At 73.9% G+C, this 113,025-nt stretch carries 104 protein-coding genes and 7 pseudogenes (2 of these 111 only partly in view); 64 read left to right on the plus strand and 47 right to left on the minus strand.

Annotation, left to right across the window (positions count from 1 at the left end; all coding sequences use genetic code 11):
- Nucleotides 1-1,058, minus strand: the 5' portion of a protein-coding gene (locus tag JKP76_RS10480; protein ID WP_309229819.1) for a DUF349 domain-containing protein. The gene continues 526 nt to the left of window position 1, outside the view; the window shows 1,058 of its 1,584 coding nt (coding positions 1-1,058); the start codon lies at nt 1,056-1,058; its stop codon lies off the left edge, out of view.
- Between the two features lie 124 nt (nt 1,059-1,182).
- On the opposite strand from JKP76_RS10480, the gene JKP76_RS10485 reads away from it, so the two are divergent.
- Genes JKP76_RS10485 through dapF form a run of 3 tightly spaced genes read left to right on the plus strand, consistent with a single transcriptional unit; the run spans nt 1,183 to nt 3,709 of the window.
- Nucleotides 1,183-1,908, plus strand: coding sequence for a hypothetical protein (locus JKP76_RS10485; protein WP_200490773.1), 726 nt, complete (start codon nt 1,183-1,185; stop codon nt 1,906-1,908).
- Complete coding sequence (gene miaA / locus JKP76_RS10490; RefSeq protein ID WP_309232910.1) at nt 1,905-2,840, plus strand: tRNA (adenosine(37)-N6)-dimethylallyltransferase MiaA; 936 nt, start codon at nt 1,905-1,907, stop codon at nt 2,838-2,840. Before JKP76_RS10485 ends, miaA begins: the two co-directional genes overlap by 4 nt.
- A complete protein-coding gene (gene dapF, locus JKP76_RS10495) occupies nt 2,837-3,709 on the plus strand; it encodes a diaminopimelate epimerase (RefSeq protein WP_200490775.1) in 873 nt (290 codons plus the stop codon). Before miaA ends, dapF begins: the two co-directional genes overlap by 4 nt.
- 3 nt (nt 3,710-3,712) lie before the next feature.
- Here dapF and JKP76_RS10500 read toward each other — a convergent pair whose 3' ends face one another.
- A complete protein-coding gene (locus JKP76_RS10500; RefSeq protein WP_200490776.1) occupies nt 3,713-3,937 on the minus strand; it encodes a hypothetical protein in 225 nt (74 codons plus the stop codon).
- A 142-nt stretch (nt 3,938-4,079) separates the two neighbouring features.
- Between JKP76_RS10500 and hflX the strand changes: the two genes are divergently transcribed.
- The 3 genes from hflX to JKP76_RS10515 all read left to right on the plus strand — a co-directional run bounded on the left by hflX (nt 4,080) and on the right by JKP76_RS10515 (nt 7,358).
- The gene (hflX, locus tag JKP76_RS10505; RefSeq protein ID WP_200490777.1) at nt 4,080-5,531 is read left to right on the plus strand and encodes a GTPase HflX; all 1,452 of its coding nucleotides are present in this window, start codon (nt 4,080-4,082) and stop codon (nt 5,529-5,531) included.
- 62 nt (nt 5,532-5,593) lie between these two features.
- The gene (locus JKP76_RS10510) at nt 5,594-6,316 is read left to right on the plus strand and encodes a phosphatase PAP2 family protein (protein ID WP_309229818.1); all 723 of its coding nucleotides are present in this window, start codon (nt 5,594-5,596) and stop codon (nt 6,314-6,316) included.
- On the plus strand, nt 6,288-7,358 hold the full coding sequence (locus JKP76_RS10515) for a hypothetical protein (protein ID WP_200490778.1): 1,071 nt from the start codon (nt 6,288-6,290) through the stop codon (nt 7,356-7,358). Before JKP76_RS10510 ends, JKP76_RS10515 begins: the two co-directional genes overlap by 29 nt.
- A 12-nt stretch (nt 7,359-7,370) precedes the next feature.
- Here JKP76_RS10515 and lexA read toward each other — a convergent pair whose 3' ends face one another.
- Nucleotides 7,371-8,138, minus strand: coding sequence for a transcriptional repressor LexA (gene lexA / locus JKP76_RS10520; RefSeq protein WP_200490779.1), 768 nt, complete (start codon nt 8,136-8,138; stop codon nt 7,371-7,373).
- A 214-nt stretch (nt 8,139-8,352) separates the two neighbouring features.
- Between lexA and JKP76_RS20870 the strand changes: the two genes are divergently transcribed.
- Nucleotides 8,353-8,910, plus strand: coding sequence for a LysM peptidoglycan-binding domain-containing protein (locus tag JKP76_RS20870; RefSeq protein ID WP_309232911.1), 558 nt, complete (start codon nt 8,353-8,355; stop codon nt 8,908-8,910).
- A gap of 406 nt (nt 8,911-9,316) precedes the next feature.
- Here JKP76_RS20870 and JKP76_RS10530 read toward each other — a convergent pair whose 3' ends face one another.
- A complete protein-coding gene (locus tag JKP76_RS10530; protein ID WP_200490780.1) occupies nt 9,317-9,562 on the minus strand; it encodes a hypothetical protein in 246 nt (81 codons plus the stop codon).
- A gap of 60 nt (nt 9,563-9,622) precedes the next feature.
- On the opposite strand from JKP76_RS10530, the gene JKP76_RS10535 reads away from it, so the two are divergent.
- The 4 genes and pseudogenes from JKP76_RS10535 to JKP76_RS10545 all read left to right on the plus strand — a co-directional run bounded on the left by JKP76_RS10535 (nt 9,623) and on the right by JKP76_RS10545 (nt 13,687).
- Nucleotides 9,623-9,880, plus strand: coding sequence for a hypothetical protein (locus JKP76_RS10535; protein WP_200490781.1), 258 nt, complete (start codon nt 9,623-9,625; stop codon nt 9,878-9,880).
- Between the two features lie 298 nt (nt 9,881-10,178).
- A complete protein-coding gene (gene nrdR, locus JKP76_RS10540; RefSeq protein WP_200490782.1) occupies nt 10,179-10,664 on the plus strand; it encodes a transcriptional regulator NrdR in 486 nt (161 codons plus the stop codon).
- A 292-nt stretch (nt 10,665-10,956) separates the two neighbouring features.
- Nucleotides 10,957-11,349: pseudogene (locus JKP76_RS22355) on the plus strand (vitamin B12-dependent ribonucleotide reductase); the annotation flags it as partial.
- Between the two features lie 109 nt (nt 11,350-11,458).
- Nucleotides 11,459-13,687 carry a vitamin B12-dependent ribonucleotide reductase gene (locus tag JKP76_RS10545; protein ID WP_255522527.1) on the plus strand — a complete coding sequence of 743 codons (2,229 nt, stop codon included), beginning with the start codon at nt 11,459-11,461 and terminating at the stop codon, nt 13,685-13,687.
- A 289-nt stretch (nt 13,688-13,976) separates the two neighbouring features.
- On the opposite strand, the gene JKP76_RS10550 is transcribed toward JKP76_RS10545, so the two are convergent.
- The 7 genes from JKP76_RS10550 to JKP76_RS10580 form a co-directional block, all read right to left on the minus strand.
- Complete coding sequence (locus JKP76_RS10550) at nt 13,977-15,779, minus strand: hypothetical protein (protein WP_200490783.1); 1,803 nt, start codon at nt 15,777-15,779, stop codon at nt 13,977-13,979.
- Nucleotides 15,776-16,285, minus strand: a complete 510-nt coding sequence (locus tag JKP76_RS10555; RefSeq protein ID WP_200490784.1) for a hypothetical protein — start codon at nt 16,283-16,285, stop codon at nt 15,776-15,778. The genes JKP76_RS10550 and JKP76_RS10555 overlap by 4 nt, the downstream gene beginning before the upstream one ends.
- Nucleotides 16,282-17,322 (minus strand): nucleotidyltransferase, encoded by a 1,041-nt coding sequence (locus JKP76_RS10560; protein ID WP_200490785.1) that lies wholly within the window; start codon nt 17,320-17,322, stop codon nt 16,282-16,284. Before JKP76_RS10560 ends, JKP76_RS10555 begins: the two co-directional genes overlap by 4 nt.
- A gap of 132 nt (nt 17,323-17,454) precedes the next feature.
- A complete protein-coding gene (locus JKP76_RS10565; protein ID WP_200490786.1) occupies nt 17,455-18,507 on the minus strand; it encodes an ImmA/IrrE family metallo-endopeptidase in 1,053 nt (350 codons plus the stop codon).
- A complete protein-coding gene (locus JKP76_RS10570; protein ID WP_200490787.1) occupies nt 18,497-18,832 on the minus strand; it encodes a hypothetical protein in 336 nt (111 codons plus the stop codon). Before JKP76_RS10570 ends, JKP76_RS10565 begins: the two co-directional genes overlap by 11 nt.
- A gap of 28 nt (nt 18,833-18,860) precedes the next feature.
- Complete coding sequence (locus JKP76_RS10575) at nt 18,861-19,193, minus strand: hypothetical protein (RefSeq protein WP_200490788.1); 333 nt, start codon at nt 19,191-19,193, stop codon at nt 18,861-18,863.
- Between the two features lie 182 nt (nt 19,194-19,375).
- Nucleotides 19,376-20,368: a hypothetical protein gene (locus tag JKP76_RS10580; protein WP_200490789.1), complete on the minus strand. Its 993-nt coding sequence runs from the start codon at nt 20,366-20,368 to the stop codon at nt 19,376-19,378.
- A 591-nt stretch (nt 20,369-20,959) separates the two neighbouring features.
- Between JKP76_RS10580 and JKP76_RS10585 the strand changes: the two genes are divergently transcribed.
- The 3 genes and pseudogenes from JKP76_RS10585 to JKP76_RS24010 all read left to right on the plus strand — a co-directional run.
- Nucleotides 20,960-22,465 carry a site-specific DNA-methyltransferase gene (locus JKP76_RS10585; protein ID WP_200490790.1) on the plus strand — a complete coding sequence of 502 codons (1,506 nt, stop codon included), beginning with the start codon at nt 20,960-20,962 and terminating at the stop codon, nt 22,463-22,465.
- Entirely contained in the window at nt 22,462-25,011 is a 2,550-nt protein-coding gene (locus JKP76_RS10590) for a DEAD/DEAH box helicase family protein (protein WP_200490791.1), read from the plus strand. The genes JKP76_RS10585 and JKP76_RS10590 overlap by 4 nt, the downstream gene beginning before the upstream one ends.
- Nucleotides 25,012-25,440: 429 nt before the next feature.
- A pseudogene (locus tag JKP76_RS24010) lies at nt 25,441-25,857 on the plus strand (DNA N-6-adenine-methyltransferase); the annotation flags it as partial.
- A 234-nt stretch (nt 25,858-26,091) separates the two neighbouring features.
- Here JKP76_RS24010 and JKP76_RS10595 read toward each other — a convergent pair.
- The 8 genes from JKP76_RS10595 to JKP76_RS10630 are packed head-to-tail and all read right to left on the minus strand — an operon-like array spanning nt 26,092 to nt 33,086.
- Nucleotides 26,092-26,310 (minus strand): hypothetical protein, encoded by a 219-nt coding sequence (locus JKP76_RS10595; protein ID WP_200491441.1) that lies wholly within the window; start codon nt 26,308-26,310, stop codon nt 26,092-26,094.
- Nucleotides 26,282-26,710, minus strand: a complete 429-nt coding sequence (locus tag JKP76_RS10600) for a helix-turn-helix transcriptional regulator (protein ID WP_309232912.1) — start codon at nt 26,708-26,710, stop codon at nt 26,282-26,284. Before JKP76_RS10600 ends, JKP76_RS10595 begins: the two co-directional genes overlap by 29 nt.
- A gap of 5 nt (nt 26,711-26,715) precedes the next feature.
- A complete protein-coding gene (locus JKP76_RS10605; protein ID WP_200490793.1) occupies nt 26,716-27,885 on the minus strand; it encodes a hypothetical protein in 1,170 nt (389 codons plus the stop codon).
- A gap of 3 nt (nt 27,886-27,888) precedes the next feature.
- A complete protein-coding gene (locus JKP76_RS10610) occupies nt 27,889-28,641 on the minus strand; it encodes a hypothetical protein (protein ID WP_200490794.1) in 753 nt (250 codons plus the stop codon).
- Nucleotides 28,641-30,164, minus strand: coding sequence for a Mu transposase C-terminal domain-containing protein (locus JKP76_RS23415; protein ID WP_200490795.1), 1,524 nt, complete (start codon nt 30,162-30,164; stop codon nt 28,641-28,643). Before JKP76_RS23415 ends, JKP76_RS10610 begins: the two co-directional genes overlap by 1 nt.
- Before the next feature lie 5 nt (nt 30,165-30,169).
- Complete coding sequence (locus tag JKP76_RS10620; protein WP_200490796.1) at nt 30,170-30,850, minus strand: PD-(D/E)XK nuclease family protein; 681 nt, start codon at nt 30,848-30,850, stop codon at nt 30,170-30,172.
- Nucleotides 30,847-32,718, minus strand: a complete 1,872-nt coding sequence (locus tag JKP76_RS10625) for a ThiF family adenylyltransferase (RefSeq protein ID WP_200490797.1) — start codon at nt 32,716-32,718, stop codon at nt 30,847-30,849. Before JKP76_RS10625 ends, JKP76_RS10620 begins: the two co-directional genes overlap by 4 nt.
- Nucleotides 32,718-33,086 carry a hypothetical protein gene (locus JKP76_RS10630; RefSeq protein WP_200490798.1) on the minus strand — a complete coding sequence of 123 codons (369 nt, stop codon included), beginning with the start codon at nt 33,084-33,086 and terminating at the stop codon, nt 32,718-32,720. The genes JKP76_RS10625 and JKP76_RS10630 overlap by 1 nt, the downstream gene beginning before the upstream one ends.
- Nucleotides 33,087-33,150: 64 nt before the next feature.
- On the opposite strand from JKP76_RS10630, the gene JKP76_RS10635 reads away from it, so the two are divergent.
- A complete protein-coding gene (locus tag JKP76_RS10635) occupies nt 33,151-33,582 on the plus strand; it encodes a hypothetical protein (RefSeq protein WP_200490799.1) in 432 nt (143 codons plus the stop codon).
- Between the two features lie 1,021 nt (nt 33,583-34,603).
- On the plus strand, nt 34,604-35,113 hold the full coding sequence (locus JKP76_RS10640; RefSeq protein ID WP_200490800.1) for a hypothetical protein: 510 nt from the start codon (nt 34,604-34,606) through the stop codon (nt 35,111-35,113).
- Nucleotides 35,114-35,647: 534 nt separating this feature from the next.
- On the opposite strand, the gene JKP76_RS10645 is transcribed toward JKP76_RS10640, so the two are convergent.
- Entirely contained in the window at nt 35,648-35,950 is a 303-nt protein-coding gene (locus JKP76_RS10645) for a DUF6308 family protein (protein ID WP_200493157.1), read from the minus strand.
- A gap of 124 nt (nt 35,951-36,074) precedes the next feature.
- Here JKP76_RS10645 and JKP76_RS10650 point away from each other — a divergent pair.
- A pseudogene (locus JKP76_RS10650) lies at nt 36,075-37,241 on the plus strand (IS3 family transposase).
- A gap of 6 nt (nt 37,242-37,247) precedes the next feature.
- Here JKP76_RS10650 and JKP76_RS10655 read toward each other — a convergent pair.
- Entirely contained in the window at nt 37,248-37,655 is a 408-nt protein-coding gene (locus tag JKP76_RS10655) for a DUF6308 family protein (RefSeq protein ID WP_200490802.1), read from the minus strand.
- Between the two features lie 99 nt (nt 37,656-37,754).
- Between JKP76_RS10655 and JKP76_RS10660 the strand changes: the two genes are divergently transcribed.
- From JKP76_RS10660 to JKP76_RS10685, 6 genes are all read left to right on the plus strand, one after another.
- Complete coding sequence (locus JKP76_RS10660; RefSeq protein ID WP_200490803.1) at nt 37,755-38,702, plus strand: hypothetical protein; 948 nt, start codon at nt 37,755-37,757, stop codon at nt 38,700-38,702.
- A gap of 263 nt (nt 38,703-38,965) precedes the next feature.
- Nucleotides 38,966-40,120 (plus strand): hypothetical protein, encoded by a 1,155-nt coding sequence (locus JKP76_RS10665; protein ID WP_200490804.1) that lies wholly within the window; start codon nt 38,966-38,968, stop codon nt 40,118-40,120.
- 162 nt (nt 40,121-40,282) lie between these two features.
- Nucleotides 40,283-41,554, plus strand: a complete 1,272-nt coding sequence (locus JKP76_RS10670; RefSeq protein ID WP_200490805.1) for a hypothetical protein — start codon at nt 40,283-40,285, stop codon at nt 41,552-41,554.
- A gap of 155 nt (nt 41,555-41,709) precedes the next feature.
- Nucleotides 41,710-42,420, plus strand: coding sequence for a hypothetical protein (locus JKP76_RS10675; RefSeq protein WP_200490806.1), 711 nt, complete (start codon nt 41,710-41,712; stop codon nt 42,418-42,420).
- A 211-nt stretch (nt 42,421-42,631) separates the two neighbouring features.
- Nucleotides 42,632-43,969 (plus strand): hypothetical protein, encoded by a 1,338-nt coding sequence (locus JKP76_RS10680; RefSeq protein ID WP_200490807.1) that lies wholly within the window; start codon nt 42,632-42,634, stop codon nt 43,967-43,969.
- Nucleotides 43,970-44,128: 159 nt separating this feature from the next.
- The gene (locus JKP76_RS10685) at nt 44,129-44,914 is read left to right on the plus strand and encodes a hypothetical protein (protein ID WP_200490808.1); all 786 of its coding nucleotides are present in this window, start codon (nt 44,129-44,131) and stop codon (nt 44,912-44,914) included.
- Nucleotides 44,915-45,462: 548 nt separating this feature from the next.
- Here the strand turns inward: JKP76_RS10685 and JKP76_RS10690 are convergent.
- The 4 genes from JKP76_RS10690 to JKP76_RS10705 all read right to left on the minus strand — a co-directional run bounded on the left by JKP76_RS10690 (nt 45,463) and on the right by JKP76_RS10705 (nt 50,029).
- Entirely contained in the window at nt 45,463-46,008 is a 546-nt protein-coding gene (locus JKP76_RS10690) for a hypothetical protein (RefSeq protein ID WP_200490809.1), read from the minus strand.
- Between the two features lie 450 nt (nt 46,009-46,458).
- The gene (locus tag JKP76_RS10695; protein WP_200490810.1) at nt 46,459-46,905 is read right to left on the minus strand and encodes a DUF1579 family protein; all 447 of its coding nucleotides are present in this window, start codon (nt 46,903-46,905) and stop codon (nt 46,459-46,461) included.
- A 297-nt stretch (nt 46,906-47,202) separates the two neighbouring features.
- Nucleotides 47,203-48,204, minus strand: coding sequence for a zinc-binding dehydrogenase (locus JKP76_RS10700; RefSeq protein WP_200490811.1), 1,002 nt, complete (start codon nt 48,202-48,204; stop codon nt 47,203-47,205).
- A gap of 31 nt (nt 48,205-48,235) precedes the next feature.
- Nucleotides 48,236-50,029 carry an acyclic terpene utilization AtuA family protein gene (locus JKP76_RS10705; RefSeq protein WP_200490812.1) on the minus strand — a complete coding sequence of 598 codons (1,794 nt, stop codon included), beginning with the start codon at nt 50,027-50,029 and terminating at the stop codon, nt 48,236-48,238.
- A 144-nt stretch (nt 50,030-50,173) separates the two neighbouring features.
- Between JKP76_RS10705 and JKP76_RS10710 the strand changes: the two genes are divergently transcribed.
- Nucleotides 50,174-51,496, plus strand: a complete 1,323-nt coding sequence (locus JKP76_RS10710; protein ID WP_200490813.1) for an amidohydrolase — start codon at nt 50,174-50,176, stop codon at nt 51,494-51,496.
- 4 nt (nt 51,497-51,500) lie between these two features.
- Here the strand turns inward: JKP76_RS10710 and JKP76_RS10715 are convergent, their stop codons facing one another.
- Nucleotides 51,501-52,196, minus strand: coding sequence for a hypothetical protein (locus JKP76_RS10715; RefSeq protein ID WP_200490814.1), 696 nt, complete (start codon nt 52,194-52,196; stop codon nt 51,501-51,503).
- Nucleotides 52,197-52,383: 187 nt separating this feature from the next.
- Here JKP76_RS10715 and JKP76_RS10720 point away from each other — a divergent pair, with 187 nt between their 5' ends.
- The 8 genes and pseudogenes from JKP76_RS10720 to JKP76_RS22370 all read left to right on the plus strand — a co-directional run bounded on the left by JKP76_RS10720 (nt 52,384) and on the right by JKP76_RS22370 (nt 58,089).
- Nucleotides 52,384-53,091 carry a bifunctional 2-polyprenyl-6-hydroxyphenol methylase/3-demethylubiquinol 3-O-methyltransferase UbiG gene (locus tag JKP76_RS10720; RefSeq protein WP_200490815.1) on the plus strand — a complete coding sequence of 236 codons (708 nt, stop codon included), beginning with the start codon at nt 52,384-52,386 and terminating at the stop codon, nt 53,089-53,091.
- Nucleotides 53,091-53,351: pseudogene (locus tag JKP76_RS22360) on the plus strand (NAD-dependent epimerase/dehydratase family protein); the annotation flags it as partial. The gene JKP76_RS10720 and the pseudogene JKP76_RS22360, both read left to right, overlap by 1 nt.
- Before the next feature lie 58 nt (nt 53,352-53,409).
- A complete protein-coding gene (locus JKP76_RS10725) occupies nt 53,410-54,156 on the plus strand; it encodes an NAD-dependent epimerase/dehydratase family protein (RefSeq protein WP_255522638.1) in 747 nt (248 codons plus the stop codon).
- A complete protein-coding gene (locus JKP76_RS10730; protein WP_200490816.1) occupies nt 54,153-55,517 on the plus strand; it encodes a hypothetical protein in 1,365 nt (454 codons plus the stop codon). Before JKP76_RS10725 ends, JKP76_RS10730 begins: the two co-directional genes overlap by 4 nt.
- A 32-nt stretch (nt 55,518-55,549) precedes the next feature.
- Nucleotides 55,550-56,224: a glycosyltransferase family 2 protein gene (locus JKP76_RS10735; protein ID WP_200490817.1), complete on the plus strand. Its 675-nt coding sequence runs from the start codon at nt 55,550-55,552 to the stop codon at nt 56,222-56,224.
- The gene (locus tag JKP76_RS10740; protein ID WP_309229815.1) at nt 56,221-56,895 is read left to right on the plus strand and encodes a DUF2064 domain-containing protein; all 675 of its coding nucleotides are present in this window, start codon (nt 56,221-56,223) and stop codon (nt 56,893-56,895) included. The genes JKP76_RS10735 and JKP76_RS10740 overlap by 4 nt, the downstream gene beginning before the upstream one ends.
- Before the next feature lie 401 nt (nt 56,896-57,296).
- Nucleotides 57,297-57,845, plus strand: a pseudogene (locus JKP76_RS24015) (molybdopterin-binding protein); the annotation flags it as partial.
- Between the two features lie 85 nt (nt 57,846-57,930).
- Complete coding sequence (locus JKP76_RS22370) at nt 57,931-58,089, plus strand: molybdopterin-dependent oxidoreductase (protein WP_309232913.1); 159 nt, start codon at nt 57,931-57,933, stop codon at nt 58,087-58,089.
- Between the two features lie 433 nt (nt 58,090-58,522).
- Here JKP76_RS22370 and JKP76_RS10750 read toward each other — a convergent pair whose 3' ends face one another.
- The gene (locus tag JKP76_RS10750) at nt 58,523-59,926 is read right to left on the minus strand and encodes a serine hydrolase (protein WP_200490818.1); all 1,404 of its coding nucleotides are present in this window, start codon (nt 59,924-59,926) and stop codon (nt 58,523-58,525) included.
- A 139-nt stretch (nt 59,927-60,065) separates the two neighbouring features.
- On the opposite strand from JKP76_RS10750, the gene JKP76_RS10755 reads away from it, so the two are divergent.
- Entirely contained in the window at nt 60,066-61,415 is a 1,350-nt protein-coding gene (locus JKP76_RS10755; RefSeq protein ID WP_200490819.1) for an ammonium transporter, read from the plus strand.
- A gap of 85 nt (nt 61,416-61,500) precedes the next feature.
- On the opposite strand, the gene JKP76_RS10760 is transcribed toward JKP76_RS10755, so the two are convergent.
- On the minus strand, nt 61,501-62,121 hold the full coding sequence (locus tag JKP76_RS10760; protein WP_309229814.1) for an XRE family transcriptional regulator: 621 nt from the start codon (nt 62,119-62,121) through the stop codon (nt 61,501-61,503).
- A 122-nt stretch (nt 62,122-62,243) separates the two neighbouring features.
- Between JKP76_RS10760 and JKP76_RS10765 the strand changes: the two genes are divergently transcribed.
- Nucleotides 62,244-63,401, plus strand: coding sequence for an AAA family ATPase (locus JKP76_RS10765; protein WP_200490820.1), 1,158 nt, complete (start codon nt 62,244-62,246; stop codon nt 63,399-63,401).
- A 90-nt stretch (nt 63,402-63,491) separates the two neighbouring features.
- On the opposite strand, the gene JKP76_RS10770 is transcribed toward JKP76_RS10765, so the two are convergent.
- Nucleotides 63,492-64,895 carry an HNH endonuclease signature motif containing protein gene (locus JKP76_RS10770; protein WP_200490821.1) on the minus strand — a complete coding sequence of 468 codons (1,404 nt, stop codon included), beginning with the start codon at nt 64,893-64,895 and terminating at the stop codon, nt 63,492-63,494.
- Nucleotides 64,896-65,373: 478 nt separating this feature from the next.
- Between JKP76_RS10770 and glnT the strand changes: the two genes are divergently transcribed.
- The 6 genes from glnT to JKP76_RS10800 are packed head-to-tail and all read left to right on the plus strand — an operon-like array spanning nt 65,374 to nt 71,127.
- Nucleotides 65,374-66,759 carry a type III glutamate--ammonia ligase gene (gene glnT / locus JKP76_RS10775; RefSeq protein ID WP_309229813.1) on the plus strand — a complete coding sequence of 462 codons (1,386 nt, stop codon included), beginning with the start codon at nt 65,374-65,376 and terminating at the stop codon, nt 66,757-66,759.
- A gap of 33 nt (nt 66,760-66,792) precedes the next feature.
- Nucleotides 66,793-67,686 (plus strand): hypothetical protein, encoded by an 894-nt coding sequence (locus tag JKP76_RS10780; RefSeq protein WP_200490822.1) that lies wholly within the window; start codon nt 66,793-66,795, stop codon nt 67,684-67,686.
- Nucleotides 67,674-68,405 carry a hypothetical protein gene (locus tag JKP76_RS10785; protein WP_242471263.1) on the plus strand — a complete coding sequence of 244 codons (732 nt, stop codon included), beginning with the start codon at nt 67,674-67,676 and terminating at the stop codon, nt 68,403-68,405. The genes JKP76_RS10780 and JKP76_RS10785 overlap by 13 nt, the downstream gene beginning before the upstream one ends.
- 12 nt (nt 68,406-68,417) lie before the next feature.
- Nucleotides 68,418-69,737, plus strand: a complete 1,320-nt coding sequence (locus JKP76_RS23420) for an FMN-binding glutamate synthase family protein (protein WP_309232914.1) — start codon at nt 68,418-68,420, stop codon at nt 69,735-69,737.
- Complete coding sequence (locus JKP76_RS10795; protein WP_200490823.1) at nt 69,734-70,918, plus strand: FAD-binding oxidoreductase; 1,185 nt, start codon at nt 69,734-69,736, stop codon at nt 70,916-70,918. The genes JKP76_RS23420 and JKP76_RS10795 overlap by 4 nt, the downstream gene beginning before the upstream one ends.
- Nucleotides 70,919-70,959: 41 nt before the next feature.
- Nucleotides 70,960-71,127: a hypothetical protein gene (locus JKP76_RS10800; protein ID WP_200490824.1), complete on the plus strand. Its 168-nt coding sequence runs from the start codon at nt 70,960-70,962 to the stop codon at nt 71,125-71,127.
- A 4-nt stretch (nt 71,128-71,131) separates the two neighbouring features.
- On the opposite strand, the gene JKP76_RS10805 is transcribed toward JKP76_RS10800, so the two are convergent.
- On the minus strand, nt 71,132-71,302 hold the full coding sequence (locus JKP76_RS10805; RefSeq protein ID WP_200490825.1) for a hypothetical protein: 171 nt from the start codon (nt 71,300-71,302) through the stop codon (nt 71,132-71,134).
- A 106-nt stretch (nt 71,303-71,408) separates the two neighbouring features.
- On the opposite strand from JKP76_RS10805, the gene JKP76_RS10810 reads away from it, so the two are divergent.
- From JKP76_RS10810 to JKP76_RS10820, 3 genes are read left to right on the plus strand one after another with little or no spacing between them, the layout of a single operon-like run.
- The gene (locus tag JKP76_RS10810) at nt 71,409-73,646 is read left to right on the plus strand and encodes a lysophospholipid acyltransferase family protein (protein ID WP_200490826.1); all 2,238 of its coding nucleotides are present in this window, start codon (nt 71,409-71,411) and stop codon (nt 73,644-73,646) included.
- Between the two features lie 58 nt (nt 73,647-73,704).
- Nucleotides 73,705-73,914, plus strand: coding sequence for a DUF4177 domain-containing protein (locus tag JKP76_RS10815; RefSeq protein WP_200490827.1), 210 nt, complete (start codon nt 73,705-73,707; stop codon nt 73,912-73,914).
- A gap of 35 nt (nt 73,915-73,949) precedes the next feature.
- Entirely contained in the window at nt 73,950-74,468 is a 519-nt protein-coding gene (locus JKP76_RS10820) for a DUF4334 domain-containing protein (protein ID WP_304504670.1), read from the plus strand.
- On the opposite strand, the gene JKP76_RS10825 is transcribed toward JKP76_RS10820, so the two are convergent.
- The 3 genes from JKP76_RS10825 to JKP76_RS10835 are packed head-to-tail and all read right to left on the minus strand — an operon-like array spanning nt 74,452 to nt 76,345.
- Nucleotides 74,452-74,859 carry an arsenate reductase ArsC gene (locus JKP76_RS10825; RefSeq protein ID WP_200490829.1) on the minus strand — a complete coding sequence of 136 codons (408 nt, stop codon included), beginning with the start codon at nt 74,857-74,859 and terminating at the stop codon, nt 74,452-74,454. The two genes, JKP76_RS10820 and JKP76_RS10825, sit on opposite strands and share 17 nt — an antisense overlap.
- On the minus strand, nt 74,856-75,980 hold the full coding sequence (gene arsB / locus JKP76_RS10830; protein WP_242471264.1) for an ACR3 family arsenite efflux transporter: 1,125 nt from the start codon (nt 75,978-75,980) through the stop codon (nt 74,856-74,858). The genes JKP76_RS10825 and arsB overlap by 4 nt, the downstream gene beginning before the upstream one ends.
- On the minus strand, nt 75,977-76,345 hold the full coding sequence (locus tag JKP76_RS10835; protein WP_200490830.1) for a metalloregulator ArsR/SmtB family transcription factor: 369 nt from the start codon (nt 76,343-76,345) through the stop codon (nt 75,977-75,979). The genes arsB and JKP76_RS10835 overlap by 4 nt, the downstream gene beginning before the upstream one ends.
- Nucleotides 76,346-76,448: 103 nt before the next feature.
- Between JKP76_RS10835 and JKP76_RS22375 the strand changes: the two genes are divergently transcribed.
- Both JKP76_RS22375 and JKP76_RS10845 read left to right on the plus strand, forming a co-directional pair.
- Nucleotides 76,449-76,868, plus strand: a complete 420-nt coding sequence (locus JKP76_RS22375) for an ArsI/CadI family heavy metal resistance metalloenzyme (protein WP_200490831.1) — start codon at nt 76,449-76,451, stop codon at nt 76,866-76,868.
- A 25-nt stretch (nt 76,869-76,893) separates the two neighbouring features.
- Nucleotides 76,894-77,886 (plus strand): hypothetical protein, encoded by a 993-nt coding sequence (locus JKP76_RS10845; RefSeq protein ID WP_200490832.1) that lies wholly within the window; start codon nt 76,894-76,896, stop codon nt 77,884-77,886.
- On the opposite strand, the gene JKP76_RS10850 is transcribed toward JKP76_RS10845, so the two are convergent.
- Both JKP76_RS10850 and JKP76_RS10855 read right to left on the minus strand, forming a co-directional pair.
- Entirely contained in the window at nt 77,876-78,829 is a 954-nt protein-coding gene (locus tag JKP76_RS10850) for a S1C family serine protease (protein WP_200490833.1), read from the minus strand. The genes JKP76_RS10845 and JKP76_RS10850 overlap by 11 nt on opposite strands.
- A gap of 85 nt (nt 78,830-78,914) precedes the next feature.
- Nucleotides 78,915-79,430, minus strand: coding sequence for a DinB family protein (locus tag JKP76_RS10855; protein ID WP_200490834.1), 516 nt, complete (start codon nt 79,428-79,430; stop codon nt 78,915-78,917).
- Nucleotides 79,431-79,521: 91 nt separating this feature from the next.
- Between JKP76_RS10855 and JKP76_RS10860 the strand changes: the two genes are divergently transcribed.
- A complete protein-coding gene (locus tag JKP76_RS10860; protein ID WP_200490835.1) occupies nt 79,522-80,481 on the plus strand; it encodes a YafY family protein in 960 nt (319 codons plus the stop codon).
- Here JKP76_RS10860 and JKP76_RS10865 read toward each other — a convergent pair.
- On the minus strand, nt 80,478-81,410 hold the full coding sequence (locus JKP76_RS10865) for a GGDEF domain-containing protein (protein WP_200490836.1): 933 nt from the start codon (nt 81,408-81,410) through the stop codon (nt 80,478-80,480). The genes JKP76_RS10860 and JKP76_RS10865 overlap by 4 nt on opposite strands.
- Before the next feature lie 213 nt (nt 81,411-81,623).
- On the opposite strand from JKP76_RS10865, the gene JKP76_RS10870 reads away from it, so the two are divergent.
- Nucleotides 81,624-82,916 carry an acyltransferase gene (locus tag JKP76_RS10870; protein ID WP_207168216.1) on the plus strand — a complete coding sequence of 431 codons (1,293 nt, stop codon included), beginning with the start codon at nt 81,624-81,626 and terminating at the stop codon, nt 82,914-82,916.
- Here the strand turns inward: JKP76_RS10870 and JKP76_RS10875 are convergent.
- Nucleotides 82,805-84,232 carry an NAD(P)/FAD-dependent oxidoreductase gene (locus JKP76_RS10875; RefSeq protein WP_200490838.1) on the minus strand — a complete coding sequence of 476 codons (1,428 nt, stop codon included), beginning with the start codon at nt 84,230-84,232 and terminating at the stop codon, nt 82,805-82,807. The genes JKP76_RS10870 and JKP76_RS10875 overlap by 112 nt on opposite strands.
- A gap of 114 nt (nt 84,233-84,346) precedes the next feature.
- On the opposite strand from JKP76_RS10875, the gene JKP76_RS10880 reads away from it, so the two are divergent.
- Nucleotides 84,347-85,000, plus strand: a complete 654-nt coding sequence (locus JKP76_RS10880; protein ID WP_200490839.1) for an alpha/beta fold hydrolase — start codon at nt 84,347-84,349, stop codon at nt 84,998-85,000.
- Between the two features lie 4 nt (nt 85,001-85,004).
- Here JKP76_RS10880 and JKP76_RS10885 read toward each other — a convergent pair whose 3' ends face one another.
- Entirely contained in the window at nt 85,005-86,435 is a 1,431-nt protein-coding gene (locus JKP76_RS10885) for a xylulokinase (protein WP_200490840.1), read from the minus strand.
- Between the two features lie 102 nt (nt 86,436-86,537).
- Here JKP76_RS10885 and JKP76_RS10890 point away from each other — a divergent pair, with 102 nt between their 5' ends.
- The 10 genes and pseudogenes from JKP76_RS10890 to JKP76_RS10925 all read left to right on the plus strand — a co-directional run bounded on the left by JKP76_RS10890 (nt 86,538) and on the right by JKP76_RS10925 (nt 96,643).
- A complete protein-coding gene (locus tag JKP76_RS10890; RefSeq protein WP_200490841.1) occupies nt 86,538-87,827 on the plus strand; it encodes an ROK family transcriptional regulator in 1,290 nt (429 codons plus the stop codon).
- Entirely contained in the window at nt 87,824-88,984 is a 1,161-nt protein-coding gene (gene xylA, locus JKP76_RS10895; RefSeq protein ID WP_200490842.1) for a xylose isomerase, read from the plus strand. Before JKP76_RS10890 ends, xylA begins: the two co-directional genes overlap by 4 nt.
- 478 nt (nt 88,985-89,462) lie before the next feature.
- A pseudogene (locus tag JKP76_RS22380) lies at nt 89,463-89,855 on the plus strand (ROK family protein); the annotation flags it as partial.
- Between the two features lie 85 nt (nt 89,856-89,940).
- Nucleotides 89,941-90,189, plus strand: a complete 249-nt coding sequence (locus tag JKP76_RS22385; RefSeq protein WP_309232915.1) for an ROK family protein — start codon at nt 89,941-89,943, stop codon at nt 90,187-90,189.
- Between the two features lie 248 nt (nt 90,190-90,437).
- The gene (locus JKP76_RS10905) at nt 90,438-92,018 is read left to right on the plus strand and encodes a sugar ABC transporter ATP-binding protein (protein WP_309229809.1); all 1,581 of its coding nucleotides are present in this window, start codon (nt 90,438-90,440) and stop codon (nt 92,016-92,018) included.
- The gene (locus JKP76_RS10910) at nt 92,015-93,187 is read left to right on the plus strand and encodes an ABC transporter permease (protein WP_200490843.1); all 1,173 of its coding nucleotides are present in this window, start codon (nt 92,015-92,017) and stop codon (nt 93,185-93,187) included. The genes JKP76_RS10905 and JKP76_RS10910 overlap by 4 nt, the downstream gene beginning before the upstream one ends.
- Before the next feature lie 147 nt (nt 93,188-93,334).
- Nucleotides 93,335-94,387 (plus strand): substrate-binding domain-containing protein, encoded by a 1,053-nt coding sequence (locus JKP76_RS10915; protein ID WP_200490844.1) that lies wholly within the window; start codon nt 93,335-93,337, stop codon nt 94,385-94,387.
- Nucleotides 94,388-94,499: 112 nt separating this feature from the next.
- A pseudogene (locus tag JKP76_RS20885) lies at nt 94,500-94,766 on the plus strand (Gfo/Idh/MocA family oxidoreductase); the annotation flags it as partial.
- A 170-nt stretch (nt 94,767-94,936) separates the two neighbouring features.
- Nucleotides 94,937-95,635, plus strand: a complete 699-nt coding sequence (locus JKP76_RS20890) for a Gfo/Idh/MocA family oxidoreductase (protein ID WP_309232916.1) — start codon at nt 94,937-94,939, stop codon at nt 95,633-95,635.
- A gap of 285 nt (nt 95,636-95,920) precedes the next feature.
- Nucleotides 95,921-96,643, plus strand: a complete 723-nt coding sequence (locus tag JKP76_RS10925; RefSeq protein ID WP_309232917.1) for a sugar phosphate isomerase/epimerase family protein — start codon at nt 95,921-95,923, stop codon at nt 96,641-96,643.
- A 103-nt stretch (nt 96,644-96,746) separates the two neighbouring features.
- Here the strand turns inward: JKP76_RS10925 and JKP76_RS10930 are convergent, their stop codons facing one another.
- The 3 genes from JKP76_RS10930 to JKP76_RS10940 all read right to left on the minus strand — a co-directional run bounded on the left by JKP76_RS10930 (nt 96,747) and on the right by JKP76_RS10940 (nt 99,237).
- On the minus strand, nt 96,747-97,262 hold the full coding sequence (locus tag JKP76_RS10930) for a hypothetical protein (RefSeq protein WP_200490845.1): 516 nt from the start codon (nt 97,260-97,262) through the stop codon (nt 96,747-96,749).
- An 82-nt stretch (nt 97,263-97,344) separates the two neighbouring features.
- Nucleotides 97,345-97,704: a hypothetical protein gene (locus JKP76_RS10935; RefSeq protein ID WP_200490846.1), complete on the minus strand. Its 360-nt coding sequence runs from the start codon at nt 97,702-97,704 to the stop codon at nt 97,345-97,347.
- Between the two features lie 123 nt (nt 97,705-97,827).
- Nucleotides 97,828-99,237, minus strand: coding sequence for a DEAD/DEAH box helicase (locus tag JKP76_RS10940; protein WP_200490847.1), 1,410 nt, complete (start codon nt 99,235-99,237; stop codon nt 97,828-97,830).
- Between the two features lie 551 nt (nt 99,238-99,788).
- On the opposite strand from JKP76_RS10940, the gene JKP76_RS10945 reads away from it, so the two are divergent.
- On the plus strand, nt 99,789-101,096 hold the full coding sequence (locus JKP76_RS10945) for an MFS transporter (protein WP_309229807.1): 1,308 nt from the start codon (nt 99,789-99,791) through the stop codon (nt 101,094-101,096).
- Nucleotides 101,097-101,121: 25 nt separating this feature from the next.
- Here the strand turns inward: JKP76_RS10945 and JKP76_RS10950 are convergent, their stop codons facing one another.
- From JKP76_RS10950 to JKP76_RS22400, 4 genes are all read right to left on the minus strand, one after another.
- Nucleotides 101,122-101,955, minus strand: a complete 834-nt coding sequence (locus tag JKP76_RS10950) for an AraC family transcriptional regulator (RefSeq protein WP_200490849.1) — start codon at nt 101,953-101,955, stop codon at nt 101,122-101,124.
- A gap of 627 nt (nt 101,956-102,582) precedes the next feature.
- Nucleotides 102,583-104,196, minus strand: coding sequence for a GMC family oxidoreductase (locus JKP76_RS23425; RefSeq protein WP_200490850.1), 1,614 nt, complete (start codon nt 104,194-104,196; stop codon nt 102,583-102,585).
- Complete coding sequence (locus JKP76_RS10965) at nt 104,193-105,734, minus strand: aldehyde dehydrogenase family protein (RefSeq protein ID WP_200490851.1); 1,542 nt, start codon at nt 105,732-105,734, stop codon at nt 104,193-104,195. The genes JKP76_RS23425 and JKP76_RS10965 overlap by 4 nt, the downstream gene beginning before the upstream one ends.
- Nucleotides 105,735-105,779: 45 nt before the next feature.
- Entirely contained in the window at nt 105,780-106,217 is a 438-nt protein-coding gene (locus JKP76_RS22400; protein ID WP_200490852.1) for an ATP-binding protein, read from the minus strand.
- A 116-nt stretch (nt 106,218-106,333) separates the two neighbouring features.
- Here JKP76_RS22400 and JKP76_RS20900 point away from each other — a divergent pair, with 116 nt between their 5' ends.
- Together JKP76_RS20900 and JKP76_RS20905 are read left to right on the plus strand one after the other, a co-directional pair.
- Nucleotides 106,334-107,494: a sacsin N-terminal ATP-binding-like domain-containing protein gene (locus tag JKP76_RS20900; protein WP_242471265.1), complete on the plus strand. Its 1,161-nt coding sequence runs from the start codon at nt 106,334-106,336 to the stop codon at nt 107,492-107,494.
- A gap of 97 nt (nt 107,495-107,591) precedes the next feature.
- Nucleotides 107,592-109,322: a hypothetical protein gene (locus tag JKP76_RS20905; RefSeq protein ID WP_242471266.1), complete on the plus strand. Its 1,731-nt coding sequence runs from the start codon at nt 107,592-107,594 to the stop codon at nt 109,320-109,322.
- Here JKP76_RS20905 and JKP76_RS10980 read toward each other — a convergent pair.
- Entirely contained in the window at nt 109,316-109,684 is a 369-nt protein-coding gene (locus JKP76_RS10980) for a hypothetical protein (RefSeq protein WP_200490853.1), read from the minus strand. The two genes, JKP76_RS20905 and JKP76_RS10980, sit on opposite strands and share 7 nt — an antisense overlap.
- A 255-nt stretch (nt 109,685-109,939) precedes the next feature.
- Nucleotides 109,940-110,290 carry a hypothetical protein gene (locus JKP76_RS10985; RefSeq protein WP_200490854.1) on the minus strand — a complete coding sequence of 117 codons (351 nt, stop codon included), beginning with the start codon at nt 110,288-110,290 and terminating at the stop codon, nt 109,940-109,942.
- 232 nt (nt 110,291-110,522) lie between these two features.
- Here JKP76_RS10985 and JKP76_RS10990 point away from each other — a divergent pair, with 232 nt between their 5' ends.
- The 3 genes from JKP76_RS10990 to fabG all read left to right on the plus strand — a co-directional run.
- Complete coding sequence (locus JKP76_RS10990) at nt 110,523-110,900, plus strand: STAS domain-containing protein (protein WP_200490855.1); 378 nt, start codon at nt 110,523-110,525, stop codon at nt 110,898-110,900.
- 138 nt (nt 110,901-111,038) lie between these two features.
- Nucleotides 111,039-112,253: an acetyl-CoA C-acetyltransferase gene (locus JKP76_RS10995; protein WP_200490856.1), complete on the plus strand. Its 1,215-nt coding sequence runs from the start codon at nt 111,039-111,041 to the stop codon at nt 112,251-112,253.
- Between the two features lie 35 nt (nt 112,254-112,288).
- Nucleotides 112,289-113,025: the 5' portion of a 3-oxoacyl-ACP reductase FabG gene (fabG, locus tag JKP76_RS11000; protein WP_200490857.1), read on the plus strand. The gene runs 13 nt beyond the window's last position; only the first 737 of its 750 coding nucleotides appear in the window; the start codon lies at nt 112,289-112,291; its stop codon lies beyond the right edge, outside the window.

Consider the following 113,025-nt stretch of genomic DNA (forward strand, 5'->3'; position numbering starts at 1 on the left):
GAGCGCATGGCCGCGCTGGTCGGCCCCCACTCGGTGGAGGTGGCCAGCCGCTGCGCCTCCTTGATCAGCTCCTGCTTGGCCGCGCGGGCCTCGCCGCGCTGGGTGTCCAGCTGGGCGAAGTGCGCGCCCCGGCGGCGGCCGAACGCGTCACGCGCGGCGGCGAAGCGGGTCCACAGCGCCTCGTCGGTCTTGCGGTCGATGCCGCGGATGGTCTTCCACTCCTCGACGATGGCCTTGAGCCGGTCGCCGGCGGCCTTCCACGAGGTGGACTCGGCGGCGATCTGCTCGGCCTCGGCGGCCAGCGCCTCCTTGCGGGCCACCTGGGCCGCGCGCGCGGCGGCCTTCTCGGCGCGGGACTCGGCCGCGGCCGAGTCGGCGGTGCCGACCATGGCGCGGGCGCGGGCGGCCAGGCCCTCGAGGTCGCCGACGGCGGCGGCGGTCGGGATCGAGTCGGCGAGCGTCTGCGCCTTGCTCTTGATCTCGGCCGGGTTGCCGGTGTGCGCCTTGAGCCGCGCCTCGAGCAGGGTGACCTCGGTGGCGAGGTCGTCGAAGCGGCGGGCGTAGTGGGCCAGCCCGGCCACGGGCTCGCCGGCCTGCCAGGACCCGACGGCGCGCTCGCCCTCGGCGGTGCGGACGTAGACGGTGCCGTCCTCGTCGACCCGGCCCCACTGGGACGGGTCGCTGCCGGCGGCGGAGGGGGCGATCGAGGCGGGGGAGGGGACGGCGGGAGCGGGCGGCGGCACGGCGGGGCCGGCCGAGCCCGCGGCGGGCGGGGTCTCGGCGTCGGGCGCCGAGGGCGTCCCGCCGTCAGCGGGGAGGGCCGCGTCCGGGACCGCGGGCGGGAGCTCCTCCGCCGGGGGGACCGCGGCCTCGGGGGCCACCGTCTCCAGCGTCTCCGCCGCCGGGACCGCCACCTCGGGCTCGGCGCCCTGCGGCGCCGCGGCCGGGGCGGCCTGGGCGGTCGCCTCGCCGGTGGGGTCGGGGAGGGCGGCGTCGCCGGGGGCCGGGGCCTCGGGGGTGCCCGCCTCCGGCGTCACCGCCGTCGGTACCTGTTCCACCTCCGGGCCCGCTCCGTCGGGGGTCCCCACAACCGGTGGAGTGGCCTGCTGCGCCCCGCTGCCGGGGTTGTCCGTGCTCGACACCCCGGAAGTGTCCCACGTCGCATCGGCGACACTGCTGGATGTGAGTGCCGATCCCGGGAGGTCTCCGGTCCCGTTCGCCCCGGACGGGGTCCGCGTCGCCTTCTGCCCGGCTCCGCCGCTGCTGCTGCCGGCCGTGGAGGGGACGCCGGACGCGGCCACCGCGGCCCTGCGTGCCGCATGCGTCGACGCCGTGACCGCGGTGCTCGGGGCGGAGCCGGAGGTGGTCGTCGTGGTCGGGGCCGGACCCGCGGCGGGGCTGCGGTTCGGCGACGGCGACGCCGGTGACCTGCGCGGCTTCGGCGTGGACCTGGAGCTGCCGTTCAGCGGGCGGGTCCGCCCGGGCGGGCGCCGGGTGCCGCTGCCGCACCTGCTCGGCGCGTGGCTGCTGGACCAGGCCGGCCACGCCGGTGTGCGCGTCGGCGTCGGGCCCGACGACCTGCCCGGCCTGGTGCGGTCGCTGCCCGGCCGGGTCGGCGTGCTGGCGATGGGCGACGGCTCGGCGCGCCGCAGCGTCAAGGCGCCCGGCCACCTCGACCCGGCCGCCGAGCCCTTCGACGCCGCCGTCGCCGGCGCGCTCGGGCGCGGGGACGCCGCCGCCCTGGCCGCGCTCGACGCCGCCGAGGGCGAGCGGCTCCTGGCCGCCGGCGTCCCGGTGTGGCGAGCGGTCGGGCGGGCGCTCGCCGACCGCGCTGTCGTCGCCTCGCTGCGTGCCGCGACCGCCCCTCTCGGCGTCGGCTACCTCGTGGCCGACTGGGCGGTCCGGTGAGCGGACCGGTGAGCGGAGCGCCGCCGGTCGTCGCCGTCGTCGGCCCTACCGCGACGGGCAAGACCGCGCTCGCCGTGCGGCTGGCCCGCCGGCTCGGCGGGGAGGTGGTCAACGCCGACTCCATGCAGCTCTACCGCGGCATGGACATCGGCACCGCCAAGCCGGACGAGGCGGAGCGCGGCGGCGTCCCGCACCACCTGCTCGACCTCTGGCACGTGCGCGAACCCGCCTCGGTCGCCGAGTACCGGCAGCGGGCGCGCGCCGAGATCGACCGGCTGCGCGCCGCCGGCGTCGTCCCGCTGCTGGTCGGCGGCTCGGGACTGTACGTCCGGGCGGTGCTCGACGAGCTGGACTTCCCGGGCACCGACCCCGCCGTGCGCGCGCGGCTGGAGGCCGAGCTCGCCGAGCTCGGGCCGGCGGCGCTGCACGCGCGGCTGGCCGGGGTCGACCCGGCCGCCGCGGCCGCCGTGCTGCCCGGCAACGGACGGCGGATCGTGCGCGCGCTGGAGGTCGTCGAGATCACCGGCGGCCCGTTCCGGGCGACGATGCCCGAGCCGGTGCCGCACTACCCGGCCGTGGTGCTGGGCCTGGACCGCGAGCCCGCGGCGCTGGACGAGCGGGTCGCGCTGCGGGTGGACCGGATGTGGGCGGCCGGCTTCGTCGCGGAGGTCGAGGCGCTGGCCGCCGACGGGCTGCGCGAGGGGCCGACGGCGTCCCGCGCGCTGGGCTACGCGCAGGTGCTCGCCCAGTTCGACGGCACGCTGACCGCGGAGGAGGCGAAGGAGCGGACGGTCAACACCACCCGCCGGTTCGTCCGCCGGCAGCGCTCGTGGTTCCGCCGCGACGCGACCACCACCTGGCTCGACGCGGGCCGCCCCGACCTGCTCGACGCCGCGGCCGCCGTGATCGCCGACCGTACGATCGGCGCGTGACCGCCACCCCCCGCGTCCTGCTCGGGCACGGCACCGAGAACGACTTCGTGGTGCTGCCCGACCCCGACGGCACGGTCTGGACCGGCGAGCGCCTGGACGCCGCCACGGTGCGCCGGCTGTGCGACCGGCGCGCGGGTCTCGGCGGCGACGGCGTGCTGCGGCTGGTCCGCAGCGCGCACGTGCCCGACGCCCCCGCCGTCCTCGGGCCGGACCTGGACGCCTGCGAGTGGTTCATGGACCACCGCAACGCCGACGGCTCCTACGCCGAGATGTGCGGCAACGGCATCCGGCTGTTCCTCCACGCGCTCGTCGAGGAGGGGCTGCTCGACCGGGCCGCGTGCGCCGACGGCGTGCTCGTCGGCACCCGCGGCGGCCCGCGCCGGGTCGGGGCCGCCACCGGCGGCGGCTACTGGGTGGACATGGGGCCGGCCCGGGAGTTCGGGCGCGGGACGGCGGAGCTGGACGGCCGCACGTTCTCCGGGCTCGCCGTCTCCATGGGCAACCCGCACCTGGCGGCCCTCACCGAGGTCGACGTCGACACCCTCGACCTGACCGGGAGCCCGGTGTTCGACGCCGGGCTGTTCCCCGAGGGCGTGAACGTCGAGCTGGTCAACGTGCTGGAACCGGGCGCGCACATCCGGCTCCGGGTGGTCGAGCGCGGCGTGGGGGAGACCCGGTCCTGCGGCACCGGCGCGTGCGCGGCGGCCTACACCGCCCTGGCCGCCGCCGGCCGGACCGAGGGCACCGTCGTCGTGGACGTGCCCGGGGGTCGCCTGTCGGTGCAGATCGACCCCCGGACGACGGTGCTCACCGGGCCCGCGGTGCTGGTGGCGACCGGGTCGCTCACCGAGGAGTGGCTGGGGGCCTGATCCTCAGACGCGCTCGTCGTCGCCGTCGGGGGACTCCGGCATCATCGACTCGCCCTCGGTGCCCGGGCTGCCGGTCGGCTCGCCGCGCCCGCTGTCCTGGTCCGGCCCGCCGCCCATCGGGTTGCGCGGCGGCCCGCCGATGCCCTTCGGGTCCCGGCCGGGATCGTCCAGCTCGCCGCCCGATCCGGCCCTGCCCGATCCGATGCTGCTCGATCCGCTTCCGCTCATCGGTTCCTCCTCGTGTGGGGCGATCTGGTCAGGACCGCCCTACCCGCGCACCGGGTCGGGATGCACCGGGGCGCTCGCGGTGTTGTGCACGGTGATGACAACTCAGGTGCTACCTGCCGACGACCGTGCCACGCTGGAGACGATGACCACCGCCCAGAACCGCGCCCTCCTCGACGACGCCCAGGCCCGGGTCGACAAGGCCGCCGGCCGCGTCGACGACCAGACCACCGGCTCCTACGACCTAGAGGCGCGAGGCGCGCTGCGCCGCGTCGCCGGGCTCGGCACAGAGCTCGCCGACGTCACCGAGGTCGAGTACCGGCAGCTGCGCCTCGAGCGCGTGGTGCTCGTCGGCGTGTGGACCGAGGGCACCCAGGCCGACGCCGACCGATCCCTCGCCGAGCTGGCCGCGCTCGCCGAGACCGCCGGTTCCGAGGTGCTCGAGGCCGTGAGCCAGCGCCGCGACAAGCCCGACGCCGCCACCTACGTCGGCTCGGGCAAGGCCGGCGAGATCCGCGACATCGTCGCCGCCACCGGTGCGGACACCGTCATCTGCGACGGTGAGCTCACCCCCGGCCAGCTCAACCAGCTGGAGAAGGTGCTCAAGGTCAAGGTCGTCGACCGGACCGCGCTGATCCTCGACATCTTCGCCCAGCACGCCACCAGCCGGGAGGGCAAGGCCCAGGTCGAGCTGGCGCAGATGCAGTACATGCTGCCGCGCCTGCGCGGCTGGGGTGAGTCGATGTCCCGCCAGGCCGGTGGTCGCGTCGCCGGCGGTGGCGGCATCGGTACCCGTGGCCCCGGTGAGACGAAGATCGAGACCGACCGGCGACGGATCCGCGCCCGGGTGAGCAAGCTGCGCCGGGAGATCGCCGGGATGGCCACCGCCCGCGCCACCCAGCGCAGCAGCCGCGACCGCAACGCCACCCCGAGCGTGGCGATCGCCGGCTACACGAACGCCGGCAAGTCCAGCCTGCTCAACCAGCTCACCGGCGCCGGCGTGCTGGTCGAGAACGCGCTGTTCGCCACCCTGGACCCGACCGTGCGCCGCGCCGAGGGGCCGGACGGCCGCGAGTACACGCTCACCGACACCGTCGGCTTCGTGCGGCACCTGCCCCACCAGCTCGTCGACGCCTTCCGGTCGACGCTGGAGGAGGTGGCCGCGGCCGATCTCCTGCTGCACGTGGTCGACGGCTCCGACCCGGACCCGCTCGGCCAGATCAACGCGGTGCACGTCGTCCTGCGGGAGATCGACGCCTCGGCGGTCCCGGAGGTCATCGTCGTCAACAAGGTCGACGCGATGGACGAGGAAGCGATCCTCACCCTGCGCCAGGCGCTGCCCGGTGCGGTCTGGGTCTCGGCCCGCACCGGCGCCGGCATGGACGGGCTGCGCGAGCTGATCGCGGCGCGCCTGCCCCACCCGGACGTCGACGTCGACGTGCTCGTGCCCTACGACCGGGGTGACCTCGTCGCCCGCGTCCACCGCGACGGCGAGGTGCTCGCCGAGGTGCACGAGGCCGGGGGCACCCGGCTCACCGCCCGCGTCGACGGGTCGCTGGCCGCGGCGCTCGAGGAGTTCGCCGCCCCGGTGGGGTGACACCCGTGCCCGGTCCGGCTCGTCCAGGTCACGACGAGGTCACGGCCCGGTACGGTGGGCCGGTGACGAGCGGCGTGGTGCGCGACGCCGGCCCCCGGGGCACCGACGCCCGGCTGCCGGTGGGCCGGCCCTCCTGGTGGCTGGTGCTCGTCGCGCTCGTGGTCGGCGGCCTGGTCACGCTGGACCTGCTCGCCTCCGGCGCCACCGAGCGGCTCGACGTCCGCGTCTCCGAGGTCGTGCGGGGCTGGGGCCTGGCCGACTCGGCGGCCTACCCGCTGGTCTGGGTCGTGACCCAGCTGGGCGGCCGGGTGACCATCCTGGTGGTGCTGGCCGGCCTGGTCGGTTACCTGGGCTGGACGCGGCGCACCCTGCTGCCCCTCGTCCGCGTGCTCGTCGCCCTGGCCCTGCTGACCGGGGTCGTCTACGCGCTGAAGTTCGGCACCGGGCGGACCGCGCCGGGCTACCCCGGCAGCTACTTCTTCCACGAGGACGGCGCCTCGTTCCCCTCCGGGCACGTCGCGAACGCGGTGCTCATGTGGGGTGTCGCCCGGTGGCAGGCGGTCGAGTACGGACTGCCGCTGCGCGTCCAGCACGTCTTCTGGTGGCTGAGCGTCGTCGGCCCCGTCCTGACCGGGCTGTCGATGATCTCGCTGGACTTCCACTGGGTCACCGACGCCGTCGTCGGTGCGGCCGTGGGGATCGTGCTGCTGGGCGTGGTTCACGCACTGGACGCCGTCGTCCTGTCACGCTGGGTCCGTGCCCGAGCAGGCCGGCCGACCGCCTAGCGGCGCTGGAGGACGACGAGCCACGCCGGCGGTCCGGCTCGGCGGGGCCGTCCTCCTCGGCGCCGCGCTGCTCCTGGTCGGTGCACCGGCCGCGGCGGGTGAGGAGGCCGGCGCGCCCGAGGTCCGCTGCACGATCACCGATCCGGCGCTGGACGAGATCTCCGGCCTGGTCGACCTGGGCGACCGGATGCTGGTCATGAACGACGGCGGGGACCAGCTCTCCGTGACGGTGCTCGACGCCGGCTGCCAGGTGTTGGAGACGCGGACCGCGGACGTGGACCCCTACGACCCCGAGGACCTCGGCATGAGCGCCGACGGCACCGTCTGGCTGGCCGACGCGGGGGACAACACCGCGATCCGGTCCACCGTCGCGCTGCTCTCGTTGCGGCCCGACGGCTCGGCGGGCGTGCACCGGCTCACCTACCCGGACCGCGCGCACGACTCGGAGGCGCTGCTGCTGGCCCCCGACGGCACCCCGTACCTGGTGACCAAGGACGTCCTGGGCTCCAGCGGGGTCTACCGGCCCACGGCACCGCTGTCGGAGCAGGCGACGGTGCCGATGGAGCGGGTCGCGACGGTGAACATGACGCTCACCGGGACGGCGGGCGGACCGGTCGGCCGCGCCGGCCAGCTGCTGATCACCGGGGGAGCGGTGGCCGCCGACGGGTCCGCCCTGGCACTGCGGACCTACACCGACGCCTACGTCTGGCCGCTGTCCGGGTCCGACGTGGCCGGCGCGCTCGCCGGCACGCCCGTGCGGGTGGCCCTGCCCGACTCGCCGCAGGGCGAGGCGATCAGCTTCACGGCGGACAGCCGGCGGCTCGTCGTGGCGAGCGAGGGTGTGCCCGGCGACGTCGTCGTCGTGCCGATCCCGGCGGGATCGGCCTCCGATGCTCCGGCGTCGTCGGACGGGCCGGTGCCCACCCTGAGCGAGCTCACCGGGTCGGGCCGGTCGACGGTCACCACCGCGCTCATCGCGGCTGCGGTGGCGACCGTCGTGGTCTGGCTCGGCGGCGCGCTGCGCCGGCGCGCCAAGCGCTGATCCGCGGGTCGCTCAGACCCGCCGCAGCACCGAGACGACCCGACCGAGGACCGTGGCGTCGTCGCCCGGGATGGGGTCGTAGGCCGGGTTGTGCGGGAGCAGCCAGACGTGGCCGTCGCGCCGCTTGTAGGTCTTGACCGTCGCCTCGCCGTCGATCATCGCGGCCACGATCTCGCCGTTCTCCGCGGTCGGCTGCTGGCGGACGACCACCCAGTCGCCGTCGCAGATCGCGGCCTCGACCATCGAGTCACCGGCGACCTTGAGCATGAACAGCGTGCCCTCGCCGACGAGCTCGCGGGGCAGCGGGAAGACGTCCTCCACGGCCTGCTCGGCGAGCACCGGGCCGCCGGCGGCGATCCGGCCGACCAGCGGCACGTAGGTCGGCGCCGACACCGGCTCGTCCGTGCCGGCCACCGGCTCCGCCAGCGGTGCCGTGGGGCGCGACGTGTCGCCGGGCAGCCGGACGTCCAGGGCGCGGGGGCGGTTCGGATCGCGCCGCAGCCAGCCCTTCTTCTGCAGGACCGAGAGCTGGTGGGCCACCGACGAGGCGGATGACAGGCCGACCGCCTCGCCGATCTCGCGGACCGAGGGTGGGTAGCCGCGCCGGTCGATCGAGTCGCGGATGACCTCGAGCACGCGGCGCTGGCGCTGGGTCAGCCCGTCACCGTCGGCGCCGCGGTCGGGGAAGGAGCGCACCGTGGCGGTGCCCTCGTCGGTGCCCGGCTCGGCCGTCGCGCTGCGCGTGCGCCGGCCCCCCGACGTCCCGCTGGTCTCCGCCACGTCTCCTCCTCGCGGGCTGCCGCTGCAGCCGTGCTGGTGTGCGTCGGGACGACCGTAGCGCCGATCGCTCTCGCTTTCAAACAGGTGTTCGAAGAAAGTCGCCGTGCCGGGGTCGCTTCTGTCGGACCCGTCCGGTAGACATCGCACAGACGTTCGATTCGAACAGCCGTTCGAAGGTCGCGGGCGGCCGTCGGGAGGAGTGGTCATGGGAAGCGTGGCGCAGGCAGTGGTGGAGTTCGACGAGGCCGTGCAGGCGCCGTGGCGCCCGCCGCTGGCCGGTGGTCCGGTCCGGCGCGGGCAGCTCCGCGCCGTCCCCGACCAGGCCGGCCCCCGGGTCGCGGTGCCCCCAGGTGCGGGTCGGTCGCCGGCCGGGCTCCCGGTGCACGGCCGGCGCCCCTCCGCGGCGCGGCCGGGTCGGCCGCTGCCCTCCGCGCCCGCCGCACGCAGGCCGGTGCCGGGTCGCGGGGTGGAGCGCCCGGCCGCCCCGGCGCTCCGGCTGACCCGTCGCGCCCGGCGGCTGGGTGTGGTGCTGGGCCTGGCGGTCGGGGTGGTCGTCGGCTCGTGGGTGGGCTCGGTCGTCTCCGACGACGGCGGGCTGCGCCTGGCGGGGGCGAGCAGTGTCGTCGTGCAGTCCGGGGACACGCTGTGGTCCATCGCCGCCTCGGTCGCCGGCAGCGGGGACGACGTGCGCGCGGTCGTCGCCGAGATCCGTGAGCTGAACGGGTTGGCGGACGCCTCGATCGCGCCCGGCCAGACGCTCGTCCTCCCGTGACCGCGGGCGCCCTGCCCACGGGCGGCGCGCCGGCCAGGGCAACACCTCGTCAAGCCGAGGCGGTCAGTTCGTCAATCCTCTGCCCGGGTGCCTTCACGGAGGGTGGTCGTCCGAGCGCTTACGGTCGTCGGGTGTCAGGTGCCATGGAGAGCCGCGCGGCCGTCTTCACCAGTTCCCCCCAGGCCGTCGAGGTCTTCCAGGCCGGCACGTGGTGGTCGGGCGAGCTGCTGGGCTGGCGGCACGACGCCTCCGGCGCCTGTCAGATGTGGGTCCGGGTCGTCGTCGGCGGCGTCGAGGAGACGGCGTGGATCGACCTCGCCGCGCTCCGCCTGCCGGACGCCGAGGCGGCCGCCGCGGCGCGGTCCGGCCGGATCGACCCGCAGGTCAAGCAGGTGCTCCCGCCCGATCAGGCGATCTCGGCGCTGCGCAGCCGCAGCCGGGTCACCGACACGGCCGCCACCGCCACCGCCGCCGCTGCCACCGCTGCGACCGCCGACACGACGGCCACTGCCGCGCTCCCGCTGATCCGCGACGAGGTCGCGCCCGCCCGTCGCACCGGCCGCCGCCGCGCGCCGGAGGGGCGCCCGCCGCCGCGGTCGCGGGCCCGGTCGCCGCGGGCCGGCACCGCGCCCCGGGCGAGGAGGGTCGCCACCGCGCGGCCGACACCGAGGTCTTCGCGGCGGTCTCCGACGCCACCGACCAGCTGCCCGCCGTGGCCGACGCCGTCGTCACCGGGACCGCCGTCACCGGGCCGGCCGCCGAGCCGCGCCGTGCCGCGCGCCCGCACACCGGCGCCGGCTGGGCGGTGCCCACCGCTCGCACGCCCCGCCCCGAGGAGTCCCTCGGCCGCGCCGAGGTCTGCACCGGCCGGATCGACGCGGAGCCCGATCTGCTCACCCGGCCGATGCGCCTCAGCGACCTGGCGCCGGGCGCCCGGCGTCCCCGGCTGAGCGGCTCCCGCTCCGCCTGACCGGTCCCTTCCCGGAGTTCCGGGCGGATCCACCGGCGCGTCGCCGTGGCGTGTCGTGTGACTGCTGGGAAGCCGTGTTCCCAGGGGTGACAGCCGGGTCAGGGCGGAACACGCCGACGATCCCCGCTCTTGCACATCTAGTGGGGCCAGGCTTAGGGTTCCACTAGATCTAGTAGTTACAGAGCTGTAAGCCTTGTCCACAGGCTGCTCCTCAGGTTCTCCCCGCGGCGTCCACCGGATGTCCCCAGGAGGGTCCACAGGGCGCCCGGACGAGGAGCCGCGAGGGAGGTGAACCGCGATGCGCTGCCCGTTCTGCCACAACCCCGACAGCCGGGTGATCGACTCGCGGGAGGCCGACGAGGGGGCCACGACCCGTCGTCGCCGGTCGTGCCCCCAGTGCAACCGCCGGTTCACCACCGTCGAGGAGGCGGTCCTCGCCGTCGTCAAGCGCAGCGGCGTCAGCGAGCCGTTCAACCGCGCCAAGGTGGTCGCCGGCGTCCGCCGGGCCTGCCAGGGCCGGCCGGTCGACGAGGACCAGCTGGCGCTGCTCGCCCAGCAGGTCGAGGACACCATCCGCGCCAGCGGCGCGGCGGAGGTGCCCAGCCACGAGGTCGGGCTGGCCATCCTGCGTCCCCTCCGGGAGCTGGACGAGGTCGCCTACCTCCGGTTCGCCAGCGTCTACCGCGCCTTCACCTCGGTGGCCGACTTCGAGAAGGAGATCGCCGAGCTCAAGGCCCGCACCACCGGGGGCCCCGAGCCGGCGGGCCCCTCCGGCAGCTCCTAGAACTGTCAGCACCTCCGGTTAGACATCACCCGAGCACCGCGATCGCGGCTCTTCCCCAGCCCTCCGATCTCTCACCGCGCGGCTCCGCAGCGCGCACCGAGCACCACACCGCGCACCACATCGACAGGGAGAGCTCCACACCATGACCGAGACCGACGACCGCTTGGCCGGCACCCGCGCGCGGCGCAGCACCAAGGCGCCCAGCCGCAAGGGCCTCAAGATCAAGCGCGTCTTCACCACCGCCGGTGTGCACCCCTACGACGAGGTGACGTGGGAGCGTCGCGACGTCGTCATGACCAACTGGCGCGACGGCTCGATCAACTTCGAGCAGCGCGGTGTCGAGTTCCCGGCCGAGTGGAGCATCAACGCCACCAACATCGTCACCACGAAGTACTTCCGCGGTGCCGTGGGCACGCCGCAGCGCGAGACCAGCCTGCGCCAGCTCATCGACCGGGTGGTGCTCACCTACGGTGCGGCCGGTCGCGAGCACGGCTACTTCGCCAGCGAGGGCGACGCCGAGATCTTCGAGCACGAGCTGACCTGGATGCTCATGCACCAGTACTTCAGCTTCAACTCGCCGGTGTGGTTCAACGTCGGCACGAGCTCCCCGCAGCAGGTCAGCGCCTGCTTCATCCTCGCCGTCGACGACGAGATGGACTCGATCCTCAACTGGTACCGCGAGGAGGGCCTGATCTTCAAGGGCGGCTCCGGTGCCGGCCTCAACCTCTCCCGCATCCGCTCCGTCCAAGGAGCTGCTCTCCTCCGGCGGCACCGCGTCCGGCCCGGTCAGCTTCATGCGCGGTGCCGACGCCTCCGCCGGGACGATCAAGTCCGGTGGCGCCACCCGTCGCGCCGCCAAGATGGTCGTCCTCGACATCGACCACCCGGACATCGAGGAGTTCATCGAGACCAAGGCGCGCGAGGAGGACAAGATCCGCGCGCTGCGCGACGCCGGGTACGACATGGACCTCGGCGGCAAGGACATCACCAGCGTCCAGTACCAGAACGCCAACAACTCCGTCCGCGTCTCCGACGAGTTCATGCGCGCCGTCGAGGAGGGCACCGACTTCGGCCTGCGTGCCCGCATGGACGGCTCGGTCATCGAGACCGTCGACGCCAAGGAGCTGTTCCGCAAGGTCACCCAGGCCGCGTGGGAGTGCGCCGACCCGGGCATCCAGTACGACGACACGATCAACGACTGGCACACCAACCCCGAGACCGGTCGCATCAACGCGTCCAACCCATGCTCGGAGTACATGAGCCTGGACAACAGCTCGTGCAACCTGGCGTCGCTGAACCTCATGAAGTTCCTCAAGGACGACGGCACGTTCGACTCGAAGAACTTCGTCAAGGCCGTCGAGCTGGTCATCACCGCGATGGACATCTCGATCTGCTTCGCCGACTTCCCGACCGAGCCGATCGGCGAGACCACCCGCGCCTACCGCCAGCTGGGCATCGGCTACGCCAACCTGGGCGCGCTGCTCATGGCGACCGGCCACGCCTACGACTCCCGTGGTGGCCAGAGCCTGGCCGCGGCGATCACCTCGCTGATGACCGGCACCGCCTACCGCCGCTCGGCCGAGTTGGCCGGCATCGTCGGCGCCTACGACGGCTACGCCCGCAACGCCGACGCCCACGCCCGGGTCATGCGCAAGCACGCCGCGGCCAACGACGCCATCCGCCCGGTCGGCGCCGATGACGCCGACGTGCTGCGTGCCGCCACCCAGCAGTGGCAGGACTGCCTCGAGATCGGCGCGGACAACGGCTGGCGCAACGCGCAGGCCTCCGTGCTGGCCCCCACCGGGACCATCGGCTTCATGATGGACTGCGACACGACCGGCATCGAGCCGGACTTCTCGCTGGTCAAGTTCAAGAAGCTGGTCGGCGGCGGCTCGATGCAGATCGTCAACCAGACGGTCCCGCGGGCACTGCGCAGCCTGGGCTACCAGGAGGAGCAGGTCGAGGCGATCGTCGAGTACATCGCCGAGCACGGGCACGTCGTGGACGCGCCGTCGCTGCGCCCCGAGCACTACGAGGTCTTCGACTGCGCCATGGGCGAGCGGGCCATCTCCCCGATGGGCCACGTCCGCATGATGGCCGCGGTGCAGCCCTTCATCTCCGGCGCGATCAGCAAGACGGTCAACATGCCGGAGACGGCGACCGTCGAGGACGTCGAGAAGATCTACTTCGAGGGCTGGAAGCTCGGCCTCAAGGCGCTGGCGATCTACCGGGACAACTGCAAGGTCGGCCAGCCGCTGTCCGGTGGCAAGGGCAAGAACGACGGCACCAAGGACGAGGTCGTCGTCGAGGCCGCCGCCCCGACGGCGCTCTCGCACCCGGTCCGCAAGCGCCTGCCCAAGAAGCGGACGAGCGTCACCACCTCGTTCAGCGTCGCCGGCGCCGAGGGCTACATGACCGCCGGCATGTACGAGGACGGCAGCCTCGGTGAGGTGTTCCTGAAGCTCGGCAAGCAGGGTTCGACCCTGGCCGGTGTCATGGACGCCTTCTCGATCGGCATCTCGCTGGCGCTGCAGCACGGTGTGCCGCTGGAGACCTACATCCAGAAGTTCACCAACATGCGCTTCGAGCCGGCCGGCATGACCGACGACCCGGACATCCGGATCGCCCAGTCGGTGATGGACTACATCTTCCGCCGCCTGGCGCTGGACCACCTGCCCGTCGAGAAGCGGGCCGGCCTCGGCATCTTCACCGCCGAGGAGCGGGCCGCCCAGGTCGCCGGCTCCTACGGCTCGTCGGCCAGCACGCCGGCCGTCACCGAGGAGGAGGTCGACCTGGAGGAGCTGCGCGGCTCCGCGCCGATCGAGACCGCCAAGGTGGAGGAGAAGGTGACCCCCGCCGGTCCGAAGTCGGTCAAGGAGGCGCACTCCTCGGCCGAACTGCTCGAGCTGGTCACCGGCACCGCCACCGACGCGCCGCTGTGCATGACCTGCGGTACGAAGATGCGACCGGCCGGTAGCTGCTACGTCTGCGAGGGCTGCGGCTCCACCAGCGGCTGCAGCTGATGTGAACGGCCAGGAAATGTCCGCGCTGGCGCGGTCAGCAATGTCCGGAGTTCGGTCAGCATTGTCCCGGGTTCGGTCAGCGAGACATTTCCGCGGCTAGCTCGACCCCGTCCAGCGGCCCGGTCCCTTCTCAAGGGGCCGGGCCGCTGGCCGCTTCTGAGGCAGAAGGGGAGAACGCCGGTGAGGTGTTCCCCGGGCATAGGCGTCGAGGACAACGGCTTGTAGGGCGCCGGTGGCTACAAAGACTCCCCGGTATGCGGTTACGGGGTTGGCGGCGCCCTCGGGTGGGTCAGGCGTGGTCGGGTTCGCGCTCCCACGCGTCGGCGTGACGCTTGGACTCGTAGGCCTCAAGGTCCTCCTGGGTCGCCGCGCGGAGGTCGACGACAGTGTCCAGGCCGGCGTCGAGGAGCTGCTCCCGGCCGGTCAGCCGGAGGCCGCAGACGGGGCAGGTAAAGGCGTCGGCGCGGAGGATCACGGTGGAGATGACCCCGCTGACGAACGAGTCACCGTCTTCGACGTCCCAGTCGGCCTCGAAGTCGAGGTCGTCGGTGCCGGTGAGGACGCCGTGCTGGCTGCAGGCGGGGCAGGTGACGGCGAGCTTGGTGTCGTCGGCGACGGTGGCGGGGCGGACGTCGAGGGCGATGAGCTGGGCGTCGCGGTCCGGCTTGTCGAGTCCGCTGAAGCGCCGGGTGAAGGCGTCTCGGGCCTGCGACAACCGGAGCTGGACGAGCTGATGAACCTTCGTCGCGTGCTCATCGAGCAGTGCCCGGGCGGGTGCAGACCAGTCGCCGAAGAACATGTCGTGGGGTCGGTTGATCTTGTCCAGGATCTCCACGGCGCCGCGCACGGCGAGTTCGGCGACCGTGTCGGCGGCGGTGCCGGCGGCCCCGATGTGCGCGACGCCGTCGCGTGCCTGCAGCAGCAGTTCGAACCGGTCCGCGTGCTTCTTGCCGGCCCCTGGCGCGCCGGCTGCCTCCATCTCGCCAAAGCGCTCGAGGGCACCGCGTAGGCCGATCGTCTTGAGTACGTGCCCGGGCTTGACACGCTGGCCCTGACCGGCGAGGCGGAGGAGCGTCGGGAAGTCGAAGTTCCTTTCGAGCACCAGCGTCGGATGGAGTCCGACGAGGTAGGCCTTCGCCAGGTGCTCGAGCATCACGCCGAACTGCAGGGCCGCGTCGTCCTGGTCGTCGTTGGCCCGCGCGCGGAACGCCCGCACGGCGTGGCGCTGCGCGGAGGCGTAGAGGTCGTCGGCGTTGACGGGCGGCGCGGCGCTGGGCCACCAGGTCGCCGATAGCCGTCCCCTGACCATCTCCACGAAGGATGTCCGGGGGGCCTTCTGCAGGCGGCCTCTCCTGGGTGGTTCGGGGTGGGCTGCGGCGTCGTGCGGAGAGGAGCTCACCGCCGGATTCAACATGCGACCCCGACGTGGACGTTCCGGGGGGCTGGTCGCGATCGGCGCTGTCCGCCCGGCCGGCTGTCTACGAGCTGGCCAGTTCGCTACCGGTTGAGGTCGTCGTGCATGGCGGTCACGAGCGTGTCCCGTGCGGCGTCGGTGGCGGTGCGGGGCAGCGGTGCGGTGCGCAGCGGCACGTCCTTGTCCTTCTTGACTGGCTTGGCGCTCCAGGCCGCGGTCATCTGCGGGCCGGCTTCCCGTTGAGAGGCGGCGACGAAGTCCCGGTAGGCGCTGCACACCGCGGTGGTCCCATGGATCTCCATCCGAGCCGGTGTAGAAGCTGATCCGTGACTTCACGTCGCTGATGTGCTGGGTGATCTCCCGGCGGGCTTCGGCTGAGCCGTCCTTCCGCAGGATGCGGTACGGCGCCTCCATGTAGTCCTCGACCGCGCGCACCGCCTCGGCGTAGAACTTCGCCTTCTCCTGCCGGCGGGCCTCCCGCTGCTGGGTCTTGTAGGCGTTGACCGCGACGACGGCGGCGACGATGCCGACGATCACCGTCGCGAGGGCGCCGAGGAGGTTGCCGGCGTCGATGTCGGACCAGAACCCGGGGTCGGGCTGTTCTACGGGTGCGCATGCGGTTCGGGCGGCGACGGTGCCGGTCGCGCGCACCGCGGCGGCGACGAGCTCGGGGATCACGCGGCCACCGCCGGGAAACCGTGCGGCGCCTCGTCACCCAGCCAGGTGCCTCCGCGGTGACCGCCCGTGGCGCGCCAGTAGTCCTCGAAGAAGACGTGGTCGCGCGCCAGGTCGATCAGCGCGAGCAGGCCGTCGACCGGCCGCCACCGGCGCCACGGCGGGGAGTCGGGGAAGTAGAGGCAGAGCGCGTCGTCGGTGGGCATCCGGTGCGGGGAGGCCGCCCCCGGAGCGGCGAACACCCGGGGGTACTCCTCCGGCGGGAGGTCGTAGCAGTCATACCGGGGCCACCGGTGGAACTCGATCCGGAGGTCGACGGGGTCCCGGCGGCCCCGGACCTCGATCGGCACGCGGTAGGTGATCCGGTCGAGGTCGAGGCCCAGCCGAAGGTCAGCGCCGTGCTCAGCACGGGCGCCGGCCTCCACCCATCGCTGCCACCACGGCTGCAGGCCGTACCACGTGACGTCGGGCTGCTGGGTCCACAGCAGCCCGTCGATGGAGGCGGTCACGGGGCCCAACTCCGGACCGGGACCCGGGGGCGGCTGGCACCGGCACCGGTGCCGGTGGTGGGGGCACCGTTGCGGCTGCCGCGCTGGATGCGGCGCGCTTCCTCGGCCCGTACAGCGTCCTGGTCCGGGCGCGGCAGCATCTCCTCGTCGTTGAAGAGCTTGGCCAGCTCGTCGTGGGCGAGCAGGGGGTAGCCGTCGCGCTCAAGGCGGGCCGCCTCGTCGAGGCGCTTGCCGGCGTCGCGGAGGGCGGTGACGACCTGGGTGCGCGTCCAGTCCTTGCCCAGCTTGATCGGCTTCTCGGCGACCCGCGCCGGGTCCTCGGTGAGGCCCTTGTCCAGCTCGTCGGCGGCGTGGGTGAACCACTTCGACAGGCCGGCCAGGTGCGTCGTGGGGGCGGTGATGCAGCCCAGCGCCAGGGCCTTGATGTTCCAGCTGACCAGGGGCATGCCGTTGCTGCGGTCCCAGTGCTTGAGCAGGCGGACGATGTGCGCGAACGCGACGCGGGTGTCCTCGATCGCCTGGCGCACGAGCCGGGTGTGCGTCTCGGGGTCCGAGCGGGACCAACCGGGCGCCTTCGGGATGGACAGGCCCGGGGCGCGCGCATTGTCGATGGCGCAGATGACGTCGGCGGTGAAGTCCTTCTCGCCGGCGTGGACGGGGTCGCCGAAGCGGACGAGCACCGCACGGGTGCAGCCTTCGACGGTCACGGTGAGCTTGGGGAACTCCTCGCCGAGCGCGTCACGGATGGCTTCGGCGGCGCGGTCCATCAGGTCGCGCGGACCCTTCTTGCCGGGGCCGTGGGTGTCCTTGGCCTCGGCGATGACGATGCCGAGGTCGATGTCCGTCAGCGGGGTGAGGGCGTCGCCGTGGGCGAGGCTGCCGTTGAAGTAGACCCGGGAGCCGGGGAACGCCTTGCGCAGCGCGCTGGCGATGAGCTCGCGGCGCCGGCGGGCCTCCTTGATCTCCTCCTCGGTGATCTGGATGCGGCCGCGGGCCTGGGTGAGCAGCTGCTCCATGGTGGGGGGCTTGTCAGTCATCAGTTGTGTGTCCTCTCGTGCCGACTGTCCTGTCCGTCCGCGCAGGTCGGTGCTGCGCGGCGGTGGGCCGTGGGGCCTCACCTGGGACAGACGAGCCATCTCGGCAGAAGAGGGCGATCGAGGACAGGAAGTTCAGGAGCAGTCGCGGCAGCGGTCGGCGTCGCCGTCGAAGAGCCGTGCCGGGAGGCGGAGGCCGCAGCGGGTGCAGTCCCGCTCCTTCACCACCGGGGCGCAGGCGCAGCGGCTGCACTTCGTGCAGGTGTGGTGACCACAACGAGCGCAGGGGCCCTCGAAGGTCTGGAAGTCCTCGCCGCACTCGGAGTGGACGCAGATCCGCCAGGCGGCCGTCGGCCCGGTCTGCGCGATCGGCAGGGTGAACCCGGTCTCCCAGGGGGCGTGGTCGGTGACGGCGACGACGACGAGGTAGCCGTCCATCGGTGCCGCCTGGGCGTACAGCTCGTCCCCTTGGATGCCGTTGCGGTACCGGAGGCGGGTACGGCCGCGGGACCGGCCCTGTCCGGCCGGATTGCTGAGGGCCTGGCGGATGACTTCGGCGGTGCTCTGGTCGCTGCCGCGGCCGGGCCGGGGCATGAGATGCGAGGCGGCGAACTGGACGGTGCCCTCCGCGTCGAGGAGCAGCACGTGGCCGGGTGAGCTCAGGTGCTGCGCGGCGCGGACGCAGACGGCGGCGCGGGAGGCCGTGGCGCCGCGGCGCAGGGCCACGATGTTGTCGGCGGTCGGCGTGCCCGCCGGGAGATGGCGGGCGACGAGCTCCTCGGAGAGGAGTACGTCGGCGGCGAAGGCGTCGCAGGCGGCGTCCTCGAACTGATCAGCGGCGCCCTCGTGCAGGTCGACGGTCTCGGCGAGGTCGGGATCGGACTGCTGCAGGTGGTGGCCGAGCTCGTGCAGCGCGGTGAACGCCCGGCGTCCGGGGCTGGTGGCGTCGGCCACCGTGAGCAGAGGTGGATCCTCGGAGCCGTAGTAGGCGCCGGCGACGCTGCATCGGCTGCCGGTCTCGGCCGGCGGCACCTCCCGGTAGTCCACCTCCGGCCAGGTGCGCAGGACCTCAACCGGATCCCGACCGAGCGCGTCGCGGCGGCCGGGCAGGAGACTGTCGAGAAGGGTGAGCATGGCCTGCGCCTGCCGGCGGACGGTGTCGCGGCGCACGGGGATCTCAAGGCTCATCGAGCACCAGCGCGAAGTAGTGATCGAGGCGGTCGGTCCAGGCCGGTTTCTCGCCTTCGGTCTGCCGGTGGGCCACGGCGGCGACAGCGAAGCCGGCGGTCAGCCAAGCCTCGATCTCGTCGATGCCCCGACGCTCGGCGAGGGCGACCACCTTGGCCCGGTAGCCGGGCTGATCCAGATCGGCGACGAGGTCTTCGGGTAGTGGCGGGTTGGCCGCCAGCAACCTCTCCACCGGCAGGTGCACGACGGGTGCCAGACGCTCAGCCTGCTCGGAAGTGAGCGCCGCCCGGCCCCGGCGCAGCGCGACCACAGTGCGTTCGGGCACCTGAAGCACCTGCGCTAGGCCCTTGACATCAGATGAGGGCAGGAGCTCCTTGAGGTTGCCGCTTCCCTCGGGCGGCCCAGCGGGCAGCGACGAAGGTGTCGAGGATGTCTTGCCGTCTCGCCCGCTGTACGGCGCGGTCATCAGCGGCGGTGAGCACTGGCCGGCCGCGGTCGGCGGCGTTCAATTCTCCGAGGTTGACAGTCAACGATCCGAGGTAGCGGTCCATGACGCGCAACGGGAGCAACGTGGCGTCGGCAAGCCACACGACCAGCGAGCAGGCGAGATCGCTACTTTCCGCGCTCAGCATGGCTGCGCTGTCGTCGGCGGCATCGACGTCCAAGGTGACTGGGACGGCCCGCACGGAGCGACGGGAGGCGTCCACGACGAGCAGCAACTGGGCGGTGGATCCCCATCGGGCCCGCCAGATCTGCCCCGGCGCGGGTGTCGGCGGCTGATCTGTCCATGCTCGTCGGACCGCCGCAGGGAGCGCCGCTGCGGTCAGGGCCGCTCGCAACCGGGCAGCTGCAGTGCCCTCAACTTCGGTCACGAGCTCATCCTCCCTTCGGTGTCGGCCGGTTCTTCCAGGGACTGACGAGCCATCTCCCCGGCCGGCCGGGCCGGCAGCGAGGCGATGTCGAGCAAGGCCATCACCACCTCGTCGGCGCGGGGGTCGTCGACGGTCGCCAGCCGAACCAGCTCGATGACCTGAGCCCGGCGTGCGGCCGCCTCCTTCGGACCGATGCCGAGTTGCGCGGCGGCGTCGCCCGGCGTGATCAGGTAGGGCACGATGGCGCGCTGCTCGCTGGTGAGCCGCGCCCACAGCTCTTCGGCGCTGATGCCCGTGAGTGCGTGCTCGAGCTCCTGGTCGGTGCGCCCGATCTGCTCATCGCCGTCCGCGAGGAACAACTCGCCGACGGTCTCCGGCGCGATCTCGTGGCGGAACCGCTCCAGCAGGATCTGGGCCAGGTCCTCGGCCCGCACGGTGCCGTTGGCGTCGGTGAGCACCGCGACGGCCACGGTTGCGAGGGCGTGCTGAGCTGGACGAGCGGTGGGGCCGGCGGTGTTCCACGAGGGGATGGACACCCCGCGGACCCGCAGGGCGGTGCGGTGCAGGTCGGCGATGTCACCCTGCCACCACTCAGCGGGACCGTCGACCAGCCGCCAGCCGTCGTGCGGGCTGGTGACGAACATGAACCGGGAGTCCTTGCCGAGCACGTTCTTCAGGCGCTCACGCAGCTTCCCGTGCTCGGTGGCCTTCGCCTGATCCTTCTGGAAGTTCTGCACCGTCGCCAGCAGGTACCGCTCCGCGGAGCCCTGGTTGTCGACCGACGCCAGGGCGTCGAGCAGGAACGCGGTACTCCCCTTCTTGGCGATCATCTCCACCAGCAGCTCGTCGACTGCATCGTCGCTCCACCGGTCGTAGCCCTGCGGCGGCGGGAAGGGGCCGGTGCGAACGGCTTGTGCGGCGATCCGGCGCAGCAGCTGCAGGCCCGCCTCGACGTCACCGACCAGCAGCCACTGGTCGTACTCGCTCACGCACTCCCCCGTCCCGCCCGACCTGTCGACGACCTCGCCGACGGTCCGTGAACGGCGGGTTGAGGCCACCGGTCGTCGTGGAACCGGTGCGTCATGATCGTAGGCGCACGAGAGACATGCGTCACGCCGTCGCGGGCGGCAGCTCGGGACCCTGGGGGAGTTCGGCGGGATCCCGTCGCTCGGGGGTCGGGCAGTTGGTGTGCGGTCGGTGCGGACACGCATGGGTTTCCGCCAGCTGCCCCGCCCCATACGGACATGGCCGAGGCCGGACCACTGCGCTCACCGGTAGGGAAGATGCCTCGTGGAGTGACGTCGTCTGGACGTGGGTGTCGCTGACTGGGCGCGGCTGGCAGTCCAACACGTGCCGCGCGCGGATCCGGCGGTACGAGCGGGGCCAGAGGGGCGACATGCCCGCAGTAGCGGTCCTCCACGGTCCGTCAGGCACGTACCGTGCGTCACCAAGGAGGAACTGTGGCGAGTGGTCGACGGCTGGAGCTGTCGTGGTCGAACAAGGACATGCGGCTCCTGTCACACGGGGCGGACCGGTACGAGTGGGTGCAGCCCACCGACTGGCGTGTCTCAGAGGTGCGCTTGCTGGCCCCAGTAGCCGACATCGGTGACGAGCCCGAACGCAACCTCCTGGTGCACGGCGACGCTCTGCATGCCCTGACGTCGCTGACGTCGCTGCCTGACCTGGCCGAGGCCTACGTCGGCAAGGTGAAGCTGGTCTACATCGACCCGCCGTTCAACACCGGGGAGACGTTCGCCCACTACGACGACGCCGTCGAGCACTCGGTGTGGCTGACCATGTTGCGCGACCGGCTGAACCAGATCCGACGGCTGCTCGCCGACGACGGCAGCGTGTGGGTCCACCTCGATGACGTCGAGCAGCACCGGGCCCGCTGCGTGCTCGACGAGGTCTTCGGTGCCCAGAACTTCGTCGCGACGGTCATCTGGCAGAAGAGCCACAGCCGGAACAACTCCGCGCAGCACTTCTCCGCCGACCACGACTTCATCCACGTGTACGCCCGCAACAAGGCCGCGTGGCGCCGCAACCGGGTCGCTCGTACTTCGAAGAGCGACGCCGACTTCTGGAACCCGGACAACGACCCGCGAGGTGATTGGCGCCGGTCGGACCTCACCGCGGCCAAGCCCTACAACGACGGCAAGTACGAGGTGACGGGTCCGCACGGCGACAAGTTCACGCCGCGCGCCGGCCGCTACTGGGGCGTGTCACCCACGAGCTTCGAGGAGCTCCGGGCCGATGATCGCCTCTGGTGGGGCAAGACCGGCCGTACGTTCCCCTTCCGCAAGCGGTTCCGCAGCGAGCTCGGCGACCTGGTGCCGACCACCATCTGGGCTCACGAGGAGGTCGGCAACAACCGCGAGGCGAAGGGCGAGATCGTCTCCCTGCTGGGCCGCAGCGCCATCTTCGCGACACCGAAGCCCGAGCGGCTGATGGAACAGATCATCCACATCGCCTCCGACCCAGGCGACATCGTGCTCGACTGCTTCGCCGGTTCCGGCACGACGGCGGCGGTCGCGCACAAGATGGGCCGCCGCTTCGTCACCGTGGAGCTGTCGGAGAGCAACATCGACACGTTCGTGCGGCCGCGCCTGGAGAAGGTGGTCAAGGGCGAGGACGCCGGAGGGGTGACCGGCACGGCAGCGTGGGCGGGCGGCGGCGGGTTCCGTCTCGTACGCGTCGCCTCGAGCATGTTCGAGGCCGACGAGGACGGCGATCTGTACCTCGCCGACTGGGCGGTCGGCGGTGAGCTCGCTCGCGCCATTTGTGCGCAGGTGCGCTATGAGTACGAGCCCGACGGGCCGTTCACCGGCCGACGGGGTCGCAGCCGGCTCGCGGTGCTGGACGGCATGCTGACCGCCGGCGTGGCCGAGTTGCTGCTCTCCAAGCTCGCCGACCGCGAGACCCTCCTGGTGGTGGCCCAGGCCATCGAGCCCGGTGCCGAGGAGCTGCTCGCGGCCCGCAGGGGCGGCTCGAAGGTCCGGAAGGTGCCGCGCGACCTCGCGCGCCGCGGCATCCTCCCCAGCCAGCTGGTTTCCCTGACTTCCACCCCGGACGGTGACACGGCATGAGCGACCACCTCAGTGTGCCCTTCGATCAGGCCCTCATCGACGACGTCGCCGCGCGCTTGGACCTGCGGGTGCCCAACGCCGAGGCTCTGGCCGCCGTTGCCAAGCACATCGACGCCGCAGCCGGGGCCTCGACGGAGGCCGTGTGCGATCTGGCTACCGCCGTCGGCAAGACCTACCTGGCCGCCGGTCTCGTCGAGTACCTGGCCGAGTCCGGTGTCCGCAACGTCCTTGTGGTGACCCCGGGGCGCACCATCCTGGACAAGACGGTCAACAACTTCACCGAGGGACACAAGAAGTCGGTGCTCGGCGGGATGACCACCCGTCCGACCATCGTCACGGTCGACAACTTCAACACCGGAGACGTGGCCACCGCGCTGGGCGACGAGGACACCGTCAAGCTCTTCGTGTTCACCGTCCATGCGCTGACGAAGCCGGACAAGGTCACGCGCCGCACCCGCAAGTTCCAGGAGTGGCTCGGCGAAGACCTTTACGCCTACCTGAAGTCGCGGCCAGACCTGGTCGTCATCGCCGACGAGCACCACGTGTACTCCGAGGAAGCGGCGTCGTTCTCCGCAGCCATCCGAGACCTGGACCCGCTGGCACTCGTCGGGCTGACGGCCACGCCGGCGAAGTCGGACCTGTCGAAGATCGTCTACCGCTACCCGCTGGCCAGGGCCATCGCCGACAAGTACGTCAAGACCCCGGTGCTCGTCGGTCGGACAGACACCGCGGACAGCGTCGAGGTGCGCCTGCGCGACGGCGTCTCCCTCCTGCACGCGAAGCAGAAGGCGGCTGACGCGTACTCCGACGCTCACGGCCTTCCACGCATCCACGCCGTCATGTTCGTCGTGGCCGACACCATCGACTCCGCGCAGGCAGTCGCCGCGGTGCTTCGCCGCCCCGGCCTGTACGAGCACGACTACGAGCAGCGCGTTCTCACCGTCCACAGCAAGGCTGCCGACGACGCCCTGGCGCGGCTGGGGGCCGTGGAGGAGCCCGACAGCCCAGTCAGGGTCATCGTGAGCGTCGACATGCTGAAGGAGGGGTGGGACGTCAAGAACATCTACGTCATCTGCTCCCTGCGTCCGTCGATCTCCGACGTCCTGACGGAGCAGACCCTCGGCCGCGGCCTCCGGCTGCCGTGGGGCTCTTACACCGGCGTCGAGCTGCTCGACACCGTCGAGGTGCTCTCGCACGAGCGATACGACGCGCTGCTTTCGCGAGCTGGCGTCCTCCTGGAGGGCCTGGTCGAGCGCCGCGTCGTCCCGGTGCCGACCGACGTGCCGAACGTGACCCGCGTCGTCGATGCCCCCACCGGCGACGACCCTGCCGCTCCAGACGTCGACGAACCTGCGCCTCCGACCGACGGACCGACCGCTGAGCGCTCTGCGGAACTGACACCGGCAGAGGCGACGCAGCCCGCGGCGGACACCGATGTCGCCCCCGCGGCGGCGGGTGTGGACGGCAGCGACGCCGTCACCCCGGTTCCGGTCTCACCGGCCGACGAACCCACTGGCGGGTCAACCATTACCACGCTGGATGAACGGCTGCGGGACGCGAACGCCCAGGCCGAGAGCGTCGCTGCGCCGATCACCGCCGCACGCGAGATCGTCATGCCGAAGGTGGAGCGCACCGTCGTCGCTCGGTCGTTCGCGCTCTCCGACGTCGACGAGGACCTCCTCGCCGACATCGGCAAGCAGGTCGCCGGCGCAGGCGGTGGAAGCTTGGCCCGCAAGCGTTTGGATGTGGTCGAGGACCCCAGCAGTCCGACTGGGCTGCGTCTCGTGCCGGCCGACGCCGCCGACATCATCGACGCGAGCACCCCCGAGCTGCCGTACGGCGACGTGGTCGGCTCGCTGAAGAACGGCATCCTCGCCGTCGAGTTCATCGACTCCGCGCGTCGCTCCGACCTCAACGCGGCCAAGCGGCTCGCGACCGTCTTGGTCGACGCCGCCGGAGGCGCCGACAACGTGGCGCCGTACGTCAACCAGACCCTGACCGCGGTACAGCGGATGTTGCAGAAGGAGTACCGGGCTGCCCCCGAGGTGGTCGACCGGAGCGTGAGCACCACGGCGTTCGGTCCTACGCGGACCAACGGCCGGCCGGTGGAGCCCAACCGGTACGGGAAGTTCAGCCGCGGGGTCGCCTACTCCACGTGGAGTGAGCGGGCCCTGCACCCGCTGAACTGGTTCGACAGCGAGACCGAGCGGAGGTTCGCCAACCTGCTCGACAGTGCCGCCGAGGTCACCGTGTGGGCGCGCATCCAGCGCGGCGAGTTCGTCGTGGAGTGGGAGGGCGGCCGCTACAGCCCGGACTTCCACGCCGAGATCTCCAGCGTCCACTACCTGCTCGAGGTCAAGGGCGACGACCGCGTCGACGACCCGGTCGTACAGAGCAAGCGCGCGGCAGCCGAGCAGTGGGCCCGGTACGTCACCGACGACGGCCAGCACGGTGAGTGGCAGTACCTGCTCGTTCCCCAGCACGTGGTGAACGAGGCGCGGACCTTGCCCGACGCCCTGACTCGGTCGCGCGCCGCGCGCCGCTGAGCAGCTGCCGCCCGCCACCACACGCGCGGCAGCAGCATGGTGGGTGCGCCCGGCTGCCTTCGGGGCGCGCACCTTCACCAGACGGTGGGTCCTCGACCTCGCCCGCGGGATGCGCGGACTCCGTTGCCCGGCGCTGCGGCAGTTGCGCCTAGCGAGAGCCCGCAGGGGGCTGGCCGCGGGCGCATCGCCGGCCCCAACGCATTCCCCGCCATGTGCGCTGCCGGACCGAGGCGCTTCCGGCGGACCAAGCCAGTCACGGTCGGATCACGGATTGGGTTCCGGTCGGGTGTGTTCCGTCGATGCGCACGTCGACGGAACGAAGCTGCGAATGTGGGTCGGCGTCGTGTGTGCGTGGGGTGTCGGGAACCGCTGGCGCAGGCGGAGACGGGTCGGCCGCGGGAGTACTGCGGGCAGCGCTGCCGGCAGGCGATGTGGGCGCGCCGGCGCCGCCGGGAGCAGCGCCTGCAGGCGGGGCCGGACTGGTCGCAGTGGTGGACGCCGCCGGAGATCAGGGAGCGGGTGTCGGTGTACGACCTGGGGTTGGACGCCGCAGCGTGCGCGGAGTCGACGCTCGTGCCCGGCAGTTGGCTGGGGCCGACGAATCCCGTGGAGAGCCGCAGGGACGCGACCTTGGTCCGCTGGTCGGACTTCGTGGAGCCCGGAACATCGATCTGGTGCAACCCCCCGTACTCCGCGCGGTTGCTCCCGCGGTTCCTCGAGCGGATGGTTCAGGCGGCCGACGACGGCCACGACACCATCGCGCTGCTGCCGGCCAGCGTGTGTACCCGCTGGTGGAACCGGTGGGTAGTTGACGGGGCCGCCGAGGTGGATCTGTTGCCCGGACGTCTCCGATTTGCCGGCCCGCATGCAGCGCAGGGGTATGCACCGTTCGGATGCAGCGCTGGTGCGTTGGCCTGCACGTGTCTCGAACGGACCGTCGACGCACTGAGAAGCGGGGCGGCGTCGCGCGGCTCAGGAACGGGCCTAGGTGGGGCTCCCGGGCTCCGCCGGGTCGCGGGTGTGCCGGGACGGACGCCGACGGTGCCGGATGGCTCCTCGCTGGCCCATGCCACGTCGCCCTCACGCAGTCTCCAGAGAGGTAGCGACGTGCGCGGCGAGGACGGGGCCGTCGCCGTGGTCCTCGACGAGGCCGCGGCGGTGCAGGGCGGGCAGGGTGAGTTCACGGCCGGTGCGGCTCAGCTTGCGGCGGACATCTTCTCCGCGCTGGATGCGGCGCAGCAGGCGGGCTTCGGCGAGGGTGAGCGGGCGGTCAGCTGCGACGTCCGCAGGCGTGTGCACGTGCGGGACAAGCCAGACGTCGTCGTGGTGGCGGGAGACCGCGATCCCGGCGTCGGGCAGCTGGTAGTTCAGCGCCTCGATGGCTTCGGTGACCTTCCGCGACGGTGGCGTGCAGTGCGGTCGCGAGGGCGGTGACGGTGGTGCGGCCGTGGGCGAGCAGTGCGGCGCCCACGGCCGGGCCCAGCTGCGTGTCCTCGCCTGCCCGGTGCTGGGGCAGCAGCAGGTCCTGCAGTGGTGCCGCGAGGGTGTGCGCGAGGCGTTCGATGACGCGCAGGGGCAGGTCGCCGGGGTCGGCGCCGGCCTCGAGGCGTTTGACGGTGAGCGGGTCGACGCCGATGGCGGCGGCGAGCCGGCGCTGGGACAGCCCGCGATCGGTGCGCAGCCGGCGCACTGCGTTCACGTCGATCACGGAAGGGCCTCCACGGTGACGCCGAGGGCCCGCAGCGCGCCTTCGGTGTGGTCGCGGGTGCGTTCGGCGCGGCGGCCGTGGACGTGGAGGCCGAGGTCGGTGGCCGCCTCGGTGAGGGCCTTGGCCAGGGCCTTGGGGCTGTGTGGCAGCAGCGGGTCGTTGTCCTCCGCGCCGGCAGCCCGGCGCAACTGCACCTGGGCGCGCACGGCGCGGGCGGTGTGCGGGCCGAACGAGACTCGGCCGGTGGTGGTTGCGAGGGTGGCCCCGTCGCCGGCGGCGTCGCTGATGCGGATCGCTCCGATGCTGGCGAGGTCCCAGCTGTTGCGGGTGAGCATGACGGTGATGGGCCGGTAGGGCTGGCGGTAGGGGGCCAGGGCGGCGTCGGCGACGGCGGCGGGGATGCGGGGGCGTTCCTCGCCGTGCAGCAGCCGGGCGAGGTCGATCTTGACGTAGAGGTCGTGGTGCCAGGCGGCGGCCTGAAGTGCGCGCAGTTGGACGGTGAGCTGTGCGTCCGGCGGCGCGGGGTTGAGCAGGCCGTAGAGCAGGTCGGCGACGGTGCCCCGGGTAGCGCCGTGCGCGCGCAGGCCCTGTGTGCAGTCGCGGGCGGTGGTGCTGAAGACGGCGTCAACGCGGGCGGCGTCGGCGGCGCTGAGGGTGCGCCGGTAGGCGCTGCGGAAGGTGGTGAACTCCGCGGCGGGGACGGCGGGCAGGTCGACCGGCACGGGGAGGTGCGGCGCGGGTGCGGCGCTGGGTGCGGCGAGGTCGGCGGTGGCGGCGCTGCGGCGGCGTCCCAGTGCGCGCACGAAGGTGTCGCTGCGCGGCGGCCGGTGCAGGAGCCACAGCCGCGCCCCTGCGGTGTCGGTGAGCCGCACCAGGCTGTTCAGCAGCACCGGGTGCAGCCGCTGGGCCTCGGTGAGGACGACGTCGGCGATGTCGTGTGCGCACATCCAGGCCAGGGCGTGGCGGACGTCGTCTTGTTCGTTACGGCCGGTGCCGGCCAGGTCGCGGCGTTTGCCGAGGGCGGCGAGCAGGTCGCCAGCGAGCACGTGCAGCCGGCGCAGGTCGGGGCGGATCTCGGCCCACAGGGCCCCGGTGACCAGCGGCGGATGGGCCGGGATGGTCACCGGGGCGCCGGTGACGTCGACGCTGAGGATGGTGGGGGACATCGGTCAGCGCTTCTTCAGCACGGTGGCCGGCATGGACGCCAGCACCGCCTTCGCGAACGGGCGGTCCAGAACGGGGCGCTCGCGTCCGAGGGCGACGGCCTGGTCGCGAAGGTGGATGGCGTGCTGCAGGAACCGCGACCAGCGGCCGAGGACGCCGTGGCACACACGGGTGTCGATTTCGGTGAGCAGGTCGGTGTCGGCGCCGGCGAACAGGTCGTGCATGCCCCGCAGGGCGCGCAGCAGAACCTCATCGGTCAGGGGAGCGACTTCGACGGTGGCGCAGATGGCGTCCCACAGCAGCGGGTCGCGGCCGATCGCTTTCGCCGCCTGCGGGCCGCCGAGGAGGAACCAGGCGGCCTGTTGTCCGGGGCGGCCGTGCAGCCACTCGATCTGCCCGGCGGCCTCGGCGGTGCACCGCTCGGTGTGCTCGACGACGACGATCCGGGGCTGCGCGGCGAGGGCCTCAACGAGGTCGTCCTGCAGGTCCCGTTCGGGCAGGTCGTCGGGGGCGATGACCTGGTCGTGCAGCAGTTGCAGCAGCTTGCGGCCGCTTTCGTTGCCCGCGAGCGTCAGCCTGGCCACGGGCAGCTCCTGGCCGGCGAGCCAGGTGTTGAGGGCGGTGCGCTTGCCGGTGGAGTGCGGCCCGTGGATGAGGGCGATCTCGTGGCGGGGGACCACCAGGGCGGCGGTGTCTGCGATGCGGGCGAAGGCGGGGGTGCGGACCACTCGCGCCTCCTCGAGTCCGGCGAGGGCCATCAGATGATCCGCAGCTGCGCGTGAACGCCGCCGAGGCCGTCGGCGCCGTCCGCGTCGAGCTGGCCGAGGAGCTGCTTGAGCGCGTCGTCACCACCGGACAGCAGGTCATCGGAGGTGCCGATGACCTGGCGCTTGCCGTCCTTGTCCTTGCGAATCTTGGAGGTGCCGGGGTGGTTCTTGACGCGCATCCGGTTGGCGGTAGTGAAGCGCTTCTGCGCCTGGGCGCGGGCGGCCTGCCGGCGTTCGATGGTGGCCTGCCGCTCCTCGTCGGACAGCTCCTGCACCGGAATGGCGGTGCACAGGTGCTCGCCGTTGAGGAACACTTCGATGAAGGACCGGTCGTGGGGGAGGTGCCGGATTTCGACGTGCCGGCCGATGACGTCGACCAGCTCGGGGGCGACCCAGTCGATGGTGTCCCAGCGGATGCCGTTCTTGCTGACCTTGCAGCGGTCCTTGGAGGTCAGGAAGTCGTGCCAGAGCTGCTCGGGGGCGATCTCCTCCAGCGGGGTGCCGTCGGCCTTCCAGGCCTGCAGCGGCGTCATCTTCATGGTGCTGACGACGTGGTTGGTGTTGTAGTCGGTGATCCACTCATCGAGCAGCACCAGGAACTCGTCCTCGCCGAGGGCGTTGTCGGCGATGGCGTGCTGACCGCGCAGGTCGTGCGGGCCCTCGCTGTAGCCGGGCAGCGGCGGAAGCAGGCTGCGCTTGAGGGTGAGCCAGAACCGTTCGAGACGGCCCTTCAAGTGCGGGGAGTATGCGGCCAACGCGATCGGCATGACCTGCAGCCGCAGGCACGACTCGGTGATGAGGGTGGCCAGGAACTCCAGGCCGCGGTCCCACACCGCCTTCATCGGCCTGCCGCCGACGATGGTCTCGCCGTCCCCGGCGACGCGCAGCGTCATCGCCTGCACCAGCGACGCCCGGACCTCCTCGGCGGTGGGCCGCCCGAAGGTGACCACCCAGGACAGGACGTAGCGGGTGGAGCCGTCCATGACCGCGGTGATCCACGGCTTGACCGCCGTCTTGTACCCGCGCGGCACGACGAAGATGGGCAGCTCGGTGTGGTCGAGCAGCACGCTGTGCATCCGGTGCGGGTAGTCGTTGCGCAGGTACAGCTGGTGGTCCCGGTAGCCGGCCGACCCGCCGCGGGCGTACTCGATCTGGCTGCCCATGGCCGCGCGCACGCACCGGCGGAAGGTGCTCTCGCTGGGCAGCGACATGCTGCCCGCGAGCAGCTGGTAGGCCTGCGCCAGTCCGCCGCAGCACAGGAACACCGCGGTGATGACCGCCTCGGTCACCGCGAACCGCGCCGCACCCGGCAGCGACCGGCCCTGCGTCTTCGCGTCCAGGGCGCGCTGAACCTGCCGGGCGCTGTAGCCGACCTTCGCCGCCTCCCGGCGCACGTCGTCCGGCGTCACCGGTCGCGTCTTGGCCAGCTCCATCAGCGCGTCGACCGCGCGGTCCCGGGCAGTGCGCATGTACTTGGGCTTGTTGGTGTTCTTCTTCGGCTCGCGGGTGTTCACGGAGCTCACTTCCTTCTGGTCACGACGTCGGTGTGGAACAGGGGCATCCGGCCGCCGTCGGAGCGCACGAACACCGAGCGGTGCGGCTCGGTGAGGCTGAGCAGCCGGATGCCGATGAACTGGTCCGGCCACAGCCGGGTTGCGCAGTCGCCGTAGCGGGTGACCTGCGCGCTGGTGCGAGCCAGCGAGATCCCGCGGGGGCTGCCGGCCTTGATCTCGTCGATCAGCACCCGGTCGTCGCGGTCGCGCCAGAGCAGGTCGATCCGGCCGACACCCACGTCCAGCTCGGTGCCGGCGAACAGCCAGCCGGGAGGGGGCAGCAGGTGCCAGAAGTAGCTGCCGGTCAGCGAGGCGATGTTCTGCCGGTGGGCGCGTGCCTCGATCGGGGCGAACATGTGCATCGCGCGGTCGGCGGCGATGCGCAGCTCCGCCGCCGTGGGCGTGCGGGTGCGCGCGGCCAGGGTGCCGATGGTGGCGTGCACGAGCACGCCCACCTGACTGGAGCGGGCCAGTTCCTCGTCGTCGTAGAACATGTGCGGGCACCGTTCGGTGCCCGCAGCCGTCGTCAGTCGCCCGGCGATCCAGATCTGGCCGGGGGCGGGGGCGGTACCTCGGTGCAGTGCGGCCCGGTACTGCGCCCGGCCGAGGATCCGCCGCCCAGTGATTGCCCTCGCGGCTGTGCTCACCGCAGCGCGTGAAGGGCGCAGTCGGGGTGCACAGTCAGGCGGCGGGACTGCCAGCGCGGCTGCTGCGGCCCCCGACGCCCGCGTAGCGACAACACCTGCACGTCCCCGTACGGCGATCGCCGCACCGTGTCCGCAGGGGCGGTGAGGATGGCCAGTCCGGTGCGCACCGCCTGCAGCGCAACCTCACCGAGATCGAACGCGCCGCCGACGAACGTGGCCTCCGAACATCCCACCGGGGTCAGCCACGCGCCGTCCTCGGCGGGAGGCCACGGCAGCGTGCGCTCGGCACGGTGCAGCTGGGCGCACTCCCAACAACCGCCGCCGGCCGCGGGTTGCGCCACGATCGCCCCGCCCCACCCGCCAGCAGTGGCAGAGGCGATCAGCAGGGGCGTGCCGGTCCGCCGCAGGTGCGCGGCGAGGAAACGGGAAACGGTGGGGTTCGCGGCCGCGTCAACGACCAGATCGCTCCCGGTCAGCCGGGGGAGTTCCTGGCCGTCGTCGCGGCCGAGGTGGCGGAAGCCGCAGGTGAGCTCGACGTGGGGGTTGTGCTCGAGGATGCGCCGCGCGACGGCGAGCGCCTTGTACTCACCCGCGTCCGCGACGGCGGGAATCTGCCGGGAGCCCGTGGCCGCCTCGTGCCGGTCCCCATCGACAAGGTGGATGATGCCGACGCCAGCACGTGCTAGCTCCAGCGCGATCGGGCCGCCGACCGCGCCCACGCCGACGACGGTGACCGTGGCGCCGGAGAGCTGCTGCCCGGTGTTGCCCGGTAGCCGGGCGGCGAGGTCGTCTCGGCCGATGGCGTGACTGCGGTGGACCGTCACCCGCAGCCGCGCCCGGGCGCTCGCTTGTTCGGTCGGAGCGGTGTCTGCGGTTTCTGCGGCGTTCGGGTCGGCGGGCCAGAGCTCGGTGACCGGAAACAGTGGCAGTTGTCCCGGCGGTGGAGGGTCGCCAGCGGCTGGGCGTTCACCGGTCCGCGCGGCGGCGCGCAGGGTGAGCAGCAGGTACTCCTCCCAGGCCCGACGATCGCCGGCCTCGGACGGCACCAGCACAAGCAGTGCCTGCAGCCGGGGGAGGTAGGTGGCCGTGGGCACCGTGGCGGCCAGCTGGGCCCAGCCTCGTCGCCACAGGTCGGCCGCGATCAGGCGGCCCGGCGGCAGGTCGGTGAGCCGCACCCATGGGATCTGCACCGACTCCAGGCCGGCGTACAGGTCGCTCGCGGCCAGCAACTCCCCGTCCCCGTCTAGCAGCTGCACCAGGGCGTGCACCGGTGGGAGGGCACCGATCACGGCCAGGGCCGCCAGGCCGCCGGGCACGCCGGCCGGCGGCAGGCACCCCGAGTCGGCCAGCAGCCCGCCGCGGGCCGGCATCAGGCGCGTCCACACCGGCTCCGCGCCGGTCTCCAGCGCCAGCGTCGCCGGATCCGCACCGCTCGTGCGCCCGGCGGCGAGCAACAGCGGCAGCTGAGTGGTGAGCAGTGCGGCCAGGGTGGTGGAGGGCAGCCACTCCTGCTCGCCCCCGAGCAGGCACAGCGTCCCCATGATCGGGTCCCGATGGCGGTGCAGCCCGGCGAGGGGCTCGCGCAGCAGCACCGTCGGCGGCCACCACGGGAACTGAGCCGGGTAGTGGACGGAGAGCTCGAGCCGGTCGGGGTCACCCGGCTGCGGCGCCGGGTGCGGCCAGCTGACCATCAGCCCCCGGGACGGCGCCGCGACGCCGTCGCTCCGGCCGGCGGCGACGTGGTCGAAGGCCAGAGGTGTCCAGGTCGCGCCGGCGGCGGCCAGCTCCTTCCGCTCCAGCTCCCACACCTGCGGGTAGGCAATCCACCACGGCGTGAGGGCGGCACCGGCCGCCACCGGCGCGCTCATCAGCCCACTGGCCGCGGGTGCTCGCCCGACGACGCCGCCCATACCGGCGGCGCCATCTGGACGTCCTCGACGATCGTCTCGTCGGTCGACGTCTCGGTGCGCGTCGTCGACGTGGTGGTGTACCTGGTGATCCGGCGCTGTCCCGGCCCGCCCGCCGACGGGGGCGGGGACGTCGCAGGGGCGGTCGGAGCCTCCGGCGGCTCCGGTGCGGCCTCCGCGGCGGCGCCGTCCGCGTCCTCACCCGCCTCCTGCGGCGGGCTGGGCTCCTCGGCGCCGGCGCTGGGGGCGTAGAAGGAACCGGTGGCGGCGGGCGACGCCTCGCCGGGGCTGGCGTCGGGGTTGTTCGGGCCGGGGGACTGATCGTCCACGGGATACGTCCCTTCAGTGGGGTCGCTGCACGTCAGCGAGGGGCCCCAAGCGCACGTGCCGCCCGTGTGGCGGCGCATCGAGATCGAGGAAGCTGCCCGGCCATGGCTGGGCAACTTCCCGCCCGACCGGGTGACCGCGGCGAATGCCTGCTGCCCGCGGGCCGGCACCACTGCCCTCGTGAATCGACCGGGTGCCAACCGTCTAGATCGCCGCCGCACGCTGACTCCGCGCGCCTACATCCCACGAGGCTTCGGCAGTACGCCGGAAGCGAAATGTGTTGTTCCGCCGGGCGGTGATCCGGTGTCCGCCGCCGTCGCACGTGTGCAGCACGATCTCGTTTTGCGCTACAAGGCTGTCCGGCGTCACGGCGACAGGCGCCGCCTCGGCCGCACGTTCGGCATCTCGGAGTCGGCGTGGAGCCGCTGCCTATCGGGGGAGCAGTTCATGGGCGGCACCGTCATGGCCGCGCTGTTGTACGGCATCCATGGGTGGTGAGTGTCCCGCCCCCCGTCAGTACCGAGCCTCCACTGAACCCGGGGCGGGACACCTGTGCAGGCACCCGGGGTGGGCGCGCCAGAAGTACCCAGCGCTCACCCCGATCACCATCTCTGGCGGTTGCTTCAGGTGTCCCTGATTGGGCCGCTTAGGGCGTCGGGGTAACGCTCAGAGTGGGCCCTAGGGGTGATCGATCTCCGGCTGGGAGACCAGCCGCTCGTAGGCAACCTCCAGGGGCATCAGTACCGGTTTCCATCGGACGCGGCTCGCGTACCAGCTGGCACGTTCCTCCTCGCGGTCGTCGACGTACTCCTGCCAGTACCAGCCACCACCGAAGGGGGTGACCCCGAAGGGCTGGCGTCCGAAGCCCTCGTTCCTCGCGAAGTCGACGGGCTCATGATCCTGCCGCCGCGAGCAGAGATCAGCGCAGCAGCCGTCTGCCCGCCGCCGTCGCGACCCGCGCGTTCGTTCTGTGCCCTTCTGCTGAGCTGCGCTTCCCGCCGCCAGACCTCCCAGAGGTCGTACATCGCGTGCAGGACAGCAACAACCGCGTCAGGCATCTCCGTGGCCGAGCCGACGTCCGCAGCCCGGGCACGGCTCATGGCCGCGTCAAGGCGCCGCCATCGAGGGATTAGGACGGATGCGGGCGCGGCCACGCGCGAACCGTACGTCCCCGCGCTGGCCCCAGAGTGGGCCGCTCAGGGCACCGGCCGAGCATGCCGCGAATGCGGCATTATAAACACGGCGCTGGCCACCCGCTTGCTGGGTCAGTGGAGTTGACCCGCTTCGGTCAGCGGCTCTGCACCGGCCGATCGTGACCGCTGCGCCGGACAACGATGATCGGCCGCGCGGCCACCGCCCAGCTGTCGCGCAACGACTCGGACCAAAGGGCCCGACCTTGTGCAGGGGGTCGGGCCCCTCCGGACTCCAGGTGAATCTGTACTGCAACTGCACTTCCAGAACCTTCAATCTGTCGTACTGTTGCACCTTCACAGCACTTCACAGAACATCGAGGAGCGCCATGAACCGCAATAGCACCGACCCTTCCTCCCGGCTGGAGGCCGCGATGCGCGCGGGAGCGCAGGCCTTCCTGGCCTCGCTCGACGGCCTGGACGAGTCGCCCACAACACCGCCCGCGGCCACTGCGGCTGCAGACGGGGACCTCATCGAGTACGACCCCTTGGTCGACCCGGTTCCGCTGCCCCAGGACCCCGCGCACGACGCCCCCAGGGCACACAAGGGGATGGCAAGCGTGACCTACGTCGGCGCAATCGCCCGCATCAACGCGACTCAGGGTCGCGGAGCCACCACTGGCGAGGTGCGCAAGTACGCGCTCAAGGCCGGCTACCCCGACGCTCGCGCCGTCAACGGGTGGGCTGACCGACCGGGGAGCGAGGACCGTGCGATCAAGAACATCGACGGCCTCCGCTACGTCAAGGCCGATTCGCTCGAGTGGCTCCACGGAGTAGCCGCCGAGATCGGCATCAAGCTGGTCGGGGACTACAGCTCCCTCCCGATCCCGCCTCAGTAGGCAGTACGCATCGGGCCCTTCGGGGGTCACTGCGCGTCCATGGCCCCGGTGCGTTCTCGCTGTCCCGGCAGCACTGGCTCCCAACCGCCCGCGCGAGCGGCGTGGGACTGAGTCTGCGAGGGCGCCCGAGCAACAGCGAGAGCTCGACCCCAGGGCGTCGGGCTCTCAGGTCGAGAGCCGGTCAGCCGGGCCGACTTGCACGTCGCCGCCGACATGGACAGCTCCGCCAGAGAGGTCGTTGAGCGGCTACTGGCCCTGCAGGCTTTCCACGCCCACAGCGACGGCTCGTACAGCGTCGAGCCGCGCCTGCTGACTGCCCGGCGGGCGTCGCTGACCTGACCGATGACGCCTTTGACCGGTGCGGACATGCAGCTGCCCCGACCGTGACCGTCGGGGCTGCTGGCTTCGCAAGGTCACGTGATCAAAGGTCCAGACTGCACCGGCAACCATCGCTGAGACCATGCCTACGCGCACCTGAAGGGCGCGTTTCGTCGACGTGCGCCGTCGACGAAACCAAGACGCTAGGGAGTCAACTCAGTCGCGGCGCAGCCAGGTCCACAGGGCGACGTCGAGTACGCGCAGTGGCACATCATCGCAACGCACGCCGTGGGAGGTCCTCACCTGCTCGGTGAGCTTGACGAGGCGGCGGCCGATGGCCTCGTCGCGCATCAGGAATGCGATCACCTGCCAGTCGACCCGGCGGGTGCCATACCGCCGGATGGGGGTGCCGTACAGCCCCAGCCCTTCGCAGACCACCCGGTCGCGCACCGGGAACAGTCGAGGGCGCTTGCGGGCGCACAGCTTCGCTGAGGTCACCCACGGGTTGGGCTTGGCCACCCACGGGTCGCAGCAACCGCCGTGAATCGCTCCCGCCAAGGTCTCCATCGCCTCGAAGGGACTGCCCAGGGTTCGGTTGACTCCTTGCCTGTGAGGTTTCGGCCTCGCTGGAAGGATCAGCACCGTGCCCAAGCCGTTCCCCAAGGAGTTCCGGCGTGACGTGATCGCGGTGGCCCGGCAGGGCGACCAGTCGATCGCACAGGTTGCCAAGAGCTTCGGGATCTCCGAGTCCTGCCTGCAACGCTGGCTGAAGATCGCCGACCGCGACGACGGCCTGGCCGCCAAGACCTCGCCGCCGGCCGGCTCGAGCACCGGCAGCGACCTGGAAGCCGAGAACCGGGAGCTGCGCAAGCGGGCCAAGCAGCTGGAGCAGGAGAACGAGATTCTGCGCCGGGCGACCGCGTACTTCGCCCGCGACGTCCTCCCAAAATGATGTACCCGCTGGTCCAAGACCTCGCCGCCGACAAGATCCCTGTCGCGGTGACCTGCCGGGTGCTCGGCTTCTCCAAGCAGGCCTTCTACAAGTGGCAGGCCAACCCGGTCAGTCAGCGCGACTGGGACGACGCGCACCTGATCAACGCCGCGATCGACATCCACCACGACGATCCGGAGTTCGGCTACCGGTTCATCGCCGACGAACTCGCCGACAAGGGGCTGCGGGCCTCCCGCAACCGGGTCAACCGGCTCTGCACCTCGCAGCGGCTGTGGTCGGTGCACTCCCGCAAGCGCGGCCTGAACCGCAAGCCCGGACCGCCGGTGCACGACGACCTGGTGCGCCGGGACTTCACCGCCGAGCGCCCCAACCAGCTGTGGCTGACCGACATCACCGAACACCCCACCGCCGAGGGCAAGCTCTACCTCTGCGCGATCAAGGACGCCAGCTCCAAGCGGATCGTCGGCTACTCCATCGACGCCCGGATGACCTCCGAGCTGGCGGTCAACGCGCTCCGTAATGCCATTGCTGCGCGGCCCGGTCGGCGCGATCATGCACTCGGACCGCGGCAGCCAGTTCCGTTCCCACGCCTACGTCCGGGCTCTGCGCGAGGCCCAGTTGCGCGGCTCGATGGGCCGAGTCGGAGCGTGTGCTGACAACGCCGCCATGGAGTCCTTCTTCAGCCTGCTGCAGAAGAACGTCCTCAACCGACAACGCTGGACCACCCGCGAGGAACTACGACTGGCGATCGTGGTCTGGATCGAGAAGACCTACCACCGCCGCCGGCGCCAAGACGCCCTCGGCCGCATGACCCCTATCGAGTTCGAGACACTGACCCAGACCGCTCACGCGGCCTGACCGCCCCTACCGAGACGAGTCAACTGAAGTCTGGGCAGTCCCGAACGTGGTGTGGTCGGCCGTTGCGAGGTCTGCGTCAGAAGGCAGCCCGGCCAGTCCCTGCTCGATGTCCGCGCGGATGCCGGGGTCGCTGAGCAGCCGCCGTGTGGTCAACGCGTCAACGCCGGCGTTGAGCACTGTGAGGGCGTGCAGGTCGGCCGCGGTGATGGTGGTCGGGTCGACGGGCGCCAGTTCGAGGAAAGTTGTGCCGGCGCCTCGCCGGACGGGGTCGTAGTGCTTGCCGAGTCGCTCGGTGGCCGGTCGGGCGGTGTCGTCGGAAAGTGCCTCCATCGTCACCTCTCGCGCGTACTCCAGCTCGCTGGACGCCGGCCGCGGCCAGCCTTCGGGAACGTCCGGCGGGGGAGGGGTGACCATGGCGCGGACCGTAACGGGCGGAACTCCCGCATCCAGGAAGGCGGAACCGACGGTGCGTCAGGAGAGGCCGGGGAGGACCGGGTGGGGCACGATGCTGCGGTGATCGACTGGCCGGGAATCTGGGCCGCGGTGGCGGCGCGGGTGGCGGCGCATCGGGCGGCCGGCCGCGGGCATCTGCTGACCGAGGACACCGTGCGGCTGGAGACGGTGCTTGTGCTGGAGCAGTTCGGTGTCGCACCGGGGCGCTTGGCTGCCGAGGTCCTCGCCCCCGAACTCGCCGGAGGCAAGCTCGACCTGGTCGTGGACCCGCCCGGTGGCGTCGCAGTGGAGCTGAAGTACCCGCGGGACAGCCGCACCGGCTTCTCGCCAGACACGATGACGTTCGGTGAGCTGCTACGGGACTTTCTGCGCGTGGCCGCGGTGCCCGCTGATGACCGGTGGGTGGTGCAGCTGCTCAACGACCGGCTCGCTCGCTATGTCATCAACGCCTGTCTTCGTCACGGCCTTGCCTGGCCCGAGGCCGTCGGCGGCACCATGACGCTGCCCGCTTCGGCTCTGGCCGGTCTGCCGGTGACGGCTGTCCGCGCCATCGGTGCTGCTGCGGTGTCGGGCACCGTGTCGGCGACCTGTGCCGTCATCGAGCCGGCGGGTGAGGGGCTCTTGCTCTACGCGTTCCGGATCGACCAGTTGCCCGCCGCCGAGCTAGTCACCGGAGTCATAACGGCCGGAGTCGATGCCAGCGAGGCAGCGGCCCACACCGACGCCGCCGTCATCGCGAAGCGCTCGAGTCGCGAAGGGGCGCGGGCGGAAATTCTGGCCGCGGCTCAGGCCGTCGTCAGCCGTAGCGGTCAAAACGCCTTCACGATGCCCGAGGTCATCGCGGAGATGCGTCGTCGCGGCACCGGCTACGCGGAGTCGACGATCCGCACGATGATCGGCGCTCACCTGTGCGCCGACGCCACCGGAGTTGGCACCGCCGGCTACGCCGACTTCACCCGTGACGGCAGAGGCCGGTACCGGTTCAGGTCGTCGGGGGCTGTCCGCTGACCTTTGGCCACGGCATAGGTCTCCGCTCGGCCCCGGCCTAGTGACAGTAGGTCGGGACCGAGCGGAGGGCAGCCGAGTCGGTCCAGCCTCGGCCGCGGCGCGCCACCGTGTCTGGACCACGACGCCGCGCACTGACGACATCGGCAGCAGCGAGCACGACTCGAGGCGCTGAGCAGCGATCTCACCCGATCGGAGGTCTCCGGTGCGGCCGGTCAGCGAGCGTCGGCGGAACTGTCGTACCCCCGCCGTAGCGTGCGCCGCAGATGAGCTACTCGACTGAGCAACGACGCCACGCCGCCGCATGGAAGCACCACACCGAAGCACTGCCGACGGCCGCGAAGGCCCCGGCGCCGTACGTCGCCAAGGACGGCCGGGCGGGCGGCCCGGCGTACGAGTTCTGCCTCCCGGCGGCACTCGCGGAGCACAACCTGCTGCCCGACGTGCGTGACGCCGCGTTGGCGCTGTTCGCCGAGCTGGGCATTCCCTGGCATGCCGGCATCGGCGGCGGACCGGGCAACCACCTGCTGTCTTCGCAGGTGCAGTGCGTGAACGCCTTGGGCCAGACGGTCAGCGACCCGGCCCGGGTCGCGGCCGCGTTCGGCAGCACCGTGCCGGTGGGCGAGGTCCTGGAGATCGAGCCGGGCCGGTACCTGACGTTCGAGTACATCGGGCCGACCGACTTCTTCAGCGAGGCACCCGGTAGCGACCGGATCCGCGGCGCGCGCTGCACCAGCGTTGACGCGGCCTTCCTGCACCGGGCCCCCGATGGAGGCCGGGAGCTGGTGCTGGTGGAGTGGAAGTACACGGAGTCCTACCGGCTGCGCGACCCGGAGCCGGCACGCGACGAGACCCGACGCCGACGGTACGCCGCGGCGGTAGCCGACCCCGCCGGCCCGATCCGTGACGGTGTGCTGCCCTTCGATCTGCTGCTGGACGAGCCGTTCTACCAGCTGGTGCGCCAGCAGCTCCTGGCGCACGCTTTGGAGAAGGCCGGCGTCGCCGACCGGGTCCGCGTGGTGCACGTCCTGCCGCCGGACAACCAGGCCTACCAGCGGTCCCTGCCGCGCCCCGAACACCGCGCGCTGGGCCAGTCGGTGTCGCAGGTATGGGAGCAGCAGTTGCTGCGCCAGACCGACCGGTACACGGTCATGGACCCCGCAGTGTTCCTCGACCCCGACCTGACCAGCCGGGAGTACGTGCTGCGCTACGCACCGGATGTGGTGTGGGACGAGGACGGGCTGGCGGCTGCGCTCGACGTTGACAGCGTCGACGCGATCGAAGACGCCCTCGATTGGGACGGTGACCTGGAGCTGGAGGCCGACGGCGTGTACCTGCGCGTCGGCACGACCGCCACGGGCCTCAGCTACCCGTTCCGGCTGTCCGCCCTGCAGGAGCTTGCCGCAGAGCTCGAGGCCTGAGCCGTACCGCGCACCGGCCGCTCGGTGGGCGGGCGCGTCCGCCCCCATCGAGGCAGGGCACTCCCGCAGCGCGTCGCGTTCCGGCACGCTGACGAGCCGATAGGCAGGACCGTGCCGCCGTTCCACGTTCTCGCGGCGAGACCAGGAAAGGGCGAGCTCCCCGTGATCACCCATGACCAGCTCAAGGCCGCACTCGAACGCGCCGGCGCGCAGGACGTCACCGACAAGCAGGACCGCAAGAACTCCATCTCATCCACGGTCATGCGGTGTCGACTCGATGGCCGGCGGACCGTCGCAGTCGCCAGTGGTGCGTCGACCGAGACCTGCATCGGTGCCGTTCTCGATCTGCTCGACCTGCACCTGCACGGGGCCGGGGCGTCTGCGGGCGAAGGTGAGCCCGCCGGCGAGGTCGCCGTTGTGCTCGGTGAGCGGGAGAACACCGAGGCGCTCGACGCGATCGGCTCCCTGCTGGCCGCCATGAGCGGCGGCCCGGCGGTACACATCTACACCGCCGACGCGACCGGCCTCCGACAGCTGCCGCCGCTCGCCCCGGCCGACTTCTCCACCAGCGCCAAGGCCGTCCGGTACCTGGGCCTGATGGACCGCCTCGAGGACGGCCCGCCCGACCTACTGCGCCGGCTGCAGAAAGAGGTCGGCCGCACGGAGCTGCGTGCCTACCCGATGCTGACCGGCTATCCCGATTGGTCGCTGCGGCTGGAAGGACTGGAGGTCGGCCGGATTCGTGCCGGACGTGGATGGCTGGACGTCGGCAAGGTCGGCCGAACCGGTAATGAGGGCGAGGCGCGCCGAGCCTGGCGAGCGGCCGCGGTCCAGCCCGACGGGGGCACCCGACTCATCGTGCGCGACGACGACGAGCAGAGCGTGAAGCTGGCCGTGGCCGCACTGACCGCCTTCGCCGACGACTGGTTCCGCGCACCGGCCGCTGGAGCTGAGGCCAAGCAAAACGAACACGCATTGGAGTCACGCATCCTGCGCGGCGCGTGCCCGATCGGTGTTACCTCCGGCCGGCTGGAGCTCCTGCAGCCCGATGACGGCATGACCAACTGGGGCAGCCAGTTCCCCACCCGCTGGGGACACACCACGGGCAACGCCGCCCGCTACCTCGACGCGCTGATGCGCCAGGGCTCCGTGCCGTGGGCCGTGGAGATGAAGGTCCGCGGTGGTGGGGGAGTGGGCGGCTACTACCGGCACGCCGTCGCCCAGGCGGTCCTGTACCGCCAGTTCATCCGCAGCGCCAGCCCGCTGGACCCGTGGTTCAGCCGCCACGGCTTGGACCGCACCGCGGTGCGGGCCGCGGTGGCCGTTCCAGTGCTCGATGAGCAGCCGGTGTGGCGTGACCGCCTGCAGGGGCTCTGCGATCTGATGGACGTGGAACTGGTGCAGGTTCCTCACGAGTACGCGGCCCTGCGCTGATTCTGTTGTGCCGGACGTTGTCGCCGGGGAAGTTGCTGCTCCGTAAAGGTCGGAAGGTCACCGGCTACCGCCCAGTGACGCCCTAAGCTCACGCGGACCCCGGAGCCGGAGGTCCGAGTGGGATCTGGGGGGGTCGGGGCATGGGTGACGGCGGTATGCGGTACGAGCTGAAGACCGTGAAGGCCATACGCGGTACCGAAGGCAGGTCGGTCGCTAAGTGGCAGAAGGACGGCTGGGAGCTCGTCGACCAGAGCGCGGGCACCTTGCACACGACGCTCAACTTCCGGAAGCCGAAGCCGCCACTTCCTGTGCGTCAGATCGCGATCGCCGGTGCCGCCGTCCTGGTTCTCGCCGGCGTCATCGGAGTCGGCGCCCTGCTCGAGGGGAATGGAGACAGCAAGAACTCCGCATCGGCTACCTCGACGTCCGTGACGGCCGAGGAGTCGGACGCCCCGCCGGCGGCCGAGCCGACCGAGCAGGTAGACGCCCCGCCGGCACCCGTGGCGACCGAGCCGGTGGACACCCCGCCCACGCCCGTCACTGACACCACGGTCGATGAACTGCTCGATGCGCTGAACGCCGGCAGCTCGAGTGGCATCGCCACCGGGGACCGGTTCAGGATCACGGCCGAGTTGTTCGAATCCGACGCGTGGGGAGTCGGGGCGTCCGGGGACTTCGTCGTCTACGTGATGGCGAAGGGTGGAGCGGACGACCTACCGGTGTTCGTCGACGAGTCGGACGCGGACGGCTGGCAGAACGGCACGCGAGTCGAGATGGTCGTGGAGGCCGTGGAAGCCACCATCAACGGCGAAACCACAGACGGCTGGCTGCAGGCTGAATCGGTGAAGACAGCTTCCGGCGCCTAGCTGACCGGCGGCCCCCGCGAGTTGTCGCCGCTCCTGTTCCTCCCGTCCTCCATGAGGTGTCGCCAGGCCGGCTAGGGCCTCCAGCGCGCGGCGAGCTTTCGGTGCGGGTTAGGCGACCGAGCCGCCGATGCTGGTGGCGTCGAGCGGCCCTCCCGCCTTCACTCTGCTCGGGGATGGTGTCCGCGCACGTCTCACGGCAGGGTCGGGGACCATGCGCGCAGCGGACATTGCCATCGGGCGGACGTACGCGTGCGCGGCCCGGGGCCGCGCTGTGACGCGAACCGTGCCCGTGGTGGTGCTGGCAGCGCCGGTCGCTGGCCGTGTTCGGGTCCGGTTCGCCCCTGATGCCGACGCGGCGCTTCTGGATGCGCCCGAATCTGGGCACGAGGACGACGTGTCCACGCGATCACTGCTGAGCCCATGGGAGGACTGGGCGGCCGCTGCAGCGCGGGAATCGGGCGACGCTGCGCCTGTCGTGGTCGAGCGACTGCCCGAACTCACCACGGACGACGCGCTTGTGCAGCGCCTGGACGACGACAAGGTCCTGGTGCTGGGCAACACCGGCTTGGTTGCTCACTTGGGGAAGCCGCTGTACACGCTGTCCCCGCAGCTGACGCACGCAGCGACCGCCGAGTTGGGCACAGCGTTCGGCGCAGCGGCCGCGGCCCTGCAGGCGGCTAGCGCCGTAGAGGACGTCCGGCAGGCCGGACTGGTGTTCAAGGTCGCGAAGAGCAGCGTCGAGCAGTTCCGGCAGTTCGACGCCGTGATGTCGAACGGGGAGATGCTCGGAGTTCTCCGCGGAGACAAGGGCATTCGGGCGTTGGTGCGGTGGCAGCAAGCAGGGACCGGGTTGCGTTCGCTGGCGTCGGTATCCGGGCTGATCTTCGTCGCCGCTTCGCTCGCCGGTCAGGCGCGGATGATGAAGACGCTGACCGCCGTCGGCTCCGCCCTCGACAACCTGAAGGGGATGGAACGGGACCAGCAGATCGCCCAGCTACGGGCGGACCGTCGACGGGTGGTCAAGGTGGTCGAGCTCGCCTCGTTGCTGGGAGCGCTGCCTGAAGCTCTGGCGGCCGAACTGCCTGACCGCCGCGCGTTGGAGGTGCAACTGGAGCGCGCTGCCGAGGAGGTCGCCCGGCTCAAGCGGGACCTCGGTCGACTTCCGTCGAATGCTCGCGAGAAGCTCGAGGCGCTGCAGACCACCGTGCCCGATGTGATGTTCAGCCTTGCCTACTACGCCGAGGCGGAGGCCACGTTGATGGTGGCGGAGTTGCTGCACCGGTACGCAGTCGCCCAGACCGACCCGACGACCGCAGCACTGCTGGAGGACTACGAGCTGAAGCAGCGGGAGGAGCGGGCCGCGGTCGGCGTTGCCCTCGTTGACGGCATCAGCAAGGCCATGAAGGCCGTGGAGGCAGAGCCAGGCGGGGGATGGTTCGCCGGGAGCACACGGCAGAAGGTGGAGGCGCTCGCCGGCGAGGTCCGCGGAGAGCTAGCCGCGCTTCGAAGGAGCGGTTCCCGGCGCGCTCGGCGACAGCTTTCGGCTTGACGGGATCGCGGCCAGCCGTGCATCCAGCCGGACGAGATCGCTGTCGCGTCTAGGCATCGAAGGCGGCGACCGCGGAGAGCCGGAGGAGCCACGGCGACCGTCTCACCGGATCTCGAAAGGTTCCGTGACGCCTGCGCATACGTCCGCACGGTCGGGCACATGCGCAGGGCGAAGGTGATGGGACAGCTGGACTTGTTCGACGCCGACGGCGTCGAACAACTGAAGGGGGTCTCCGAGACGCACGACGGCGGCCAACCGGATGGGAGCGACGGGCCGACGCGCGTTCCGATGAAAGTGTCGCCGACCCGGGTCACGGTTTCCGACAGGCGACACTCTTCCGCCGACCCGGGCACCGACCGGGATGTCAGCCAGCAGGCACACAATGCAGCCGTGACCGACGACTCTGGGTTCGACTTCGACGCCACTGCGGCGAACGCGGAAGTGGCGCTCTCCGCCCTGAAATGGGTGGAGCAGGCCCGGGCCCGCGACGTGTTGAGCGTCTGGGGCGGCATGGACGCCGACTTCCGCCTGTCCTACGTGCAGATGTGGGTACTCAACAACCCGCGAGCGCTCAACGACCCGCTGACTGGAGGCGCGTCTCGCGAGCAGTTGGCGGAGCAGTTGGCCGCGTTGCCGCCGGCGCATCCTCTGTGGCCGCACCTGGAGCGGGTGCTCCGCCGCGACCTGGTCGACGTGATCGCGCGCATGTTCGACGACCGGGAGCTCGGCACGGGAACCCGGCCCCGGTTGGTCGCCCCCGGGCTGGAGCTGATTCGGGTGACACCGGTCGACCAGGTGCCGCAGCAGGCCGACGGGACGCACGTGTGGGAGAGCGACACGGCGGTGCAGTCGCTATCGCTGTTCCTGTCGCTCGGTCCGGCGGGGTGGCTGGTGGCCGGGTGGGGTGACGGTGTGATGCGGCCGGGGTGGCCGCCCGCAGCATGAGGTGTTGGCCACCCCGGCGGACTGAGCTGCGCGGCGACCAAGGCGCGGCTTGGTCGAGTGTCGTTCGCTGGAGCAGAGGCCCATGACTGTCGTCCCATGGGCGCCGACACTCTGGTCGGAAGTCACGGCTCGAGTGCGGAAGGGGCCGGGCTGTGCGGGTCGCGGAAGACAGCAAGCCCGCTGACCACTCGACCGAGGAAAGACCGATGAACACCGCCGCCCCGGCGTTCCGCTGCCCGTCCTGCGGCCCGGAGCCCGACCCCCGACCGGGGCTGCCCGCGCCGTCCGCGACATGCCTGCCCGCGCAGCTCGGTCATGTCCAGCCCGCCTTGCTGCGGGTACCCATCGACGTGCACTTCACCAACGGCGCAGCATCGCCACGGCACACCCGCACCCCATCGGTGCGGGCCTGCCGCCGTTCGAGCCCACGACGTGGGCGTTGGACGGACATTGGATGACCGACGACAGCTGATCCAGTCGCGACGTCACCGCCAGGTGACGAGCACAGAGGGGTGCGGGGACCTGGTCTCCGCACCCCTCTGGCGTTGCTACCGGCGGGTGCGCAGCCAGACGACGAGGGCGAGCACCGGCACGTACAGGGCGGGCAGGTTCCGGGCGAACCAGGCCGGCAGGTAGATGTCGGTGACCCCGCCCGCGGGTGCGCCGGCCCGCTCGGCCAGTCCCGTCAGCGGGCACCGGAAACCGGCCCCGACGAAGACCAGGCACTCGGCCGCGACGACGGCGGCGGCCGCCGCGACCCGCCTGTCCCGACGCCCGCGGACGGTGGACCACAGCAGGAAGCCGACGCAGAACTCGATCGTGGCCCAGAGGGCGGTGTGCCCCGCCTTGATCAGCGCCAGGATGCGGGGGCGGGCGGCCGGCGGATGACGCCGGCGGTGCTCGGCCTCCGCGCGCGACCGGATGCCCCGCAGCATCCGCCGCATCATCGGCCAGTCGCCGAGCTCCAGAAGCAGGACCGCCGCCGGACGCCGCCGGTCGTAGGTGACGCGCAGCCGGGTGGCCAGGCGTGTCCGGTCGCCAGGCAGCGGTGCGAGCCGCCAGGCCCACGTGCTCGTCGGCGTGCGCCACAGCATCCACCGCGGCTCGTCGTAGGGAGTCGACGACGAAGGAGGTCTGCTCCGTCGGCCGCGGGGACATCGGGAGCCATCTGCCCACGCGGAGGTCCTGCAACGAGGGCACGATCGCCGTGGCGCTCGGGTGACCGAGGTTGTCCAGCAGGTCGTCGGCGTACCACCCGGAACGGAGGCAGCCCACCTGCACCAGCCAGGGCCACAGCTCGTCCGGCAGCGCCGCGATGGTGAGGGCTCGGGTGGCCCCGAGGTGCGCATCGGCCACCCGGTCGTCGCCCGGGAACGGTGCCGCGACCTCCGCCGGAGTCGCACCCCAGTGCCGGTGCCAAGGACGCAGCAGCGGTGCGATGACGAAGCGCGGCAGGTCGGCGAGGACGTCCCGCACCTCCCGTGCGAGCTCCGCCGCGGTCGGTCCGGCTCGTTCCACGGATCGCGCGGGCGTGGGCACGGCGATCAGCCGGCCGCGGTCGAGGGGGCCGACCGCGTCATCCGGTAGCGCTCGACCAGCGTCCACGTGCCCCCGGCGACGGAGACCTCGTTGGTCCACTCCGCCGCCGCCGGGTCGGAGACGTCCCACGTCAGCCGCAGTCGGATCGGGGCATCCCCGACCGAGGCGTACACCAGCCGGTCGCCATCCAGGCGGCCGCGCATGACGTCGGCATGGCCGTAGTTGTCGGCCAGCGTGGCCCGGTACTCGCCGGCGTCGGCGTCCCAGCCGGTGACCCAGTGCAGCTGCCAGGTGAGCAGGAAGGTGCCGTCCAGCAGGAACTGGTCCTGCCGGTAGTCCCCGACGATCCACAGCCCGTCGTGCAGGCGGGAGTGCACGCCCGACCCTCGGGCGGTCATCGCCGGGCTGCCCGGCCCCATCCCGTCCGGCTCGATGGTCCCGGTCCAGGTCACCGTCGGCGTAGAACCGGTCGAGCGCGGCCATCTCCGGGCCGGGGTGACGCGGTCGCGGCACGCTGAGCAGGGACGCCGGGTCGGTCATCGCACGTCCTCCGGAGCCGTCGGCAGAGTGCTCGGACGGACCCGAGGGTGATCCCCGCGCGTCCGGCGGCCCAGGGTCGACCGCCCCGGTGGCGGCGGGACCTCGGTCGCCGGCGAGCACGCGTGCGGAGACACGGAGGGGTGCGGAGACCTCGTCCCCGCACCCCTCTGCCGGTGCTCGCGACGGACCGTCGTCCGCCGCGGACTGCCTCAGTCGTCGTCGGTGGCGACGACCTCCTCCGGTGCGTTCGGGGTGAGGACGACCCGTCCGACGGCCTTGCGGCTCTCGATGTACTCGTGCGCCGCGGCGGCCGCGGACAACGGGAAGGTGCGGTCGATCAGGACGGCGAGCCGGCCGGCGGCGACGTCGTCCACCAGGCCCTGCACCATCTGCTGCACGCGCGGTGTGGTGATCTCCCCGCCCAGGTAGACGCCGGTCAGCGACTGGTTCTGCATGCCCAGCACCCCGGCGTTGAACGGCGTCACGTCCCGGCCGGCGTTGCCGACGGTGATGGCGCGGCCGCGGCGGCGCAGGCAGGCGACCGACTGCTGCAGCGTCTTGCCGCCCACCGAGTCGACGACGACGTGCACCCCGCGCCCGCCCTCGGTCAGCCCGCGCACCTCGTCCACCCAGCCGTGCTTGGAGTAGTCGACGGCGTGGTCCAGGCCGAGCTCCTTCAGCGGCTCGAGCCGGGCGAGGGACGACGCGGTCGCGATCACCGTCGCACCGGCCCGCTTGGCGAGCTGGATGGCGGCGACCCCGACGCCACCGGCACCGGCCTGCACCAGCACCGTCTCGCCCTCGGTCAGCCGGCCGAACTCGAACAGGCAGTCGTGCGCGGTGCCGTACGCGACCGGCACGCAGGCGGCCGCGGCGATGTCGGCCCCCTCGGGCACCTTCCACGTGGTCCGCGCCGAGACGGCGAACAGCTCGGCGTGCGACCCGTGGCTGCTGGTCGCCACCACGCGGTCGCCCACGGCCCGGTCGGTCACGTCGTGGGCGACCGCGACGATGGTCCCCGCGGCCTGGTACCCGACGATGTGCGGCACGGTGATCAGCGGGCCGCCGAGCCGGTTGAGGGTGTCGCCGCCCTCGATGGACACCGCCTCCACGCGGATCAGCACCATGCCCGGGCCGACCTCCGGGTCCGGCACGTCCTCGTACTGGAGGACGTCGGGGGGACCGTTGCGGTGGTAGACGGCTGCCTTCATGCGTGCACTCCTGATCGTCGTGTGGTCTGGCTCACGGCAACGTCGCGGAACGGCCGGCCCATTCCTCGGGCACCGGCACCAGCTTGGAGCGCAGGTACTCGCCGACGGACTTGCCGATCTGGTCCACCCGCAGGTTCGACGAGCCACCGGTGCCCAGCAGCCCCTCGAGCACGAAGTGGACGGCCCGCAGGTGCGGGAACTCGTGCCGCCGCAGCGTCAGCTCGCGCGCCTCCGGCATGAGCGCCCGCAGCCCGTCGGTGGTCAGCGTCGTCCGCAGCCACTCCCAGTGCGCCGGGTCGCTCACCCACAACCCCACGTTGGAGTTGCCGCCCTTGTCGCCGGCGCGGGCGTGCGCGAACTCGCCGAGCAGCACCCGCCGGGTCGCCCCGGCGTCGGCGGCGGGGGAGGGCTCGGGGTGGCGGGGCTGGGCGATCTCGTCGTCGGTCGCCGTCCGGGACGGCGTCGGGGCGTCGAGCACCGTGCCGTCGGCCAGCACCGCCCGGTGCACGAGCACCTCGGCCGGCACGAGCGCCGGCCAGTAGTCGATCCGGGGCCACGGCTCGCGGGCGGCCTGCGCGTGCCCGTCGTGGTGGAAGCCGGGGAAGCCCTGCAGGTACAGGCCGCTCACGGCCGACGGGAACGCCCGCAGCTGCTCGCGCTCGCGGGCGGTGGCGATCACCCGGATCGGCACGGTCGCCGCCCACTGGGTCGCCGGGTCCGGCGCCGCGGTGCCCAGCGCGGTCACGTCCAGCTCGTCGACGACGTCGCCGAGGAGCAGCTCCAGCTGCGCGCGCAGCAGGTCCACCTTCGCCTCGACGTCCGGCGAGGTGCAGAACAGCATCGTGGAGATCTCGAAGCCGATCGGCGCGAAGACGGCGACCTTGGCGGTGACCGGCGGCGGCGACCCGGTCACCGGCCCGATGGCCACCCGGTCCGGGCCGACCTGCGTGAGCTGCACCGTCTCCAGGTGCACCGTCGCGTCCGGGTTGAGGTAGCGCGGGCCCTGGATCTCGTAGACCAGTTGGGCGGTCACCGTGTCGACGGTGACCATCCCCCCGTCGCGGGCGTGCTTGGTGATGACGCTGCTGCCGTCGGCGGCGATCTCGGCGATCGGGAAGCCGGGCCGGGTCATGCCGGGCACGCTGCGGAAGCCGGAGAAGTTGCCGCCGGTGGCGTGCGCGCCGCACTCGATGATGTGCCCCGCGGTGACCGCGCCGGCCAGGGCGTCCCACTCGTCCGGCGTCCACCCGTGCCACCACGCGGCCGGGCCCACCGTGAGCGAGGCGTCGGTGACCCGCCCGGTGACGACGATGTCCGCGCCGGCCCGCAGCGCCTCGGCGATGCCGAAGCCGCCGAGGTAGGCGTTGGCCGCGATCGGCTCCACGCCCCAGTCCTTGAGCGGCGCGTTCGTGTCCAGGTTCTCCAGCGCGTGCCCCTCGGCGTGGAACTCCTCGAGCCGGCCGACCAGGTTGTCGCCGTCGACGTGCGCCACCTCCAGCGCCAGCCCGGCGTCGGCGACCAGCTGCCGCACCGCGGCGGCCATGCCCGCCGGGTCGAACCCGCCGGCGTTGGTGACGACCTTGATCCCGCGCTCTGCCAGCACCGGCAGGTGCGGGGCGAGCTGCCGCAGGAACGTGGGGACGTAGCCGCCGCGTTCCGGGTTCTGCCGGTAGGTGGTCGACAGCGAGGCGAGGGTGACCTCGGCCAGGTAGTCGCCCATGAGGACGTCGACCGGGTCGCCGGCCAGCGCCTCCTCGATCGCGGTGAACCGGTCGCCGAGGTAACCGGAGAAGTTGCCGATGCGGATCGGGCGGCGGTCGGTCATGTGCGGACCGTAGCGAAGCGCTGCCGGCCGGCGGACCCAGGGTTGTGCCGCCGGTCACCCCGGGTCGGTGACGGCGGCCACGTGCCGGGATACGGTCGCCTCCCGATCCGCCGGCCACGGCCGACCACCCAAGGAGCCGCCGACGTGAGCCCTGCCGACGTCCTCGCAGACCTGGAGCACATCTACCGGGACCTGCACGCCCACCCGGAGCTCGCCTTCGCCGAGCACCGCACGGCCGGGATCATCGCCGAGCGGCTCGAGGCGCTGGGGTACGAGACGACCACCGGCGTCGGGCGCACCGGCGTCGTGGGCGTCCTGCGCAACGGGCCGGGGCCGACCGCGCTGCTGCGCGCCGACATGGACGCCCTCCCGGTGGAGGAGGAGACCGGCCTGCCCTACGCCAGCACCGCCCGGGGGACGGCGGCCGACGGCTCCGACACCGCGGTCATGCACGCCTGCGGTCACGACGTGCACGTGACCTGCCTGCTCGGTGCCGCCGCCACGCTGGTCGCCGAGCGGGACACCTGGAGCGGGACGCTGATGCTGGTGTTCCAGCCGGCCGAGGAGGTCGGCGGCGGCGCCCAGTCGATGATCGACGACGGCATCTTCGACCGGTTCGGCAAGCCCGACGTCGTGCTGGGCCAGCACGTCTCGCCGCTGCCCGCGGGCCTGCTGGGCCTGCGCAAGGGCCCGGCCTTCGCCGGCGCCGACATGCTGCACATCGTGCTGCACGGCCGCGGTGGGCACGGCTCCCGGCCGGAGACGACCGTCGACCCCGTCGTCATGGCCGCCGCCACCGTCATGCGGCTGCAGACCGTCGTCTCCCGCGAGGTGGCCGGCAGCGAGTCCGCCGTCGTCACCGTGGGCGCGATGCACGCCGGCAACGCCGGCAACGTGATCCCCGAGCGCGCCGAGCTGCGGGTGAGCCTGCGCTCCTACGACACCGAGGTGCGCCGGCGCCTGATGACCTCCATCGACCGGATCGTGCGGGCCGAGGCCGCCGCCTCCGGGGCTCCGGAGGAGCCCGAGGTGAACCTGAAGGAGTCCTTCCCCGTCCTGGTCAACGACCCCGATGCCGGCAAGCGCACCATCGAGGGCTGGGACCGCGACCTCGGTCCTGGGCTGACCGTCGACCCCGGCCCGGTCACCGGCAGCGAGGACGTCGGCATGCTCGCCACCGCCGCGGGCGTGCCGCTGGTCTACTGGCTGCTCGGCGGCGCCGACCCGGCCGCGTTCGCCGGGGTCACCGACCGCGAGGGCCTGCAGCGGGTCGTCCGCGACCTGCCGTCGAACCACTCGGCGCAGTTCGCGCCGGTCATCGAGCCCACGCTGAGCACCGGGGTGAAGGCCCTGGTCTCGGCCGCGCGCACCTGGCTGGCCCGCCGAGGGCCGCCGGTAGCACCGGGCGCAGACGCGCAGGAGGGGTGGAGCCGACCGGCTCCACCCCTCCTGTGCGTTGCCGGCTAGCGCATCAGCTGGTCGGCACGGTGATCGTCGCGACGCCGATGAGGAAGCCGCCCGCGAGGGCGTCGGTGTCGAAGGTCGTGTTCAGCAGCTCGGCGGCCTCGGCGCTGAGCAGCACCTCGGTGCCCTGCAGGGTGGCCTCGCCGCCCTCGATGGTCGGCGGGTTCAGCGTGCTGCCGTCCAGGTCGAACAGCGGGGCGCTCGGCACGGCCAGCTCGCCGTTGACCGAGACGTCACCGAACAGCCGCGACGGGGTGCCGGGGTCGATGGTGAAGTTGGTCAGCTCCACCGTGGTGCCACCGGCGGTCAGGCTCAGCCCGCTGCCCTGGTGGAACAGCGTGCCCTGCACGTAGGGCTTGTAGCCGGTCGACTTGTCGAACACGGTCACGGTGCCACCGGTGATCGGGAAGCTGACCGAGCCGTCGGCGAGCGTCGCGCCGCCGACGGTGCCCGGCGTGAGGCCGAGGCTGCCGAGCGCGTCCACGAAGGCCGCGTCCAGGGCGACGGCGGTGCTGCCACCGGCCGGGATCGCCGGCAGGGAGGCGACCGGCTCGGGGCGGGCGAACTGCGCGCTCTCCGAGGAGGAGCTCGACGTCGTGGCGTCGTCGGCCGAGGCGTCGTCGCTGCAGGCGCTGAGGCCGAGGGCCGCGGTGAGGGCCACGCCGGCGACCAGGAGCTTGGCGGGGGAGCGGAACTGCGTCATGGGATCTCCTCGTTCGATCGGATGTCAGCAGGCCTTCGACCCGAGGTCCGCGATCGGATTGCCCCCGACGCGAACTTCCTCGATCGGGTTCGGGGTGAACCGGACCGCCTCCCCGGCACGAACGCCTGCACGTGAGTCGAATCCGCAGCGCCGTCGCCCCCCGCCCCGCGACCCCGGGCGCGGGCCGATGAGCCTCGCGATCGCCGAGCCGGCGCCGGCCGACCTGTACGACACCGCGCTGCGGTCGGCCGGCTCCCCGGCGGAGCGGTGGCGGTGGTTCGCCCGGTACGAGGGCGGCGGCCGGCACTCGCTGGCAGGTGCGCTCGGCCAGTGGGTCGGCACCGCCGACGACGCCGACCGCGAGCTGCTCGACCGCGCCGAGGGCACGGTGCTGGACGCCGGCTGCGGGCCGGGCCGGCTGGCCGCGGAGCTGGCCGGGCAGGGCCGGGAGGCGCTCGGCGTGGACACCTCGCGGGAGGCGGTGCGGATCGCGCGGGGGCTCGGTGCAACCGCCGTCCGGCGGTCGGTCTTCGAGCCGGTGCCCGCCGAGGGCGGCTGGGACACCGTCCTGCTCGCCGACGGCAACATCGGCATCGGTGGCGACCCGGTCGCGCTGCTGTCCCGCTGCCGTGAGCTCCTGACGCCCACCGGCCGGGTGCTGGTGGAGCTGGGGCGCCCCGGCACGGGGCTGCGCGCCGGCCGCGTCCGGCTCGAACGCGGTGCCGAGAGGGGCAGCTGGTTCCCGTGGGCGCAGGTCGGTGCCGACGCCGTCGCCGGGCCCGCCGCGGCCGCCGGCCTCGAGCCCGTCACCACGTGGGAGCGGGACGGCCGCTGGTTCGCCGCCCTGGCGCCGGTCGCCGGCGACGCGCCCGTGCTGCGGCTGCGGGCCTCCTGATGCGGGTGCTGGTCACGGGCGGCGCCGGGTTCATCGGCGGGCACGTCGTCGAGGCCTACGCCGCCGCCGGCCACGAGGTGCGGGTGCTCGACGCGCTGCTGCCCGCCGTCCACCCGGCCGGCAGCACACCGCGGCTGCCCGACGGTGTCGAGTTCCACCACGGCGACGTGCGCGACGCGGCCACCGTCGACCGGGCGCTGGACGGCGTGGACGCCGTCTGCCACCAGGGCGCGATGGTGGGCCTGGGCGTCGACGTGCAGGACATGCCGGAGTACGCCGGCATCAACGGGCTGGGCACGGCGGTGCTGCTGGCCGCCCATGGCGCGCGCCGACGTCGGCCGGCTGGTGCTCGCCAGCTCGATGGTCGTCTACGGCGAGGGCCGCTACGCCTGCCCCGTGGACGGCGTGGTCCCCGCCGCCGCCCGGCGCCGCGCGGACCTGGACGCCGGCCGGTTCGAGCCGCCGTGCCCGCGGTGCGGCCGGCAGCTCGCGTGGGACACCGTCGGCGAGGAGACCCCGGCCGATCCGCGCAACACCTACGCCGCCACCAAGCTGCACCAGGAGCACCTGGCCGCCGCGTGGGCGTCCGCGACCGGCGGCGGAGCGGTCGCGCTGAGGTACCACAACGTCTACGGCCCGCACATGCCGCGGGACACCCCGTACTCCGGGGTGGCGGCGATCTTCCGCAGCGCCCTGGAGGCCGGCCGCGCGCCCGCGGTGTTCGAGGACGGCGGCCAGCAGCGCGACTTCGTGCACGTCACCGACGTCGCGCAGGCCAACCTGTGCGCGCTGGCGGCCGAGCCGCCGGAGGGGGCGCTGCGCGCGCACAACGTCGCCTCGGGCTCCCCGCACACCGTGGGCGACATGGCCCGCGCGCTGGCCGAGGCGTTCGGCGGCCCCGAGCCGCGGACCACCGGCGAGTACCGGATCGGCGACGTGCGGCACGTCGTCGCCAGCCCCGAGCGCGCGGCGCGGGAGCTCGGCTTCCGGGCGCGGGTGACCTTCGCCGACGGCATGCGCGCCTTCGCCACCGACCCGCTCCGCCCGGCCGCACCGAGCCGGTGACCACCGCCCCGCCCCGCCCCGCCGGGACGACGACGCCCGCGCGCGGCCGCACCGCCCGCGGGCTCGCCGTCGTGCTGGTCGCGGCGGGCGTGCTGGCCGTCTGGCTCAGCGGCCGGCGGATCACCCGGGACGGCGGGCAGCTCAGCCTGCGCGAGGGCTACGTCGTCGTCGGCCCGTTCGACGTCGTGCTCACCCCGCGGATGCTCCTGCCGGTGGCCGTCGCGGTCGCGGTGGTGCTGTGGGGTCCGGCGACGGCCCGCCGGCTGCGCTGGCCCGCGGTGCTCGCCGCGAGCACCGCGGGCGCCGCGGCGTGGGCGGTCGCGCTGGCGCTCAGCAGCAGCTGGTCCGCGCTCGCCGCGCCGATGGCCACCGAGCACGAGTACGTCGCCGACGTCGGCCGGGTCGGGGGCCTGCGCACCTTCCTGGCCACCTTCGTCGACTCGGTGCCGGTCGGCTCTCCCGATCCGTGGGTCACCCACGTGTCGGGGCACCCGCCGGGTGCGCTGCTCGCGTTCGTGCTGCTGGACCGGGTGGGGCTGGGCGGACCGGGCTGGGCCGCCGCGCTGTGCATCGCCGGGGGCGCGCTCGCCGTCCCCGCCGTGCTGGTCACCGTCCGGGTGGTCGCCGACGAGGCCGCCGCCCGGACCGTGGCGCCGTTCGCCGTCCTGCTGCCCGGCGCGGTGTGGATCGCCACCAGCGCGGACGCGTTCTTCGCCGGCGTCACCGCCTGGGGCGTGGCGCTGCTGGCGCTGGCCGCCGCACGGTTCCCGGCACGGGCCGGCTGGGTCCGCGCCCTGGCCGGGGGCGTACTCCTAGGGCTGAGCCTGTACCTGTCCTTCGGGCTGGCCGCGGCGGGGCTGCTCGCGCTGACCGTCGTGCTGCTGCAGCGGGCGCGCCTGGACTGGGCCGGCGTGCTGCGGGTGCTCGCGGTCGCCGCCGCCGGGGTGCTGCTGGTGGCCGCGCTGTTCACCGCCGGGGGCTACTGGTGGGTCGAGGGGATCGAGGCGGTGTCGCAGCGGGTCCGCGACGGCGCCGCGTACGAGGACCGCGCCGCGCAGGCGACCTGGTTCCTGGCCGCCAACCTCGCCGCGGGTGCGGTCGCCGCGGGGCCGGCCGTGGTCGCCGGGCTGGCCGGCGTGCGCGGCCGGGTGGCCTGGCTGCCGCTGGCGTCGCTGGGCGGGGTGCTGGTCAGCGACCTCTCCGGCCTGGTGCTCGGCGAGACCGAGCGGATCTGGCTGCCGTTCGTCGTCTGGCTGCTGCCGGCGACGGCGTCGTTGCCGGCCCGCTCGCACCGATTCTGGCTGGCGCTCGCAGCGCTATTGGCGATCACCGTGGAGGTGACCGTCCGGACGCCCTGGTGAACCGGACGCGGGCCCCGGCACGAACGCCGGTCATGGCTGCCCCCGCTGAACCGCCGCCGGTCGACGTCGTCCTGCCCTGCCTGGACGAGGCGGCGTCGCTGCCGTGGGTGCTCTCCCGCCTCCCGGCCGGCTACCGGGCGATCGTCGCGGACAACGGCTCGACCGACGGCTCGGCCGCCGTCGCCACCGCGCACGGCGCGCTGGTCGTGCACGTGCCGCAGCGTGGGTTCGGCGCCGCCGCGCACGCCGGGCTGGAGGCGGCGACCGCCGACCTGGTCTGCTTCTGCGACGCCGACGGCTCGATGGACCCGGCGCAGCTGCCGCGGGTCGCCGGGCCGGTGCTGGCGGGGGAGGCCGACCTGGTGCTGGGCCGGCGCCGCCCCGCGCGCGGGGCGTGGCCGGTGCACGCGCGGATCGCGAACATCGCGCTGGCCCGCATGCTGCGCCGGCGCACCGGCCTGCGGCTGCACGACCTGGGCCCGATGCGGGCAGCCCGCCGGTCCGCGCTGCTCGCGCTCGACCTCACCGACCGCAGGTTCGGCTACCCGCTGGAGATGGTCACCGCGGCGGCCGACGACGGCTGGCGCATCCGGGAGGTGGACGTCGACTACGCCGTGCGCACCGCCGGCTCGCGGTCGAAGGTCACCGGCACCGTGCGCGGCACCGCCCGCACGATCCGCGACATGAGCGCGGTGCTGGCCCGGTGACCGGCGCGCTGCGCACCCGGGCCCTCGTCATCACCAAGGCACCGGTGCCCGGGCGGAGCAAGACCCGGCTCACCCCGCCGTGCAGCCCCGACCAGGCGGCCGCCATCGCTGCCGCCGCGGTCGGCGACACCCTCGACGCGGTGCGCGCGGCTCCGGTGGCCGGCCGCGTCGTCGCGCTGGACGGGCCGCCGGGAGCGCTCGACCTGACCGGCTTCGCCGTCGTCCCGCAGGTCCAGGGCGACCTGGGCACCCGGCTGGCGGCAGCGTTCACCGACGCCATGGCCGGCTCGACCGCGCCCGTGCTGCTCATCGGCATGGACACCCCGCAGGTGACGCCCGAGCTGCTCGCCCGGTGCGCGGAGCGGCTGGAGGCGGCCGGCCCGGGGACGGCGGTGCTCGGCACCGCACCGGACGGTGGCTGGTGGGCGCTCGGCGTGCACCGGCCGGAGGACGCCGCGGTGCTGGCGACGGTGCCGATGTCGCGCGAGGACACCGCCGTCCGCACCCGTGCGGCGCTCGAGGGGCGCGGCCTCGTCGTCGTCGACCTGCCCGAGCTCACCGACATCGACCACTTCCCGGACGCCGTCGCGGTGGCCGCGCTGTGCGCCCCGGGGAGCCGGACGGCGCGGGCGGTCGCCGCCACGGCCGCGGACGTGGGCAGCCCGGCGTGACCGTCCTCGACCGGCTGCTGGGGGCACCCGTGCCCGGGCCGCCCGAGGCCCTGCGCCGCGGGCCGTTCCGCGCGGACGCCTTCTCCAGCCCCCTGCACTCCGAGCGGCGGGCCGCCCGGAGCGGGGTGTGGCTGGGACTGGCCTTCGCGGTCTGCTTCGCCACCGGGCTGGTCAGCCACCTCGTGCAGCACCCGCCCGGCTGGTTCGTCTGGCCCGCCTCGCCGTCCTGGCTGTACCGCGTCACCCAGGGCCTGCACGTCGCGACCGGGCTGGCCGCGGTCCCGCTGCTGCTGGTCAAGCTCTGGACGGTCTACCCGGCGCTGTTCGCCTGGCCGGTGGCCGGCACGGTCGCGCGGGTCGTCAGCCGGCTGTCGGTCCTGGTGCTGGTCGGGGCGGCGGCGATGCAGCTGGTCACCGGCATCATCAACACCGCCCAGTGGTACCCGTTCGGCTTCTTCTTCCCGGTCGCCCACTACTGGACGGCATGGATCGCGATCGGTGCGGTCGCGGTGCACGTCGGTGCCAAGGCCCCGGAGATCCGCCGCGGGCTGGCCCGCCGGAGCAGCCCGGTCGCCGACGCCGCCGAGGTGCGGGCCGAGGAGTCCGGCCCGGTGCCGCGGCGGGCGTTCGTGCTGGCCGCGGGCCTCGGCGTCGGGGCCGTCACGCTCACCACCGCCGGCCAGACGTTCTCCCCGCTGGGCGCGGTCTCGCTGCTCGCGCCCCGGCAGCCCGGCGTCGGCCCGCAGGGGCTGCCGGTGCGGCAGACGGCGCGGGCCGCCGGCGTCACCGACGTGGGGCCCGGGTACCGGCTGGTCGTCGAGGGACCCGACCGGCTGGAGCTGACGCTGGCCGACCTCGCCGCCTTCCCCCAGCGCACCGAGCGGCTGCCGATCGCCTGCGTCGAGGGCTGGAGCGCGAACGCGACGTGGACCGGGGTCCGGCTCGGCGACCTGCTCGCCGCGGCGGGGCTGCCGCGGGACACCGAGGTCGTCGTCGAGTCGCTGCAGGAGCGCCGGGCTGTACCGGCGCTCGACCGTGGCGCCCCCGCACGCCCGCAGTCCCCGGACGCTGCTGGCCACCGGGTTGAACGGGGCGCCACTCGACCCGGACCACGGCTACCCGGTGCGGTTGATCGCGCCCAACCGGCCCGGCGTGCTGCAGACCAAGTGGGTCACCCGGGTGGCGCCGGCATGACCGCTCCGGACACTTCTGGTCTCTGGTGGCGCTGGCTCCTCCTGCTGCCCGGGCTGGCCGCCGTCGGCTACGGCGCCTCGGGGCTGGTCGCCACCGACGTGCCGCTGCGCGCCTGGGCGACCTGGTTCGTCGGCAGCGCGCTGCTCCACGACCTGGTCCTCGCGCCGCTGTGGATCGGCCTCGGCCGGCTCGCGGTGCGCCTGCTGCCGCGCCCGGCCCGTCCGGCCGCCGTCGTGGGCGGTGCGGTGTCCGGGGTGCTCGCGCTCGTCGCGTTCCCGTTCGTGCTGGGCTACGGCGCGGACCCGGGCAACCCGTCCTTCCCTGCCGCACGACGTCGGCCGCAACCTGCTGCTGCTCGTCGCCGCGGTGCTCGCCGCGGCCGCCGTCTGGGGGACCGCCGCGACCGTCCGCGCCCGCCGGGACGGGTAGCGCGTCATCGCCCGAGCGCGTCAGGGAGGGACGCCGTCCGGCGGTGGGTCACCCCGCCCAGGCGCACCGCGGTCACCGTCCCGCTGCCGTCTCGCTCCAGCCGGACCAGCTCGCCGGCCGCCCCGAACCCGGGCTGGGCTGCCAGCCGCAGCGTGCCGTCGTCGACCACCTGCGCCTCCTCCATGCCGTGCAGGGGGTCGGCGAGCGTGGGGCGCAGCAGCACCAGCCGGCCGCCGAGCTCGGCGACGTCGAGCACGCCCCACAGGCCGGTGAACCGGCCGGTGAAGGCGCTCGGCGGCGGGGCGTCGGCCGGGGGTGGCGGCACCTCGGCGCGCGGGGTGAGGGCGGCGTCGACGAGCGCGACCAGGCCGTGCGCGAGCTCCTGCGCGGGTCCGTCGATCGCGTTGGTGAGCACGCTGACGACCAGCCCCGCGGTGGGGTCGGCGAGGGTCAGGGTGATCTGGCCGGGCCAGCCGCCGCTGTGCCCGACCAGGGCGCGCTCGCCCACGGTGGAGAGGTCGACGCCGAGCCCGTACCGGCCGACCTCCTTGCCGTAGGCGGTGACCACCGAGTCCAGCCGCTGCATCACCCGCTTGGCGTCGTCCGGGATCAGCCGCTCGTCGCCGTGCACGAGCGCGGCCTGGGCGAAGGCGCTCAGCTCCTCGGCGGTCGACCAGAACCCGGTGGCCGGGGCGTAGGCGCCGGTGGGAGCGTGCCCGAGCACCTGCCGGGTCTGCGCGCCGAGCAGCAGCGCGGTGTGCCCGGCGGCGTACTCGTCGGCGCGGGCCGGGTCGTGGTCGGCGCCGGTGCGGGTCAGGCCGAGCGGGGTGAGGACGGCGTCGCGCACGTGCTCGGCGAAGGGCCGGCCGGTGACCGCCTCGACGGCGAGCCCGACCAGCGCGTAGCCGACGTTGGAGTACTTGAAGCGCTCGTTCCGCCCGTGCACGACGCCGTCCGGCAGGACCTCGTCGAGCAACCGTGCGCGGTCGGGGAAGGCCGCCTCCAGCTGCCAGAAGTCGGCGTGCGCGCCGTCGCGGGTGACCCCGGACTGGTGGCCGAGCAGCTCGCGCACGGTGGCCCGCGCCAGGGGCGAGCCGGCGAGCTCGGGGACGTGGGTGCCGATCGGGTCGTCGAGCCGCATCCGGCCGGCCTCGACCAGCTGGAGGACGGCGGTCGCGGTGAACGTCTTGGAGTGCGAGGCGACGTGGAAGAGGTGTTCGGTGGTGAGCGGCGCGCCGGTGCCGGCGTCCGCGACGCCGACCGCCGCGGAGAGCAGCAGCTCCCCACCCGAGCGGACGGCGACCTGCACGCCCGGCACCCGGCGGTGCGCGGCCTGCGTCTCGAGCCAGGTGCGCAGGTAGCCCGCTGCGGCGCGGGTTGTCGCGGTGGGGTCGGCGCTGGTCGTCACGCCGTCGAGCGTGTCACGGGCGGCGCACCCGGTTCCCGCCCGATGTCACGTGAACGTCACCGGGGATGACCGCGCGGGCAACACACGGGCCGTCTACTGCCGCCTGACAGCGACCACCACCAGTGAACGAGGGGTTCCCGTGGACGTCGGCAGCACTGCATTCATCCTCGCGGCCACGATGGCCGTCGCGCTCATGATCCCGGGCCTGGCGCTGTTCTACGGCGGCATGGTCTCGTCCAAGGGCGTGCTCAACATGATCATGATGGTGTTCGGCGCCGTCGCGGTCGTGGGCATGCTCTGGACCCTGTTCGGCTTCTCCGCCGTCTTCGGCGACTCCTACGGCGGCGCCGGGTTGCTCGGCGACGTCACCGAGTACGCCGGGCTGGGCTCGCTCGTGGCCGGTGACGAGGCGGCCGCGCTGCCGCCGGCGCTGGTGGCGGTGTTCCAGGCGCTGTTCGCGGTCATCACGACCGCGCTCATCGCCGGCGCGGTCTCCAGCCGGGTGCGGTTCGGCCCGTGGCTGGTGTTCGCGGGGCTGTGGGCCGCGCTGGTCTACTTCCCGGTCGCCCACTGGGTGTTCGCGTTCGACTCCGCCGACGGCAGCGTCTCCGGCGGCTGGATCGCCAACACGCTGGGCGCCGTCGACTTCGCCGGTGGCACCGCGGTGCACATCAACGCGGGCCTCGGCGCACTGGCGCTGGTGCTCGTCGTCGGCAAGCGGGTGGGCTGGCCGCGGCAGGCCCGGCCGACCAACCTGCCGCTGGTTGCCCTCGGCGCCGGGATGCTGTGGTTCGGCTGGTTCGGGTTCAACGGCGGCTCGGCGCTGGCGGCGGGGAACAGCGCGGCGGTCGTCATGCTGACCACGTTCAACGCCACGTGCGGGGCGATCCTCGCCTGGCTGCTGGTGGAGAAGCTGCGCGACGGGCACGCCACCACGCTCGGCGGGATGTCGGGCGCGATCGCCGGGCTGGTCGCCATCACGCCGTCCTGCGGGGCGGTGACCCCGCTCGGCGCGCTGGCGGTCGGGGCGATCGCCGGAGCCCTCTGCCCGCTGGCGATCGCGCTGAAGTACCGGTTCGGCTACGACGACTCGCTCGACGTCGTCGGCGTGCACCTGGCCGGCGGCATCATCGGCACCCTGCTGGTCGGCTTCTTCGGCTCCGCCGAGGCGCCGAGCGGCCGCGCCGGGCTCTTCTACGGCGGTGGGCTGGACCTGCTCGCCGACCAGGCGATCGCGACGGTCGCGGTGGTGGCCTACAGCTTCACCGTCTCGCTGCTGATCGCGTTCGCCCTGCACAAGACGCTGGGGCTGCGGGTCTCGCCGGAGGCGGAGGCGGCGGGCATCGACCTCGACCAGCACGCGGAGGTCGCGTTCGACCTCGAGGGGAGCGTCCAGACCCCGGGCACCGCGCCCACGCCGCAGGCCGTCGTCGCCTCGGCGGAGGCGCTGGTGGCACGGTCCGCCGCGGAGGGTCAGCCGACCAGCTGATCCACGGCGGGGGCGAGGGGCCGGCAGCGGGGGATGCCGGCCCCTTCGTCGTGCCCGGGGGTGTGCCCGGTCGTGCGGTCCGGGCTCAGGAGACGTGGCCGTAGGCGGTGACGGCGAGGAAGCGGACCGGCAGCTCGATCAGCTCGGCCGGGCCGTGCGGCCCCTCGCCGTCGAAGACCAGCGAGTCGCCCGGGTGCATCTCGTAGCGGGCCTGGCCGTGGCCGTAGATCATCACGCCCTCGAGCACGTAGAGGAACTCGGTGCCGGCGTGCTGGAAGAGCGGGAAGACCTCGCTGGCCTCGGTGAGGGTGACCAGGAGCGGCTCGAGGCGCTTGTGCTCGCCGCGGAGCGCGCCCAGCAGCTGGTAGAGGTGGCCGACGTTGCTGCCGCGGCGGGCGATCTGCGCGCCGTGGCCGGCCGGGGTGTGCACGGCCTCGCGCTGGTCGTCCAGGCCGCGGAACAGCGCGGTCACCGGGACGGCGAGCGCGTCGGCCAGCCGGGCCAGGCTGGAGAGGCTGCACGAGGTCTGCGCGTTCTCGATCTTGGAGAGCATCGCCTTGCTCATGCCGGTCAGCCGGGCCAGCTCGGCCAGCGAGATGCCCTTGGCCAGCCGCAGCTCGCGGACGCGCATCGCGATGACGTCCTCGAGGTGGCCGCTCGGCGTCTCGTCCGGGGCGGTGGCCGCGGGCTCCGGGGTGACCTCCACCGGTCGAGCATAGGTCGGAGGGCCAGGCCCGAACGGCGCGGCAGCGAGAACGTAACGGGCGGGTAACCCGTCCGGGGTGCTGCTAGCGGGGTCGCGTCGGGCCGCCCCGCTACGGTCGTGCGGTGCTGCAGACGGTCGCGGTCGAGGGGTACCGCTCGCTGCGCAGCCTGGTGGTCCCGCTGGCTCAGCTGACCGTCGTCACGGGCGCGAACGGCTCGGGCAAGTCCAACCTCTACCGGGTGCTGCGACTGCTGGCAGCCACCGCGGACGGGGGAGCGGTGCGGGCCCTCGCGGCCGAGGGTGGCATCGCATCGGTCCTCTGGGCGGGGCCGGAGCGTGCGGCGGACGACGAGGACCTCTCCGGCTCGGTGCGCACCCGGCCGGTGGCCGTGCGGATCGGGCTCGGCGGCGACGACCTCGGCTACGCCGTCGACTTCGGCCTCCCGGTGCCGGACAGCACCTCGATGTTCCAACGCGACCCCGAGATCAAGGAGGAGGTCGTCTGGGCCGGCCCCGTGCTGCGCCCCGCGGCCCTGCTCAGCCGGCGCGCGGGGTCGGCGGTCATGACCCGGGAAGACGGTCGATGGCTCGACACGGGCCGGCGGCTGGCCCGGCAGGACAGCCTGCTGGCCGAGGTGTCCGACATCGAGAGCGCACCCGAGGTGCTGCGGGTGCGCAACCGGGTGCGGGGGTGGCGGTTCTACGACTCTTTCCGCACCGATGCCGGGGCTCCGGCGCGCCGGGCCCAGCCCGGCACGTTCACGCCGGTCGTGGCCGACGACGGTGCCGACCTGGCCTCGGCGCTGCAGACGCTGCGCGAGCTCGGGCACGCGGAGGAGCTCGACGCAGCAGTGGCCGGCGCCTTCCCCGGCAGCCGGCTGGAGGTCGTCGACCAGGACGGGCTGTTCCGGGTGCGGCTGCGCCAGTCCGGGCTGCTCCGGCCGCTGGACGCCGCCGAACTTTCCGACGGCACGCTGCGCTTCCTGCTCTGGACGGCGGCGCTGCTCACCCCGCGGCCCCCGGAGCTCTTCGTGCTGAACGAGCCCGAGACAAGCCTGCACCCCGACCTGCTCCCACCTCTGGCGGAGATGGTGGCGAGCGCGGCCGTTCGCGCCCAGGTCGTGGTGGTGACGCACTCCGCCGCGTTGCGCGGACTGCTGGCTGCGGCCACGGAAGGCGCCGATGTCGCGGACCTGCACCTGGTCAAGGAGAACGGGGAGACGCGCGTCGACGGCCAGGGCATGCTCGACCGTCCCCTCTGGCGCTGGCCGTCGCGGTGAGCCGCGCACGTCGGTAGCGCGCCGTCGACCGGGTGCGCGGATGCGTCGTTCCGGGCTGAGGGATGACGCATCCGTGCGCCCCGTCGGGGGTCAGAAGGGCGGGGTGTCCTCGGCGACCGGGCTGGGTCGGGGTGAGGGCAGGGCTCGTTGCTGCTGGGGGTGGCGCAGGCCGGGTGGGCGGGTGGTCCTCGTGACGCCCGACGGTGTGGTGACGGTGAGGGTGCCGTCGGGGTGCATGCGGTAGCGCCAGCGGCGGGCGAAGGTCTTCAGCCGGTGGTGGGTGCGGCACAGGCAGCACAGGTTCTGGCAGGTGGTTCTGCCGCCGCAGTTGTAGGCGAGGACGTGGTCGGCGTCGGTGCGGCCGGCGGGTTGGCCGCAGCCGGGGTGGCGGCAGGTGCGGTCGCGCAGCCGCAGGAAGCGTTCCTGCGCGGGCGTGTGGTGATAGCCAGGGACCTCGGGTGGGGGGCCGAGGGCGGGGCAGGAGCAGTCCGCGTCGCGGCCGTGGGTGGTGCAGCCGCGGGCGGCGAGGCGGGCGAGTTCGGCGGGGGTGGTGGTGGCCAGCAGCGCGCCGTCGTCGTCGGTCAGCGCCACGGCCAGGCTGCCGCCGGGCGGTGCCTGGACGCCGAGCGCGCCGAGCTGGGCGAGCAGTTCGCGCAGGTGCGCGGCGGTGATCGGGATGCTGCCGAGCTGCGGCATCCCCTCGCCCAGCTGCCGTGGGTCGGTGCCCGCCCCGGTGGCGCCCGCCCCGTAGTCGTCTCGCGCTCCCGCCTCTCCCGCGGAGTCGGCGGCGCCCATCCCTCCCGGGGACCCGGGCCGCCGCAGCGCGGAAAGCGGAGCGGTGATCGTCAGGTGCCCGGTCATCGCCGGGCGGCCGTCGTCGCCGGTGCGCAGCACCAGGGCGGCGTGCGCCTCGGCGCGCAGCACCCCGATCGGCCGGTCGTCCCCGGCGGTGCGCGCGAGCTGCGCGGCTTGGTCGATGACCGACCACATCGCCGCGGCCACGGCCGAGGGGGCCTCGGTGGTCAGCGCCGACATCCCGTCGCCGGTCGGGTAGATGCGCACGGCCGCTCGGCGTTCGGCTTGGACGCGGCGGCGTTCGGCGAACTCCTCGTCCGCGGCAATCGCCGCCGCGACCAGCCGGTTGCGCAGCTTCCCCGACGACAGGCCCGCGGCCTCCGGCAGCACCGCCGCCACCACCGCGGCAGCGACCTCATCCATGGCGCCGGCGAGCACGTCGGCGAACACCTGGGCCCGGAACCAGTCCAGCCGCCCCGCGGCGCAGGCGGCGTGCACCGCCGGCATCCGCGCCACCAGCTGGAAGGCATCGGACAGCAGGCCGACCGCGTACGGGCGCCCGCAGTTCAGCACCAGCGCCACCTCGTCGGGCAGGAACTCCGACGTCCCCGGCACCGGTGAGCCACCGCCGCGGCGCCGCGCGCCGGGATGCCCGGGTGGCGGGTCGTCGGTGTCGGGCCGGTCCGCGGCCAGCGCCATCAGCAGCTCGGCCTTCGTAGGCGTCGTCCATCGCCTTGCGGGCCCGCACCCGCTGCAGCTCGGTGACCTTCTGCTCGGTGGTCAACCGCTGGACCGGCAGCCGCTCGACCGACGGCTCCCGCCACAGCAACCACTCGATCAACCCGCCCTCGGGCTGCTCCGCGGTCACCGTCATGCAGCCAAGCTACGGAGAGGGTCTGACAATTTTCGCTGCTCAGCGGCCTGCGGGCCGAGAAGTTCTCGACAGCTCGCCCGGTGGTGCTACCCGGTCGGGCCCGCCCGGCGAGCCGGTCCCCGCGGTCACCGCGGGCAGCCGGTCCGCCGCGGCCGGGGTGCGGCTGCGCCAGCACGCGAACGAGCTCATGGGACACGACGCAACACGAAAACCCCGCAGGGGTAACGCCGGCGAAACGGAGCCCCCGTCTACTCCTATGCGACAGAGGTTCACAGCAGTGAACAGCGCTCGCCGGAGGTCCCCGTGTCGCTCACCGCCGCCCGCCCCGACGCCCCGCCGGTCCTCGAGCAGGTCCCGCGCACCGCCGAGGCGCCGCTCGCGGAGACAACCCCCGACCTGGCCACGCGCGCCCGCGCCGACGGCGTCGAGTTCATCCTCGCCCTCTTCGTCGACCTCACCGGCAAGCCGTGCGCCAAGCTCGTCCCGATCGAGGCGGTCGAGGAGCTGCAGACCGACGGCGTCGGCTTCGCCGGCTACGCCGTGGGCGCGATGGGGCAGGAGCCGCGCGACCCCGACCTCATGGCGATCCCGGACCCGTCGTCCTACATGCCGGTGCCGTTCCTGCGACCAGGCCTGGCGATCGTGCACTGCGACCCGCACGTCGAAGGCGCGCCGTGGCCCTACGCCCCGCGGGTCATCCTGCGTCAGCAGATCGCGCGGGCCGCCGAGCTGGGCCTCGAGCTCAAGGTCGGCGCCGAGGTCGAGTACTTCCTCGTCGAGCGCGCACCGGACGGCACGCTGCGGCCGGCCGACGCCAAGGACACCGCCGAGCGCCCCTGCTACGACGCCCGTGGCCTCACCCGCATGTACGAGCACCTCACCGCGGTCTCCAAGGCGATCAACTCCCTCGGCTGGGGCAACTACGCCAACGACCACGAGGACGGCAACGGTCAGTTCGAGCAGAACTTCGCCTACGCCGACGCCCTGACCACCGCCGACCGCGTCGTCACCCTCCGGTACCTGCTCTCGGTCATGGCCGAGGAGCGCGGCATGACCGCCACCTTCATGCCCAAGCCGTTCACCGACCGCACCGGCAGCGGGCTGCACCTGCACCTGAGCCTGTGGCGTGACGGCGCACCCGCCTTCCCCGACGGCGGCGACTCGCGCGGCCTGGGTCTGAGCCCGCTGGCCTACTCCTTCGTCGCCGGCCTGCTCGACCACGCCTGCGGCCTGCAGGCGGTGCTCGCCCCCACGGTCAACTCCTACAAGCGCACCGGCGCCACCTCCACCCGCTCGGGCGCCACCTGGTCCCCGCGGACGGCGACCTACGGCGGCAACGACCGCACCCACCTGCTGCGCGTCCCCGACGGCAACCGCGTCGAGCTGCGCGGCGGCGACGGCTCGGCCAACCCCTACCTCGCGGCCGCGGCCGCGCTCGCCGCCGGCCTGGACGGCATCCGCCGCAACCTCGACCCGGGCGACCCCGGCGCCACCAGCAGCAACCCGCTCCCGCCGACCCTCCTGCACGCCGTCGAGCAGCTCGAGGCCGACGCCGTCGTCGCCGGCGCCCTCGATGCCGCCGGCCCCGGGGTCAGCAGCTACTTCGCCGGGCTCAAGCGCGACGAGTTCTTCGAGTGGCACGGCCAGGTGTCCAGCTGGGAGGTCGACCGCTACGTCACCGCCTTCTGACCCGCGCCTACCGAGAACCAGAAAGGAACACTCATGTGCGGGATCGTCGGGCTCCACCTGCGGGAGCCCTCCCTCCACCCCCGGCTCGGCGAGCTGCTGACCGGGATGCTCTGCCAGGTCACCGAGCGCGGCCCGGACTCCGCCGGCGTCGCCGTCTACGGCGACCCCCGGTGGTCACCGCCCGGGCACGCCTCGGTCTCCCTCCTCCCCGGGACGACGGCCCCCGACCAGGTGGCGACGGCGCTGCGCGGAGCAGTCCCCGACGTCACGGTGGTCGACGCCGGCCAGACGCTGGTCGTGCACGCGCCGGTCGACGTCGACACCCTCGTCACCGCCGTCCGCGCCGCGCTGCCCGACGTGCTGGTCATCGGCTCGGGCGAGGACGTCGCCGTCCTCAAGGGCGTCGGCCACCCGCAGCTGCTCGCCGCCGAGTTCGGGCTGGCCCAGGCCCAGGGCTTTCAGGGCGTGGCGCACACCCGCATGGCCACCGAGTCCGCCGTCACCCCGGCGCACTGCCACCCGTTCTCCGTCGGCGCCGACCAGTGCCTCGTGCACAACGGCTCGTTCGCCAACCACGCCACCATCCGCCGCGAGCTCGTCGCCGGCGGCGCGGTCTTCGACTCCGACAACGACTCCGAGGTCGGTGCGCGGTTCGTCGCCGCCCAGCTCGCCGCGGGCTACGACCTGGAGAAGTCGCTGAAGCTCCTGTGCGAGCGGTTCGACGGCTTCTACACGCTGCTGGTCTCCACCAGGGACAGCTTCGCGATCGTCCGCGACGCCATCGCCTGCAAGCCCGCCGTCGTCGCCGAGACCCCCGAGTGGGTCGCGATGGCGTCGGAGTACCGCGCCCTCGCCGGACTCCCCGGCATCGAGAACGCCCGCATCTTCGAACCCGAGCCGGAAGAGGTCTACGCATGGCAGCGCTGAGCGACGTCCTGATGGCGGCCCCGGTCCGCCCGGAACCCACCGTCGTCGACCTGTCGGTGACCGACGTCCGGCAGCTGAACGCGGCGCTGCACGCTCCCGACGTCGCCGAGACGACGCCGTCCTGGCGGGTCACCCACCCCGACGGGCGGCACAGCATCGCCGTCGGCCTGGACGCCGAGGTGACCGTGGAGATCGACGGGCACGTCGGCTACTACTGCGCCGGCATGAACAAGACCGCCTCGGTGACCGTGCACGGCAACGCCGGCGTCGGCGTCGCCGAGAACATGATGAGCGGCACCGTGCGGGTGCGCGGCAACGCCAGCCAGTCCGCCGGCGCCACCGCCCACGGCGGGCTGCTCGTCGTCGAGGGCTCCGCGGCCGCCCGGTGCGGCATCTCCATGAAGGGCGTGGACATCGTCGTCGGCGGCGACGTCGGGCACATGAGCGCGTTCATGGGCCAGGCCGGCCGGCTCGTCGTCTGCGGCGACGCCGGCGACGCGCTCGGCGACTCGCTCTACGAGGCCCGCATCTACGTGGCCGGTTCGGTGAAGTCCCTGGGTGCGGACTGCGTCGAGAAGGAGATGCGGCCCGAGCACCGCGCCGAGCTCGCCGACCTGCTCGCCGCCGCCGGCATGGCAGCCGACCCCGCCGACTTCCGGCGCTACGGCTCGGCCCGCCGGCTCTACAACTTCTCCGTCGACCACGCCTCGGCGTACTGAGGGGACGACCCCGTGACCAGCCCGAACCCCGCCCTGCGCGAGTCCGCCACCTTCGACCGCGCCACCATCGCCGGCATCCAGCGCGCCGCCGAGACCGGCATCTACGACATCCGCGGCGGCGGCGCCAAGCGCCGCGTCCCGCACTTCGACGACCTGCTCTTCCTCGGCGCGAGCATGTCCCGCTACCCGCTCGAGGGGTACCGGGAGCGGTGCGACACCGACGTCGTCCTGGGCGACCGCAACGCCGCCTACCCGCTGCACCTGTCCACCCCGGTGACCATCGCCGGGATGAGCTTCGGCGCGCTCTCCGGCCGGGCGAAGGAGGCGCTGGGCCGCGGCGCCAGCGAGGTCGGCACGTCGACCACCACCGGGGACGGCGGCATGACACCGGAGGAGCGCGGGCAGTCCAAGCACCTCGTCTACCAGTACCTGCCGTCGCGCTACGGGATGAACCCCGACCACCTGCGCATCGCCGACGCGATCGAGGTCGTGCTGGGGCAGGGCGCGAAGCCCGGCGGCGGCGGCATGCTGCTCGGCCAGAAGATCACCGAGCGGGTCGCCGGCATGCGCACCCTGCCGATGGGGGTCGACCAGCGGAGCGCCTGCCGGCACCCGGACTGGACCGGCCCGGACGACCTGGAGATCAAGATCCGCGAGCTGCGGGAGATCACCGACTGGGAGAAGCCGGTCTACGTCAAGATCGGTGCCAGCCGCACCTACTACGACGTCAAGCTCGCGGCCAAGGCCGGCGCCGACGTCATCGTGCTCGACGGCATGCAGGGCGGCACCGCGGCGACCCAGGACGTGTTCATCGAGCACGTCGGCATCCCGACGCTGGCCGCGCTGCCGCAGGCGGTGCAGGCGCTGCAGGAGGAGGGGCTGCACCGGAAGGTGCAGCTGATCGTCTCCGGCGGCATCCGCAACGGCGCCGACCTCGCCAAGTGCATGGCGCTCGGTGCCGACGCCGTGGCCATCGGCACCGCCGCGCTGATCGCGCTCGGCGACAACTCGCCGCACCTGGACGAGGAGTACCGCGCGCTCGGCTCCGCGGCCGGGTTCTACGACGAGTGGCAGGCCGGCCGCGACCCGGCGGGCATCACCACGCAGGACGAGGAGCTGGCCGCCCGGCTCGACCCGGTCCTCGCCGGCCGGCGGCTGGCCAACTTCATCCGCGTCATGACGATGGAGGCCCAGGTCATCGCCCGCGCCTGCGGCAAGGCGCACCTGCACTCGCTGGAGCCGGAGGACCTCGTCGCGCTCACCATCGAGGCCGCCGCCATGGCACGGGTGCCGCTGGCCGGGACCTCGTGGATCCCGGGGCGGGGGCTGTGACCAGCGCGGACGTCGTGATCGTCGGTGGCGGCCTCGAGGGCGTCGCCACCGCCTGGGCGCTGGCGCACAGGGGCGTGACCGACGTCGTCGTCTGCGAGCGGGACACCGTCGGCTCCGGCGGCACCGGCAAGTCCAGCGGCGTGGTGCGCTGCCACTACGGGGTCTCGTCGCTGGCCGCGATGGCCCACGCCGGGCTGGACCTCTTCGAGCACGCCGAGGACGTGCTGGGGGAGGACGTCGGCTTCACGCAGACCGGCTACGTCGTCGGCGTCGGCCCGGAGAACGTGGGCTCCCTGCGCGCCAGCCTGGCCAACCAGCGCGCACTGGGCGTGGACACGCAGGAGATCGACCGCGACGAGGTCGCCCGGCTCTGGCCCGCGGCCGACCTCGACGACTTCGCCGCCTTCGGCTGGGAGCCGCGCGGCGGGTACGGCGACGCCCACCGCACCGCGCAGGCGTTCGCCGCGGCCGCCCGCCGGGCCGGCGTCCGCATCCGGCAGGGGACGGCGGTGACCGAGGTGCTGGTCGAGCAGGGGCGGGCCACCGGCGTCCGGCTCGCCGACGGCTCGACCGTCACCGCGGGCACCGTCGTCGTCGCGGCCGGCCCGTGGTCGGTCGCCCTGCTCGCGCCGCTGGGCATCGACCTGCCCGTCCGCGTGCACCGCGAGGCGATCGTGCTGCTCGACCCCGGTGCCGACCTGGGCCCGGTGCCGGTGTTCTCCGACCTGGTGTCGCTGCAGTACATCCGCGCCGAGAGCGGCGGGCAGCTGCTGTTCGGCAACAGCGACCTGTCGGTGCCCGAACCGGCCGACCCCGACGCCTACCTCAACCGGGCCACCGACGACTTCCTGGAGATGGCCGTCGGCAAGGTCGCGCACCGCTTCCCCGGGCTGGAGGACGCCTCGGTCAGCGGCACCTACGCCGGCTGCTACGACGTGACGCCGGACTTCAACCCGGTCATCTCGGAGACCCCCGTCGAGGGCCTCGTGGTCGCGGCCGGCTTCAGCGGCCACGGCTTCAAGATCTCGCCGTCGGTCGGCCGGCTGGTGGCCGACCTCGTCGTCGACGGGAAGAGCTCGCACCCCGACGTCCCGGAGTCGGACTTCCGGCTCTCCCGCTTCGCCGAAGGGCACCTGCTCACCAGCCCGTTCCCGTACGTCGGGGCGGGGGAGATGCGCTGAGGGGCTGGACCGTCGCCCCGTGGAGCGGGAGGCTGCCGGGCATGGTCGATCCCCGGTACGCCATCCCGCTCGAGGAGTTCGTCGCCGGCGCCGAGGTGGCCCGCGCGGAGCAGGTGGAGATGCAGGCGGTGCCCGTCGTCCCGGCGCCGGTCGCCGGGGAGCCGCTGCCCTACGGCGACGGGATGTCCGGCGACGTCGACGGCGACTGACCGGTCACCAGCGGCGGGGGAGCTCCTTGCGGCCGCGCTTGGTCCAGCCCAGGGCGACGGTGGCGCCGGCGAGCAGCAGACCGAGGACGGTCAGCCAGAACAGCCCCTTGATGACCGCGCCGAGGATGCTGAGCGCCAGCCAGATCACGACCAGCCAGCCGAGCAGACGCAGCACGGGGAACTCCTGAGGTCGTCGGGCGGGTGCGCGATCCACCCTAGGCCCGGTGGCGCACGGCACGGGAGAAGCCGGGGCCGCGCGGGTAGGGGGCCGGGCATGCGGAGTGGACGAGGTCCAGGGCATCTCCGAGCTGTCGCGGCTCGCGGTACGGGGGACCACCCACCGCGTCCGGGAGGTGCACTCGGGCATCGCCGGCCGGGTGTTCGACGTGGTCGGCCCGGTCGGGCGGCCGGTCCGGCTCTGGCACGACGCCGTCGCGGGGCTGGGCTACGCCGGCGTGGGGGTCGCGCTCGGGCTGGGCGCGCGGGCCGTCGGGCGGGTGGCCGCCGGGCGGGCCAGCGGCCGGGGCCTGGACGAGGAGCGCCGCGGCCGGGTGGCCCTCGGAGTGCTCAACGGGGCGCACGGCGACCTGGTGCACGCGGCCGCACCCGGGCTGGACGTCGGCATGACGGTCCGGGTCGGCGGCCGGGTGGTGCCGCCGGAGGCCGAGGCGCTGCGGACGGCGTTCCCGGAGGCCACCGGCCGCATCGCGGTGTTCCTGCACGGGCTCACCGAGACCGAGGACTCCTGGGCCTACGGCGCCGAGAAGCACTTCGGCCGCGCCGGCGTCACCTACGGATCGCTGCTGCAGGCCGACCTCGGGCTCACCCCCGTGTACGTCCGCTACAACACCGGCCGGCACATCTCCGACAACGGCCGCGCGCTCGCCGCCCTGCTGGCCGCGCTGGTCGAGGCCTGGCCGCAGCAGGTGCAGGACCTCGTCGTCCTCGGCCACTCGCTGGGTGGGCTCGTCGCGCGCAGCGCCCTGCACCAGGCCCGCGACGGGGACGCGGGGGCGCAGCCCTGGACCGCCCTGGTGCGCGACACCGTCACCCTGGGCTCGCCGCACCTGGGCGCACCGCTGGAGCGCGGGGTGCACCGGCTGGCCGCGCAGCTGGCCCGGCTGCCCGAGACCCGCCCGCTGGCCCGGGTGCTGGCGCTCCGCAGCGCGGGCATCAAGGACCTCGGCCGGGGAACCGTTGTCGAGGACGACTGGACCGGTACCGATCCCGACGCCCCGGCCCCGAGCAGCCGCACGCTCGTCCCGCTGCAGGACGGCGCCCGGCCACTTCGTCGTCCTCGCGACCCTCAGCCCGAACACGTCGGGCCGGCTGGCCGACCTGTTCGGCGACCTGATGGTGTCCCCCCGCAGCGCCCTGGGCGACACCGGGGACGACGAGCGGCTGGCCTTCCCCGCCGACCACGTCCAGCGGCTCGGTGGGCTGCACCACGTCGACCTCCTGGACCACCCGCGGGTGTACGCGGCGATCCGGCGCTGGCTCACCGACCGGCCGGAGGGGCCGCGTCCCCCGGCGCCCGGGACGCCGGCGGAGGGCTGACCGGGGAGCCCGTGCCCGCGGCGTCACCTTCCGGGTCCGCCGCCGTTGTCCTGCACAGCACAGCCGTCGTCCTCCACGACCGAGGGAGCAGCGTGGCCGGGAAGCAGCAGAACCTCCTCCAGCGCCTCATCGCCTGGCGGGTGAGCGCCGCCATGGAACCGCAGCCGCCGAACGAGACGCTGCTCAAGCTGCAGCAGCCGCTGTGGGACCTGCTGGACAGGTGGTACTTCCGGCTGGAGATCGACGGCTGGGAGAACGTGCCCGACCGGACCAGCCTCGTGGTCGGTGTCCACTCCGGCGGCGCCCTGACGATGGACGCCTGGACGCTGGTCAACGCCTGGCACACCCACTTCGAGGGCCGCCGCACCCTGCACGGCACCGCGCACGACGTGCTCATGGCCGCGCCGGGCCTGGGCGACTACTTCCGCGCCGTCGGCGTCATCGCCGCGAACCGGCGGAGCGTCGGCGCCGCGCTGGAGCAGGGCGACGACGTCGTCGTCTGGCCCGGCGGCGAGGTCGACGCCATGCGCAGCTGGCGCAAGCGCGACGTCGCCACGCTGGGCGGGCGGACCGGCTTCGTGAAGCAGGCGATCCGCTCCGGCGTCCCGATCGTCCCGGTGGCGACCGTGGGCGGCCACGACACGGTCTTCGTCCTCTCCGAGGGCACGTGGCTGGCCGACGCGCTCGACCGGTTCACCGGCCTGAAGACGACGTTGCGCGGGGCCAACCTGCCGATCATCGCGGGCTTCCCGTTCCCGCTGGCCGTGGAGATCCTGCCGGCGCACGTGCCGCTGCCGGCCAAGATCCGCACCGCGCTGCTGGAGCCGATCGAGGTGGACGACGACCCGGAGCGGGCCGACGACCTGGCCTACGTGCAGAAGATCTACGACCAGGTGGAGGCGGCGATCCAGGCAGGCATGGACCGGCTCGCCGCCAAGCGGTCGCTGCCGGTGCTGGGTTGACGCCTCTCGACGGGCGGGCCGCGGCCGGGCAGGCTGGCGACGACCCGAGGAGGACAGCATGGCGGCACGGTTCGAGTACAAGGTCGAGGAGATCCGCGAGGGGATGATCGGCGGCAAGATGTCCGGCGGGAAGCTGGAGAAGGTGCTCAACGAGCACGCCCGCCAGGGGTGGCAGCTCAAGGCCATCACCTCGGTCGAGGTCAAGGGCCGGATCGGCCCGGGCGGCGTCGAGGGCGTGCTGGTCACCTTCGAGCGGCCGGTCGCCTGAGCGCGGCACCGCGGGCCGGGAGCCCGGAGGCGCGGCTGGCCGGGCTCGCGGCCGGCGCCGCTCCCGAGGAGGCGCTGGCGCTGTTCGACGCCCTCGGCCCGGTCGAGCCGGCCGCGATGATCGGCCGGTGGCGGGGGAGCGGGCTGCCGACCGGGTCACCGCTGGACGGCCTGCTCGAGGCCTACGGCTGGTACGGCAAGGAGTTCCTCGACGCCGAGACCGTCCACCCGCTGCTGTTCACCACCCGCTCCGGCCCGCGGCCGGTCGACCCGGCGTTCGTGCCGATGGCGGTGCTGCGCGACCGGCCCGCGCTGGCGCACTCCCGGGCGGCCCGCGCGGCGTTCCGGCTGGCCCGCCCCCTGGTGACGACGACGCGGCCGCGGGCCCGGCTGCGCACCGTCGAGCACCGCGGCGTGCACACCGCGGCGATGGTCTACGACGCGCTGCCGATCATCGACGTCTTCCGCCGGGTGTCCGACGACGTCCGCCTCGGCGTCATGGACCTGCGCGGCCTGGACGGCCCGTTCTTCTTCGTGCTCACCCGCGAGGGCTGACCCCGAGCTCGGCGAGCAGCCCGCGGATGCGCTGCTCGATCTCGTCGCGGATCGGGCGCACCGCCGCGACGCCCTGCCCGGCCGGGTCGTCGAGCGGCCAGTCGAGGTAGCGCTTCCCGGGGAAGACCGGGCACGCGTCGCCGCAGCCCATCGTGATGACGACGTCGGAGGCCTCGACCGCGTCGGTCGTGAGGACCTTCGGCTGCTGGTCGGCGATGTCGATGCCCACCTCGGCCATGGCCTCGACCGCCGCCGGGTTGATCCGGTCGCCGGGCAGCGAGCCGGCCGACCGGACCTCGACGGCGTCGCCGGCGAGGTGCCGCAGCCAGCCGGCGGCCATCTGCGAGCGGCCGGCGTTGTGCACGCAGACGAACAGGACGGACGCGGTCACCGGGTGCTCCTGACGAGGTCGGGGACGGTCGGGTCGCCGGGGAACCAGCGGCGCGCGGCCCAGAGGGAGACGTAGACGAGGCCGACCAGCACCGGTACCTCGATCAGCGGGCCGACGACGCCGGCGAGCGCCTGGCCGCTGGTCACGCCGAACGTGCCGATGGCGACGGCGATGGCCAGCTCGAAGTTGTTGCCGGCGGCGGTGAAGGCGAGCGTCGCGGTCTTCGCGTACCCGAGCCCCAGCCGCATGCCGAGGAGGAACGAGCTGCCGAACATCAGCGCGAAGTAGGCCAGCAGCGGCAGCGCGATGCGGGCGACGTCCCAGGGGTTCGAGGTGATCGCGTCGCCCTGCAGCGCGAAGAGCATGACGATGGTGAACAGCAGGCCGTACAGGGCGACCGGGCCGATCCGCGGCAGGAAGCGCTCCTCGTACCAGGAGCGGCCGCGGCGGCGTTCGCCGATGGTGCGGGTCAGGAAGCCGGCGAGCAACGGGATGCCGAGGAAGACCAGCACGCTGAGCACGATGGCCCAGACGCTGAACTCCGCCGACGTCGTCGACAGGCCGAGCCAGCCCGGCAGCACCTGCAGGTAGAACCAGCCGAGCGCGGCGAAGGCGGCGATCTGGAAGACCGAGTTGATCGCCACCAGCACCGCGGCGGCCTCGCGGTCGCCGCAGGAGAGGTCGTTCCAGATCAGCACCATGGCGATGCAGCGGGCCAGGCCCACGATCACCAGGCCGGTGCGGTACTCGGGCAGGTCGGGCAGCAGCAGCCAGGCCAGGGCGAACATCAGCGCGGGCCCGACCAGCCAGTTGAGCACCAGGCTGGCGACGAGCAGCCGCCGGTCGCCGGTCACCCGGTCCAGCTCGGAGTACCGGACCTTGGCCAGCACCGGGTACATCATCAGCAGCAGCCCGGCCGCGATCGGCAGGCTGACGCCCCCGACCTCGACGGCGGAGAGGGCGTCGTCCAGCCCCGGGACCCAGCGGCCCAGCGCGAGGCCCAGCGCCATCGCGGCGACGATCCAGACCGGCAGGAACCGGTCGAGCGTCGAGAGCCTCCGCAGGACCGGGGCGTCGGCGGGGACGTCGGGTCGGGCGCTCTCGCGGACGGCGTCGCTCATGCCGGCGCGAGCGCGGGGGTCGAGAACAGGCCGGCCACCGCGGACAGCGCCTCGGGGCGGACCGCGTAGTAGACCCACACGCCCCGCTTCTCGCGGACCAGCAGGCCCGCCGAGTGCAGCACCTTGAGGTGGTGGCTGATCGTCGCCTGGGTGAGGTCGAAGGCCTCGTTGAGGTCGCAGACGCAGGCCTCCCCGGTCGTGCTGGAGGCGATCAGGCTGACCAGCCGCAGCCGCACCGGATCGGCCAGCGCCTTGAGCAGCGGCGCGACCTGCTCCGCCTGCTCGGCGGACATCGCTGTGCTGGAGAGCGGCGTGCAGCACGCCAGGCCGGGGTCGCTCATCGTCGTCTCCTGCGTCGTCGACATCGGTAGCCATCGTAACGACGCGCATCGTATTGACAAGCATCTATGTCAGGTGTTCATTCGTCGCATCGACGCCCGTCGATGTCCCGATCTCAGGAGGTCCCCCGTGTCCCGGATCCAGCTCGCCCTCCGCGTCGCCGACCTGGAGGCCGCCGTCGGCTTCTACTCGCGGCTGTTCGACACCCGGCCGGCCAAGCGCCGGCCCGGCTACGCCAACTTCGCCATCGCCGAGCCGCCGCTGAAGCTGGTGCTGCTCGAGGGGACCGCCGGCGAGCCCACCCGCATGGACCACCTCGGCGTCGAGGTCGCCTCGACCGGCGAGGTCACCGCGGCGACCACCCGGCTGGCCGACGCCGGCCTGGCCACGCGGCCGGAGGAGGGCACCACCTGCTGCTACGCCGTGCAGGACAAGGTGTGGGTGACCGGCCCGGGCGGGGAGCCGTGGGAGGTCTACACCGTCACCGGCGACGACCGCCCCGACCTCGAGGGGAAGACCGCCGCGGAGCCGGCTCCCGCCTGCTGCTGAGGTCCCTCTCTGGCAGGGTCGCCGCGTGGACTTCGACGAGGTGGCCGACGAGCTGTACGAGGTGCCGCCGGAGGAGTTCGTCGCGCTCCGGAAGGAGCGGCAGGACGCCGCGAAGGCCGACGGCGACAAGGCGCTGGCCAAGGAGATCGGTGCGCTGCCCAAGCCCTCGGCCGGCGCGTGGGTCTGCAACCTGCTGGTCCGGGAGCAGCGCGCCGAGCTGGAGGACCTCGTCGAGCTCGGCGACCTGCTCCGCGAGGCGCAGGAGAACCTGGCCGGTGACCAGTTGCGCGCCCTCGACGTCCAGCGGCGGCAGCTGGTCACCGCGCTGACCCGGCAGGCGCGCGCGCTCGCCTCCGGCCGAGGGCACCCGGTGAGCACGACGGTCGCCACCCAGGTCGAGGAGACGCTGCGCGCCGCGATGGCCGACCCCGACGCCGGGCGGGCGCTGCTCACCGGCCGGCTCACCTCGCCGATGTCCTACAGCGGCCTGGGGACGACGGTCGCGAAGCCCGACCTGCGCCTGGTCCACCCCGCACCCAGGGCGGGAGCGCCCCGCCGCACCCGCGGGGAAGGCCGCGACCACGGCGACCAAGGGTGCGGAGAAGGAGAAGCCGGCGGGGGAGTCCGCCGCCGACCGCCGGGCCCGCGAGCAGGAGGAGCGCCGGCGGGCCGCGGAGGAGAAGCGGCAGCGCGAGCTCGCCGCCGCGCGGGCGGCCGCCGAGGAGGCCACCGCGGCCGCCGACGACGCCGCGGCAGCACTGGACGAGCACCGCCGGCAGACCGACGAGCTCGCCGCCCGGCAGACCGAGCTGCAGGAACGGGTCGAGGAGCTCGCCGACCAGCTGGCCGAGGCCGAGCGGGCGGCGGCCGACGCGGCCGCCGCGCTCAAGCGGGAGGAGCGCCGCCGGGCCGCCGCGCAGCGGGCCGCCGACGACGCCGCCGAGACCCGCGACCGCGCCGTCGCGCACGTGGAGTCCCTCAACGGCGGCTGAGCACGCCGGAGTGGGTCAGCCGGTGAGCTCGCCGGGCACCGCGATCACGTCGACCATCGCGCCGCTGCGGAACACGGTCAACGGCAGCGGCTCGCCGATCGCCTCGGTGAACAGCAGCCGCTGCAGGCTCTGCGCGTCGGCGACCGGCCGGCGGCCGGCCTCCAGCACCAGGTCGCCGCGCCGGAGCCCGGACCGGTCGGCCGGCGCCCCGGGGACGACGTCGACGATCCGCAGCCCGCGCCGCCGGCCGGTCCGCAGGGCCAGCTCGGCGGGCAGCGGCGCGGGGGTGCTGACCAGGCCCAGGTAGGCCCGGCGCACCCGCCCGTCGGCGACGAGGGCGGCGAGGATCCGGCGGCTGGTGGCGTTGATCGGCACCGCCAGGCCCAGGCCCCACCCCGCGACGGCGGTGTTGATGCCGACCACCCGCGAGGCGGCGTCGGCCAGGGCGCCGCCGGAGTTGCCCGGGTTCAGGGCGGCGTCGGTCTGGATGACGTCCTCCACGACCCGGGCGGTGCGCCCGTCGCGGGTGGGCAGCGACCGGCCGAGCCCGCTGACCACCCCGGCGGTGACCGAACCGGCCAGCCCGAGCGGGTTGCCGACCGCCACGACCAGCTGCCCGACCCGCAGCGTGCCGGCGTCCCCGAGCTCGGCCGGTGGCGGCGTGCCGCCCCGCGCCCGCACGACCGCCAGGTCGGACAGCGGGTCGGCGCCGACGACGTCCACGTCGACCTCCGAGCCGTCGGCGAAGACGGCGCGGCCGGCCCGCGCGCCCGCCACGACGTGGGCGTTGGTGAGCAGCAGCCCGGCGTCGTCGACGACGACGGCCGATCCAGCACCCCCGCGCCCGTCCGCGCCGCGCACCTCCAGCGCGGCGACGTGCGGCGTGAGGTCGGCGGCCACCGACGTGACGATGCGGGAGTAGGCGTCCAGCGCCGTCTCCGGCGCGCGGGCGGCGGGTTCCGGTGTCATGGCGACCTCCCGATCACGCGCGTGCGCGCACCAGTGAACGCCGCATCGGGCGGCCGGGGCGGCGATCACGCCCAGGGCGAACGGCTCACCCCATCGTCTTCTGGCCGTCGAGGGCCTCGCGCAGGATGTCGGCGTGCCCGGAGTGCTGGGCGGTCTCGGTGGCGATGTGCAGGAACGCGCGTCGCACCGACCGGCGCGCTCCCGGCGGGAACCACGGCGCCTCCGGCAGCGGGAACGACGCGTCGAGGTCGAGGGTGCGGACCAGCTCGTCGGTCCGCGCGGCGACCCGCTCGTACTCCGCGAGCACGCCCGCCAGCGTCTCGCCGGGCAGCAGCCGGTGCCCGTCGGCCCAGTCGGCGTAGCCGGCCTCGTCCTGCGGGGCCGCCATGGCGGCCGGCCCCTCGGTGGTGAACCGGGCCCAGGCCTCCTCCGTGCGGCTGACGTGCTTGATCAGCCCGCCGAGCGTCAGCTCGCTCACGGTCGTGCGCTGCCGGGCCTGCTCGTCGGTGAGGCCCTGCACGGTGAAGCGGAGGAAGTGCCGGTGGGCCTGCAGCAGCTCCAGCAGGTCCGCGCGCTCGGGGGACAGGGTGGGGGTGGTCATGACCGGTGCCTCTCGTCGGGGGTGCTGTCCTCTCCGACGCTAGGGGCGATCGGTGTCAGATCCTGGCCGCAATGGGGCAGACTCTCGGATCGTGACCGGCCCGGGGAACCGCACCCTGCGCCTGCTGTCGATCCTCCAGCAGCGCCGGCACTGGGTGGGTGCCGAGCTCGCGCACCGGCTGGGCGTCTCGCTGCGCACCCTGCGCCGGGACGTCGAGCGGCTCCGCGAGCTCGGCTACCCGGTCGAGGCCCAGCCGGGGGTCGACGGCGGGTACCGGCTCGCGCCGGGGGCGGCGCTGCCGCCGCTCGTCCTGGACGACGACGAGGCGGTGGCGCTGACCGTCGGGTTGCAGGCGGCCGCGCAGAGCGCGGTGGCCGGCATGGCGGAGGCGTCGGTCCGGGCGCTGACCACCGTCGTCCAGGTGCTGCCCGCCCGGCTCCGCCGCCGCGCCGACGCGCTCAGCGCCATGACCGTGCCCGCTCCGGGCAGCGCGTCCGGCGCCGTCGTCGACCCGCAGGTGCTCGTCGCCGTCGCCGGCGCCTGCCGGGACACCGAGCGGCTGGAGTTCTCCTACACCGCGGCCGACGGCGCCCGGAGCGAGCGGCTGACCGAGCCCTTCCGGCTCGTCGCGATGGGCCGCCGCTGGTACCTGGTCGCCTACGACCTGGGCCGGGGCGACTGGCGCAGCTTCCGCCTCGACCGGCTGAGCGCGCCGCGCGGCACGGGACAGCGCTTCGCGCCGCGGGTGCTGCCCGCCGAGGACGCGGCCGCGTTCGTCCGGCGCGGCACCGACGCCCGGTCGGCCGGGTACGTGGTCGAGGCGCTCGTCGCCGCACCCGCCGACGACGTCCGCCGCCGGGTCGGGCAGTGGACTACGATCACCGAGGAGCCCGGCGGGGGGTGCCGGCTGCGGATGGAGACCTACGACCTCAGCTGGGCGGCGCTGGCGCTCGGCGGCACCGGCGCGGAGTTCACGGTGCTCGCACCGGCCGAGCTGCGCGACCTGCTGGCCGACTGGGCCGGCCGGTTCGAGCGCGGCGTGCGCGACTAGCAGGCGCGGCCGGCCCGCTTGCGCTCGTAGAGGTCCTCGTCGGCGCGGCGCAGCACCGCGTCGAGGGTGTCGCCCGCGCGCACGGTCGACAGGCCCGCCGACCAGCCGAAGCCGTGGGCCTCCCGCAGGCGGTCGACGAGGTCCCGTGCGCCGGCCTCGTCGGTCGCGGGCAGGCAGAGCACGAACTCGTCCCCGCCGTAGCGGCCGAGCAGGTCGGCGTGCCGCAGCCGCCCGGTCCAGCCGGCGGTCAGCTCGCGCAGCAGCGCGTCGCCGGCGCTGTGCCCGTCGCGGTCGTTGACCAGCTTGAAGTGGTCGAGGTCGAGGATGGCCACGGTGAGCGGCTCGCCGGTGCGCAGCGCGTGGGCCAGGTGCCGCGAGGTCGCGGCCTGCCACGCGCGCCGGTTCGCGACGCCGGTGAGCGGATCGGTGTCGGCGGCGTCGCGCAGCTGCCGGGCCAGGCGGCCCTGCACCTCGGTGAGCGCGAGCACGGCGACCACCAGCGCGACCCAGGCCGGGAGGAACCCCGACGGCGCGGCCGCGGCGGCGCCGGCGCTGGTCGCCGTGACCAGGACGACGGCGTGCACCCGCGCAGCGGGGAGCGGCAGCACGTGCGCGGCGTAGAGCGCCACGGCGATCATCACCGGGCCGAGCCCGACGACGCCGGCCTGCGTCACCGACCGCCAGGCCAGGACGCCGATCAGCAGGGACATCAGGAACAGCCCCGCGTCGACGGCCCACGCCGGCAGCTCGTCGCGCAGCAGCGCGAGCACCCCGCCGACGCCCACGCCGGTGCAGCCCAGGACCCAGAGCAGCTGCACCGGGGCGTCCGGGTTCACCGGCCAGGCGGCACCGGCGAGGCACAGGGCTCCGCTGACGAGGTAGAGCGCCGCCAGCAGCGGAACCGCCGGCGCCCCGTGGGGGCGATCCATGTCCCCATCCTCGTCGTTCCCGCTCCCCACCTGTAGGGCCCCGGCGCCGACGCTGCCCCGCCCGGGGGAGAGGCGTCCCCAGCGCTCCCTGAGGCGGATGTGACGGAGGGTTCCCGTCGCGCTCCCGCGTCCCCGGGTCCGGGCCCGACCATGGCTAGCGTCCGCGCCGTGACCTCGGGAGCGCCTGCCAGCACGCCGGACCGCCGTCTCGGCATGCTCGACGTCCTGCGGCTGCTGGCGGCGCTGAGCGTCGTCGCCTTCCACTTCACCGCGCGGAACAGCCCGGCGTGGGACGGCCCGGTCCCCGACGCGCTCGCGCCGGTGGGCCAGTGGGCGGCCTACGGCCGGATGGGCGTGCCGCTGTTCTTCGTCATCAGCGGCTTCGTGCTGCTCATGAGTTCCTGGGGGAGAGACGTCCCGGGCTTCGTCGCCTCCCGCGTCGCCCGGCTCTACCCGGCCTACTGGGTGGCGGCGGCGGCCAGCATCGTGCTGGTCCTCTACGTGTGGCCGGCGAACCCGGCGTTCTTCGACCACGAGATCAGCACCTCGCAGGCGCTGCTCAACCTGACCATGCTGCAGGGCGCCTTCGGCGTGCACGACGTCGACGGCCCGTACTGGACGCTCTGGTACGAGGCGCGCTTCTACCTGCTGATCGTGCTGCTCATGCTGGTGGGCATCACCCGCCGGCGGATCCTGGCGTTCTGCGCCCTCTGGCCGGTCGCCGGTGCGCTGGCCGCCGGGTCGGAGTCCCGCCTGCTGACGGCGTTCCTCATGCCGGACTACGCGCCGTTCTTCGCCGGCGGCATGCTGCTCTACCTGATCCACCGGGACGGCTCCGACACCGGAACCTGGCTGCTGGTCGGGCTCCAGGGCCTGTTCGCGCTGAACTTCGCGATGGGCTACTACCCGGTCGTGCTCGGCCTGGAGACGCCGTGGGCGCCCTCGACCGCGCTCATCGCGCTGGGCACGCTGGCCTGCTTCGGTCTGGTCGCGCTCGTGACGCTGACGCCGCTGGCCGCGCGCAGCGCCCGCTGGATGACCCTGGCGGGGGCGCTCACCTACCCGCTCTACCTGGTGCACGAGAACCTCGGCTGGTTCGTCATCCACCTGCTGCGCGGCTCGGTCGGGCCGTGGGTGGCGGTGCTGGCCGCGACGGTGGTGGCGCTGGTCGCGGCCGCCGCCCTCCACCACCTGGTCGAGCGGCCGTTCAGCGGGCGGCTGCGCGCGGCCACGCTGACCATGCTGCGGACGACGGGGCGCGCCGGTGCTGCCGACGACGCCCGCCGTCGCCCGGCCGTCCCGGTCCCGGCCCCCGCCGCGGAGCCCGCAACGGTGTCCTTCCCGGCTCTCGCGACCGGCGCGCTGCCGCGCCACCGCGGCTACGGCCGGTCGGTTCAGGCGGACTCGCGCCCGGTCATGTCCTCGTCGGCCGGGGCCTCCTTGGGGCCGCCGGTCTTCGACGCCTCCCAGCCGGGGCCGAGCTGCTCGAGCGCCAGCCGGCCGTAGACCTGCTGCTGGGTGGCCACCCGCTGCGACCGGCCGCGGCCGAGGAAGCTCACCGTCCAGTGCAGCGCGGCGGTGAGCCGGCTGCGGAAGCCGACGATGTAGAGCAGGTGCAGGGCCAGCCACATCACCCAGGCGATGAAGCCCTCGAACTTCAGCCGCCCGCCGAGGTCGACGACGGCGTGGAAGCGGGAGATCGTCGCCATCGAGCCCTTGTCCCGGTAGCGGAACGGGGCCTTGGGCTCCTTGCCGGCGATCCGGCGCTTGATCGCGTCGGCGGCGTAGCGGCCGCCCTGGATCGCGACCTGCGCGACGCCGGGCAGCTTGTCCAGCGCCATCATGTCGCCGACGACGTGCACCTCGGGGTGGCCGGGCAGCGTGAGGTCTGGCTGCACCGCGATCCGGCCGGCCCGGTCGACCTCGGCGCCGGACTGCTCGCCGAGGAGCCGGCCCAGCCCGCTGGCCTGCACGCCGGCCGCCCAGATCTTGGTGGCGGCCTCGATGCGGCGGGCCTGGCCGTCGCCGTCCTTCACGTCGATGCCGTTGGCGTCGACCGAGGTGACCATGGCGCCCAGCTGGACCTCCACGCCACCCTCGGCGAGCTGCCGTCGGGCCCGCTCGCCCAGCTTCTCGCCGAAGGAGGGGAGGACCGCGGGAGCGGCGTCGAGCAGGATCACCCGCGCGCTGGTCGGGTCGATGCGGCGGAAGTCGCGGCGCAGCGTGCGGCGCGCGAGCTCGGCGATCTGCCCGGCCATCTCCACCCCGGTGGGGCCGGCGCCGACGACGACGAAGGTGAGCAGCCGGTCGATCTCGGCCGGGTCGGTGGCGAGCTCGGCGAGCTCGAAGGCGCCGAAGATGCGGCCGCGCAGCTCGAGGGCGTCGTCGATGCTCTTCATGCCGGGTGCGAACTCGGCGAAGTGGTCGTTGCCGAAGTAGGACTGCCCGGCGCCGGCCGCGACGATCAGCTCGTCGTAGGGGTGCACGGTGCGGCGGCCCAGCACGACCGAGGTGACGGTGCGGGCGGCCAGGTCGATGTCGACGACCTCGCCGAGCACCGTCGTCGCGTTCTTCTGGTGCCGGAGCACCTCGCGGGTCGCGGGGGCGATCTCGCCCTCGGAGAGGATGCCGGTCGCCACCTGGTAGAGCAGCGGCTGGAACAGGTGGTGGGCGGTCTTCCCGATCAGCGTGACGTCGACCGGGGCCTTCGCCAGGGCCCGGGCGGCGAACAGGCCGCCGAAGCCGGAGCCGATGATGACGACCCGCGGCCGCCCGCTGTCGGTCTCGCGTCCGGCGGGGACACGCGTCGCTGCTGTCGTCATGCTCACGATTCTCCCACTCCGACGGGCTCCGCCCCCGGGCGACCCCGGGCGATCCGAACCACATCTCGACCTGCCCGGCTGGCCGTCCACGGGCCCGGGGGGTAGACCGCCGGGGTGACCTCTGCGCCGACCCGGATCGTCGTCGTCCCCGGTCTGGGGCTCGACGAGCGCTCGTGGGCGGGCGTGCGGAGCCGGTTGCCGGCCTCGCTGCCGGCGGACGTCGTCCCCCTGCCCGGGATGGGCCGCCGGAAACCCGTGCCGGGGCTCGAACTGCTCGCCGCCGGGCTGCGGGAACGGCTGGGGCCGGGGCCGGTGGTGCTCGCCGGCCACTCGCAGGGCTGCCAGGTCGTGGCCGCCGTCGCCGAGCGCGATCCCCGGGTCGCCGCCGTCGTCCTGCTGGGGCCGACGACCGACCCGCGGCTGCGCAGGCTGCGCGGGCTCGTGCCGGCCTGGCTGCGGACGGCGGTGCGCGAGCCCCTGCCGGAGGTGCCGCGGATCCTCGCCCAGTGGTCGCGCACCGGACCCAGGGCGATGCGCGCGCTGTGGCGGCGGGCCTCGCCGGACCGGATCGAGGCGCGGCTGGCCCGCATCGCCGTGCCCGTCGTCGTGGTGCGCGGCAGCCGCGACGCGCTCTGCCCGGGGGACTGGGCTGCGCGGCTGGCGGCCACCGCAACGCACGGCCGGCTGGTCGAGCTGCCCGGCGCCGCGCACATGACGCCGCAGTCCCACCCCGCCGAGGTGGCCGCCGTCCTGGCCGGCCTCGGCTGACCGCCTACTGGCCGTCGGTCCGGCCGCGCACCTCCGCGTACCGCTCCCGCACGGCCGGGGCCGGCGGCGCCTCGAACGCCTGCAGGCCCGGCTGCGCCCACTCCGGCGGCCCGGCCGCGCCGGACAGCACCCACGCCGCCTGGCGGGCCGCGCCGTCGGCGACGTACTCGCCCGGCGGCGGCACCAGCACCGGCCGGCCGAGGATGCCCGGCGCCAGCTGCTGGACGGCGGGGGAGCGGGCCGCCCCTCCCACGAGCAGCACCCGCTCGACGGCCACGCCCTGCGCGACGACCGCCTCGATGCCGTCGGCCAGCCCGCACAGCAGGCCCTCGACGGCCGCCCGCGCGAAGTGGGCCGGCGTCGAGCTGCGCAGGGTGAGGCCGTGCACCGAGCCGGTGGCGTGCGGCAGGTTCGGCGTCCGCTCGCCCTCCAGGTAGGGGACGAGGACCAGCCCGTCGGCGCCGGAGGGCGCGGCCAGGGCGAGGTCGGAGAGTGTGGCGTGGTCGACGCCGAGCAGGGTCGCGGCGGCATCGAGCACCCGCGCGGCGTTGAGGGTGGCGACCAGCGGCAGGTGGTTGCCGGTCGCGTCGGCGAACCCGGCGACGGTGCCGGTCACGTCGGCGACCGCCGTAGGGGTGACGGCGGAGACCACGCCCGAGGTGCCGATGGAGACGACGACGTCGCCGGGCCGCGCGGCCAGCCCGAGCGCGGCGGCCGCGTTGTCGCCGGTGCCCGGACCCAGCAGCGCGCCGGAGCCGGCGACCGTGCCGACCTGCTCGGCGGGCCCGGCGACCCGGGGCACGGCCGGGCGGCGCCCGCGCATCGCCCGCTCCAGCAGGTCCAGGCGGTACCCGCCGGTGCGCGCCGACCAGTAGCCGGTGCCGCTGGCGTCGCCCCGGTCGGTGGTGAGCGTGCCGAGCGCCCGGTCCGCGGAGAGCCGCCAGGTCAGCCAGTCGTGCGGCAGGCAGACCGCGGCGGTGCGGTCGGCGTGCGCCGGCTCGGCGTCAGCCAGCCAGCGCAGCTTGGTCGCGGTGAAGGAGGCGACCGGCACCGAGCCGACGGCGTCGGCCCACGCCCGCCGCCCGGCCGCCTCGTCGCCGTCGCCGAGCTCGAGCACCAGGTCGTGCGCGGCCCCGGCCGAGCGGACGTCGTTCCACAGCAGCGCGTCGCGGACCACCTCGCCGTCGTCGTCCAGGCAGACCATGCCGTGCTGCTGGCCGCCGACCGCCACCGCGGCGACGTCGTCGAGCCCGCCGGCGGCAGCGGCCGCCGCGGTGAACGCCTCCTCCCAGGCGCGCGGGGCGACCTCGGTGCCGGGCGGGTGCGGCGCGCGGCCGGACCGGACCAGCTCGCCGGTCGCGGCGTCGCGGACGACGACCTTGCAGGCCTGCGTCGAGGTGTCGACGCCGGCGACGAGGACCCGCGTCGCCGTCATCGACCGAACCGCGCGCGCTGTGAACTTGACCGCTCCATGCCGTCAGCCTAATTTGTTGACCGGCCCGACGAATAGAGCGCGGGGCGTGGTGGAGGGAGATCCGTGTCCGACCTCCCCGGGCGCCCGCGCAGCGCCGTCCGGACCACGCCCAGCGACCAGGCCGCCGTCCGCCGGGGGAACCTCGGCCGGGTGCTGCGCCTGCTGCGCGACGCCGGCCCCCGCTCCCGGGCCCGGATCGCCGCGGACACCGGCCTGAACAAGGCCACCGTCTCCAGCCTGGTCGCCGAGCTGGCCGACCGCGGGCTGGTCGCCCCGGGCGACGTCGACCGCGGCGGCGCCGTGGGCCGGCCCGGGCAGACCGTGCACCTCGACGGCACCGGCGTCTGCGGCATCGGCGTCGAGCTCAACGTCGACTACCTGGCCGTGCTCGTGCTGGACCTGCGCGGCGAGGTCCGGTTCGAGCACCGGGTGCCGCTCGACGTCCCCGCGCTCGGGGCCGAGCGCACCCTCGACGAGGTCGCGCGGCTGGTGCGGGTGGCCGTCGAGGGGACCAGCGACGCCACCCCGGTCGGGATCACCGTCGCCGTCCCGGGACTGGTGCGCAGCGCCGACGGCGTCGTCACCGACGCGCCCAACCTCGGCTGGCGCGGCGTCCCGGTGCTCGCCGGGCTCAACGCCCGCCTGCGCCCGGAGTGCCCCGTCCGCGTGGAGAACGACGCCAACCTCGCGGCCATCGCCGAGTGGGCCACCGGTCCCGAGGCGGGCACCCCCGACCTCGTCTACCTGACCGGCGAGGTGGGTGTCGGGGGCGGGCTGGTCGTCGACGGGCGGCTGCTCCGCGGAACCTCCGGGTTCTCCGGCGAGGTCGGCCACACCCCGCTCGGCGACCCCGCGCTCGCCTGCGGCTGCGGCCGGCGCGGGTGCTGGGAGACCGTCGTCGGGCTGGGCGCCCTGCTGCGCGCCGCCGCCGACCCGGACGACCCGGTGCGTGACACCGGCCGCGACCTCGAGGCCCGGCTGGCCGAGCTCGCCGCCCGCGCCGACGCCGGCGACCGGCGCACGCTCGACGCCCTCGCCGCCGTCGGCACCGGCCTGGGCACCGGCGCCGCCGTGCTCATCAACCTGGTCAACCCGCGGGTCGTGCTGCTCGGCGGCTACTTCGCCGTCCTGGGCCGGTTCCTGCTGCCGACGATGACCGCCGAGCTGCGCGCGCGGGTGTTCGCCGCCGACCTCGCCGGTGCCCGCGTCGTCCTCTCCACCCTCGGCTTCACCGCCGCCGCGCGCGGCGGCGCGCACGTGGCGCTCGAGCCGGTCCTCGACGACCCGACCCTCGTCGCCACCCCCGACCTCCCGCAGCACCCCACCCCCATCCGGACGGAGACCCCGGCATGACGACCTACACCCCGACGAAGGACGACAGGTTCAGCTTCGGTCTCTGGACCGTGGGCTGGCAGGGCGTCGACGTCTTCGGCGGCGCGGTGCGCCCGCCGCTGGACCCCGTCGAGGCGGTGCACCGGCTCGCCGAGCTCGGCGCCGCGGCGGTCACCTTCCACGACGACGACCTGGTGCCGGACGACGCCACCCGCGAGGTCACCCTGCAGCGCTTCAAGGGCGCGCTGGAGGAGACCGGCCTCGGCGTCGAGATGGCCACGACCAACCTGTTCGGCGCGCCGGTGTTCAAGGACGGCGGTTTCACCGCCAACGACCGCGCCGTCCGCCGGTACGCCGTGGCCAAGGTGCTGCGCAACATCGACCTCGCCGCCGAGCTGGGCGCGAAGACCTACGTGCTGTGGGGCGGCCGTGAAGGGGCGGAGTCCGGCGGCAGCAAGGACGTCGCCGCCGCGCTGGACCGGTACAAGGAGGGGCTGGACCTGCTCTGCGCCTACGTGCGCGACAAGGGCTACGACATCCGGTTCGCCCTCGAGCCCAAGCCGAACGAGCCGCGCGGCGACATCCTGCTGCCCACGATCGGCCACGCCCTGGCCTTCATCGACGAGCTCGACGAGCCGTCCCGCGTGGGGCTGAACCCCGAGGTCGGGCACGAGGAGATGGCCGGGCTGAACTTCGCCCAGGGCATCGCGCAGGCGCTGTGGCACGGCAAGCTCTTCCACATCGACCTCAACGGCCAGCACGGTCCGCGCTTCGACCAGGACCTGCGCTTCGGTGCGGGCAACCTGCGCGGCGCCTTCTGGACCGTGGACACCATGCTCGGCTCCGGCACGGGCAAGGCCTACGACGGCTACGTGCACTTCGACTACAAGCCGCCGCGGACCGAGGACATCGAGGGCGTCTGGGAGACCGCGCGGGCCTGCATGCGCAACTTCCTGATCCTGCGGGAGAAGGCGCGCGCCTTCCGGGCCGACCCCGAGGTCGCCGAGGCGCTGGCCGCGGCGAAGGTGGCGGAGCTCGCCGTCCCCACCCTCGCGGACGGCGAATCGCTGGACGCGCTTCGGGACGAGGCGCACGACCCGGTGGCCCTGGGGGAGCGCGGTCTGGAGTTCGAGCGGCTCGACCAGCTGGCGATGGAGCACCTGCTCGGCGTCCGGTGACCGGACCGGGAGGCCTCCGGGGCGTGCCACTATGACGGCGTGGCGTCCACCTCCGCGTCGGCCGGCGCACTGCTGCGGCACGTGCGCACCGGTCGCGCGCGGAGCCGCGCCGACCTCGTGGCGCTCACCGGGGCCTCCCGGAACACGGTGAGCGCGCGGGTGGACCAGCTCATCGCGGCCCGGCTGCTCGAGGAGGGCGGTCGCGGCTGGAGCACCGGCGGGCGGCCCCCGACGCTGCTGCAGTTCAACAGCCGCGCCGGGTGCGTGCTCGCCGTCGACCTCGGCGCGAGCAGCGTCGACGTCGCCGTCACCGACCTCTCGGCGCAGATCCTGGCCACGGTCGGCCACCCCATCGACATCGCCGACGGCCCCGAGGTCGTGCTGGCCGAGGTCGACCGGCTGGCGCAGGCGGTGCTGGCCGAAGCCGCGGCTCACGCCGGCCGACGTCTGCGCCGTCGGCGTCGGCGTGCCGGGCCCGGTGGAGTTCTCCACCGGCCGGCCCTCGTACCCGCCGATCATGCCGGGCTGGCACGACTACCCGATCCCCAGCGCGTTCGGCCGCTTCGACTGCCCGGTGTTCGTCGACAACGACGTGAACGTGATGGCCCTGGGGGAGCTCGGCGCCGCCGGGTCCACGCAGAACCTGCTCGTGGTCAAGGTGGGCACCGGTATCGGCTGCGGGGTCATCGTCGACGGGCGGGTGTACCGCGGGGCGCAGGGCAGCGCGGGCGACATCGGGCACATCCACGTCGCCCGGCCCGACGGCCGCACCGTGACCTGCCGCTGCGGCCAGGAGAACTGCCTGGAGGCGATCGCCGGCGGCCAGGCGCTGGTCCGCGACGCCCGCGCCGCCGGGCTGCCGGTCGAGAGCGTGCGCGACCTCGTCGCGCTGGCCACGCACGGCGACGGGGCGGCGCTGCAGCTGGTCACGCGACGCGGGCCGCACCATCGGCACCGTGCTGGCGGCGCTGGTCAACTTCTTCAACCCGCACTGCATCGTGATGACCGGGGGCGTGGCCAGCGCCGGCGTGCCGCTGCTGGCCGGCATCCGCGAGGCGGTCTACCGGCGGTCCATGCCGCTGGCCGCCCGGGCGCTGGAGATCACCGTCAGCGAGGCGCCCGACCTCTCCGGCCGCGTCGGTGCGGCCCGCATGGCGATCGAGGAGTTCCTCGACGAGGAGTCCGTGGAGACGCTCGCCAGGTAGTCCCTGCCCGGTCGTGGCGCGTGGGGCCCGAAGGGGCCCGCCCAGGCGCGACGGACGCGCTCAGCCCAGGTGGGGCGGCTCGTTCCCGCGCTGCGATCCGGGGATCGCACTCGACGGGATCGCGATCAGCGGAGTCTCGATCGGGTAACCGTGCCCGTCCTCCTTGACCCCGTGTGACTCGCCTCATAGGTTGCTGCCTCAGCAGACTATTGATCAGCGCTGAGCAAAAGTCCCGAGGAGCTGCACGCGTGAGCGGACCGGATCGCACGACGGCGGGGGGTGCCCCCCTGCTGGAGATGCACGGCATCGTCAAGACGTTCCCCGGGGTGCGGGCGCTCGACGGCGTCGACCTCGACGTGCGCGCCGGCGAGGTGCACTGCCTGCTCGGCCAGAACGGCGCCGGCAAGTCGACCCTGATCAAGGTGCTCGCCGGAGCCCACCAGCCCGACGCCGGCCGGATCACCTGGCGCGGCGAGGAGGTCCGGCTGGCCAGCCCCCAGGCGGCCATGGGCCTGGGCATCGCGACGATCTACCAGGAGCTCGACCTCGTCTCCGGCCTCACCGTGGCCGACAACATCTTCCTCGGACGCGAGCAGTCGCGCTTCGGCATCACCCGCCCGGCCGTGGCGAACCGGGCCGCCGCCGAGCTGCTCGCCCGGCTCGGCCACCCCGAGATCCGGCCCACCGCCGAGGTGGGCTCCCTTCCGGCCGCCTCGCAGCAGATGGTGAGCATCGCCCGCGCGTTGTCGCAGGACGCCAAGCTCATCGTCATGGACGAGCCGTCCGCCGTCCTGGACAACGAGGAGGTGGAGCGGCTCTTCGCCGTCGTCCGCGACCTCACCGCCCACGACGTCGCCGTCGTCTACATCTCGCACCGGCTCGAGGAGATCCGCCAGATCGGCGACCGGATCACCGTCCTGAAGGACGGCAGCACCGTCGCCACCGGGCTCCCCGCCTGCGAGACCGAGACCCGCGAGGTCATCACGCTGATGACCGGCCGCACCATCGAGTACGTCTTCCCGGAGCGCCGGTCGGAGGTCGCCCGCGACGAGGCCCCCCTGCTCGAGGTCGAGGGACTGGGCCTGCGCGGCAGCTTCGGCGACGTCTCCTTCGTCGTCCGCCCCGGCGAGATCCTCGGGCTCGCCGGGCTGGTCGGCGCCGGGCGCTCGGAGATCCTGGAGACCGTCTTCGGCGCCCGCCGCGCGACCACCGGCACCGTGCGCGTCGGCGGGAAGAAGCTGCGCAACGGTGACGTGGGCAGCACGGTCGCCGCCGGTGTCGGGCTGGCCCCGGAGGAGCGCAAGAGCCAGGCGCTGCTGCTCGGTGACTCCGTCTACCGCAACATCAGCATCTCCAGCCTGGCCCGCTTCGCCCGCGCCGGCTTCCTGGCCCGCGGCGCCGAGCGCACCGCGGCCCAGGAGCTGACCCGCTCGCTGGACGTGCGCCCGGCCGACGTCGACCGCGAGGTCCGCACCCTGTCGGGCGGCAACCAGCAGAAGGTCGTCCTCGCCCGGTGGTTGCTCCGCAACTGCCGCGTGCTGCTGCTCGACGAGCCCACCCGCGGGGTCGACGTCGGTGCGCGCTCGGAGATCTACGCGTTGGTGCGCGACCTGGCCGACCGCGGCGTCGCCGTCGTCGTGGTCTCCAGCGAGATCCCCGAGGTCCTGGGGCTGGCCGACCGCGTGCTGGTGATCGCCGACGGCGCTGTCGTCGCCGAGGAGCGGGCCGACGCGCTCGACGAGCACCGCGTGCTCGACCTGGTCATGGAGGGGACCGCCCATCGCGGCACCCCGGTCGTAACGATGCAGCACGAAGGGGACGTGGCATGAGCAGCAGCACCACGGCGACGGCCGGAGGCGCGGCCGACGTGTCCGCGGCGCCGGCCGGTACCGGCCGGGACGCCGGCAAGGGCCCGGGCTTCATGTCCGGGCCGGTCGGCCGCAACCTCGGCCTCGTCGTCGCGCTGGTCATCCTCTGCGTCGTCGGCCTGATCACCGCGGGCGACCGGTTCGCCGACGTCGACAACGTCCTGACCATCCTGCGCGGCGCCTCGATCGTCGGCGTGGTCAGCATCGGCATGACCTTCGTGATCATCGGCGGTGGCATCGATCTGTCCGTCGGCGCGATCGCGGCGCTCTCGTCGGTCTGGGCCACCACCCTGGCCACGCAGCAGCTCGCCGAGGACGTGCACTGGATCGTCATGGTGTTCACGGCCCTCGCCGTCGGCGCCGGCGCCGGTCTGGTCAACGGCGTGGTGATCGCCTACGGCAAGCTGGCCGCCTTCATCGCCACCCTGGCCATGCTCACCGCGGCCCGGGGCCTCGCCGAGATCATCGCCAACCGGCGGACCCAGATCGTCCGGGACAGCGCCTTCCTGGACTTCTTCTCCGGCGACGTGCTCGGCGTCCCGACGCTGGTCATCATCTTCGCGCTGGTGGCGATCGCCGGCTGGATCCTGCTGAACCGCACCACCTTCGGCCGGCGCACCTTCGCCGTCGGCGGCAACGCCGAGGCAGCCCGGCTCGCCGGCATCCGGGTGCAGCGGCACACCGTGAAGCTCTACGTGCTCTCCGGCCTCACCTGCGGCATCGCGGCCGTGATGATCATGGGCCGGACGACGACCGGCAGCTCGACCCACGGCACGCTCTGGGAGCTGGAGGCCATCGCGGCGGTCGTCATCGGCGGCACCCTGCTGATCGGCGGTCGCGGCACGATCGTCGGCACCGTCCTCGGCGTGATCATCTTCTTCACGCTCGGCAACGTCTTCACGCTCAACGACCTCTCCAGCTCGGCGCAGGCCGTGGCGCGCGGCGTGATCATCGTCGTCGCCGTCCTGCTGCAGCAGCGCCTGGCCACCGGCAGCTTCACCTTCCGCCGACCGGGGGAGGGCCCGGCCGGCGGCGGCCTCGTCCACGGCAGCCCGGCCGGCGCGGTCTCCGGCGGCACCAGCGACCCGGGCGGGCCCGGCGGCGCCCGTCCCGGCACCTCTCCGACCTGACCGGGGTGCGGCGACCTCTCACCGCCGCACCCCGGCCAGCACCCCCCCCGGCGGGCTCCCGCCCGCCGGACCCGCAGCTCCCCACCCGAACGAGCCCGACGACCTGGCGGTCCAGCCAGGGAGGCGAACACCCCCGAGGAGATCACCATGTCCGCAGCGAGGCAGCGTCCCTTCCGCCGGATGACCTACACCGCCGTCGCCCTCCTGAGCGCCGGTGCCCTGGTCGCCGGCTGCACCAGCAACGAGCCGGAGAACTCGGGCGGCGGGGGCGGCAACGCCGCAGCCAGCGACAACGACGAAGAGGGCGAGACCGTCGTCATCGGCTTCTCCGCCCCGGCCGCCGACCACGGCTGGATGGCCGGCATCACCGAGGCCGCCCGCGCCGTCGACGAGGAGTACGACGACGTCGAGCTCCGCGTCGCCGAGGGCACCAACGACGTCGGCACCCAGATCAGCCAGGTCGAGACGTTCATCAACGACGGCGTCGACGCCATCGTGCTGCTGCCCTTCGACGGTGACGCCCTCACCCCCGTGGCGCTCGAGGCGATGGAGGCCGGCATCCCGGTCATCAACGTCGACCGCGAGTTCAACAGCCCGTTCGCCGCCCGCGCCACGATCCTCGGCGACAACTACGGCATGGGCGTCTCGGCCGGCACCTACATCTGCGAGGAGCTGGGCGACCAGCCCGACGCCGTCATCGCCGAGATCGCCGGCATCGACTCGCTGCCCCTGACCCAGGACCGCAGCCAGGGCTTCGCCGATGCGCTGGCCGACTGCGAACTCGAGGTGAGCAACCGCGTCGCGGCCGAGTTCACCGTCGAGTCCGGTGAGGCCGAGGCGGCCAACCTGCTCCAGGCCGCTCCGCAGATCGACGCCATCTGGAACCACGACGACGACCAGGGCGTCGGCGTCCTGGCCGCCATCGAGAACGCCGGCCGCGACGAGTTCTTCATGGTCGGCGGCGCCGGCTCGGCGAACGCGATGCGTGCCATCGAGTCGGGTGACTCCGTCCTCCGGGCGACCGTCATCTACCCGCACACCCAGGCGGCCGACGGCGTCCGGCTGGCCCGCCTGATCGCCCAGGGCAAGGGCGTGTCCGACCTGAACTCCCAGGGCGTGCCGCGCGAGATCGTGCTCAACGCGCCGGTGGTCACCGCCGACAACGTCGACGAGTACATCGACGCCGCGTTCGAGTCCTGATCGCTCCGGGGTCGCCGGCCGCACCCCGGCCGGCGACCCCGCTTCCCGAGGAGTCGTCATGACCTCCACCGACCGGCCCCGCCTGGGGGTCGGCCTCATCGGCCACGCGTTCATGGGCGCCGCGCACTCCCAGGCGTGGCGCACCGCCCCCCACTTCTTCGACCTCCCGCTCCGGCCCGACCTCGCGGTGCTCGTGGGCCGTGACCCCGCCCGCGTCGCCGAGGCCGCCGACCGGCTCGGCTGGGCGACGACGGAGACCGACTGGCGCCGGGTGCTCGAGCGCGACGACGTCGACCTGGTCGACGTCTGCACCCCCGGCGACACCCACGCCGAGATCGCGATCGCCGCGCTCGAGGCCGGCAAGCACGTCCTGTGCGAGAAGCCGCTGGCCAACTCGGTCCCCGAGGCCGAGGCGATGGCCGCGGCCGCCGCGCGCGCCGCCCGCGACGGGGTCCGCTCCATGGTCGGGTTCACCTACCGGCGGGTGCCGGCCATCGGGCTGGCGCGGCAGCTGGTCGCCGACGGCGGCGGCTCGGCGAGATCCGGCACGTGCGGGCCCAGTACCTGCAGGACTGGATCGCCGACCCGGCCGCCCCGATGTCGTGGCGGCTGGAGAAGGACAAGGCCGGGTCGGGAGCGCTCGGTGACATCGGCGCCCACGTCGTCGACCTCACCCAGCACATCACCGGCCAGCGGCTCACCGGCGTGAGCGCGTTGCTGGAGACCTTCGTGAAGGAGCGGCCGCTGCCCGCCGCCGCCGGATCGCTGTCCGGCGTGGCGGGGGAGGGGACCGGCCTGGTCACCGTCGACGACGCCGCCGTCTTCACCGCCCGGTTCACCGGCGGCGCGCTGGGCGTGTTCGAGGCGACCCGGTTCGCCCTCGGCCGGAAGAACGCCATCCGGATCGAGATCAACGGGTCGCGGGGCAGCCTGGCCTTCGACTTCGAGGACATGAACGTCCTGCACTTCTTCGACGGAGACGAGCCGGGGGAGACCGCCGGCTTCCGCCGGATCGTCGTCACCGAGCCCGGGCACCCCTACGTCGGTCACTGGTGGCCGGCCGGTCACGGCCTCGGGTACGAGCACGGCTTCACCCACCAGGTCGTCGACCTGGTGACCGCCATCGCCCAGGGCGCGGACCCCGCGCCGTCCTTCGCCGACGGGCTGCAGGTGCAGCGGGTGCTCGACGCCGTCGAGCGCAGCGCCGCCGACCAGGCCCGCTGGACCGAGATCCCAGGAGACGACTGATGCCGCGCCCCGTCACGCTGTTCACCGGCCAGTGGGCCGACCTGCCCTTCGAGGAGGTGTGCCGGCTGGCCTCCGGGTGGGGCTACGACGGTCTGGAGATCGCCTGCTGGGGCGACCACCTCGACGTCGAGCGCGCCGCGAACGACGCCTCCTACGCGCAGGAGAGGCTCGACCTGCTCAAGAGCCACGGCCTGCAGGTGTTCGCGATCTCCAACCACCTCAACGGCCAGGCCGTCTGCGACGACCCGATCGACGAGCGGCACCGCGGCATGGTGCACTCCGCGGGTGTGGGGCGACGGCGACCCCGAGGGCGTCCGGCAGCGGGCGGCGGAGGAGATGAAGCTGACCGCGCGGGCGGCCCGCGCGCTCGGCGTCGACGTCGTCGTCGGGTTCACCGGGTCGAAGATCTGGAAGACCGTGGCCATGTTCCCGCCGGTGCCCGAGTCGATGATCGAGGACGGCTACCGCGACTTCGCCGACCGCTGGAACCCGATCCTCGACGTGTTCGACGAGGTCGGGGTGAAGTTCGCGCACGAGGTGCACCCCAGCGAGATCGCCTACGACTACTGGACGACGGTCCGCACCATGGAGGCCATCGGGCACCGGGAGGCCTTCGGGCTGAACTGGGACCCGTCGCACTTCGTCTGGCAGGACCTGGACCCGGTCTCGTTCATCTGGGACTTCAAGGACCGGATCTACCACGTCGACTGCAAGGACGCGAAGAAGCAGGTGGGCAACGGGCGCAACGGCCGGATGGGCTCGCACCTGCCGTGGGCCGACCCGCGCCGCGGCTGGGACTTCGTCTCCACCGGGCACGGCGACGTCCCGTGGGAGGCGTGCTTCCGGATGCTCAACACGATCGGCTACGACGGGCCGATCTCGGTGGAGTGGGAGGACGCCGGCATGGACCGCCTGGTGGGCGCGCCCGAGGCGCTGGAGTTCGTCCGCCGGCTGGCCTTCGACCCGCCGGCGGCCGCGTTCGACGCCGCCTTCGCCAGCGGCAACTGACGCCACGGCGCCCCGCGCCACGATCAGGTGACCTGATCGTCGGGCGTCCTCCCTCGCGGTGTGCGGTGGGGGAGGACGCCCGGCGGTGAGGGAGGACGCGGGGTCAGGCGGCCTTGGCGGCGCGGCGGGCGTCCTTCGCCGCCTGCTTGGCGTGCTTGGTGGCCAGCTTCTCGGCCTTCTTCACCGACACCCGGGGACGGCGCTCGATCAGCCCGCGGGTCATCAGCCCGATGCCGATGCCGACCAGCCAGCTGTCCTTCGCGATGGCCAGCCCCTGCTCGGTGGGAGCGAGGCTGCCGGGCTTCCGCATGCCCGGCGTCTTCAGGTAGAGGCCCAGCAGGCCACCGGAGAAGGCGGTCAGCGCGGCCCCGGCGGCGAAGGTCGGGACGAACGGGGTGAGCAGCGCGGCCCCGAGCACGATCTCCGTCGTCGCCAGTCCCTGCGCGAACTGCTGCGGCGGCACGGACTTGAGCACCGGGTAGGCACCGGCGGCGAACCCGTGCATGCCCGCCGCGGTCTCCTCGTCGGCTCCGCGCTTGCCGAGCCCGCTGTTGAGGATGAACGCGCCGGCGCTGATGCGCGGGGCGATCTCGGACAGGGTGATGGGCAACTTGAGCATCGGTTCCTCGGCTCTCCGGCGGGGCGTGGCCGAGCGCTCGACCACGCGGGATCGGAGCACCCTGTGCCCATCACCGGGCCGGTCAACCGTGCCGCGGAACTCCCGGGGCGAGCCGGGCGGCGAGCTCCGCGGCGGCGTCGGTGCCGATCAGCACGGTGTCGTAGCGCCGGCCGGTCAGCCGCAGCCGCAGGGCCGGCTGCCCGCGACGGACCGAGACGAAGCTCTTCTCGCCGCGGGCCCGCCAGGTGCCGATGGCGCGGACGCCGGGCAGCCCGAGCCCGGGGGCGCGCAGACCGCGCACCGCCCCCAGCCCGGAGGGGACCGCCTCGGCCGCGGTGACCGCCGAGCGCGGCACCTCGAGGTCGCGGAGCAGGCCGAAGAACTTCTCGGACCGGCTCAGCGCGACGCGAACGGTGTCGGCGGAGATCTCGATCGTTGCCACGAGTGGATCGTGTCAGGCCGACGGCAGGTGCTGGGATCAGGTCACCTGATCCCAGCGCGTCCTCCCTCGTGGTGCACGGTGAGGGAGGACGCGCGGAGCTGAGGGAGGACGGCGACCCGGAGGTCAGCGACCGCGGCGCGAGCCGGCGCTGAACGACGCCGCCGACGACGTGCCGGCGCGGGCGGCGAGCTCCGCGCGGGTGCGGGCCGGGCCGGACGAGCGGCCGGAACCGCCCGAGCCGCCGCGACCGCCCGAGGCGGCCTTTGCCGAGGAGGTGCCGCGGCCGCCGCCGGCGCCGCGACGTCGTCCACCGCCGTTGCCCTGCGGCTGCTGCTCGACCACGGGGGCCGGCTCGACGTAGGGCGCGGCCGGGCCGGTGAGCTCCGCGAGCAGCGGGGAACCGGGCGCGACCGTGCTGATCTGCGGGCTGATGCCGGCCTGGCGGGTCAGCGTGCGCACCTCGCCGACCATGTCCGGGGTGGTGATGGTGACGACGGTGCCGCCGGCGCCGGCGCGCGCGGTGCGGCCCGAGCGGTGCAGGTAGGCCTTGTGCTCGGTCGGCGGGTCGACGTGCACGACCAGGGCGACGTCGTCGACGTGGATGCCGCGGGCGGCGATGTCGGTGGCGCACATGACCCGGCTGGTGCCGTTGCTGAACGCCTCGAGGTTGCGCTCGCGGGCGTTCTGGCTCAGGTTGCCGTGCAGGTCGACGGCGGGGATGCCCTGCGCGGTGAGCTGCTTGGCCAGCTTCTTGGCCTGGTGCTTGGTGCGGGTGAACAGCACGCTGCGGCCCAGGCCCGAGGCGAGCTGGCGCACGACCTCGGCCTTGTCGGCGGTCTGCACGTGGAAGACGTGGTGGGTCATGGTGCTGACCGGGGCCACGGCCGGGTCGACCGAGTGGGTGACCGGGTTGCTCAGGTAGCGCTTGACCAGGATGTCGACGCCGTTGTCGAGGGTCGCGGAGAACAGCATCCGCTGCCCGACCTTCGGGGTGCGGTCCATGATCCGCTTGACGCCGGGCAGGAAGCCGAGGTCGGCCATGTGGTCGGCCTCGTCGAGGATGGTGACCTCGATGGCGCCGAGGTCGCAGTGGCCCTGGCCGATGAGGTCCTCGAGCCGGCCGGGGCAGGCGATGACGACGTCGACACCCTGCGACAGCGCCTGGACCTGCGGGTTCTGGCCGACGCCACCGAAGATCGTGGTGGTCCGCATGCCGAGCGCGCGGGCCATCGGGTCGACGACGGCGGCGACCTGGTTGGCCAGCTCCCGGGTCGGCACGAGGATCAGCGAGCGCGGCCGCTTGGGCTGCCGCCTGCTGTCCGAGGCGGCCAGGCGGGCGACCAGCGGGATGGAGAAGGCGAGGGTCTTGCCCGAGCCGGTGCGGCCGCGGCCCAGCACGTCCCGGCCGCTCAGGCTGTCGGGGAGCGTGGCGACCTGGATCGGGAACGGCGCGGTGATGCCGCTGGCCGAGAGCACCTCGACCATCGGCGCCGGGACGCCGAGGGCGGCGAAGGTGGTGTCGGTGGGGAGCACGGTGGCGTCCGCACCGACCGGGACGACGACGGGAGCCGGGGCGGTGGGCGCCGGCGCGGCCGGACGGGCCTGCTGCTGGCCCTGCTCGCCGGCCGGGCGGGTGCCGCGACCGCGTCCGCCGCGACGACGACGGGGGCCGCCGCTCTCGGAGGCGGCGGCGGGGGAGCTGTTGGTGCTGGGAGGTCAAGGGAATCCTTCGACGATCGGTGGCTGCACTCCACCTCGCGAAGGCGAGCACCGGCACGACTGCACAGGGCAGGGCGGGCTCGCGTCGTCGGCGAGACGTCGGTCAGCCGGGCGCACCGAGGTGGCGCAGCCTCAGCCCGACGTCGATTCCTGCCGCTCAGGGTGAGCGAGGGCGGCGCCGGTACGGACCACATAACCAGACCCGGCGGTGATCTGGTCCCAGGTGTGGGGAGCGAAGGATCACAACGAGGGGTGTCGCCGCCCCGATCCCCGCGGAACAGCGGAGCCGGGGATGGCCGGATACCGGTGGAACGTGGCACCCCGGCCTCTCGGCGCAGATGGGGCGGTGCGCGATCCTGGACGGCGTGAGAACCGCCGCCGCGCCGCGCATCCACCCCGCCTGGTGGGTGGCCGGGGTGACCTTCCTGGCGCTCGTCGGGGCCGCGGCCTTCCGCGCCGTCCCCGGGGTGCTCATCGACCCGCTGCGCGACGAGTTCGGCTGGTCGGTATCGACCATCTCGGCCGCGGTCGCGGTCAACATGGCGCTCTACGGGCTGACCGCGCCGTTCGCGGCCGCGCTGATGGAGCGCTTCGGCATCCGCCGCGTGGTCATGTGCGCGCTGCTGGTGGTCGCCGTCGGCAGCGGGCTGACCGTGTTCATGACCGCGAGCTGGCAGCTGGTCCTGCTGTGGGGCGTGCTCGTCGGGCTGGGCACCGGGTCGATGGCGCTGTCGCTGGTCGCCACGGTCACCAACCGCTGGTTCGTCGCCCGCCGCGGCCTGGTCTCGGGCATCCTCACCGCCGGCGGCGCGGCCGGGCAGCTGGTCTTCCTGCCGCTGGTCGCGTGGATCGACTCCGAGCACGGCTGGCGCGCCGCCTCCCTGGGGACGACGGCGGCCGCGCTCGCCGTCCTCCCGCTGGTGGCGTGGCTGCTCCGCGACCGGCCGCGCGACCTCGGCGTCGTCCCGTACGGCGGCACGGCGGCCGACGACGTCGAGCCGGTGCGGGTGGGCGCGGCGCGCTCGGCGCTGCAGGGGCTGGCGCTCGCCGCCCGGGCCCGGCCGTTCTGGCTGCTCGCCGGCGGCTTCTTCATCTGCGGCATGTCGACCAACGGGCTGGTGCAGCCGCACTTCATCCCGGCCGCGCACGACCACGGCATGCCGGTGACGACGGCGGCGTCGCTGCTCGCCGTCGTCGGCATCTTCGACATCGCCGGGACGATCTTCTCCGGCTGGCTCACCGACCGGGTCGACCCGCGCCTGCTGCTGCTGGCCTACTACGGGCTGCGCGGGTTCTCGCTGTTCCTGCTGCCGCCGCTGTTCGGGCCCGAGCCGGGGTTGAGCATGGTCGTGTTCATCGTCTTCTACGGCCTGGACTGGGTGGCCACGGTGCCGCCCACGCTGGCGCTGTGCCGCGAGCACTTCGGCGACCGCGCGCCCGTGGTGTTCGGCTGGGTGTTCGCCTCCCACCAGCTCGGTTCGGCGGCCGCGGCGTTCGGGGGTGGGGTGATCCGCGACGTCACCGGCTCCTACGACCTCGCCTGGTTCGCCGCCGGGGCGCTCTGCATGGCGGCGGCGGTCATGTCGATCTCGATCCGCCGGAACCCGCCGCCGCCGGTCCCGGTGGCCCCGACCGACGCGCAGGAGGCCGCGGCCGCCCAGGCCCACGGCTGAGGGGCAGACATGGCCATCTCTGCCCCTAGGGGCGGGCGTGGAGGGCGGCGAACTCGCCGGGCGTCATGCCCGTGACGGCGGAGAAGTCCCGGCTGAGGTGCGACTGGTCCGCGTACCCGAGGACGGCTGCGGTCTCGGCCAGCGAGGTGCCGTCGGTGCGCAGCCGCTCGGCCGCCTCCTGGAGCCGGCGTCGCTGGATCAGCCATTTCGGCGTCAGCCCGATCCGCCGCTGCACCAGCCGCTGCAACGCCCGCTCGCCCAGGCCGAACTCGGCGCACACCTGGGCGACGCGGGTGACGTCGCTGCGGGACTCGACGAACGCGACGAGCCGGTTGACCAGCGCGCCCTCGTCGTCCACCGGCAGCGCGGGGCGCAGGGCCTCGCCGAACGCCTCGATCGCCGCCGCGTGGCCGGCCGGGTCGGAGGGGTCGGGTGCCATCGCCGCCCGGACGCGGTCGCTGAGCACCCGCCCGGCGTCCCCGAGCACCTCGCCCACGTCGACGGCGCGGTCGGTGAACTCCGCCATCGGCCGGCCGGTCAGCAGGTATCCGGCCGCGGGGGCGCAGGCGACGCCGACCGCCCAACCGTCGCCGGTCAGCGTCGTCGTCGACAGCGAGGCGGTGACGCCGTAGAAGCGGGCGTAGTCCTGCGCGATCACGATCAGCGAGTTCGGGTACTGGAGCACCTTCTGGGGCGCCTCCTGCCCCGTCGGCACCGACCACACCGGGATCCAGAACCACCGCAGGAGGCCCGCGAACTCTGCCGGCGCCTCGTAGCGGTGCATCCGGTGCGAGGCGTCGCGCGGGTCCTTGAGGTGGGCGCGGGCGATCGCGTCCCACGGCGCGCTGTCGGATTTCATCAAGACCAGCCTGCCGCAGCGGAGCAGGCTGGGTCCATGAACGAGACCCGTACGCGCTACGACGCCGCCGACCGCCCGCTGACCGCCGTCCTCGAGGCCGTGCCCGGTGCGGCGTGGAACGCGGCGTCCCCGTGCGAGGGCTGGACGGCGGCCGACGTGGTCGCGCACCTGGTGAGCACCGAACGGGAGTTCCTGACCGGGCGCGGCCTCGAGCTCGGCGACGCCCCCGACGTCGCGGCCGACCCCGCCGGCGCCTGGCGCGCGCACGCGCAGCGGGTGCGGGAGGCGCTCACCGACGACGTCGTCGCGACGCCGTACGAGGGCTACTTCGGGCCGAGCACGATCGGCGAGACGTTCGAGCGGTTCTACGTCTGGGACATGGTCGTGCACCGCTGGGACGTCGCGACCGCCGCGGGCGTGGACGCCGGTCTCACCGACGCCGAGCTGGACAGCATCGACCTCGCGGCGCCGACGGCTTCGGCCCGGCCCTGCACTCGGACGGCGTCTGCGCCCCCGAGGTCACCGTCCCCGCCGACGCCGACCGCGCCACCCGGGTGCTCGCCCGCCTGGGCCGCCGCGCCTGACCACCTCCGGGGCTCCGGTGCCGGAAGTCCCGGAGGGGAGGGGTCAGCGGGCGGCGGCGAGCTCCGCGTCGACGGTGCGGCCGCGGATCAGGTCGGCCGCCCGCTCGGCGATCATGATCGTCGGGGCGTTGGTGTTGCCGCGGACCAGCGTCGGCATCACCGAGGCGTCGACCACCCGCAGGCCGTCGATGCCGTGCACGCGCAGCTGGGGGTCGACGACGGCGAGGTCGTCCGTCCCCATCCGGCAGGACGACACCGGGTGGTACAGCGACTCCAGCGTCTCGCGCACCTTCGCCCGCAGCCCGTCCCGCGACACAGCGGCCCGGCCCGGCGACCACTCGTCGGCCAGCACCGAGGCGAGCGGCCCGACCGAGGCGATCTCGCGCGCCTTCTGCACGCCGGAGACCAGGGCGTCCAGGTCGCGCTCGTCGGTCAGGTAGCCGGCGTCGATCGACGGCGCCCACGTCGGGTCGGCCGAGCGCAGCCGCACCGAGCCGCGCGAGTGCACGTCGACCAGCACGACCGCGGAGGTGAAGGCGTCGACGTCCGGATCGACCTCCGCCTGCCGCCAGAACTTCACCGGCAGGAAGTGGAACTGCAGATCGGGCTCGGCCAGCCCGGGGGAGGAGCGGGTGAACAGCCCCGCTTCGGCCAGGTTCGAGGTCAGCGCCCCGCGGCGGGCGCCGAACCACTTCGCGTAGCCCGACGGCGACTCCGCCCGGAACAGCGACTCGCCGGACCGGACGTCCCAGATCACCGGCACCAGCGGGTGGTCCTGCAGCCCCGCTCCGACGCCGGGCAGGTCGTGCACGACGTCGACCCCGACCTCGCGCAGGTGGTCGGCCGGGCCGATGCCCGAGAGCATGAGCAGCTGCGGGGAGTTCACCGCGCCCCCGGAGAGCACGACCTCGGCGGCCCGGGCGGTGTGCAGCGCGCCGTTCCAGCGGTACTCGACGCCGGTCGCGCGCCCGCCCTCGACCAGCACCCGGGTGGTCAGGGCGCCGGTGAGCACGGTCAGGTTGGGCCGGTCCGGCACCGGGTGCAGGTAGGCATCGGCTGCCGACCAGCGGCGCCCCCGCTTCTGGGTGACCTGGTACTGCCCGACGCCCTCCTGCGTGGCGCCGTTGAAGTCGTCGTTGCGCGGGTAGCCGGCCGCGACGGCGGACTCGACCACGGCGCGGGTCCACGCGTGCGGGGAGCGCAGGTCCTCGACCCGGAGCGGGCCACCCACCCCGTGCCACCGGTCGGCACCGCGGGCGTTGTCCTCCATGCGCCGGAACAGCGGCAGCACGGCGTCGTAGGACCACCCGTCGTCCCCGGTGAGCCGCGCCCACTCGTCGTAGTCGGCGCGCGCCCCGCGGATGTAGATCATCGCGTTGATCGACGACGAGCCGCCCAGCACCTTGCCGCGCGGCCAGAACAGCTTCCGGCCGTCGAGCCCGGGCTGCTCCTCGGTCGTGTAGTTCCAGTCCCGCCGGGTGCGCCACACCTTGTACAGCGCCGCCGGGATCTGGACCTCCAGCACGCGGTCGGAGCCGCCGGCCTCCAGCAGCAGCACCCGCAGCGACGGGTCCTCGCTCAGCCGTCCCGCCAGCGCCGAGCCGGCCGAGCCGGCCCCGACGACGACGACGTCGTACTCGGTGGTGCGATCGCTCACCGGTGGCGGCCGTGCAGCATGCCGACGACGCGCGCGAGCTGGTCGGCGGTGGTCGCCGGCCGGCGGAAGCTCATGACGTTGACCGGCAGCGCGATCCGCTGGCGGGTGATCGACTTCGAGCGGGTGAACTCCTTGAGCCCGTCCTCGCCGTGGATCCGGCCGAAGCCGGAGTCGCCGACGCCGCCGAAGGGCAGCGCGGGCACCGAGGCGAAGGTCAGCACCGAGTTGATCGAGGTCATGCCGCTGCGCATCCGGCGGGCCAGGTCCATCGCCTTCGCCTTGGAGCCGGAGAAGATCGAGCCGGCCAGGCCGTAGGTGGTGTCGTTGGTCAGCCGCAGCGCCTCCTCGGCGTCGCGCACCCGCGTGATCGTCAGCGTCGGGCCGAAGGTCTCCTCGCGGATCGCCGCGGACTCCTCCGGGACGTCGAGCAGCACGGTCGGCGCGACGTAGCCCCGACCGGAGGCGGCCTCGCCGGTGATCACGCGGGCGCCGGCGGAGGCGGCGTCCTGCACGTGCCGGTTCACGATGTCGATCTGCGAGGGCATCGTCATCGGGCCGTAGGTGGCCTCGTCGTCCGACCCCGGGCGCAGCTCGCGCACCTGGGTGGTGACCTCGGAGACGAAGCGGTCGTAGACGGCCTCGGTCACGTACACGCGCTCGACGCCGATGCAGGTCTGGCCGCCGTTGCTCATCGCGCCCCAGACGGCGGCGTCGGCCGCGGCGACCACGTCGGCGTCGTCGTCGACGATCATCGCGTCCTTGCCGCCGAGCTCCATGAGCACGGGGGTGAGGGTCTCGGCGCAGGCGGCCATGACCTTCTTGCCGGTCGGCGCGGAGCCGGTGAAGGCGATCTTGCCGACGCCGGCGCGGCACAGCGCGTTGCCGGTCTCGCCGAAGCCGGTGACGACCTGGACGACGTCGACGGCGTCCGGGACGGCGGCCCGCCAGGCGGCGGCCAGCCACGCGCCGATGGCCGGGGTGTACTCCGAGGGCTTGAAGACGACGGCGTTGCCGGCGGCGAGCGCGTAGGCGATCGAGCCCATCGGCGTGAACACCGGGTAGTTCCACGGCCCGATGACGCCGACGACGCCCAGCGGCTGGTACTCGAGGTAGGCGGCGTGGTTGGCCGCGAGCATCCCCGACCTCACCCGCCGCTGGCCGAGCGCCTTGCGGGCGTGCCCGGCGGCCCAGGCGAGGTGGTCGATGGCCAGGCTGATCTCGAGGATCGCGTCGGCGTGCGGCTTGCCGTTCTCCCGGTGCACGAGGTCGGCGAGCTCGTGCAGCCGGCGGGCCACGTACCCGCGGAACGCGTCGAGCCGCTGCTTGCGGCCGCCGAAGCCCAGGGCCGCCCACTGCTCGGCGGCGGCGCGGGCCGCCGCGACCGTCTCGGCGACGGCGTCCTCGTCGTGGACCGGGAAGACCCCGACGACCGCGCCGGTGGCCGGGTCGGTGGACTCGAAGGTGCGGGACGTGGCGTGGCGGTCGACGCTCCCGGCGGAGGTACCGGTGACCGCGTCCATCTCTTCGGCGAGCGACATGTCCCGCAGGTTACCGACGGGTTCGCCGTCCGGCCCGGTCGAACGTCAGACCGCGGTGACGACGGCCCACGCCGTCTTCTTGCCCCGGCCGGCGGTCGTCCAGCCGTGCCGCACCGAGAGGTCGGCGACGAGGTAGAGGCCGAACCCGCCCTTGCCCGGGTCGCGGCCCTGCGCGGGGGTGGGCGGGACACCGGGGGCGGAGTCGCTGACCGCGATCAGCCACTCGTCGCCCGCCTGGCTCAGCGCGGCGGCCACCGGGGCGCCGCCGTGCCGCAGCGCGTTGGACGCCAGTTCGTCGGCGATGAGCACCAGCCGCTCGGACCACTGCTCGGTCTCGGGGCGCTCGACGGTGGTGCGGCCGGTCGTGGACGAGCGGAGCCGCTGCCGGAGCGTCGCGAGCTCGGACAGGGACGTGAGGTCCTGGCACCACAGCTCGGTGAAACCGTGCGGCAGGCGTGCGCTCTCCCAGAGCCCCACCGTCACCGCCCCCCGTACTCGGACCGACCCGACGCCGACCTCGTCGGTCCCCCTGCCCGATCCCCGAGATCGCCAACCACGGAGTCACCCGGAGGGGGCGGCCCGGACTCTAGGGTCGCGCCATGGGGAGCCCGCGCACCGCCGACCCGTTCGGTACGGCGGAGCTGCGCCGCCGGGTGCTCGCGGCCTGGACCGACTCCCCGGCCCGCTTCCGCGAGGACGCGAACGCCGAGGAGGACCTGGTCCGCGGCGGCTACCGCGACCGGCTGCTGGTCGAGCTCGCCCAGAACGCCGCAGACGCGGCACGGCGGGCCGGGGTGCCCGGCCGGCTGCGGCTCGAGCTCACCGGCGGGGCCGCGCCGGAGCTGCGCGCGGCGAACACCGGTGCCCCGCTGGACGCCGCGGGGGTGGAGGGTCTGGCGACGCTGCGGGCCTCGGCCAAGCGGGACGACGCGGCGAGCGCCGGGCGGTTCGGCGTCGGCTTCGCCGCGGTGCTCGCGGTGACCGACGAGCCCGCCGTCCGCTCGACGACCGGCGGGGTGCGGTTCAGCGCCGCCCGCACCCGGGCCGCCGTCGCCGCGGTGCCCGACCTCGCCGCCGAGCTAGCCGCGCGCGACGGCGCCGTGCCGGTGCTGCGGCTGCCCGAGCCGGCGGTCGGCGCCCCGCCGGAGGGGTTCGCCACCGAGGTGGTGCTGCCGCTGCGGCCCGGTGCCCGCGACACCGTCGCCGCCGCGCTGGCCGCGCTGGACGCCGAGCTGCTGCTCGCCCTGCCCGGGCTGGACCGCGTCGAGGTGATCGCCGACGGCGGGCGGCGGCTGCTCACCCGGGACGGCGCCCCGCCGCTGGTCCGGCTCACCGACGGCGAGGGCACGACGACGTGGGCCGTCGCGACCGCCGCGGGGGAGCTGCCCGCGGAGCTGTCCGCCGGCCGGCCGGTCGAGGAGCGCGGGCGGCGGGCCTGGGACCTCACCTGGGCGGTGCCGGTGGACGACGACGGCCGGCCGCGCCCGCTGCCGGGCCGCCAGGTGGTGCACGCGCCGACGCCGAGCGACGAGCCGCTGAGCCTCCCGGTGCGGCTGATCGCCCCGTTCCCGCTCGGCCCGGACCGGCGGCACGTGCTGCCCGGCCCGGTCACCGACCTCCTGGTGGCGGAGGCCGCGCGGGCCTTCGCCGCGCTCGTCCGGCAGCTGCCGCCCGATCCCGCACGTCCTCGCGCTGCTCCCGCACCCGGGCCGGTGGCCCGGGGCGCCGCTGGCCGAGGCGCTGGACCGCGCCGTCGGTGACCGGCTCTCGGCCGAGGACTGGCTGCCGGTCGCGGGGGAGGAGGAGCGCCGCGCGCCGCTCGGCGCGGTCGTCCTCGAGGACGCCGACGAGGCGCGGGTGGCCGCCCTCGCCGGGGTGCTGCCGGGCCTGCTGCCCGCCGCCTGGTCGCGCCGCACCGACGCGCCGGTCTTCACCGCGCTCGGCGTGCGGCGGATCGGCCCGGCCGAGGCGGTCGAGGCGGTGCGCGGCGTGGACCGGCCGCCCGGGTGGTGGGCCCGGCTGTACGCCGCGCTGGACGGCGCCGACCGCGAGGAGCTGGGCGCGCTGCCGGTGCCCCTCGCCGACGGCCGCACCGCGCACGGACCGGCCGGGGTGCTGCTGCCCGTCGAGGGGCTGCCCGCCGCGCGGCTCGCACCGCTCGGGCTGCGGCTGGCCGATCCCGACGCCGTCGCCCCGCCGGCGGCCCGGCGCCTGCTCGAGCGCCTCGGGGCGCGGCCCGCCACGGCGGCCGCGGTGCTCGCCGACCCGGTGGTCCGGGCCGCCGTGGAGCACTCGCTGGCGGCGGTCGAGGACGCCGTCCCCGACGAGCCGGACCCTGCCGAGCTGGCCGACGCGGTGCTCGCCCTCGTGGCCGCGGCCGGCCCGGCGGCCGACGGGCAGCCCTGGCTCGCCGAGCTCGCCCTGCCCGACGACGACGGCGGGTGGGCACCGGCGGGCGAGCTGCTGCTGCCCGGCGCCCCGCTGGCGGGCGTGCTCGAGCCGGGCGCGCTGGGCGTGCTCGACGCAGCCGTCGCCGCGGCGGCGGAGCACGACGCCCTCCGGCGGGTCGGCGTGCTCGACACCTTCGCGCTGGTCACCGCCGGCGATCCCGACGCGCTCGACGTCGACGCGGCGGAGGAGTGGGCCGACGCCGTCCTCGACCGGCTGCCCCGGGACGCGCCCGCACCGGACTGGCCGGCCCTGACCGCCGTCCGCGACCTGGAGCTGGTGGCCGACTGGCCCGCTGCCCTCCGGCTGCTGGCCGAGCTGCCCGCCGCCGCATGGGACGACGTCATCCTCGGCGGTGTCCCGGCGCCCGGCTACCTGCGCTGGTGGCTGGCCACGCACCCGGTGCTCGACGGCCGCCGCCCGGACCGGTTGCGGGCACCCGGACCAGGCCCGTTACAGGGACTGTACGAACTGGCCGAGCTCGACGACCGGCTGCTGCGCCTGGTGCGCCCACCCGCGACGGTCGACGACGTGCTCGCCGACGTCGACGGCGCGATCGACCTGCTGCACCGGCTCGGCGACCCGGCCCGCGTCGTGCGGCTCGACCTGCTCGGCAGCATCTACCCGCGGCTCGCCGAGGCGCTCGACGGCGTCGACGTGGACCCGCCGGGGCGGGTGCGCGTGGCGCCCGACCGCGTGGCGGCGGACGCCGTCGTCCTGGACGCGCCGTGGTTGCAGTCACTGGTCCGAACCGACGTCGTCCCCGGGGGAGCCGCGGTGGCCGACCTGCTGGACCTCCCCCTGGCCTCGGAGGTCGTGCGGAGCGCGCCGTCCTCGAGGGGGCCGGGACGGCCGTGGGCCGAGCTGCCCGGCGCCGCGCTGGCGGCCGCCCGCCTCGGGGTGGGCGAGCTGACCGGGGAGGTGGTGGTTGATCCGCGGCTGGCCGCCGACGGCGTCCCGGTGGCGTGGTGGCCGGGGGAGCCGGACCGGGTCGACGGCACGCCGGCGGCACTGGGCCGCGCCCTGGCCTGGCGGGCCGGGCGGTGGGAGCTGCGCCAGGCGCTGGCCGAGGCGTTCGCCGCCCCCGACCGCGTCCTCGACCTGGCGGCCGAGGACGCGATCGGGCACTGGTCCTACTGACCCCAGCGCGGGATGGCCGCGGCACCGGGCGCGTGCCCGTGCGTCGAGGGCCGCCCGCCGCGACCGGCGCGGGGCGCGCCGGCCGACGGTGCCCGCGAGGTGCGGGTCCAGCAGTCGAACAGCGAGCGCCACTGCGCCGCGGTGAGCGCCGACGGCCGGGTGGTCGGCGGCAGGCCCTCGTGCCGCAGCCACTGCACCCCGGCGGTGCCGGGCAGCTGGGCGCGCAGCAGCGGCCCCAGCGGCGCCGACGACGACGCCAGCACGGCGTGCGCGAGGCGGTCGAACGCGGGGGTGTCGGACTCGGGCAGGCCGGCGCGGGCATCGGCCGCGGGGCCGGCGGGAACGGGACTCGGACGTGACACGGGGTACCTCCGGACGAGGCGGTGCGGAACGCCCCCGGGTCAGCACGGTGCCCGGTGGGCGCGGGGGAGAGGGATCGGGGACCGGGCAGGGCCGGGTCGCCGCGGCCGGACGGGGGGAACCGTTCCCGGCGGGAGCACGAGGCTCGGGGCGGGCCGGGGCCGGAACGGCCCCGGAACTCAGGAGGAGGTGCGCATCCGCACGACGTACCGCATGGCCGGGACCCTAGGGACGAGGGCGCGGTGCCGTCGAGCGAATTACCGCTCCCGGTCCTCGGCGCCGGCCGAGCCGGCCTGGGTGGACCGGGCGGCCTGGGCGGCGCGGTGGGCCTCCCAGCGGCGGCGGTCCTTCTCGCGGGCGCCCGCGTTCTGCTCCCACTTCGCCTTGCGGCGGCGGGCGCGCTCGGCCTCCCGCTCCTCGAACGTGGAGTGCTCGTCCCAGCCACGGGCCGCGAGCCCCATGCCGAGGACGGTGAGCAGCGCGATGGCCACGGCCACGGCGATGACGACGTCGAGGACGAGGAACGCGAGCACCGCCAGCACGACGGCCGCGACCACCCCGAGGACCGGGCCGGGGCTCCACCGTGCGCGTGCGGGCTCAGTCGTCACCGGCCCAGTATCCGCTCCGCGGGACCTGCGTGCGGCCACCACCCACCGGGCCCCGGAGGGGGGAGGTCACGGGTCTCCTTGCCAGGAGCGGGTGCGGGCTCCTACGGTGGGGCCGACGGCTCGTCAGCCGGCCGTCCCCCTCGCGGCACGCATCAGTCGGGTGGCCCGGTTCCGGGCATCGACCGGTCGGCTCTCCTGGGTTCCAGGCACCACCTGCCGAGAGGTCCACCCGATGGCCGCACCGTCCGCCGTACCGCCGGCCTCCGACCTCCTGCGCATCGACGTCGTCGCGCACGGGCCCGCCGTGCAGGTGCACGCTGCCGGGGAGATCGACTCCTCCACCGCGCCGGTGCTCGAGCACCGCCTCGACGACGTCATCGCCGGCACGCCCGACCGGCTGGTCATCGACCTGCGCGGGGTGACCTTCCTCGACTCCGCCGGCCTCCGCGTGCTCGCCACCGCGCACAAGAGCGCCCGCCGGCGCGACGTCGACCTCCGCGTGCTCGTCTCCGCCCGGGCGGTCATGCGCCCGTTGCAGATCACCGGGCTCGCGCAGCTGCTCGGCGTCGAGGAGGTCGCCCCCGCGGCCGAGGACGCCGGGGTCGCCTGATCCGTCCCGCGCGAGCGCCCGGCCGGGGACGGCGGGAGGGTGCGTGCGCGGACCCGTGTGCCGCGGGGCACACTTCCTCCTGACCCGCGCCGGCCGCTCTCCGGCCCGCGGACGCGGACCTACGCCTGGAGGAACCCCGTGCGAGATGCGGTCATCTGCGAGCCCCTGCGGACCCCGGTCGGCGGATTCGGCGGCTCGCTGCGCGACGTCCCCGTGCAGGAGCTCGCCGCCACGGTGATCCGGGCGCTCATCGAGCGCACCGGGATCCCGCCGGAGTCGGTCGAGGACGTGCTGCTCGGCAACTGCTACCCGACCATGGACGCGCCGGCGATCGGCCGCGTCGCCGGGCTGAACGCCGGGCTGCCCGTCACGGCCTCCGGGATCCAGATCGACCGCCGCTGCGGCTCGGGCCTGCAGGCCGTCGTCAACGCCGCCATGCAGGTGCAGTCCGGCGCGTCCGACCTGGTCCTCGCCGGCGGCGCGGAGTCGATGAGCAACGCGCCGTTCTACTCGACCGCCATGCGCTGGGGGGTGCGCGCCGGCACCGGCGTGCTGCTCGAGGACGGGCTGGTGCGCGGACGCGTCACCGCCGGCGGCACCAACTTCCCCGTTCCCGGCGGGATGATCGAGACCGCGGAGAACCTGCGCGCGGAGTACGAGATCAGCCGTGAGGAGCAGGACGAGTACGCGGTGCGCAGCCACCAGCGCGCCGCCGCGGCCGTCGAGGCCGGCCGGTTCGCCGACGAGATCGTCCCGGTCACGGTGAAGGGCCGGAAGGGCGACACCGTCGTCGACCGCGACGAGCACATCCGCCCCGACGCCAACCTCGAGACGCTGGCCAAGCTGCGCCCGATCATGGGCCGCCAGGACGACGCCGCCACCGTCACCGCCGGCAACGCCAGCGGCCAGAACGACGGCGCCGCCGTCTGCATCGTGACCACCCCGGAGAAGGCCGCCGAGCTCGGGCTGCGCCCGCTGGCGAAGCTCGTCTCGTGGAGCGTCGCCGGCGTCCCGCCGCGGACCATGGGCATCGGCCCGGTGCCGGCCACGGCCAAGGCGCTCGCGATCGCCGGCCTCAGCCTGGCCGAGATCGACCTGATCGAGCTGAACGAGGCCTTCGCCAGCCAGGTGCTCGCCGTCGCCCGCGAGTGGGAGTTCACCGAGAAGGACTGGGAGCGCACCAACGTCAACGGCTCCGGCATCTCGCTGGGTCACCCGGTGGGCGCGACCGGCGGCCGGATCCTCGCCACGCTGCTGCGCGAGATGGAGCGCCGCGAGGCGCGCTACGGCCTGGAGACGATGTGCATCGGCGGCGGGCAGGGGCTCGCCGCGGTGTTCGAGCGGGTCGCCTGAGTGATCCGCGCAACGACGACGAACGGGAGCACGCAATGAGCAGGGTCGCCATCGTCACCGGCGCGGCGCGCGGCATCGGGGCGGCCACCGCCCAACGCCTCGCGCAGGACGGCTTCGCCGTCGCCGTCCTGGACCTCAAGGCAGAGGACTGCGCCGGCACCGTCGCCGCCATCGAGTCCGCCGGCGGGACGGCGCTGGCCGTCGGCGCGGATGTCAGCGACGCCGAGCAGGTCCAGGCGGCCGTCGACCGCGTCGCCGCCGAGCTCGGCCCGCCGGTCGTGCTGGTCAACAACGCCGGTGTCACCCGCGACAACCTGCTGTTCAAGATGAGCGACGCCGACTGGGACGTCGTCATGAACGTGCACCTGCGCGGCTCGTTCCTCATGACCCGCGCCACCCAGAAGCACATGATCGAGGCGAAGTGGGGCCGGATCGTCAACCTCTCCAGCGTCTCGGCGCTGGGCAACCGCGGTCAGGCCAACTACTCGACCGCCAAGGCCGGCCTGCAGGGCTTCACCAAGACCCTCGCCATCGAGCTGGGCAAGTTCGGCGTCACCGCCAACGCCATCGCACCGGGCTTCATCGTCAGCGACATGACCAAGGCGACCGCCGAGCGGATCGGCGAGGAGTGGGAGCCCTACGTGGCCAAGCGCGCCGCGGCGATCCCGGTCGCCCGCGCCGGCGTCCCCGAGGACATCGCGCACACCGTCTCGTTCTTCGTGAGCGAGGGCACCGGCTTCATCAGCGGGCAGGTCATCTACGCCGCGGGCGG

Source organism: Blastococcus sp. TML/C7B, from assembly GCF_016612845.1.
Classification (GTDB): domain Bacteria; phylum Actinomycetota; class Actinomycetes; order Mycobacteriales; family Geodermatophilaceae; genus Blastococcus.

What these genes read in the sequence shown, in the direction of transcription:
- JKP76_RS10675 (WP_200490806.1), top strand. Translation starts at nt 41,710, where the DNA reads ATGCGGTACGAGCTGAAGACCGTGAAGGCCATACGCGGTACCGAAGGC.
- JKP76_RS10560 (WP_200490785.1), bottom strand. Translation starts at nt 17,322, where the DNA reads ATGACTGACAAGCCCCCCACCATGGAGCAGCTGCTCACCCAGGCCCGC.
- JKP76_RS10735 (WP_200490817.1), top strand. Translation starts at nt 55,550, where the DNA reads ATGGCTGCCCCCGCTGAACCGCCGCCGGTCGACGTCGTCCTGCCCTGC.
- JKP76_RS10965 (WP_200490851.1), bottom strand. Translation starts at nt 105,734, where the DNA reads ATGTCGCTCGCCGAAGAGATGGACGCGGTCACCGGTACCTCCGCCGGG.
- JKP76_RS10835 (WP_200490830.1), bottom strand. Translation starts at nt 76,345, where the DNA reads ATGTCGACGACGCAGGAGACGACGATGAGCGACCCCGGCCTGGCGTGC.
- JKP76_RS10605 (WP_200490793.1), bottom strand. Translation starts at nt 27,885, where the DNA reads ATGTCCCCCACCATCCTCAGCGTCGACGTCACCGGCGCCCCGGTGACC.
- JKP76_RS10500 (WP_200490776.1), bottom strand. Translation starts at nt 3,937, where the DNA reads ATGAGCGGAAGCGGATCGAGCAGCATCGGATCGGGCAGGGCCGGATCG.
- JKP76_RS10545 (WP_255522527.1), top strand. Translation starts at nt 11,459, where the DNA reads ATGCGCGGTGCCGACGCCTCCGCCGGGACGATCAAGTCCGGTGGCGCC.
- JKP76_RS10640 (WP_200490800.1), top strand. Translation starts at nt 34,604, where the DNA reads ATGAACCGCAATAGCACCGACCCTTCCTCCCGGCTGGAGGCCGCGATG.
- JKP76_RS10870 (WP_207168216.1), top strand. Translation starts at nt 81,624, where the DNA reads ATGCTCGACGTCCTGCGGCTGCTGGCGGCGCTGAGCGTCGTCGCCTTC.
- JKP76_RS10785 (WP_242471263.1), top strand. Translation starts at nt 67,674, where the DNA reads ATGGCAGCGCTGAGCGACGTCCTGATGGCGGCCCCGGTCCGCCCGGAA.
- JKP76_RS10850 (WP_200490833.1), bottom strand. Translation starts at nt 78,829, where the DNA reads ATGACACCGGAACCCGCCGCCCGCGCGCCGGAGACGGCGCTGGACGCC.
- JKP76_RS10780 (WP_200490822.1), top strand. Translation starts at nt 66,793, where the DNA reads ATGTGCGGGATCGTCGGGCTCCACCTGCGGGAGCCCTCCCTCCACCCC.
- JKP76_RS10910 (WP_200490843.1), top strand. Translation starts at nt 92,015, where the DNA reads ATGAGCAGCAGCACCACGGCGACGGCCGGAGGCGCGGCCGACGTGTCC.
- JKP76_RS10915 (WP_200490844.1), top strand. Translation starts at nt 93,335, where the DNA reads ATGTCCGCAGCGAGGCAGCGTCCCTTCCGCCGGATGACCTACACCGCC.
- JKP76_RS10690 (WP_200490809.1), bottom strand. Translation starts at nt 46,008, where the DNA reads ATGCTGTGGCGCACGCCGACGAGCACGTGGGCCTGGCGGCTCGCACCG.
- xylA (WP_200490842.1), top strand. Translation starts at nt 87,824, where the DNA reads ATGACGACCTACACCCCGACGAAGGACGACAGGTTCAGCTTCGGTCTC.
- JKP76_RS10680 (WP_200490807.1), top strand. Translation starts at nt 42,632, where the DNA reads ATGCGCGCAGCGGACATTGCCATCGGGCGGACGTACGCGTGCGCGGCC.
- nrdR (WP_200490782.1), top strand. Translation starts at nt 10,179, where the DNA reads ATGCGCTGCCCGTTCTGCCACAACCCCGACAGCCGGGTGATCGACTCG.
- JKP76_RS10665 (WP_200490804.1), top strand. Translation starts at nt 38,966, where the DNA reads ATGAGCTACTCGACTGAGCAACGACGCCACGCCGCCGCATGGAAGCAC.
- JKP76_RS10800 (WP_200490824.1), top strand. Translation starts at nt 70,960, where the DNA reads ATGGTCGATCCCCGGTACGCCATCCCGCTCGAGGAGTTCGTCGCCGGC.
- hflX (WP_200490777.1), top strand. Translation starts at nt 4,080, where the DNA reads ATGACCACCGCCCAGAACCGCGCCCTCCTCGACGACGCCCAGGCCCGG.
- JKP76_RS10705 (WP_200490812.1), bottom strand. Translation starts at nt 50,029, where the DNA reads ATGACCGACCGCCGCCCGATCCGCATCGGCAACTTCTCCGGTTACCTC.
- JKP76_RS20900 (WP_242471265.1), top strand. Translation starts at nt 106,334, where the DNA reads ATGGGGAGCCCGCGCACCGCCGACCCGTTCGGTACGGCGGAGCTGCGC.
- arsB (WP_242471264.1), bottom strand. Translation starts at nt 75,980, where the DNA reads ATGAGCGACGCCGTCCGCGAGAGCGCCCGACCCGACGTCCCCGCCGAC.
- JKP76_RS10725 (WP_255522638.1), top strand. Translation starts at nt 53,410, where the DNA reads ATGGCGCGCGCCGACGTCGGCCGGCTGGTGCTCGCCAGCTCGATGGTC.
- JKP76_RS10950 (WP_200490849.1), bottom strand. Translation starts at nt 101,955, where the DNA reads ATGAAATCCGACAGCGCGCCGTGGGACGCGATCGCCCGCGCCCACCTC.
- JKP76_RS10990 (WP_200490855.1), top strand. Translation starts at nt 110,523, where the DNA reads ATGGCCGCACCGTCCGCCGTACCGCCGGCCTCCGACCTCCTGCGCATC.
- JKP76_RS10885 (WP_200490840.1), bottom strand. Translation starts at nt 86,435, where the DNA reads ATGACGGCGACGCGGGTCCTCGTCGCCGGCGTCGACACCTCGACGCAG.
- JKP76_RS10855 (WP_200490834.1), bottom strand. Translation starts at nt 79,430, where the DNA reads ATGACCACCCCCACCCTGTCCCCCGAGCGCGCGGACCTGCTGGAGCTG.
- JKP76_RS10720 (WP_200490815.1), top strand. Translation starts at nt 52,384, where the DNA reads ATGAGCCTCGCGATCGCCGAGCCGGCGCCGGCCGACCTGTACGACACC.
- JKP76_RS10770 (WP_200490821.1), bottom strand. Translation starts at nt 64,895, where the DNA reads ATGGCGCTGGCCGCGGACCGGCCCGACACCGACGACCCGCCACCCGGG.
- JKP76_RS10815 (WP_200490827.1), top strand. Translation starts at nt 73,705, where the DNA reads ATGGCGGCACGGTTCGAGTACAAGGTCGAGGAGATCCGCGAGGGGATG.
- JKP76_RS10625 (WP_200490797.1), bottom strand. Translation starts at nt 32,718, where the DNA reads ATGAGCGCGCCGGTGGCGGCCGGTGCCGCCCTCACGCCGTGGTGGATT.
- JKP76_RS10875 (WP_200490838.1), bottom strand. Translation starts at nt 84,232, where the DNA reads ATGACGACAGCAGCGACGCGTGTCCCCGCCGGACGCGAGACCGACAGC.
- JKP76_RS10865 (WP_200490836.1), bottom strand. Translation starts at nt 81,410, where the DNA reads ATGGATCGCCCCCACGGGGCGCCGGCGGTTCCGCTGCTGGCGGCGCTC.
- JKP76_RS10610 (WP_200490794.1), bottom strand. Translation starts at nt 28,641, where the DNA reads ATGGCCCTCGCCGGACTCGAGGAGGCGCGAGTGGTCCGCACCCCCGCC.
- JKP76_RS10685 (WP_200490808.1), top strand. Translation starts at nt 44,129, where the DNA reads ATGCGCAGGGCGAAGGTGATGGGACAGCTGGACTTGTTCGACGCCGAC.
- JKP76_RS10930 (WP_200490845.1), bottom strand. Translation starts at nt 97,262, where the DNA reads ATGCTCAAGTTGCCCATCACCCTGTCCGAGATCGCCCCGCGCATCAGC.
- JKP76_RS10590 (WP_200490791.1), top strand. Translation starts at nt 22,462, where the DNA reads ATGAGCGACCACCTCAGTGTGCCCTTCGATCAGGCCCTCATCGACGAC.
- JKP76_RS10700 (WP_200490811.1), bottom strand. Translation starts at nt 48,204, where the DNA reads ATGAAGGCAGCCGTCTACCACCGCAACGGTCCCCCCGACGTCCTCCAG.
- JKP76_RS10655 (WP_200490802.1), bottom strand. Translation starts at nt 37,655, where the DNA reads ATGGTCACCCCTCCCCCGCCGGACGTTCCCGAAGGCTGGCCGCGGCCG.
- JKP76_RS10715 (WP_200490814.1), bottom strand. Translation starts at nt 52,196, where the DNA reads ATGACGCAGTTCCGCTCCCCCGCCAAGCTCCTGGTCGCCGGCGTGGCC.
- JKP76_RS10565 (WP_200490786.1), bottom strand. Translation starts at nt 18,507, where the DNA reads ATGAGCCTTGAGATCCCCGTGCGCCGCGACACCGTCCGCCGGCAGGCG.